This is a genomic window from Komagataeibacter diospyri (assembly GCF_006538165.1).
GTDB classification, from domain to species: domain Bacteria; phylum Pseudomonadota; class Alphaproteobacteria; order Acetobacterales; family Acetobacteraceae; genus Komagataeibacter; species Komagataeibacter diospyri.
The window spans coordinates 282,047-397,389 of sequence record NZ_BDLU01000032.1; the positions used below are offsets into that span (position 1 = coordinate 282,047).

The following is a 115,343-nucleotide window of genomic DNA, read 5'->3' on the forward strand; positions in this document are numbered from 1 at the left end:
TTCCCGGCCGGTACGACGGCATGCCGGTCTGGGTGGCGCAGGAAGGCGACAGCACCAATGACGGCGTCAGTCCCGTCATCATCGGCAGCAACGACTGGGCGCATGCATGGGCAGTGGATGACAGCGGCAATACGCCCTATGCCCCCGTCCCTGACGGGGCGGACCAGCGCGTGCTGGCCTACCGGTTCGGGGTCAATGCGGTGATTTATGCGCTGACGGGCAATTACAAGGCGGATCAGGTTCATGTGCCCGCCCTGCTGAAACGGCTGGGGGAATGATGGGCATGCCCGACCTGTCGCGTCACATGATGGCATTCAGTCCGCAGGTGCCCCTGTGGTGCATCTACATATTGCTTGCCGCCGTGGCTGTCATGGCGATCACGGGCCTTGCGCGCCGGGTGCGCGGCAGCGTGTGGCGTCTGCTGGCTGCCCTGGGTGTGATCGCGTGGCTGTGTGACCCGCAGCGCATTACCGAAACATGGCACCCCCTGCCCGAAACCGCGCTGATCGTGGTGGACCAGTCGGCCTCCATGTCCGAACGCAACCGGGGCGACATGGCGCGCAATACCGCCGAGCGCCTGCAGGCTGAAATGAACCGCGTGCCGGGGCTTGTGCCGCGTATCGTCACATTGCGTGAAGCACAACATGGCGGCACGCGGCTGTTTGGCGCGTTAAGGCAGGCGGCGGCGGATATCCCTCCCTCCCGCCTTGCCGGGGCCGTACTGGTAACTGATGGCGAGGACCATGACATCCCCGCCAGCGTGCCTGACATGCTCAACCCCGATGACGGGCACGGCCACCGCACAATGCTGCCACTGCATGTGCTGCTGACCGGACGCGGCGAGGAAACGGACCGTCACCTGCGCGTGCTGCAGGCCCCGCCATTCGCCATAGTGGGCAAGGATGTCACCATCCGTGTCGAGATCGATGACCAGGGCGCGCACCCGCCCCCGGACGCCACCACCCAGCTTACGCTGACGCAGGGCGATGGCACGACCTTTTCGCGTCCCGTGCGGATCGGACAGCCACAGGACATCACCCTGCCCGTCACCCATCCGGGCGAGATGCTGGTGGGCCTGTCGGCCCCGGAACTGCCTGGTGAGGTCTCGACACGCAACAACCATGATGTCATCCGCATAAACGGCGTGCGTGACCGGCTGCGCGTGCTGCTGGTATCAGGCACGCCCAACCAGGGTGAACGGGTATGGCGGCGACTGCTGAAGGCCGACCCGTCTGTCGATCTGGTCCACTTCACCATCCTGCGCCCGCCTGATCGCGATGATGGCACGCCGCTGTCCGACCTTGCGCTGATCGCGTTTCCGGTGAACGAACTGTTCCAGCAGAAGATCGACCAGTTCGACCTCATCATCCTCGACGGGTTTGAAAACCGGGGCATCCTGCCCGAAGCCTATCTGCGCAATATCGTCAATCACATCCGTGCAGGCGGTGGACTGCTGCTGATCGGGGGACCGGAATTCCTGACCCCCGGATCGCTTCAGGATACGCCGCTGTCGGACATCCTGCCTGCCCACGTGGCATCCACCGACGGCATGACCGTGCGCCGCTTCCGTCCTGACCTTACGGAAACCGGTATGCGCCATCCCGTGACCTCCGGCCTGCCGGGGGCACCTGACAAAGCGGGCGCACAACCGGGCTGGGGGCCGTGGTATCGCGGCCTGCGCACGGATTCAGCCAATGGCGAAGTACTGATGACCGGCCCGGACCAGCAGCCCCTGCTGGTGCTTGACCACGCGGGCAAAGGGCGCGTCGCCTTCCTGCTGTCTGATCAGGCATGGCTGTGGTCGCATGGCGAAGGTGGCGGAGGACCACAATCGGAACTGCTGCGGCGTATTTCGCACTGGCTGATGAAGGAGCCGGAGCTGGAGGAAAACCAGCTGGAGGCCGGAATATCGGCAGGCCAGATGACCATTACCCGCCGTTCGGTCACATCCGGCCCGCCCCCGGTTGTCCATGTGATCGCCCCCGATGGCGCCACGCAGTCCATAACGCTGGAACCTGCAGGCAATACCGGGCTTGCCCGCGCCCGCCTGCCCGCGCGGCAGGAAGGGATATGGACGGTGCGCGATGATGCGGGCCATGAAGCCTTTGCCGCCCCGCGCATGGAAGACCCGGTTGAATTTGCCGACCTGCGGGCGACGGCATCCCTGCTGGCGCCAATGGCTGCGGCAACCGGCGGGGGCGTGCGCTGGCTGGGTGACAACCCGCAGGCCCCGTCCCTGCCGCAGCTTGTCATGGAAAGCGGACGCGCACGCTCGACATCCGACCGGTTTGCCTTTCCCGCGCGCAATGCGCACAGCGTATCGGGACAGCAGGCCACGTCCCTGCTGCCCGCCTGGATGGTGGGCCTGTTCGTGCTGGTCATGCTGCTGGCGGCATGGTGGCGGGAAAGCCGTTCCTGACACAAAGATGATTAGGCATCGCATCCGCCGCAATTTTGCGGTAATCACCAGAACTGTCGGGTGGCATGTGGCAGTTTCGCACGCCCGGTCGAACGCTCACTCTCGGGACAGGACATGATTTCCAGATCCGGTATTTATCTTCTTGCCGCCGCCCTGTTCGCAGGAATCCCCTGCCTGTGCATGCCCCTGCACATGGCTTACGCACAGGATGCCGATGAAGCGGAAGCCGAGGGCGAGGCCGCTGAAGCCGCGAAAAAGGCCGAAGCCCGCCGCGCAGCCAAGGCAGCCGCCCCACCCGCTGCCCTGCCGGGCGCGGAATCGCGTGAAGAAGAACACGGCCACGCCAGCGCGGACATGAACCCGACCGATGCGCTGTTCGACGCCATCAACCGTGGCAGCCTGGGTGCGGCGAAGGAAGCCCTGAACCGTGGCGCGGACATGACCGGCCATAACGTACTGGGGCAGACGCCGCTGGACATGGCGATTGACCTGAACCGCAACGACATCACCTTCCTGCTGCTGTCGATGCGCACGTTCTCGGATTCGGACCCGCACTTCGCATCGAACAGCCTTGCGGAAGGCGAGGACGACACCCCGCCACTGACCATGCCGCGCCATGCCGCCACCACCGTCGATCACCGTTATGATGCATCCGGCGGCCATGCCGACCCGTCCATCGGGTTCCTCGGCTTCGGGGGCAGCTAGAAGAAGTTTTTGGTAAGGCTTTTTCAAAAGCCCAAAAGGAACGCCACTTTTTTCAAAACCAGGCGGCAACTGGAAGCTTTTATTTATTCATCAGTTATTTGCAGACATCGTCTGCCGGGTTCAACCGGGCTTCCATGATCATGATTTCCTGCACGATCTCATCCGATGTGCAGGTACCACGGCCACGCGTATCGGTCAGCAGGATGAATTCAACAGTCATCGGACGCGCCGAATAACGCTGACGGCTGACGCGATAACGTTTGTAACCACGGGTAAAAACCCGCACATCCCCACGTTCACAATTTGCACGGACCATGTCATGCAACGGGATGAAGCCATCGGTGCTGTAACTGGTGGCGATCCAGCGCGTATCCAGCGCGGATAACAGGTCACGATAGGCCGCAAGCGCCTGATGCCGGTGATTGTACGGGCTGCGCCGCTGCGTGCGCCAGTCCTGCCGGATCGCGGATTTGTCGCGTCCCGTGATCTTTGGCGCAAGTTCGGGCTGGTCCCATAGCGTCACGGTATTGAGGACATGGTAATTCGCGCCGTAAGGGTGCTGGTTGTAGGGCGGGTCCACGTAGGCGATGGCTGCCTCCCCCACCTGTCCGGCCAGTTGGGTGGCAAGGGCATGCGCGTCCATGCGCATGACCGTATTGTCGCGCCCATTATCGATAAAACACGCGGGCTGCAGGTGCAGGTCTGCCGCAATACGGTACAGCGCCGTGCCGGTACGACCGCCCCACCCCCGGTGGAATCCCTTGAACAGGCCGCTGGTATTACTGTTGTAACTGGCGCTGTACAACAGGGGGGCAAGCAGGCAGGCCTTCTGCCCGACGTCAAGCAGGCCGTCATGGTCCCACTGCGCAATCCGTTCCCGAATGGCGTCGATGCGCATGCCGTTCTTGCGCATGTAGAACATCCTGTCACGCGCGGTGTCGTATTTCACGTCATCATCGGGGCACAGGTGGCGCGTCACCCACCCTTCGCACGGTGGCAGGGCATTCAGTTCAGCTATGACCTGCGCATAATCCCGCCCCCCGTGAAAACACGGCGGCGCGGACGTGCCGACATGGCAGCGGTTCAGAATCTCGCTATATGGTTCCCAGTCGTTGCTCAGCACGCGAAAACCAAGCCATTTGGCCAGCCGGGAGACGACTCCGGTGCCCGCAAACAAATCCACGAAATCGGTCCTGGCCGGGGTTTCCCCCGTCGCGGCAATGGCCTGCGCGATCAGACCCAGCAGTTTACGTTTGTTCCCGATATAGGGAATAAGCTGGCTGTACAGGTATTCATCCGTCTGCCCGGCGGAATGACGGGCCGCATTCCATTCCATTGCGGGCATGTCGTGCGGCCCGCCGTGGTCCGGACGCCGGTTCACGCCGCCATGCCCATGAATGTAATTTCCCGCCCCGGCGCCATTATTCAGGAGGCGACGGCTGCCTGCTCCGCCCGGATTTCACCGCGCAGCACATCAAGCTGGGTCAGTTCGCCCTCGCGCTCGAAATACCAGAAGGTCCAGCCATTGCACGATGGCGCATTGGTCAGCAGCGCGCCCATTTTGTGGATTGATCCCCGGTGTCGCCCGCTGACCAGCGTGCCATCGGGCGACACGGTGGCGCGCACCCGCTTCTGCCGGTCCATAAGCACTGTGCCCGCAGGCACCATGCCGCGCTCCACCAGCACGCCAAAGGGCACGCGTGGGCTTTCACGCCGGGCGGGCGTGGTCAGGACGCTGTCCAGTGGCACGGGTTTTTCGCGCCGGGCACGTCCGATCGCGGCCTCGGCATAATCGGGATGGCGCTCGATCCCGATAAAGCGGCGGCGCAGCCTGCGCGCCATGGCGGTAGTGGTGCCGGTGCCGGTAAAGGGGTCCAGCACCACGTCATCCACATTGGTTGACGCCACCAGCACCCGGTGCAGCAGGCTTTCGGGCTTCTGGGTGGGATGCAGCTTCAGGCCATGTTCGTTGCGCAGCCGCTCGCCGCCAGTGCATAGCGGCAGATACCAGTCCGAGCGCATCTGCACATCATCATTAAGCGCCTTCATCGCCTGATAATTGAAGCGGTAACGGCTGTCCGGCCCGCGCGCTGCCCAGATCAGCGTTTCATGTGCGTTGGTAAAACGGCGGCCACGGAAATTGGGCATCGGATTGGATTTGCGCCAGATCACGTCATTGAGGATCCAGAACCCCAGATCCTGCAGGATCGCGCCAATGCGGAAGATGTTATGGTACGAACCGATCACCCATATCGTGCCGTCCTTGCGCAGCACACGCCGCGCTTCGGTCAGCCACGCACGGGTGAATTCGTCATAGGCCTGAAGGTCTGTGAATTTGTCCCAGTCGTCATCCACCCCATCGACCACGCTGTCATCGGGGCGACGCAGTTCGCCCTTCAGCTGCAGGTTGTATGGCGGATCCGCAAACACGCAGTCGATCGAACCTGCGGGCAGGGTGCGCATCATCTCGACACAGTCGCCCCGCAGGACCTGGTCCAGGGGCAATTCCATCATAACTGCACCGCTCATGAATTGTTCAGCATGATGGCTGCTCCGCGCTTTGGGGTGAAGAAGGGGAAACGGATGCCTGCATGATGCGGCGCACCGTGCCGAATGCCGCGCGATGGTGGGGGCTTATGCCTTCCGCCATCAGGGCCGCGCGGTGGATGGGGGTGCCGTAGCCCGCGTTACGGTCCCAGCCATAGCCGGGCCAGCGCCGGGACAGCCGTGTCATCAGCCGGTCACGCACGACCTTGGCCACGACGGATGCGGCCGATATGGACAGGCTGATCGCATCACCGCCCACGACGCATTGCGCCGGGCACCCGAAATCGGGCGCGGCGTTTCCATCAACCAGAACCAGTTCAGGGAATTGCGGCAGGCGGCCAACCGCACGCTGCATGGCGATCCATGAGGCGCGGAGGATATTGTGATGTTCGATTTCGGCAACGGACGCGGCCCCCACCCCGATCAGGATATCGGGGGTAGCGTGCAGCACGTCATAAAGCTGCTGCCTGACCGTGGGCTTCAGCTTTTTTGAATCATCCAGCCTGTCCGCCAGCACGCCCGGAACGCCGGAAAGAAACATGACCGCAGCGGCGACGACCGGTCCGGCCAGCGGGCCGCGACCGACTTCGTCTACCCCGGCGACGCGTCCCCCATGGGCGTTTTCAAGCGCGTAATCCGGCATCCATTCCTTCCTGACCGGATGCGAATCGGACCATGATGGCCCGATTCGCATCGAATTTCCGTTCTGGAAGGATGGAAACCATTTTTATGCAGGGTTGCGCAAGATGCTGTGGACTCATCGAGTCCCTTAAAATGAAAAAAAAACGACTCGACGCCGTTCAGCCCTTGCGACGGGGCAGGAAGATCAGCCCGATGATGGTGCCCAGCGCTGCTGCAATTCCCAGCGAAAACAGCGGTCGTTCGCGCACGAACGTCACCGCGCGCTCAACCTTGCTCTCGCCTTCTTCATACAGGTCGGCGAATTCCTGGCGCGCCATGCCCGAAAGCTGGTCCACCTTGCCTTCCGCCTGCATGCCCACGTTGCCCGTCAGGCCGCCGGCGGCGTCCTTCAGGCGGCCAACGCCTTCGTCCATGACGCCTTCGGCCTTTGTCTCGATGGTCTTTGCCTTGTCTTCCGACATCGTTCACACTCCGTTGTATCGCTTGATCTGTAGCGTGGGCCTATAACGCCAGCATGGCGCTTTCGGTTCCGTACCGCCTATATCATGCATGATCATGCCCCCCTTGACGACCGCCCCCGCCACATTCCCCCCACCTTCACCCGGCATGACGCCCCCGTCCCGCACGCGCAAGCGGATCATGGCGCTGATTGTCGCCAGCCTCATGATGATGGAACAGATCGACGGCACGGCCCTGACCACGGCGCTGCCCGCCATGGCGGGGGATTTCCATGTCGATATTCCACAGACCAGCATCGCGCTGACGGTGTACATGCTGGGCCTTGCCGCCCTGATTCCGGCATCGGGCCATGTGGCCGAACGCTTTGGCAGCCGGACCACGCTACGCTGCGCCATCGCGCTGTTCCTGTCGGGTTCGCTGCTGTGCGGCTGGGCGCCCGACCTGCTGGTGCTGGCGCTGGCGCGGCTGGTGCAGGGGGCCGGCGGCGCGATGATGGTCCCGGTCGGGCGGCTGGTGATCCTGCAAAACGTGCCCAAGTCGGAGCTGCTGTCCGCCATGGCATGGGTCATGCTGCCGGCGACCATCGGCCCAATGGCCGGGCCGGTTCTGGGTGGCGTGCTGACATCGTGGCTGTCGTGGCGGTGGATTTTCTACATCAACATCCCGCTTGGCCTGCTGGCCATCGCGCTGACAGGATGGTTCATTCCCCAGATCCGCGCGGCCCGGCCCCCGCCATTCGACCTGCGGGGCAACATCATATCCGCAACCGGACTGGCGGGGCTGATATTCGGCATGGAAATGCTGACCCATCCGGGTTTCCCGCCCGTCATGTCGGCGGGCCTGCTGCTGCTGGCCCCGCTATGTGCCGCCCTCTACCTGCGTCATGCACGCGGGATGGACCATCCGGTACTGGACCTGTCTCTGCTGCGGGTGCCGACTTTCCGCATTTCGGTCATGGCGGGCGGGTTTACGCGCATTGCGACGGCGGGGATCATATTCCTCCTGCCATCCCTGCTGCAGACGCGTTTTGGCGCAAGTGCTGCGCAGAGCGGCCTGATAACCTTCATCGCCCCCGTCGGCGCACTGGCCATGCGTTTTGTCGCCCCCCGGATCTATCGTGGCCGGGGCTTCCGCGCCGTCATGTGCGTGACCTGCCTGGTGCTGCCGGTCGTGTGCCTGCTGCTGGCCCGGTTCAGGCCAGGCATGGACATGGGGTGGCTGCTGGGCCTGCTGGCGATCAACGGCATGGGGCAGACACTGCTGTACACCGGCTATAACACCATCGCCTATGCCGACATGCCAAAGGCGCGTATGGGGGCGGCCACCAGCCTGTATTCCACGTGCCAGCAGGTCATGCTGACAATGGGCATATGCCTGTCCGCGGGCATGCTGGCCGCGGGCCGTGCGGCGTTGCCCGCGCAATGGCAGGGACAGGACTACGGACTGGCCTTCATGGCCTGTGCGCTGATCGCGTTTATGGCGCTGCCCATCCTGCGGCGGCTGTCGGCCAATGCCGGGGCTACGGTCAGCGGGCACGGAGACACCGTTGCCACAAAGAAACGCAATTAAACCGTTTTGTGGTTTCCCCCTTTCCCACCGCAGGTACAATGTTACATTCGCTAACTTCGACCTATTCGAAGCCATGTTAATACTGCGGCAAGCCGAATCAGAAACCTTGTCTTTATCAGCATGGCCCGGTCCTTCAGACAGGACGCCCGTTCGACAGCAGGCAGAAAACCGACCGCATGGATACAACTCCTCCCCCATCCCACACCCCGGAAAACAGCACGCCGTCCACGGCCCGTCCACGGCGCGGGCGGCGCGTCCTTTATCTGGCGGGCGGGGCGCTGGCGGTTGTCCTTGCGGTCGCTTTCCTGCGCCCCCATTCCACCAGCAAGAAACACGCGACCAGTGGCGACCAGCCCGTGGCGGTCGCGACCGTCAGCCGTGGTGACATGCCCGTCATCCTGACGGAACTGGGCACGGTCGTGCCGATCACCAATGTCACGGTGCAGTCACGTATCGACGGCTACCTCATGCAGGTGCTGTTTACCGAAGGTCAGCATGTGCACAAGGGCGACCTGCTGGCATTGATCGACACCCGCCCGTACGAGGTGCTTCTGGCGCAGTACGAAGGACAGCTGGCGCAGGACATCGCCCAGCTTAACGCGGCACGGGTGGATAATGCCCGTTACCAGCGCCTGATCCGCCAGGACAGCGTTGCGGCCATGACGGCGAAGGACCAGCAGTACAAGGTCGAGCAGCTGGAAGGCACGGTCAAGTCAGACCAGGCGCAGGTGGATAACGAAAAACTGCAGATCACCTACTGCCACATCCTGGCCCCGGTGGATGGCCGCGTGGGCATCCGTGCGGTGGATATGGGCAACTACATCACCGCAGGCCAGACCAACGGGCTGGTGACCCTGACGCAGATGCAGCCGATTTCCGTCATTTTCACCCTACCTGAAAATGACATTGGCCCCGTTGCCGACCGCCTGCGCCAGGGCACGCCCCTGCCAGTGGAGGCATGGGACAGCGCCAACCTGAACAGGATCGCGACCGGGCAGGTCAGCGTGCTGGACAGCCAGATCGACACATCGACCGGCACGGTGCGCATGCGCGCGCTCTTCGCCAATTCGCAGGAGGAGCTGTTCCCCAACCAGTTCGTCAATGCCCGCCTGCTGGTCAGCACTGACCATGACGCCCTGCTGGTGCCCACCAACGCCCTGCAGACCGGTCCGAACGGGCAGTTCGTGTATGTGGTCAAGGCCGACAACACCGTCGAGATGCGCAACGTAAAGACCAGCCACGCCAACAACACCATGACCGTGTTGACCGACGGAGTGAAGGAAGGCGAGCGGATCGTGACCGACGGGGTGGACCACCTGCGCGATGGGGTGAAGGTCAGCATTCCGCAGCCGACCGATACGACGACAGGCACCGCCACAAGCAAGGGCAAAGGCTAGAGTGCGCAAGTCCACGCCAGCCCCCCTGTCTGACCGCCAGCCCCTGCCGCCGCCGGAGATTGCCGCGTGAACCCGTCCCGCCTGTTCATACACCGTCCGGTCGCGACCACCCTGCTCATGCTGGCCATTCTGCTGGCGGGACTGCTGGGGTATCATTTCCTGCCCGTCTCCGCCCTGCCGGAAGTCGAATATCCCACCATCACGGTGCAGACCTTCTATCCCGGCGCCAGCCCGGACGTGATGGCGACCTCCGTCACCGCCCCGCTTGAGACACAGCTGGGCGAGATGTCAGGGCTGGAGCAGATGACCTCCCGCTCGTCGGGCGGGGCATCGGTCATCACGCTGCGCTTCGGCCTGACCATGACAATGGATATTGCCGAACAGGAAGTGCAGGCCGCGATCAACCAGGCCAATTCCCTGCTGCCGACCGACCTGCCCGCCCCTCCCGTCTACGCCAAGGTCAATCCCGCCGATACGCCGGTCATGACGCTGGGCATTTCGTCAAAGACCATGCCGCTGACGGAAGTGGAAGATTACGTCGATACCCGGCTGGCTGAAAAGATCAGCCAGATTTCGGGCGTGGGGCTGGTGACGCTGTCAGGTGGCAACCGCAAGGCGCTGCGGGTACGGGTGAACATTCCCAAATTGACATCGTTCGGCATCGATCTTGATACGCTGCGCACAACCATTGGCAACGTGAACGTCAATTCGCCCACCGGCACGTTCGATGGCCCGCAGCGCGCGACCACGCTGCGCATCGACGGGCAGATTTCGGGCGTGGACCAGCTGCTCAACCAGGTCATCGCCTACCAGAACAACGGTCCCGTACGCATCCGTGACGTGGCCAGCGTGGTCATCGGCCCCGAAAATACCGAACTGGCCGCATGGGCCAACCGCACGCCAGCCCTGGTCATGAACGTGCAGCGCCAGCCGGGTGCGAACGTGATCGGGGTGGTGGACAACATCAAATACGCCCTGCCGCGCCTACAGCAGTCGCTGCCGCCGGGCATCACGATCACGCCCCTGACCGACCGGACCACGACCATCCGCGCATCGGTCGAGGACGTGGAGTTCGAACTGGGCCTGGCGCTGGTGCTGGTGGTGGGCGTGATCTTCGTGTTCCTGCGCAATGTGCCGGCGACACTGATCCCCAGCCTGTCGGTGCCGCTGTCGCTGGTGGGGACGCTGGCGGTGATGTACCTGTTCGGCTTCTCGCTCGACAACCTCTCGCTCATGTCGCTCACCATCGCCACGGGCTTCGTGGTGGACGACGCCATCGTGATGATCGAAAACATCGCCCGCTACATCGAAATGGGCGACAGCCGCATGGAAGCGGCCCTGAAAGGCGCGGGTGAAATCGGGTTCACCATCATATCGCTGACCATATCGCTGATCGCGGTGCTGATTCCCCTGCTGTTCATGGGCGACGTGGTGGGACGCCTGTTCCATGAATTCGCCATGACGCTGGCGGTCACCATCATCCTGTCCGCCGTGGTCTCCCTGACGCTGGTGCCGATGATGTGCGCGCGCCTGCTGCATGAACGCGACACCAGGCATGCCGAACCGGCGTGGTCGGCTGCGGTCGAACGCTGGACGGTCGCGACAATCAACGGCTATGGCCGCGCGCTGGATGTGGTACTGCGCCACCAGCGGCTGACACTGGCGATATTTGGCGCGACCCTGGCGCTGACGGGCCTGCTGGCCGTCGTCATACCCAAGGGCTTTTTTCCCGTGCAGGACACGGGCGTGATCCAGGGCATTTCGGTCATGGAGCAGTCCACGTCGTTTGCTGCCATGAAGCGCCACCAGCAGGAACTGGCCGACCGGATCCTGCGCGATGAGGATGTGGCCAGCCTGTCCTCCTTCGTTGGTGTGGACGGGCAGAACGTGACGCTGAACCAGGGGCGGTTCCTGATCAACCTCAAGCCGGTGGACAGCCGCACCGCCACCGCGCAGGAAGTCGCAACCCGCCTGCGCGCGGAAACGGCGGATATCGCGGGCGCGGACCTGTACCTGCAGCCGGTGCAGGACCTGTCGCTGGATACATCGGTCGCGGCGACCCAGTACCAGTTCCTGCTGGAAAATCCCAGCTATGACCAGTTCACGACATGGGTGCCGAAATTCATTGCACGCCTGCAACGCGAAAAGGCGCTGTCGGACGTCACATCGGACCTGCAGGCTGCGGGCCTTGTGGCGCATGTCGATCTGGACCGCACCACGGGGGCACGTTACTCCATCACGCCCCAGACCATCGACAACGTGCTGTATGACAGCTTTGGCCAGCGCCAGATCTCAACCATCTTCACGCAGTCCAACCAGTACCGCGTGATCCTGGAGGCAACGCCCGCGTTCCAGCAGGACATGGGATCGCTCAACCAGATCTATCTGCCCGGCATCAGCGGCAATGCGGGGGAAAGCACGTCGGGGCCAACGCGTTCGCCCACGTCTGGTCTGGTGCCGCTGGCATCCGTCACCACCGTAACGCAGGACACCGCGCCGCTGCTGATTACCCATGTGGGGCAGTTCCCGGCCACGACCGTGTCGTTCAATGTAAAACCCGGCTACGCGCTGGGGGATGCGACGGATGCGATTGAACGCGCGGCGAAGGATATCCACCTGCCGTCCAGCTTCCAGACATCGTTCCAGGGCACGGCCGCGGCATTCCGCAGTTCGCTGTCCAACGAGGCATGGCTGGTGCTGGCCGCCCTAATCGCGGTCTATATCGTGCTGGGCATCCTGTATGAAAGCTTTGTCCATCCCATCACCATCCTGTCCACCCTGCCATCCGCCGGGGTCGGCGCGCTGCTGGCGCTGTGGGTCACCGGGTCCGGGCTGGATGTGATGGGCATCATCGGGCTGGTGCTGCTGATCGGCATCGTCAAGAAAAACGCCATCATGATGATCGACTTCGCGCTGGAGGCCGAACGGGTGGAGGGCATGTCCTCGCTGCAGTCCATCCGCCATGCCGCGCTGCTGCGTTTCCGTCCCATCCTGATGACCACGCTGGCGGCCATGCTGGGCGCGGTGCCCATGATGCTGGGTACCGGCACGGGGTCGGAACTGCGCCGCCCGCTTGGCATCGCCATTGTCGGCGGGCTTGCCGTCAGCCAGTTGCTGACGCTGTTCACCACGCCGGTCATCTACCTGCTTATGGACGGAATCAGCCAGAAGCTGTCGCGCCGCTTCGGCAGTGCGGATAGCAGCGGCAAGGATGGGCTGCCCGGACCGCAGGCGCAGGCATGACGCCGCTTTCCATCTTTGTCCGCAGGCCAGTGGCCACGGCACTGCTGACGGTGGCGCTGGTCATTGGCGGGATCATCGGCTACACCACGCTGCCGGTTGCCGACATGCCCAATGTGGACTTCCCGGTCATACAGGTACAGGCCCAGCAGGCCGGTGGCTCGCCCGAGGAAATCGCCAGTTCCGTCGCAGCCCCGCTGGAGCGTCATCTGGGCGCCATCGCGGACCTGACGGAAATGACGTCACAGTCATCAGCCAACCAGGCGCGGATCACGCTGCAGTTCTCGCTCGACCGCGACATCAACGGGGCCGCGCGTGATGTGGAGGCGGCCCTTCAGGCCGCACACGCGGATCTACCGTCCTCGCTGCGGCAGAATCCCAGCTATTTCAAGGCCAATCCCAACGGCGCGCCGGTCATGATCCTGGCGCTGACATCGCGCACCCGTACCGCAGCCCAGCTTTATGACCTTGCATCCAACGTGCTGCAGCAGCACCTGTCACAGATCCAGGGCGTGGGACAGGTCGAAATCGGGGGCAGTTCGCTGCCTGCGGTGCGGGTGGAGATGAACCCGCTGGCGCTGTACAAATTCGGCATAGGCTTCGAGGATATCCGCGCGGCCCTGGCTTCTGCCAATGCCCATACGCCAAAGGGCTTCATCGACCAGGGCGAACGCCGCTTCGTGCTGTCGACCAATGACCAGGCCCATAATGCACAGGCCTATCGTGACCTGATCGTGGCCTACCATGACAGCCGCCCTGTCAAGCTGGAGGACGTGGCCTACATCCATGACGGTGTGGAAGACGTGCGCAACGCCGGTTACGTGGATGGCCGGCACGGGGTGCTGGCCATCGTCTTCGCGCAGGCTGGCGCCAACATCATCAACACCAATGACCAGATCCGCGCCAAGCTGCCGATGCTGCGCGACGCCCTGCCAGCGGATGTGGACCTTGGCAACTTCATGGACCGTTCCACCACCATCCGCGCGGCCCTGGCCGATACGCAGTTCACGCTGGTGCTGTCGGTCTTCCTTGTGGTGCTGGTGGTACTTCTGTTCCTGCGTTCGCCACGCATCACCATCATTCCCGCCATCGTGGTGCCGACATCCATCATCGCAGCCTTCGGCGCGATGAAGCTGCTGGGCTATTCCATCGACAACCTGTCGCTCATGGCGCTGACCATTTCGACCGGTTTCGTGGTGGATGACGCCATTGTGGTGGTGGAAAACATAAGCCGCCACATGGAAGCGGGGATGGACCGCCTGCAGGCCACCCTGCTGGGCACGCGGGAAGTGGCGTTCACGGTCCTGTCCATCACCGTATCGCTGATCGCGGTGTTCCTGCCCATTCTGCTGCTCAGCGGGGTGGCGGGCCGCCTGTTCCATGAATTCGCCATGACGATGTCGCTGACCATCGTCATTTCCATGGTGCTGTCGCTTTCGCTGACGCCCATGCTGACCTCCCGCCTGCTGCGTCCGCATCTGGCGGCCCCGTCAAAGGGATTTTTCGGCCAGGTTGGCGCATGGCTGGAACATGGGCTGACTGCTGCCCAGCGGGGTTACGCCAGTTCACTGGAATGGGCGCTGACACACCGGCGGATCACCATCCTGTCGCTGCCCATAACCATTGCCATCATGGTCGGCCTGTTCATCAAGATGCCCAAGAGCCTGTTTCCCGAATCAGATACCGGCATGCTGATGGGACACCTGATGGGCGACCAGTCCATTTCATTCCAGGCCATGCAGGGCAAGATCGCCACCACGCAGCAGGCCATCATGGCGGACCGGGACGTAGCGCATGTCATGGGATTCATGGGCGGGCGCGGCAGTTCCAACCAGGCCAACATGTTCGTAACGCTGAAGGACAAGTCGCTGCGCAATGACACGCCCGCGCAGACCATTGCCCGCATCACGCGCCGCCTGCGCAACATGGTGGGGGCAACATTCTATATGTCCGCGCCGGGGCAGCTGCGCATAGGCGGGCGGCAGAGCAATGCGGCCTACCAGTATTCACTCCATTCCGATTCATCGAAAGACCTGTACAAATGGACGCCGCTGCTGGTCAGTGCGCTGCAGAAACACCCCCAGCTGTCCGACATTTCATCGGATGTGCTGCAAGGTGGTTCGGCGCTGGATGTGCAGATAGACCGCGATACCGCAAGCCGCCTGAACATTACGCCCCAGCTTGTGTCCAACACACTGTATGATGCCTACGGGCAGCGTTCGGCATCGGTCATCTACAACGCCCTCAACCAGTACCGCGTAGTGATGGAAGTCGAGCCGCGGTTCTGGAAAGATCCCACCACGCTCAAGCAGGTCTGGGTCAGTGTCGCCGGTGGCACGGCGGGCGGCGGCACGCAGTCCAACACCATCCGGGTCAAGACGGATACGGGCACCACGGCATCGCAGCTGAGCGAACAGTCCTTCCGCAACCAGGTGGCCAATACGCTGGCGGGGGGTAACAGTGCCTCCACCGGTTCCGCCGTGTCCACCAGTTCGGAATCCATGGTGCCACTGACACTGGTGTCGGTGCTGAAGCCCACCAAGACGGCGCTGAGCATCAACCATGACGGGCAGTCGGTTTCCACCACGGTCTCGTTCAACCTGACCAATGGCGTCCCGCTGAGCCAGGCGGTGCAGATCATCAACGAGGAAACCGTTCGCCTGCACATGCCTGCCAACATCCAGGGTCAGTTCGCGGGCAATGCCGCGCAGTTCCAGAAATCGGTCAACAATGAACCCTTGCTGATCCTTGCGGCCCTGGCAGCGGTGTACATGACGCTGGGCATTTTGTACGAAAGCTATGTCCATCCGCTGACCATCCTGTCCACCCTGCCCTCGGCCGGAGTGGGGGCGCTGCTGGCGCTGCAGGTCTTTGGTGAGGCATTTTCCCTGATCGCCATGATCGGGGTGATCCTGCTGATCGGCATCGTCAAGAAAAACGCAATCATGCTGGTAGATTTCGCCATCACCGCCGAACGCGACGAAGGCCACAGCGCGCTTGATTCGATCCGCATGGCCTGTCTGCTGCGTTTCCGCCCGATCATGATGACCACCTTTGCCGCGGCACTGGGCGCGCTGCCCCTTATATTCGGTCATGGTTATGGCGCGGAACTGCGGCGCCCGCTTGGTATCGCCATTGTGGGCGGGCTGCTCGTCAGTCAGGCGCTGACGCTTTACACGACGCCGGTTGTCTATCTCTATCTTGACCATCTGGGGGTAGCCTGCCGCACATTATTCAACCGGCTGTATGGACGGCTGTCCCGACGCCATCGTCTTTCCCACCAGCAGGATTCCTGAACCGGATGACATCTTTTTCGCCATCCCCCGGCCGTGCCGCCATCCGTCCGCCCCGCTTCCCCCGCCGGTCCGCCGCGCGCCTTGCGCTGGCGGTACTGCCCCTCATGACGCTGGCAGGGTGCATGGTGGGACCGAAATACCATCGTCCCGCCGCGATCGTGTCCCCGCGTTTCAAGGAACTGCGTCCAGAACCGGGATGGGAAATGGCCAACCCGAAGCTGGCCGAACTGCCCAAGCATGACTGGTGGACGATCTATAACGATCCCATCCTGAACGGGCTGGAATCACAGGTCGCGATTTCCAACCAGAACGTCAAGCAGTACGAAGCCAACTACCGTAACGCCCGCGCCATGATCGACAGTGTGCGCGCACAGCTTTTTCCGACCATAAGCGGCAGTCTTGGCTTCAACCGTGATGGCCATGGCGCGGGTTCGCTGTCCTCATCGGGCAGCAACTATGCGAATGCGGGTTCGACCTACAACACCTATAACATCGGACCCAGCGCCAGCTGGGATCTGGACATATGGGGCAAGATCCGCCGGCAGGTGCAGGAACAGGTCACCGCGGCGCAGGCCAGCGCCGCCGATCTGGCCAATGCCACGCTGTCATATCAGGCACAGTTGGCAACGGCCTATTTCAACATGCGCTATCAGGACAGCCTGACGGACCTGCTGCAGCGTTATGTCAATTTCAACGAACAGGCGCTGCGGATCACCCAGAACCAGTTCGAGGCCGGGACGGCCGATCCCACCGCCGTGCTGCAGGCCCGCACGACACTGGAACAGAACCGTGCTTCCCTGATCCAGGCCGGGATCAACCGTGCGCAGTATGAACATGCGATTGCCGTGCTGATTGGCAAGCCGCCCGCTGATGTCACCCTGCCCCCGGCGGAACTGTCGCGCACGGTACCACCCATTCCGGTCACGGTGCCTGCCGACCTGCTGCAGCGCCGCCCCGACATTGCGGCAGCCGAACGCACGATGGAAGAATACAACGCCATGATCGGCGCGGACATGGCCGCGTTCTATCCGGATATCACCATCAACGCCAGCTACTCCCAGAGTGGTGGCGACCCGGTAACATCGCTCATGCAGGCCATGAACCGCGTCTGGTCGCTGGGGGCTTCCGCGACCGAGATCCTGTTTGAGGGCGGGTCCCGCACCGCCGCCGTGCATGAAGCCAACGCCCAGTATGACAACGCCGTGGCAACCTACCGCCAGACCGTCCTGACCGCATTGCAGAGCACGGAAGACCAGCTGTCCAACCTGCGCATCCTGGCGCAGCAGGCGCAGCAGCAGCAGAAGGCGCTGGATTTCGCCAACCGCACGGTAGAAGTCTCGCTCAATCAGTACCGGGCCGGAACCGAAATCTATACCACCGTCATTACCAACGAGAATTCGGCGCTGAGCGATGCCGAAACCCTGCTGGGCATCCAGCAGCAGCGCATGGTGGACAGCGTGAGCCTGGTGCAGGCCCTTGGCGGCGGGTGGGATGCTTCTCGCCTGCCCTCCAAGGGTTCTTTGCAGAAGGACAATCCCCTCCTGCCCTCCTTCATCCAGAAGGACACTAACAAATAGGCAAGAAAAAACCCCCTGCGCCAATGGCGACAGGGGGTTTTTTCATTGGAGTGGTCGCTAGTTGAAAAGCGACCTGGCCGAGAACAGCACGATCAGGATCACGACCACAAAAGCCAGAATGGCGATAAAGAACAGTATTTTCGCCATTCCTGCCGAAACGGCGGAAATGCCACTGAAGCCAAACAGCCCGGCGACCAGTGAAACGATCAAAAAGAACAGCGCCAGTTTCAGCATGGCATTTTTCCCTGCAAATCAGTCATGTTGCCCTAACGCGACAGCACCATATATGTTGCGTTATGCCCGGCGGCGCAGGAACAGGCTGGCCACAAGGCCCAGCACCGATGCGCCCAGCAGCGCGAACAGCGGACGGTCAGCTGTCACGTCGCGCAGGGTATCAAGGATTTCCCCCATGCCCTGCTGGGCAGCGCCACTCACGCCCTGCAACCGTCCCGATAGCGGGGTACCCGTATCCCCGACAAAGCCGTCCAGACCATCCTGAAGCCGGCCGATGCCGTCTTCCAGATGCGCTTCAAAATTGGGGGGATTTGCCATGTTCGATATTCCCTTGCTTGCCATCAGGGAGACAGGAACCCCATCTCCCGCTGCCCATGCCTTCATGCCCGCAGGCAACAGACCCGTTACAGCAGACTTATCATATCTCCGATGCCTGCCAATAGGCCGCGTCCGCACCGGGATCTTCCTCCCCCGCAATCAGCCGGCGCATGCGCTCCGCCATCGCCCGCATGCCAGGCGCGGTATTGTCGCGTGGCCGTGCGCCCACCGCAAAATCCCCCCGCAGCCCCGCGGGGTGACCTTCTAGAATGATGATCCGGTCTGCCAGGACCAGGGCTTCGTCCAGATCGTGGGTCACGAACAGCACCGTCCCCTGCCGCCGCGCATGGATACGCAGCAGTTCATCCTGCAGGGCACCGCGCGTGATGGCGTCCAGCGCACCGAATGGTTCGTCCATCAGCAGCAGGTCCGGCTCAACCGTCAGCGCACGCGCAACCCCCACGCGCTGGCGCTGCCCACCCGAAAGCTGGCGCGGCCACCGGTCCGCCATATCCGCAAGGCCCACAAGATCCAGCGCCGCCATGGCCCGTTCATGCCGCTGCAGGCGCGTCAGCCCCAATCCTTCCAGCCCCAGTTCCACATTGCGCCGCACGCTGCGCCACGGCATGAGCTTGGCGTCCTGGAATACCATGGCCGCCGGGCGGTGCGCCGCCGTAGGGGACGGGTGCAGGCTGACCGTGCCTTCACTGGGGCGGATCAGTCCCATGATGACCCGCAGCAGCGTGGATTTGCCCACACCGGACGGTCCCAGCACGGCCACGAACTCACCACGCCTGATTTCAAGATCCACATGCCGCAGGATGAAGGTGCGCCCATGGTCATGCGACAGGCCGATATTTTCCAGCCTGACCACCACATCGCCCGTGCTGGCCACCATTTCCGCCTTATCCGTTACCACCGTGTTCATCCCTGCCAGCCCAGCAGCCTTTTGCGCACCAGCATGAACGCCGTGTCTGTCAGCGCATACAGCAGCGCCATGGTCAGCATGTAAACCACCACAAGGTCGGTCGCCAGCAGGCTGGACGCCTGCATCATCCGCGCGCCAATGCCAGGCACGCCGAACAGTTCCGCCGCGACAACCGACATCCATGCCTGACCCAGCCCCGTACGCAGCCCTGCCAGCACGCCGGGGGCTGAAGCCGGAATGATCACCGTGCGCAACCGTGCCCGAAACCCGCCATGCCCAAACGACGCCGCGACTTCATACAGGTCCGGGTCAATTGCCTGCACGGCACCGTAGGCCGCATAGAAATTGATCCAGAACACCGAAATGGCGATCACGAACGTGGCCCCTGCGGTATCAAGCCCGAACCACAGGATGGCGAACGGCACCCATGCAAGGCCGGGTATGGGCCGCAATACCCGCACGACACCGGATAGCAGCCCGTCCAGCAACGGCACCGCACCGCACAACAGACCGGTCAGCATGCCCAGGACCGAACCGATGACCAGTCCCATCATGTAATGGGTCAGGCTGTCGCGAATGGCCTGTATCCATGCCCCGCTGCGCACTTCCTCCAGCCAGGCCGGCCCAAGGCTGCTTGGTGCAGGCAGCAGGCCGGATGGCACCCAGCCCAGCCGGATGGATGTCTCCCACGTCCCGAACAGCACAATCAGGCCCAGCGCGCCCAGAAGCGGTCGTATCCAGATGGAACGGATGGGCGTCATTGTGCGATCTGCCGGTAGCTTTCAAGGTCGAACAGCGATGCCACGGGTTCCGCCTTGCGCAGCAGGCCGCTCTGCACTTCGAAATCCTGTAACCGGCTTACCGCGTCCACAATGCTGGCGGGATCGGATACATAATCATGCGCCGATACCTTCAGCGCCTCGATAATGATGTCCCTGGGCAGCATACCCCCACCCAGCGCCTGCTGGACATAGGGTTCCGCCTGTTCCGGGTCGGTTGCCAGCAGGTGCGTGGCCTTCACGAAACCGGTCAGGAACGCGGTCTTCCATGCTGCACGGTCCGGCGCGTTCTCGTTAACGATTGCCAGAACGGAGCCCGGCTGCCCCGGCATAAGGTCATGCCCCGATGCCAGCACCCGCATGCCGGGCATACGGTGGCGGATAATGGTCAGCGCCGGTTCGCGCAGGATGGCGCCATCCACCGCCCCCGCCAGAAACGCCTGCTGGGCTGCGTCAATATCAATCCCGACAATATCAGCCGCCTGCGCCGGGTCCAGCCCGTTACGGACCTTGAACCAGTAGCGCAGCAGCGTATCGGGCACCGACCCCAGCGGCTGGGCCGCGATCTTGGGTTTATGCCCCGCCTTCGTGGTAAAATCGGCGAAACGCTGACGGACCTCATCCGCACTCAGGCCCGCAGGCTGTTCCGGCAGTCCCTCTGCCAGCGCACCGCGGGAGACCACTTCCAGTTCCTCCGTCGCAGCGCTGGCAACAACCTTTACATCCGCGCCATGCGCACGGGCCTGCAGCAGGGGCAGGACACCCGCCACATAGGCGTCAATCTTGCCCGACACCAGCGCCTGAATGGCCTGCGGCCCGGACTGGAAGCGGACCAGCTGCATATCAATACCCGCATCACGCGCCCAATTCTTGCCCTGCATGACAAACAGCGGCGCCGAACCGATGACAGGAATATACCCCACGCGCACGGTCGCAGCCTGAACACTTCCACACAGGCCGATCATGGCGGTCATGGCATAAAGCCCACGGCGCATGGCACGCCCTAAAACTGATCCTGTCATGGCTGAAGCCCTGTCTGCTGCGCAGGAATGACCCTGCGTATCGATTTCGTATCGAAATATACATAATCGTGATTGAATATCTATATCACGACAGCAAAATGTTGGATTGCATATCGACATAAAAAAACCCGGCCAGAGGCCGGGCTTTTTCACACTGGAACCGAAGTTCCTCAGGCTGCCAGATGGTCTTCCTGAGTGGCTTCCGGGCGCGGACCGCTGTCCTTGCCCTTGGCCGACACATCGCGATCAACCAGTTCGATCACAGCCATGTCGGCCGCATCACCGTGGCGCATGCCCGCACGCAGCACGCGGGTGTAGCCACCCTGACGCGCCTTGTAACGGTCAGCCACCGTGTCAAACAGCTTGGACACGATCTTGTCGTCACGCAGCTGGGCGAAAGCCTGGCGGCGGGCATGCAGATTGCCGCGCTTGCCAAGGGTGATCAGCTTTTCCACAACCGGGCGCAGTTCCTTCGCCTTGGGCAGCGTGGTGGTGATCTGTTCGTGCTTGATCAGGGCGACAGCCATGTTGCGAAACATGGCCAGTCGATGGGACGAGGTAACGCCGAGCTTACGGCCGGCAACACCGTGACGCATGATGTAATTTCCTGTTTTATCCGGTTCCGAGGATCAGAACGGCTCGTCGAGCCTCTTGGCCAGATCTTCGATATTTTCCGGCGGCCATGCCGGGACATTCATACCCAGTGAAAGCCCCATGGCGGTCAGGACTTCCTTGATCTCGTTGAGCGACTTGCGACCAAAGTTCGGCGTACGCAGCATCTCCTGCTCGGTCTTCTGAACCAGATCACCGATGTAGACGATGTTGTCGTTCTTCAGGCAGTTCGCGCTACGGACGGACAGTTCCAGTTCGTCAACCTTGCGCAGCAGGTTACGGTTGAACGGCAGATCATCCTGCGGCTCTTCCGTACGCACGGTGCGCGGTTCGTCAAAGTTGATGAACAGCTGGAGCTGGTCCTGAAGGATACGCGCGGCAAGCGCCACGGCATCTTCCGGCGTGACCGCGCCATTCGTCTCAACCGTCAGCAGCAGGCGGTCATAGTCGGTGACCTGACCCACACGGGTCTGCTCCACCTTGTACGACACGCGACGGACCGGAGAGTAGATGGCATCAACCGGGATCAGGCCGATCGGTGCGTCTTCCGGGCGGTTGGCCGCCGCGGGGACATACCCCTTGCCCATGTTCACGGTGAATTCCATCCCGAATTTCACCCCTTCATCAAGGGTGCAGATCACAAGATCAGGATTCATGACTTCGATATCATGACCCGTCTGGATCTGTCCGGCACGCACTTCGCCCGGCCCCGTGGCCGTCAGCACCATGCGCTTCGGCCCCTCACCATGCATCCGCAATGCGAGCTGCTTGATGTTGAGGACGATGTCGGTCACGTCTTCACGAACCCCCGCCACAGACGAGAATTCATGCAGCACGCCGTCAATCTGGATTGCCGTAACCGCAGCCCCCTGCAGGGACGACAGCAGAACCCGACGGATCGCGTTACCAAGTGTCATGCCGAAGCCGCGTTCCAGCGGTTCGGCAACGACGGTAGCAATGCGTGAAGGTTCCGCCCCCGGTTCGACTTCCAGCTTTTCCGGCTTGATCAGGGATTGCCAGTTTTTCTGGAGGACCAAGGTAATGGCCTTTCAAGACTGATCTGCCACCCGTTACGATGGCAGATGGTACCCTGCGGCAGGATACCGGAATGACAATCTTCCCCCGCATGCGGGGGAATACGACTAAGCAGATTGCGGTTCAGACGCGACGGCGCTTGCGCGGGCGGCAGCCGTTGTGCGGAACCGGCGTCATGTCACGGATGGCCGTGATCGAGAAACCGACAGCCTGCAGGGCACGCAGTGCGCTCTCACGCCCCGACCCGGGACCGGAAACCTCGATTTCCAGCGTTTCCATGCCGTGTTCACGTGCCTTGCGACCCGCATCCTCGGCAGCAACCTGCGCCGCGTACGGCGTGGACTTGCGCGATCCCTTGAAGCCCTGGGCACCAGCGGAAGACCAGGCAATCGCATTGCCCTGCGCGTCCGAGATGGTGATCATGGTGTTGTTGAAGGTGGACAGCACATGCGCCACACCGGAAATGATGTTTTTCCGCTCTTTCTTGCGAATACGCGGAGCCGCAGCTTTCGCCATAGTTTTCTCGATCCTGTCAGTTCAAACGGCGCATGGGGCGGGCTGCCCCCCATGCTTACATACCGGACAATCCGCTGATTAGCGGGTTGCCTTCTTCTTGCCCGCAATAGCCACGGCCTTACCCTTGCGGGTACGGGCGTTGGTATGAGTCCGCTGACCATGGACAGGCAGCCCACGCCGGTGACGCAGACCACGGTAGCAGCCAAGATCCATCAGACGTTTGATGTTCATCGCCACTTCGCGGCGGAGATCACCTTCCACGCGATACTTGCTGTCGATCAGCTCACGGATCTTACCGATCTCGTCATCGGACAGCTCGTTCACGCGCCGCTCAGCCGGAATTTCCAGCTGGTCGCAGATCGCCTGGGCCTTGGTGGCCCCGATACCATAGATATAACGCAGGCCAATGGTGACCCGTTTGTTGGTTGGGATGTTCACGCCGGCAATACGTGCCACGCCACTTACTCCTCGTCCGCCCTGATACAGGGCACTAACTATCAGGCAGGGCTGCTTCACACCACCTGCCCTATTGGCAGGAGCGCCGTGAACATACCGGTTTCGAACCGGCCAACCCCATCATCATTCATTCCGGCCCTACGAGCCGCACCATCAGCGGGCGACTCATACGACGCTCATACCTTGAGGGCGCGCAATATACTGCTGCCCCCATGCGAGTCAATTATTTTGCATCACTTCTTCGTGATACGATCGATAACAGCGAAGACTTCCTTGGTCACTGCATCAATATCCGCCATCCCGTCAACACGGTACAGACGCTTCTCTTCCTCGTAATAAGGCAGGATCGGCGCCGTCTGTTCCCGGTAGGCCTTCAGGCGCGCGGCCACAGTGTCCCGCCGGTCATCTTCCCGGCGAATGAACTCATGCCCGCCACAGACATCACATGTGCCTGCTACCTTCGGCTTCTTGAACAGGTCATTATAGCCAGTACCACACTTGGCGCAGGTGTAACGACCCGCAATGCGGTCAGCCAGGGCATCCTCATCCACATCCAGCAGCAGTACGGCATCAATATGCCGACCACTGCGTGTCAGCATCTGATCCAGCGCCTCAGCCTGCGCCCGGGTGCGCGGGAAGCCATCAAGAATGAACCCCTTCGCACAATCAGGCTGCTGTATGCGGCTTTCGATCATGGCGATGATCAGATCATCAGGCACAAGCTGACCTTCCGCCATGATGGTCTTGACCTTCTGCCCCAGCGGGCTTCCGGCCGCGACTTCCGCACGCAGCATGTCACCCGTTGAAATCTGGGCGATTCCATACCGTTCTTCCAGCCGCTTTGACTGGGTGCCCTTACCGGCACCCGGCGGGCCAAGAAAAATAATATTCACCGCATTCTGCCCTTTCTGCCCCGTCCCCGGCGCATAAGTCCCTGATACTGGTGCGCAACCAGATGCGACTGCACCTGTGTCACCGTATCAATCGTCACCGTCACGATAATGATCAGACTCGTGCCGCCAAAATAGAAAGGCACGTTGTAATGGCTGATCAGGATCTGCGGCAACAGGCAGACTGCAACAAGATATAGCGCACCGATGGTCGTGATCCGCGTCAGTATCCGGTCAAAGAAGGCTGCCGTATTCGCCCCTGGCCGGATCCCGGGCACAAATCCTCCCTGCTTGCGCAGGTTTTCCGCCGTTTCCTGCGGATTGAAGGTAACCGCCGCATAGAAATAGGAGAAAAACACGATCATCGCCGCGTAGAACAGCATGTAGAGCGGCTGCCCCTGTCCCAGTTCCTGTCCCAGGAAGGACAGCCAGCCTGGCATGGAACTGTTATTTACAAACCCCGCAATCGTGACCGGGATCAGCAGCACGGATGACGCGAAGATCGGCGGAATCGAACCCGCCGTGTTCACCTTCAGCGGCATGTGCGTCGAATCGCCACCGAACATGCGCTGACCGACCTGACGCTTGGGGTACTGAATGACCACCCGGCGCTGCGCCAGTTCCATGAACACGATGAACGCGATGGTAACAGCAGCCAGCACCAGGAATACCAGCACGAAGAACGGTGACAGCGCACCCGTATAACCAAGCTGGAACAGACTGGCCAAGGCATTGGGCAGATTTGCCACGATACCGGCGAAGATAATCAGGGAAATACCGTTACCGACCCCACGCGAGGTAATCTGCTCACCCAGCCACATCAGGAACATGGTGCCCCCGACAAGGGTCAGCACACAGGACACTATGAAAAAGAGTCCGGGAGAGACAACGGCAGACCCGGCTTCCGTATGCATGTTCTCAAGCCCGATGGCGATGCCGTAAGCCTGGAACAGCGCAATCACGACCGTCAGGTAGCGGGTGTATTCGTTCAGCTTCCGCCGTCCGCCCTCCCCTTCTTTCTTGAGTGCTTCAAGCGAGGGGATCGCCGCCGACATGAGCTGTACGATGATCGAGGCACTGATATAGGGCATGATGTTCAGTGCAAACACGGTCATGCGCCCCAGCGCACCACCGGTAAACATATCGAACATACCCAGAATGCCGCCCTGATGCCGGGCCAGAAGCTGCCCCATCACCGTCGCATCGACACCAGGAACGGGGATATAGGTGCCAATCCGATACACGATCAGCGCGCCCAGCGTGAACCAGATGCGCTTTTTCAGTTCTGTTGCATTGGCAAAGGAACTGAAATTCAGATTGGCAGCCAACTGTTCGGCCGCGGAGGCCATGCGCCCATCCTTTCACAAGAACAGCGCCACCGCTGGAGGCGGGACGCTGCCATGATAAAAAAAACCGCAAAAAGTAATAAAGCGATGCGCCCGCCGAGTGCAAGCAGCATCGCTTTTATTATGCTCCGGGTACAGAACGTGCCTGTGCCCGGGACCGGTCATTCCGCGGCAGGAGCCTGCTGCTTCTGCGCCTTGACCTGCACCTTGCCGCCTGCCTTTTCGACAGCGGCCACAGCACCAGCCGAAGCTCCCGATACTTCAATGGTCACAGCGTGGTTCAGTTCACCATCCGCCAGCAGACGGATACCGGCGAAACGGCCAGAACCAACCAGACCGGCCTGGGCCAGGGTCTCTTCCGTCACGACAGCCTTGGCATCGACCTTGCCTGCCGCTATTGCCTTGTCCAGCACGCCCAGATTCACGATCGCATATTCCTTACGGAAGATGTTCTTGAATCCACGCTTGGGCAGACGACGGTAGATTGGCAGCTGACCGCCTTCAAAACCGTTCAGGGACACACCGGAACGCGCTTTCTGACCCTTAACACCCTTGCCCGACGTCTTGCCCTTGCCAGAGCCGATGCCGCGACCAAGACGCTTCTTGGTGTAACGCGCGCCTTCGTTGTCACGAAGTTCGTTCAGGTTCATCTCAATCCTCCACCTTGATCAGGTGGGACACCTTGCGGATCATACCGCGAACCGAAAGGGTGTCCTCCAGTTCACGCGTACGACCAATCTTGTTCAGGCCCAGACCAATCAGTGTCGCCTGCTGGCCCGGCTTCTGTCCGTTCCCGGAATGCACCTGGGTGACGCGCACTTTCGCCTTGGTATCAGACATCGGCCGTGGCCTCCGTCGTTACTGCAGCCTCACGACGCCCCAGAATGTCCGAAACCTTCTTGCCACGGCGGTTGGCAACCGAACGCGGGCTGGCACAACGCTCCAGCGCGGCGAACGTCGCCTTCACCATGTTATGCGGGTTCCGGGTCCCAAGGGACTTCGCCACCACGTCATTGATACCCAGGCTTTCGAACACTGCGCGCATCGGACCACCGGCGATGATACCCGTGCCCGCATCAGCGGAACGCAGAACCACCTTGCCCGCCCCGAAGTGACCGGCCACATCGTGATGCAGCGTGCGGCCTTCCTTCATCGGGACGCGGATCATCGTCCGCTTCGCGCGGTCAGTTGCCTTGCGGATCGCTTCGGGAACTTCACGGGCCTTGCCCGCGCCGAACCCTACACGGCCCTTCTGGTCACCAACGACAACCAGAGCTGCGAAGGCAAAGCGGCGACCGCCCTTTACAACCTTCGCAACGCGGTTGATCGTGACCAGCTTGTCGACCAGATCGTCGCCTTCGCGATCGCGATCGCGACCACCCCGGCCGCCTTCTCTCGGTTCACGTGCCATTATGCGTGACCCTTTCGTCAGAACGAGAGACCGCCCTCACGGGCAGCCTCCGCCAGGGCCTTGATACGCCCATGATAGAGATACGCGCCGCGGTCGAAAACGACCTTCGACACACCTGCAGCCACTGCGCGCTCTGCCAGAAGCTTGCCAACTGCACCCGCCGCCTTGACGTCCGTACCACCCTTGAGGGCCGTACGTAGATCCTTGTCCAGGCTCGATGCTGCGGCCAGGGTACGACCAGCAGCGTCGTCGATCACCTGCGCGTAGATGTTCTTGCCCGAACGGAACACCGACAGACGCGGACGGCCACCGCTCTTGCGGCGAAGCTGGAAACGCAGGCGCTGACGCCGCCGTTCCCGCAGATCCTTCTGCGTGCTCATTATTTCTTCTTACCTTCCTTGCGACGGATGGTTTCCGTTTCATAACGGACACCCTTGCCCTTGTAAGGCTCGGGCTTGCGGAAGCTACGGATGTCAAGTGCGACCTGACCAACCCGCTGCTTGTCAATGCCTTCGACCGTAACCGCCGTGGGACGGGGGGTCGTGATCTTGATCCCTTCGGGAATCGCATAGACGATGTCATGCGAATACCCGAGGTTCATGACCAGGTTCTTCCCCTGCACTGCGGCACGATAACCTGTCCCGGAGATTTCCAGTGTCTTGGAAAACCCTTCGGACACACCCTTGACCATACCCGCGATCAGGGAACGGGTGGTCCCCCACATCATACGGGCCTGTGACTGGGTATCAACCGGCTTCACGGCAACCTTGCCATCCGCAACATCAACCGAAACGTGGCTGGACAGCGGCAGCTTGAGTTCACCCAGCTTGCCTTTTGCCGTCAGCACACCGTCAGCAATGGAAACCTGAACGCCCGACGGCAGTTCGACGGGATATTTGCCCACTCGCGACATTTATCCCTCCTCAGAATACACGACAGAGGACTTCACCGCCAACATTGGCAGCGCGGGCCTCCGCGTCGGACAGAACACCGCGCGGCGTCGACAGGATCGACACGCCCAGCCCGGCATACACACGCGGCAGTTCCTTAATCTTGGAATAGACGCGGCGTCCCGGCTTGGACACACGGTGGATTTCTTTGATGACCGGCTCACCATCGAGATACTTCAGCTCGATGCGCAGCTGGGCCACACCTTTACGCAGTTCCTCGCGGGAGAAACCACGAATATACCCCTCGCGGCGCAGAGCCTCGAGAACACTGGCGCGCAGCTTTGAAGCCGGCGCCACGCATGCAGCATGCCGTGCACGCTGCGCATTGCGGATCCGGGTGAGCAGATCACCCAAAGGATCAGAAAGTGACATCGTTCCCTGCCCTTACCAGCTCGATTTGACCATGCCCGGGATCTGACCATTAGAGGCCAGGTCACGCAGGGCGATACGGCAGAGTTCGAACTTTCTGTAATTGGCGCGAGGACGCCCCGTCAACTTGCAGCGCAGCCGCACGCGGACGCGCGAACCATTGCGAGGAAGTTCAGCAAGCTTGAGCGATGCATCGAAGCGATCTTCAACCGGCAGAGACCGGTCCATGATGATATTCTTCAGTGCAGTCCGCTTAGCCCGGTCCCGGTTTGCCATGCGCTCACGCTTGACATTCCGGTTAACGGCGGAAATTTTGGCCATGCCTTGTTTTACCCTCCGGAACCTGTCGGGCCATTCCCAACGGTTTTCCAAACAACGTGTGTATTAGGTCTTCTGGACTTCAGACGGAAGCCCTTCGCTACATTTTTATGCAGCAAAGGGCAGATCAAACGCCTTGAGCAGAGCCTTTGCTTCCGCATCCGTCTTCGCGGTGGTCACGAAGATGATGTCCATGCCACGGATTTCGTCGACTTTGTCGTATTCGATTTCCGGGAAGACAATCTGTTCCTTCAGGCCCATCGCAAAGTTGCCACGACCGTCGAAACCCTTGTTCGCCGGCAACCCGCGGAAATCACGCACGCGCGGCAGGGCGATCGTCACGAAACGATCCAGGAACTCGAACATCTGCGCACGACGCAGCGTCACCTTGCACCCGATCGGCAGCCCTTCACGGATCTTGAAACCGGCAATGGCTTTCTTGGCCACGGTCTTGACCGGCTTCTGACCCGCGATCAGGGTCATTTCCTTGACGGCCGCATCCAGCTTCTTCTGATCGCCGGCAGCTTCACCCACGCCCATGTTCAGGACAATCTTCTCAAGACGCGGAACCTGCATCTCGTTCTTGTACCCGAACTGCTCACGCAGCTTCGCGCGCATCTCATCCTGGTAGCGCTTCTGCATGCGCGGCACAGGACGGGCTTCTTTCACTTCAGACATACCCGCCTCCTCAGCCTTCGATAACTTCGCCGGTCGCCTTGGCGACACGAACCTTGCGACCATCTTCCAGAACGCGGAAGCCGACTTTCGTCGGGTCACCGCTCTTGGGATCGATCAGCTTCAGGTTGGACAGATGAACAGGCATTTCCTTCTGGACAATGCCCCCCTGCTCACCCATGCGGGAAGGACGGGTATGACGCTTTGCAATCGCCACGCCACGCACGACAGCCTTGTTGGCTGTGGGCAGGACTGTAACAACCTCGCCACGGGTCCCCTTGGAACCACCGGTGGTGACCAGAACCTGATCACCCTTCTTGATACGAGCAGCCATTACAGCACCTCCGGTGCCAGCGAGATGATCTTCATGAACTTGCGCGCACGCAGTTCACGCACGACCGGGCCAAAGATACGGGTACCGATCGGCTCCTGCTGCTTGTTGATCAGCACGGCCGCATTACGGTCGAAGCGGATGGCGCTGCCATCAGCGCGACGGACGGGGTAAGAGGTGCGAACGATCACCGCCTGGTGCACGTCGCCCTTCTTGACCTTACCGCGGGGGATGGCCTCCTTGACGGACACGACAATCACGTCGCCGACCGAGGCAGTCTTCCGCTTGGAACCGCCCAGCACCTTGATGCACTGCACCTGACGGGCACCGGAATTGTCGGCCACGTCAAGGTTGGTCTCGGGATGGATCATGGTCTATGCCCTTCTTTACGCCTGCGCACCAGACGCGGCACCGGCGGCAGCAGCCAGCGGCTGGCCATTCCGGACAACGACAGTCCAGGTCTTGCGGCGGGAAATCGGCTTGCATTCTTCAATGCGCACCGTGTCGCCTACCTTGCATTCATTCAAGCCGTCATGCGCCGCATACTTTTTCGAGCGACGAATGAACTTCTTATACAACGGATGGATAATGCGACGATCGACAAGAACCGTTACGGTCTTGTCCATCTTGTCACTGGTTACCCGCCCGGTCAGGACGCGCCTTGGCATCGCCCGTCTCCCTTCAGGACTTTACTGCCGGCGCGTGGCCAGCGGAACTCTTCTTCACAACCTCGGTTGCAACAGTCTTCACACGCGCGATTTCACGACGAACTTCGCGCATGCGGGACTGCCCCTCGGTCTGACCGGTCGCATGCTGAAACCGAAGATTGAACTGCTCGCGCTTCAGATCGACGAGAAGCGTATCCAGTTCTTCAACAGTCTTGGCACGCAGATCGGCCGGCTTTGTTGCCTTTGCCATCTCACGCCTCTCCGATACGGGTCACGAACTTCGTCTTGATCGGCAGCTTCGCCGCGCCAAGAGCCAGCGCTTCACGCGCGACTTCCGGCGGCACGCCTTCGATCTCGAACAGGATTCGACCCGGCTTCACACGAGCCACCCAATATTCAGGCGACCCCTTGCCGGACCCCATACGCACTTCTGCCGGCTTTGTCGAGACCGGAAGATCAGGGAAAATCCGAATCCAGACACGACCGGCGCGTTTCATGGCGCGGGTAATGGCACGACGGGCAGCTTCGATCTGGCGGGCAGTGATCCGTTCAGGCTGCAGAGCCTTCAGGCCAAAAGCCCCAAAATTCAAGGTTGTGCCACCCTTGGCCAACCCATGAATACGCCCCTTGTGGGCCTTGCGGTACTTTGTCCGCTTGGGAGAAAGCATTTTCTAAATCCTCACGCGCCGCCTGGCGCATTTAGGTCCATTGGACCCCGCAGATTAACGCTGCGGGGCCTGTTCGGCGGCGCGACGGTCCTGCGCCAGCGGATCATGGGCAAGAATCTCACCCTTGAAGATCCAGACCTTCACACCACAGGTGCCATAGGTCGTCTTGGCGGTCGCCACACCATAATCAATGTCCGCACGCAGCGTATGCAGCGGCACGCGGCCTTCACGATACCACTCGACACGTGCGATTTCCGCACCGCCGAGACGGCCGGAGCAGTTGATCCGGATCCCCTGCGCACCCAGGCGCATGGCGGACTGCACGGCACGCTTCATGGCGCGACGGAAGGCAACACGACGTTCGAGCTGCTGGGCAATGTTCTCGGCCACCAGGGTCGCGTCGATTTCCGGCTTGCGGATTTCAACGATGTTCAGCGCCACATCGGTCTTGGCCATACGGGCCAGATCCTTGCGCAGCACATCGATGTCCTGGCCCTTTTTGCCGATCACGACACCCGGACGGGCCGCGTAGATGGTCACACGAGGCTTCTTGGCCGGGCGCTCAATCACCACGCGGGATACACCGGCGCCGGACAGCTTGCGACGCAGGTAGGACCGCAGCTTCAGGTCATCGTGCAGCAGACGCGCATAATCGGCATCAGCATACCAGCGGCTGTCCCATGTCCGGTTAATACCAAGCCGCAGCCCGATCGGATTAACTTTATGTCCCATGGATCAGGCTGCCTTCTTTTCGGTTTCAGCTTCGGGCTTCTTTTCCGCCACGACGATGGTCAGGTGGCTGAAAAACTTCTCGATGCGGGCCGAACGGCCACGACCACGTGCGTGGAAACGACGCATCACGATCGACTTGCCCACCTCGGCACGGGCGACAACCAGCTGGTCAACGTCCAGCTGATGGTTGTTCTCGGCGTTGGCAATCGCGCTTTCCAGGGTCTTCTTGACCTGCTGCGCGATACGACGCTTGGAGAATGTGAGGGTGGCGATCGCCTGTGCGGCCGGCTTGTTGCGGATCAGACCCGCAACAAGGTTCAGCTTGCGCGGGCTGATGCGGATGTTCCGCGTCAGCGCCTGCGCCTCGGTTTCCGCGAGCGTGCGCGGATGCTTAGGCTTGCTCATGATCAGCCCCGCTTCGCTTTCTTGTCCGAAGAATGACCCGTGAAGGTACGGGTCGGTGAAAACTCACCGAACTTGTGCCCCACCATGTTCTCGGAAACCTGCACGGGCAGGAATTTGTGCCCGTTATAGACGCCGAACGTCAGTCCGACGAACTGCGGCAGGATGGTGGATCGACGCGACCAGATCTTGATCACTTCGTTACGGCCCGACGCGCGCGATGCATCGGCTTTGTTCAGCAGATACCCGTCCACGAACGGGCCCTTCCAGACGGAACGTGCCATCTTAAATGCCCCTTACTTGCCGGTCTTCCGGCGACGGATAATCAGACTGTCCGTACGCTTGTTGACCCTGGTCTTGTAACCCTTAGTCGGCTTGCCCCATGGCGTAACCGGATGACGACCGCCCGAAGTCCGTCCTTCACCACCACCATGCGGATGGTCAACCGGGTTCATGACGACACCACGGTTATGCGGACGGCGGCCCAGCCAGCGGTTACGGCCGGCCTTGCCCAGATGCTGGTTCATGTTGTCCGGGTTGGACACGGCACCGATGGTGGCCATGCACTCCGCACGGACGACACGCAGTTCACCGGACTGCAGCTTGATCTGGGCATAGCCCACATCCTTGCCGACCAGCTGTGCATAGGTGCCAGCAGAACGGGCGATCTTGCCACCACCACCGGCCTTGAGCTCGATGTTGTGGATGATCGTTCCCACCGGAACCGACGACAGGGGCATTGCATTGCCCGGCTTGATATCGGCGCGGGTGCCAGCAACAACCTGATCGCCTACCTTCAGGCGCTGCGGTGCGATGATGTAAGCCAGTTCGCCATCTTCGTACTTGATGAGGGCGATGAAGGCCGTACGGTTCGGATCATACTCCAGACGTTCCACCGTGCCGACCACATCGAACTTGCGACGCTTGAAATCGACATAGCGGTAGGACTGCTTATGTCCGCCACCGATGAAACGCGAGGTGGTGCGACCGTGGTTGTTACGGCCGCCGCTCTTGTTCTTCCCCTCGGTCAGGCCCTTGACGGGCTTGCCTTTCCACAGCTCCTTGCGGTCGATCAGAACCGTTCCGCGCAGGCTGGGGGTAACTGGATTAAAGTGCTTCAATGCCATTTCTTGTCACCCCACGTCAGACCAGCTTCGCGGTCAGGTCAATGGACTGACCTTCAGCAAGCTGGACAAACGCCTTCTTCACATCCGAACGCTGGCCGGGACGTCCCTTGAAGCGCTTGGCCTTACCCTTCTGGATGAGCGTGTTGACACCCAGAACCTTCACACCAAACAGCGTCTCGACCGCTACCTTGATTTCCGGCTTCGTCGCATCGATCGCAACCTTGAAACCGACCTGATTCTTCTCGGACAGGGCCGTGGCCTTTTCCGTGATCAGGGGCGCGCGGATGATGTCGTACATCGCTTCGCGCGACATGCGTTCCGCCTTCTTGCGGATTGCCAGGATGTTGGTCATGCCAGACGCTCCTTCAGTCCTTCAACACCTGCGCGGGTGATGGCCAGCACATCGTGGTTCAGGATGTCATAGACATTCGCACCGATCGTCGGGAGAATGTCGATCTTCGGAAGGTTGCGCGCGGCACGGCCGAAGTTTTCTTCAACAGCGGCGTCCACGATCAGGGCGGATGTCCAGCCCAGAACCTTCAGCTTCTTCGCAAGCTCGGCGGACTTACCCGAGGCGGTCGCCGCATCAAGCACAACCAGCTTCCCTTCGGCAGCCTTCTGCGACAGCGCGGAAATCAGGCCCAGACGGCGCACCTTCTTGGGCAGGTCATAGCCATGGTCGCGCACGACCGGACCATGAACCACCCCACCGGTGCGGTACTGCGGCGAACGCAGCGAACCCTGACGGGCGCTACCGGTGCCCTTCTGGCGGTACGGCTTCTTGGTCGTGCCGGAGATTTCCCCCATGCCCTTGACCTTGTGCGTACCGGCCCGGCGCTTTGCCAGCTGCCAGTGAACCACACGCGCCATGATATCCGTGCGCGGGGTGGCTGCGAAAATCTCGTCGGGAAGGCTGGTCTTGCCTGCGCTTCCGTTATCGAGGGTTTTGATATCGTAATCCATTGCCCTCTATCCTCAGCCCGCAGCCTCAACCAGGGCCGCCGGATACGGCGCCTCGGCATGACGGGCCTTCTTGATCGCATCACGAACCAGAACCGCCTCATTCTTTCCGCCTGGCACGGAGCCGCGGATCATGATCAGGTTCTTTTCGGCGTCAACAGCCGCAATCTCCAGGTTCAGCGTGGTCACACGCTCGGAACCGAGATGGCCAGCCATCTTCTTGTTCTTGAAAACCTTGCCCGGATCCTGACGGTTACCCGTCGATCCGTGCGAACGGTGACTGATCGAGACACCGTGGGTGGCTTCGAGACCGGCAAAGTTCCAGCGCTTCATTGCGCCGGCAAAACCCTTACCCTTGCTGGTGCCGGTAACGTCCACCTTCTGTCCCACCACAAAGTGGCTGGCGGACAGAGAAGCCCCGACTTCCAGGACGGCATCATCCGCAACGCGGAATTCAGCCAGCTTCTTCTTGGGCTCAACCTTGACCTTGGCAAAATGGCCGCGGTTCGGCTTCGACACATTTTTGACCTTGGCCTTGCCCGAACCAAGCTGGACGGCTGTATAGCCATCGCGCTCGGTCGTACGGACATCAACCACCTGCAGATCATCAACCTGCAGGACAGTCACCGGCACATGTGTGCCGTCTTCCTTGAACAGCCGGGTCATACCCAGCTTTTTTGCGATCAATCCGGTGCGCATCGTCTGGACCTTAGAGTTTAATCTCGACATCCACGCCAGCGGCGAGGTCGAGTTTCATGAGAGCGTCCACGGTCTGCGGGGTCGGCTCGACAATGTCGAGCAGCCGGCGATGGGTCCGAATTTCGAACTGCTCGCGGCTTTTCTTATCCACGTGGGGGGAGCGGTTCACGGTGAACCGTTCAATATGCGTCGGCAGCGGGATAGGACCCCGAACCCGCGCACCCGTACGCTTCGCCGTGTTGACGATCTCTTTCGTGCTGTTGTCAAGCACCCGATGATCGTACGCCTTCAGGCGAATGCGGATGTTCTGGTTGTCCATCTTTCTGTTTCAGTCCAACTTTACCTGATTCGGGGGAACCCGATCCGCAATGGAAACCCGGCCGGATCGCTCCGACCGGGATGCCACACTTCAGTTACTGTCCAATCACGCGGTGATGGAAGCAACAACACCTGCACCAACGGTGCGGCCACCTTCGCGGATAGCGAAGCGCAGGCCTTCATCCATGGCGATCGGAGCGATCAGCTCGACATCCATGGCGACGTTATCGCCAGGCATGACCATTTCCGTGCCTTCCGGCAGGTGAACAACGCCGGTGACGTCGGTCGTACGGAAATAGAACTGCGGACGATAGTTGGTGAAGAACGGCGTGTGACGGCCACCCTCTTCCTTCGTCAGGATGTAGGCTTCCGCCTTGAACTTGGTGTGCGGGGTGATGGAACCCGGCTTTGCCAGCACCTGGCCACGCTCAACGTCTTCACGCTTCGTGCCACGCAGCAGCGCACCGATGTTGTCACCTGCTTCACCACGATCAAGCAGCTTGCGGAACATTTCAACGCCGGTCACGGTCGTCTTCTGCGTCGGACGCAGACCAACGATCTCGATTTCGTCGCCAACGTTCACGGCGCCACGTTCGACACGGCCCGTCACCACGGTGCCACGACCGGAGATGGAGAACACGTCTTCGATCGGCATCAGGAACGGACGATCGATCGGACGCTCCGGCTGCGGGATGTATTCGTCAACGGCGTTCATCAGGTCCATAACGCGGTTTTCACCGACTTCCGGATCACCGTCTTCCAGCGTCACCAGAGCCGAACCCTTGATGATGGGGATATCGTCGCCAGGGAACTGGTAAGCGGACAGCAGCTCACGCACTTCCATTTCAACGAGTTCCAGCAGTTCCGGATCGTCAACCTGATCAACCTTGTTCAGGAACACGACCAGAGCCGGCACGCCAACCTGACGGGCAAGCAGGATGTGCTCACGGGTCTGCGGCATCGGGCCGTCAGCAGCGGACACAACCAGGATCGCGCCGTCCATCTGCGCGGCACCGGTGATCATGTTCTTCACATAGTCAGCATGACCCGGGCAGTCGACGTGCGCATAGTGACGCTTCGCGGTTTCATACTCGACGTGCGCGGTCGAGATGGTGATGCCACGGGCGCGTTCTTCAGGTGCGGCGTCGATCATGTCGTACGCCTTGAATTCCGCACCACCGGCCTTCGCCAGCGTCTTGGTGATAGCAGCAGTCAGCGAGGTCTTGCCGTGATCGACGTGACCAATCGTGCCGATGTTGCAGTGCGGCTTATTCCGCTCAAATTTAGCCTTTGCCATCGTTTTCTCCGTTAACTCGGCCTCGTGCCGAGAGTCGGGTTGGAAAGTTCCGTTTCGGAAGCCCGGCAGGTCAATAGACCGGCCTGACCGCCTTTACCAGCGGTAATGACTGAACGCCTTGTTGGCTTCAGCCATGCGGTGCGTGTCTTCGCGCTTCTTGACCGCAGCGCCACGATTGTTGACGGCATCAAGAAGTTCGTTCGACAGGCGATCCTGCATGGTGTTCTCGCCGCGCTTGCGCGACGCGTCGATCAGCCAGCGGATTGCCAGCGCCTGACGGCGCTCGGCCCGGACTTCGACCGGAACCTGGTAGGTGGCGCCACCGACACGGCGGGAACGCACCTCGACAGCCGGCTTAACATTGTCCAGCGCGCTGTGGAACATGACCACAGGGTCCGCAGCTGCACCACCACGGCGACGCAGCACCTCAAGGGCGCCATAGACGATCCCTTCGGCTGTGGACTTCTTGCCGTCGTACATCAGGGCGTTCATGAAACGCGTAATGACGACATCACCAAATTTCGGATCGGGAAGAATCTCGCGCTTTACTGCGCGATGACGGCGACTCATGCCTCGTTATTCCTTTTACTTAGGACGCTTCGCGCCATAGAGCGAGCGACGCTGACGACGCTTGGCGATACCCTGGGTGTCCAGAACGCCGCGCAGGATGTGATAACGCACGCCAGGAAGATCCTTAACGCGACCACCACGGATCAGGACAACACTATGTTCCTGGAGGTTATGCCCCTCACCCGGAATATAGCTCACAACCTCATACCCGTTGGTCAGGCGAACTTTTGCCACCTTACGCAGAGCCGAGTTCGGCTTCTTCGGTGTGGTTGTGTAAACACGAGTACAAACGCCACGCTTCTGCGGACAGCCCTGCAGTGCAGGAACCTTGTTGCGTTTGGCTGCGGGCTCGCGACCTTTCGCGATCAACTGGTTGATGGTCGGCATACGCCTTTCCCGATCCTTACAAAATTCGGCCGGCCAACCCCATATCTGGTTGCCGACTGTCGTTCACAACAAAACCCCAACGAATGACAACCATTCGTTCGGGCATCATATTTACATCCGGCCTGGGCAGCCCGATTCCCGGACTGCGGCACCGCATGCCTGCATGCTGCATTCGACGGCCAACGACGTCTTTCAGACAGGGCTAGCCGAGGGCGCGTTACCTACGGGCAAACTGACCAAAAGTCAAGCCTTGCGCAGGATTCGCTAGCAGTCCGACAGAGCGACTCTGTTCCACCGGACTCGGAGCACCGCTCCGTCAGGCCGCTGATACCGCCTGAATCGGATGGTGACAATAGTGCAGCACCGAATCATGCCAGATACCGGCCTGCGGCATCTGGCATTTCACTCGTATTGTTACTCGGCGGCCTTGGTGGTGGCCACTGCAGCGCGGGCCTGGGCCAGACGCTGCTTGTCTTCGCCCGCCGCAACGGCGCGAAGCTTGTTCATCACGCTGCCCGTGCCTGCGGGGATCAGGCGACCGACAATCACGTTCTCCTTCAGGCCGTTCAGCGTATCCTTCTTCCCGGCCGTAGCGGCCTCGGTCAGGACACGTGTGGTTTCCTGGAAGGATGCGGCGGAGATGAAGGACTGCGTCTGCAGCGACGCCTTCGTGATGCCCTGCAGCACAGGCATGGCAACAGCCGGACGCTCGCCCATGTTCAGGCGCTTCGTGTTCTCTTCCTCGTATTCGATACGGTCCACCGTCTCACCGATCAGGTAGGTCGTATCGCCCGGTTCAAGAATTTCCACCTTCTGCAGCATCTGACGGACAATGACCTCGATATGCTTGTCATTGATCTTCACGCCCTGCAGTCGATAGACGTCCTGGATCTCGTTGACGAGATAGTCGGACAGCGCCTCGACACCCAGAACCTTCAGGATGTCATGCGGCACGCGCGGACCGTCGACCAGCGGATCGCCAACCTGGACAAAGTCGCCTTCCTGAACGGAAACGTGCTTGCCCTTGGGGATCAGGTAATCCGTCTCCTCGCCCGTCTCGTCGTTCTTCACGATGACACGACGCTTGGACTTGTAGTCCTTGCCGAATTCCACACGTCCCTCGGTTTCCGAGATGATCGCGTGATCCTTCGGACGACGGGCCTCGAACAGCTCGGCCACGCGCGGCAGACCACCGGTAATGTCACGCGTCTTGGAGCCTTCACGCGGGATACGCGCCAGCACGTCACCTGCATTGACCTGGGCGCCGTTCTCGACCGACAGCAGCGAGTCAGGCGACAGGAAGTAGCGGGCATCGTTGCCGTTGGCCAGCTTCACCACGTCGCCATTGGCGTCCTTCAGCTGCAGGCGCGGACGCAGGTCGATCCCCTTGGACGCCTGCTTGTAGTCCACGACCACCTTTGACGTAAGGCCGGTCACCTCATCCATACGCTCCACCAGGGTGATGGAGTCGATCAGGTCAAGATATTCGACCTTACCCGGCTGTTCGGTGATGATCGGCAGGGTATACGGATCCCACTCGGCCATCTTCTGGCCACGCGCGACCTCGGCCCCGTCTTCCACCAGCAGACGCGCACCATAGGGCACACGGTAGCGGGCGCGTTCGGTACCACGGTCATCCGTCAGCAGGATTTCGCAGTTACGCGACATGACGATGGGCACGTTCTGGCTGTTATGCACAACGTTCTTGTTGCGGATCGTCACCTTGCCGTCACGCGACGCCTCGACCATCGACTGTTCGGCGCCACGCTGCGCAGCACCACCGATATGGAAGGTACGCATGGTCAGCTGGGTGCCAGGCTCACCAATGGACTGGGCGGCGATGACGCCCACGGCTTCACCAATATTGACTGGCGTGCCACGTGCAAGGTCACGGCCATAGCAGTGACCACACACACCCACACGGCTGTCACAGGTCAGCACAGAGCGGATCAGCAGGCTTTCGACACCCGCCTTCTCGATCTGCTCGGCCTGGGCTTCCTCAATCAGCGTGTTGCGCGGGAACAGCACCTTGCCGGTGGCCGGGTCCTGCACGTCGGCAGCCAGGGTACGGCCCAGCATACGTTCGGACAGGGAGGCGACGACTTCACCGCCATCCATGACTGCACGGATCGTCAGGCCACGTTCGGTGCCGCAATCTTCCTCGACAATGATGCTGTCCTGCGCCACGTCAACCAGACGTCGGGTCAGGTAACCCGAGTTCGCGGTCTTCAGCGCGGTATCGGCCAGGCCCTTACGCGCACCATGGCTGGAGGTGAAGTAATCGAGAACCGACAGGCCTTCCTTGAAGTTGGCGATGATCGGCTGTTCGATGATCTCACCCGACGGCTTGGCCATCAGGCCACGCATGCCGGCCAGCTGCTTCATCTGTGCTGGCGACCCACGGGCACCGGAGTGGCTCATCATCCACACCGAGTTGGTGGGCTTGCCGATTTCCTGCTTGGAAATCTCCTTCATCATCGCGGCCTGCACTTCGTCCGTGCAGCGCGACCATGCATCGACCACCTTGTTGTAGCGTTCGCCCGCAGTAATCAGACCGTCCTGATACTGCTGTTCGAACTCCTTCACCTCGGCGGCGGTACGATCGACCAGTTCCTTCTTTTCGGTCGGAACGATCATGTCGTCCTTACCGAAGGAAATGCCGGACTTCGCCGCATGGCGGAACCCAAGGCCCATCAGGCGGTCACAGAAGATCACGCATTCCTTCTGGCCGCAGTGACGGTAGACCGCATCGATGACATCCGACACGATCTTCTTGGTCAGCTGACGGTTGATCAGCGAGAACGGCAGCGCCGGGTTACGCGGCAGGATCTGGGCTACAAGCATCCGGCCCGGCGTGGTCACGACGGTTTCGCGCGTGGTCTTGCCTTCGGCATCGACGTTCTCGATACGCGCGCGGATCTTGTCATGCAGCTTCACCGCACCCGTGCTGAGCGCGTATTCCACTTCGCCTACGCTGGAGAAGGAAGGCGCACCCGCAACCGTCACCTGCCCCTTGTCATCATAGCTGTTCTGGTCGGGGGTGGCGCGGAATTCCGGCGTCTCGAGGCTGAGGTAGTACAGACCCAGCACGATATCCTGCGACGGCACGATGATCGGCTTGCCGTTGGCGGGGCTGAGGATGTTGTTGGTGGACATCATCAGCACGCGTGCTTCCAGCTGCGCCTCAAGGCTCAGCGGGACATGCACGGCCATCTGGTCACCGTCAAAGTCCGCGTTGAACGCGGTGCAGACCAGCGGGTGCAGCTGGATTGCCTTGCCTTCGATCAGCACCGGTTCAAACGCCTGAATGCCCAGACGATGCAGCGTCGGCGCACGGTTGAGCATGACCGGGTGTTCACGGATCACTTCTTCAAGGATATCCCAGACCTCGGGACGTTCCTTTTCGACCATCCGCTTCGCGGCCTTGATGGTGGTGGCGTGACCGTATTTTTCCAGCTTGGAGTAGATGAACGGCTTGAACAGTTCCAGCGCCATCTTCTTGGGCAGGCCGCACTGGTGCAGCTTCAGTTCCGGACCGACCACGATGACCGAACGACCGGAGTAGTCAACGCGCTTGCCCAGCAGGTTCTGACGGAAACGTCCCTGCTTGCCCTTCAGCATGTCGGACAGCGACTTCAGCGGGCGCTTGTTCGCCCCCGTGATGGCGCGGCCACGACGACCGTTGTCAAACAGCGCATCGACCGATTCCTGCAGCATGCGCTTTTCGTTACGGACAATGATATCCGGCGCACGCAGCTCGATCAGCCGCTTGAGACGGTTGTTGCGGTTGATGACGCGACGGTACAGGTCGTTCAGGTCCGATGTCGCGAAGCGGCCGCCATCCAGCGGCACCAGCGGACGCAGTTCGGGCGGAATGACCGGCACCAGGTCCAGGATCATCCATTCCGGGCGCGATTCACTGTCAGCGAAGGCCTCGACCAGCTTCAGGCGCTTGACCAGCTTCTTGCGCTTGGCCTCGGACGTGGTGTCCTTCAGTTCCTGACGCAGTTCTTCCTTCTCGACCTTGCAGTCGATGCGTTCCAGGATCTTCTTGATCGCTTCGGCACCGATGCCAACCTCGATCCCCTCGTCGCCATGCTCATCCATGACATCAAGGTACTGGTCTTCCGTCAGCAGACTGTACTGCTTGAGCGGCGAGGTGCCAGGTTCCAGAACCACGTAGCTTTCGAAATACAGGATCTTTTCCAGATCCTTCAGCGTCATGTCGACCATCAGGCCGATACGGCTGGGCAGTGACTTCAGGAACCAGATATGGGCGACGGGACTTGCCAGCTCGATATGACCCATGCGCTCGCGCCGGACCTTGGCCAGCGTAACTTCAACGCCGCACTTTTCGCAGATGATGCCGCGGAATTTCATCCGCTTGTACTTGCCGCACAGGCATTCGTAATCCTTGATCGGACCGAATATCCGCGCACAGAACAGGCCATCACGTTCCGGCTTGAATGTCCGGTAATTGATGGTCTCGGGCTTCTTGATCTCGCCGTACGACCAGGAACGGATCTGCTCGGCCGAAGCCAGCTGGATCTTGATCTGATCGAAGGTCATGGCCTGGCCGCCCTGACCAAGGATCTTCATGAGTTCATTCATGCGCCGCAAACCCCCTGAGGGAATGAAGCGGAAGCAGCCGCGTTACCTGCTTCCACTCCTGAAAGAAAAATGTATGGACCGACGTGCAACATAAGGCCCGGTCAGGAACCGCTCTGTTCCAGGTCAACATTCAGGCCAAGGGACTTCAGTTCCTTGATCAGGACGTTGAAGCTTTCCGGAATACCGGCTTCGAAGTCATCCTGCTCGCGCACGATGGCTTCATAGACCTTGGTACGACCGGACACGTCATCCGATTTGACCGTCAGCATTTCCTGCAGTGTGTAAGCCGCGCCGTAAGCTTCCAGCGCCCACACTTCCATTTCACCAAAGCGCTGCCCGCCGAACTGCGCCTTACCACCCAGCGGCTGCTGGGTAACCAGCGAGTACGGACCGATGGAACGGGCATGGATCTTGTCATCAACAAGATGATGCAGCTTGAGCATATAGATGTAACCGACCGTGGTCTTGCGCTCGAACGGTTCACCCGTGCGCCCGTCGATCAGCTGTGACTGCCCGGATTTGTCCACACCAGCCTTCTGCAGCATGGATTCGATATCCGGAATGGACGCCCCGTCGAATACTGGCGTTGCGATCGGCACGCCCTTGCGCAGGTTGCCACACAGTTCCAGCAGCTGCGCATCGGTCATGTCACCGATCTGCTCGTCATAAACCTTGTCGCCATAGACCGACTTCAGTTCATCAAGCAGTTCCTGGCGCTTTTCACCATGGCGCTGGTAATCATCGGCCAGCTGGGCCACCTGACGGCCGATATTGGCGCAGGCCCAGCCCAGATGCGTCTCAAGGATCTGCCCCACGTTCATACGCGATGGCACGCCCAGCGGGTTCAGCACGATGTCAACCGACGTGCCATCCTCAAGGAACGGCATGTCCTCGACCGGCACAACGCGGGAGACGACACCCTTGTTGCCGTGACGGCCAGCCATCTTGTCACCCGGCTGCAGCTTGCGCTTCACCGCGACGAAGACCTTGACCATCTTCATCACGCCCGGCGGCAGCTCGTCACCGCGCTGCAGCTTTTCGACCTTGTTGTCGAAGCGGGCCTGGATCTTGGACACGGCGACATCGAATTCACGACGCAGCGTTTCCAGTTCCGCCATGACCTCATCGGACATCACGGTGATGTTGCGCCATGCGCCACGCGGATGCTCGGACAGGACCTCATCCGTGATCTCGGTGCCGGAGCGGATCCCCTTGAAGCCCGTGCCTGCCGTCTGGCCGATCAGGTGTTCGCGCAGACGGTTGTAGAACGAACGTTCCTGAATGGCGCGTTCATCGTCACGGTCCTTGGCAAGGCGTTCGATCTCGGCACGCTCGATCGCCATCGCGCGCTCATCCTTGTCCACGCCACGGCGGGAGAACACGCGCACATCCACGATGGTGCCCGTCGTGCCCGGCGGCAGCTTGAGCGAGGTATCACGAACGTCGGATGCCTTTTCACCAAAGATGGCGCGCAGCAGCTTTTCTTCCGGCGTCATCGGGCTTTCGCCCTTTGGCGTGACCTTACCGATCAGAATGTCGCCGGGATTCACTTCGGCGCCAACATACACGATCCCGGCTTCGTCGAGGTTGCGCAGCGCTTCCTCACCGACATTCGGGATGTCACGGGTGATTTCTTCCTGACCCAGCTTGGTGTCACGGGCCATGACCTCGAATTCCTCGATATGGATCGAGGTAAACACGTCATCACGCGCGATCCGTTCGGAAATCAGGATCGAATCTTCAAAGTTGTAGCCGTTCCAGGGCATGAACGCGACCAGCACGTTACGACCCAGCGCCAGTTCACCCAGCTCGGTGGACGGGCCATCAGCAATGATCTCACCCGCGCGGACCTGGTCGCCCACGCGCACCAGCGGACGCTGGTTGATGCAGGTGGACTGGTTGGAACGCATGTATTTGCGCAGACGGTAGATATCCACGCCCTGCGTCGCACCGGCATCATCCGTTGCGCGCACAACGATACGTGCACCATCAATCTGGTCGACCACACCATGCCGGCGGGCCACGATCGCGGCACCCGAGTCATGGGCCACGGCGGCTTCCATGCCCGTGCCGACCAGCGGTGCGTCCGAACGTACCAGCGGCACGGCCTGACGCTGCATGTTCGAACCCATCAGCGCGCGGTTGGCGTCATCGTTCTCAAGGAACGGGATGAGGGCCGCGGCTACCGAGACAAGCTGCTTGGGTGAGACGTCACACGCTGTCACATCGGTCGGTGGAACCTGACGGAAGTCACCGCCACGACGCACCGAAACCAGATCATCCGTCAGGTGGCCTTGCGCGTCCTGCTTCGCATCCGCCTGGGCGACAACCAGCTTTTCTTCTTCCATGGCGGAAAGATATTTCCAGCCATCCTGAAGAACGCCGTCCTCAACCATGCGGTATGGGGTTTCGATGAAGCCGTACTTGTTCACCTTGGCATAGGTGGCCAGCGAGTTGATCAGGCCGATGTTCGGGCCTTCCGGCGTCTCGATCGGGCAGATACGGCCATAATGCGTCGGATGCACGTCACGAACTTCGAAGCCTGCACGTTCACGGGTCAGGCCACCCGGGCCGAGTGCGGAAAGACGACGCTTGTGCGTCACTTCCGACAGCGGGTTGGTCTGGTCCATAAACTGGCTGAGCTGGGAGGAACCAAAGAACTCACGCACCGCGGCCGCAGCCGGCTTGGCGTTGATCAGGTCATGCGGCATGACCGTGTCGATATCAACGGAGCCCATGCGTTCGCGGATGGCGCGCTCCATGCGCAGCAGACCAACGCGGTACTGGTTTTCCATCAGCTCGCCAACCGAACGCACGCGACGGTTGCCAAGGTTGTCGATGTCGTCAATCGCGCCGCGACCGTCCTTCAGCTCGCACATGATCTTGACGGTGCGCAGGATGTCTTCCTTGCGCAGGACACGCACCGTATCGGGCACGTCCACGCCAAGGCGCATGTTCATCTTCACGCGACCAACGGCAGACAGGTCATAACGGTCGGGATCGAAGAACAGGCCGGAGAACATGGCTTCCGCCGTCTCGGGTGTCGGTGGCTCGCCGGGGCGCATGACACGATAGATGTCAGTCAGCGCCTCATCACGCGAAGTGTTCTTGTCCACGGCCAGCGTATTGCGGATCCACGGGCCATTGGCTGCATCCACCGCCAGGGTGGACAGCGTGGTCAGGCCGGCTTCCTCAAGTTCTTCCAGCTTCTGCTCGGTCAGTTCGTCACCGGCTTCGGCAAAGATCTCACCCGTGTGTTCGTTAACGATGTCGGATGCGATGAAACGCCCGATCAGACCGGCCGGGCCGACCAGCACTTCCTTGGTTGTTTCCGCGATCTTGCGGACCATGCGGGCGGTCAGCTTCGCGTCGACCGGGGCGACTTCCTCACCCGTCTGGGCATCAATCAGCGGCTCAAGCAGCTTCATGCCACGGAAAGAATCGGCGTCAAAACGGCGGGCCCAGCCCTTTTCCGTCTTGGTGAACTCGACCTTGCCGTAGAAATAGCTCAGGATCTCATCGGGATCCATGCCACGGATTTCCATGGCTTCCACATCGCCGCCTTCAGCGGCCTTGGCGGCGCGGGCGGCTTCGGACGCGGCACCTTCCAGCGCGTATAACAGCGTGGTGACCGGCAGCTTGCGCTTGCGGTCGATGCGGACGTAGATCAGGTCCTTGCTGTCGAATTCGAAGTCGAGCCACGACCCGCGATAGGGAATGACACGCGCGGCGAACAGGAACTTGCCCGAAGAATGGGTCTTGCCCTTGTCGTGATCGAAGAACACGCCGGGGCTGCGGTGCATCTGGCTGACGATGACACGCTCGGTCCCGTTGATGATGAAGGTGCCGTTATCGGTCATGAGCGGCATGTCGCCCATGTAAACCGGCTGTTCCTTGATATCGCGGATCGAACGCGATCCGGTGTCTTCATCCACGTCCCACACGATCAGGCGCAGGATCACCTTCAGCGGCGCGGCGAAGGTCAGCCCACGCTGAATGCATTCCTCGACGTCGTATTTCGGCTCTTCCAGCTCATAGCTGACGAATTCCAGACGCCCGCGCCCCGCGAAATCATTGATCGGAAAGACGGAACGGAACACTTCCTGCAGGCCCGTCGGCGTCCGGCTGTCGGGCGCCACATTCATCTGAAGGAACGTCTCGTAGCTTGCCCGCTGCACGTCGATCAGATTGGGCATCGGAGCGACCTCGGGTATATGCCCGAAGCTCTTGCGGATGCGTTTGCGTCCCGTGAACGATTTTGTAATCGCGTTCATCGCCTATCCAGCCCCCATCCACACAGGTCCGCACGACCGTGACACGAATGTCACGCGGACTGCGCGGCCCGTAAAAATCCTTGGCAGATCGACCGGACCTGCGGCCCGACCAACCCTTTACTACTGCCAAAGGCACCCGAAGCCTTGCGGCCAGGGTGCCTGTAACGCCCAAGGGGGCGGAAACCAGACGGTTTCCACCCTCACCTGAACAATCAGCCTGAGTGCGTCATAAACGACGCATCCCGATTGGCCAACTTATTTGATTTCGACAGCAGCGCCGTTGTCTTCAAGGGTCTTCTTGATCTTTTCGGCTTCATCCTTGCTGGCGCCTTCCTTGATGGTCTTGGGCGCACCCTCGACCAGATCCTTGGCTTCCTTCAGGCCCAGACCCGTGATCGCGCGGATTTCCTTGATCACGTTGATCTTCTTGTCGCCGGCCTTGGTCAGGACAACGTCAAATTCGGTCTTCTCTTCTGCCGGCGCACCAGCAGCCGCACCCGGAGCAGCAGCCACGGCAACCGGAGCAGCAGCAGAAACGCCCCACTTTTCTTCCAGCAGCTTGGACAGCTCGGCAGCTTCCAGAACGGTCAGGGCGGACAGGTCTTCAACAATCTTGTTCAGATCGGCCATAATTCGGTCTTCCTAATTTATACACTGGTTGGCACAGCACAATCCCGTTTTTCAGGAAAATGCCATTTTATTGATAACCCGGCGGGCCGGGTCATAGGTCTCAGGCTGCTTCGCCCGTCTTGGCATAGGCACCAAAAACCCGTGCAAGCTGTCCGGCCGGCGCCTGCAGCACGCCTGCGATACGCGTTGCCGGCGTGGAGATAAGCCCCACCAGCTGCGCGCGCAGAACGTCCAGGGACGGCAGCTCGGCCAGAGCCTTGATGCTTTCGACGTTAAGCGTCTGGGCACCAAGCGATCCACCGAGCAGAACAAGCTTGTCATTGGTTTTGGCGAACTCGACCAGCACCTTCGCCACTGCCACGGGTTCATCCGCCCACGACAACGCGGTCGGCCCCTTCAGCAGCGGCTTGATGCCTTCGAACTGGGTCCCTGCCAGGGCGAGAGAGGCCAGCCGGTTCTTCGCGACCTTGTGTGTAGCTCCTGCCGCACGCACGCGACGCCGGAGTTCCGTCACATCAGCCACTGTCAGCCCGTCATTACGGGTGACGATGACCATGGACGTCTCAGCGAACACGGCTGCGAGGGAGGCAACAAACTCCCGCTTCTCCGTACGGTCCAAATCCCGTCTCCATCATCACCTGCCAGCATGAAGCCGACAGGTAGGGTTTACCCTTGGGATATTCCGGCGTGCCGGTCATATCCCGGTTCGCCTGTCCTTTCAAACGGAACAACCAGTGCGGGCTTTCGCCCCGATCCGGCAATCCCCGTCTCCCGGCTGCAGCCCCTGCGGGCAATCAAGGCTTGCGCCACATCCGGTCATGGACAGGTTCGGAAAATGGCGGCAAGGCCGCCATCTCCTGTTCCCCCACCCTTTTTACAGGGCAGGGTCATTCTTCAGCTGACGTCAGCCCGCAGTGAAAGCGGATGCGTCAACCGTCACACCCGGCCCCATGGTGGAGGACAGGGCAATCTTCTTCACATACGTGCCCTTCGCACCCGTGGGACGGGCCTTCTGGACGGCGTCCACGAACGCACGGATGTTTTCGGCCAGCTTGGCTTCGTCAAACGATGCCTTGCCAACACCTGCATGCACGATACCGGCCTTTTCCGCGCGGTACTCAACCTGACCGGACTTGGCTGCGGAAACCGCCCCCTTCACGTCCATGGTCACGGTACCCAGCTTGGGGTTGGGCATCAGGCCACGCGGGCCAAGGATCTTGCCCAGACGACCGACCAGCGCCATCATGTCCGGCGTCGCGATGCAGCGGTCGAACTCGATTTCGCCAGCCTTCACCTTTTCGGCGAGGTCTTCAGCACCAACCACGTCGGCACCGGCTGCCGTCGCTTCCTCGGCCTTCGGGCCACGGGCGAACACGCCAACGCGCAGGGTCTTGCCCGTGCCGTTGGGCAGGGACAGCAGACCACGGACCATCTGGTCGGCATGACGCGGGTCGATGCCCAGGTTCATGGAAATTTCGACGGTTTCGTCAAACTTCGCCTTGGCGTTGCTCTTGACCAGGCTGATGGCCTCATCCAGGCCATACTGCTTCGTGCTGTCGACAGCGGCGCGGGCTGCGGTCAGACGCTTGTTCTTTGCCATTGTAATCAGCCCTCCACCACGTCGAGGCCCATGGAGCGGGCGGAACCCGCCAGCATGCGCACGGCACCGTCGATATCGTTGGCGTTCATGTCTTTCTGCTTCGTTTCGGCAATCTCGCGCAGCTGCGCGATCGTGACCTTACCAACCGTCGCAGACTTGCCTACCGTGGAGCTGCCCTTGGAGATCTTGGCAGCCTTCATCAGGAAATAGGTGTTCGGCGGGGTTTTGGTAATGAAGCTGAACGTACGGTCGGCATACGCGGTGATGACGACGGGAATCGGCATACCGGGTTCGAGACCCTGCGTCTTTGCGTTGAACTCCTTGCAGAACTGCATGATGTTCAGGCCGCGCTGACCCAGTGCCGGACCGACCGGCGGGGACGGATTCGCCTTGCCGGCGGGGATTTGCAGCTTGATGTAGCCAACGATTTTTTTGGCCATATCCGGGGCTCCTGACTGTTTCACCCGGACCGCGGTTCTGGTGGCCTGCCCCTGCCCGGCATGGGCAGGAAGCGCGACCTCCCGCGTTCCGATAAGAGGCGCGCACCTACCGCTATTTGGAAGGGGCTGTCAAGTCCCCGTCATGAAATCCCTTGCCCGACAGGTCCAGGGAATCGGGACCGTTATCGACATTCACACCGCTGAAGGACCGCGGCATGCGCATATGTGTGTACTGCATGGGATCAAAAGGCTTGATCTGCTTGTTGTTCGGCAGTTCCGCCGTGGTCCATCCACCGCCCAGCGCGCGGATCAGTTCCACCTGCGCCTGCATGTAGCGGGTTTCCACCTGCACTTCCGCGATACGCGCCTGCAGGGCAGCGACCTGCGCCACCACCACATCCAGATAATTGGTCAGGCCGCCGGTATATAGCTGCATGGTCATGTTCTGCGTACGCATGGATGCCTGCACGGCCTCGGCCTGCTGGACGGCTTCTATATTGAGGTCATGCGTCAGGCTCAGCCCGTCTTCCACATCCTTGAACGCATCCAGCACGATGGCACGGTACTGGTCTTCCGCCTGCCGGTACTGCGACCAGTTGCGCTGCACTTCCGCACGTCGCAACCCGCCCTGGAACAGGGGCATGACCGCCTGCGCGGCATAGGAATACATGCCATTGGCGAATTTATCGAGCGTGAAGCCGTTATCCATGAAACCGGCTGTCGCGCTGAAGGTTACACGTGGGAAGAACGCCGCGCGCGAGACCCCTATGGCCCGGTTGGCCGCCGCCATGTGTCTCTCTGCGCTGGCGATGTCGGGTCTGCGTTCCAGCAGGGTGGCGGGAATACCCACCGGCGTCGCCACCTTGGGGAAGGTAATCTGGTTACGGGGCTGGATATGGAAGCTGGTCGGAGTCACGTTCACCAGGATCGCAATCGCATGCTCCATCACGGCGCGACGGGCCTGCAGGTCCGTATCCGCCGCCTGGGTGGAGGAAAGCTGCGTCTGGGCGCGCGATACGTCAATACCGGCTGCAATGGCACCTGCCTGCCGCATCTTGGTGATCTTGACGGCAGTTTCGTAATATCGGATCGAGTCGAGATAGACCGCGTGCTGCGCATCCATCCCGCGCAGTTGCATGTAGTCATTGGCCAGTTCGGACTGGATGCTCAGCCGCGCCACGGCAAAATCCGCCGCCGCCGCCTGCGCCAGCCGCTGCTGCACGCGCCTGCGGTTACGGATGGCGGACCAGAAATCCGGTTCCCACCGCGCGGCCGCGCTATACTGTTCCGATGACATGTAGATCGGGCCGGTCGCTCCCGCACCACGCCACAGCCGGTGGTTGGATGCCTGATTCTGGGACGCTCCGGCCCCGCCCGAGATCTGCGGATACAGGTTCGACTGCGCTTCCGCCACGATGTCCCGCGCCTGGGTGAAGGCTTCCGCATCCGCCTGCAGGTTCGGGTTCAGGTGGCTGGCACGTTCTTCCAGTTCATCAAGGGTGGAATCGTGAAAGACCTTCCACCAGTCCCCCCTTGCCGCACCATCCTGCGGGGTGCCGAACTGAACCACGGCATCCCCCTTCCAGTTGTCGGGCAGCATGTAATGCTGGCCATGGTATTTGGGGGCCAGGTCCACGCAGCCACCCAGTGTGCCTGCGATGGCGGCACACCCGGCCAGCGAAAGCACGCGACGGGACAGCATGGAGGACGACGGGTCGCACGGCGCGCCGTTCATTGACGCACCCCCGTATCACCCGCGTTACTGTCACCCGCCGGCATGGCACGGACGTCATCGCCCTTGTCCACTGCGGGCGAGGCCGTCGCACCCGCATCGTTATATCCCGGCGTCGCCCCGACCAGATAGACCTTCTGACCTTCCAGCAGCCCCGCTGACGGGTTGTTCACAATCCGGTCCTTTGGACCGATACCAGCCAGAACCTGCACTTTTGTCCCCAGATTGGTGCCAACCGTTACATTACGCAGGCGTATGCGGTCATCGGCGTCCACAACCGCCACCTGCATGCCCTGCGCGCGGAACACAAGAGCACCTTCGGGGATTATCAGGATATCGGGATCACCGGGTGCGACAAAGTGTACATTCGCATATGAATCCGGCCACAGTTCACGTTTGTCATTATCGACCACCAGTTCGGTCGTCACCGTACGCGTGCCCGCATTGAACGCTTTGGCGGTCGCAAGGAACCTGGCCTTGAACACACGCCCCGGATACTGCGGCACGGAGACGTCACCCTCCAGCTTGGGGCTGATGATGTCGGCATAATCCTGCGGCACGGAGACAAACACGCGCATGCGGTGCACATCGGCCACGCTGAACAGTTCGGTGGCGGTACCACGCGACGAGACATCGCCACCGCCTGCGTTCACGTAATCGCCCACATCCGCCAGACGGGATGTCACCACACCGTCAAACGGAGCCACGATCTGCTTGAACGCGATCAGGGCGGCAAAGCGGGAGACTTCGTGCCGGGCGGCCTCGACCTCCGCCTGCCGGGCTTCGGCATTGGCGGCCTGGACGTCCACTTCCTGCTGTGACACCGCCTGCGTGCCCTGCAGCGCGCGCCAGCGCTTGGCGGTGATCTGGGCCAGCCTGTACCGCGCCATGGCCACATCGAAATTGGCCTTGGATGCCGCGTACTGCGCGTCCAGTCCCGGCGTGTCGATGGTGGCAAGGATTTCGCCCGCCTTCACCTTCGCGCCGATATCCTTGTACCACATCTGCACATAGCCCGAGACCTGCGCGAATATGGGCGCCTGGTACCATGCCGAGATATTGCCCGGCAGGTCCAGCGTGCGGGTTTTCGGCCCTTTCTGCGGCAGAATCACCTGCACGCGGGGAATGGCCGCGTCCTGCGCCATGTCCTTCAGGTGCGAGACATGGATCCGGCGTTCAAGGATACCCCCGGCCACAATGGCGGCCACCACAACCCCACCCAGGGTGGCATACAGCCGCGCACGTCCGGACATGCGTGGCCTGGGGTTTTCGCCTGTGGCGGTCATGCGTGCTCTCCTTCGCCAGCGGCGGACTTCTTGGACTTTCTGGAATGGATCAGGGCGAATACGCAGGGCACGAACAGCAGCGTTGCGCATGTCGCCACCAGCAGGCCACCCATCACGGCGCGGCCCAGCGGGGCGTTCTGCGAATTGCTCAGCGACATGGGCAGCATGCCGATAATCATGGCCGATGCCGTCATCAGAACGGGGCGGATACGTTCATATCCCGCCTCGATCGCGGCGCGCAGGGCATCACCATGCACATCCATCCGTTCACGCGCGAACGAGACGACAAGGATGGAATTGGCCGTCGCCGTTCCCATGCACATGATCGCTCCCGTCAGCGCCGGGACCGACAGCGCTGTATGCGTCAGGAAAAGGCTCCACGCGATGCCCGCCAGCGCGCCGGGAAGGGCCGTGATGATGATGAACGGGTCCAGCCATGACTGGAAGTTGACCACGATGATCAGGTACACCAGCAGGATCGACATCGCCAGACCACCGATAAGCTGGGTATAGGCCCCGTTCATGGTCTCCGCCTGCCCCCGGATGGTCAGGCTCGACCCTGCGGGCAGATCCTTGCTTACGCTGTCCACCACCCGGGCGACCTGCCGGGAAACCGCGCCGAGGTCCAGTCCTTCGGTCGAGGCATAGATGTTGAACACCGGCATGATGTTGTAGTGCGAGACCTCGCCCGGGGTGCCGGTCTGCACGATATCGCTCAGCCCTCCCAATATCTGTGGCGCCTTGTCCGACGGGTTGCCATCGCCCTTGTCGATGGGAATGGTCTCAAGGTCGTTCATGGTCTGCAGGAACTGCAGCGGCGTCTGGATATCCACCAGATGCGAAACCCCGGTCTTGGGATCCAGCCAGTAGGTCGGCGCCACCTGTCCGCTGCCCGACAGGACAGCCAGCGCGTTGTTCGCAACATCCGCTTCGGTCAGGCCGGTACCCAGCGCATAGGTCCGGCGCGCATTGACGCGCAGCGTAGGCGTATTCAGCGGTTCCTGCACCGCCACGTCAGCAATGCCGGTGACATGGCGCAGCTTTTCCGCCAGCTTTTCGGCAAAATCGAAATTGGCGTACAGGTTGCGCCCCGTCACCTGCACATCCAGCGGCGCGGGCAGGCCGAAGTTCAGAATCTTGGCCGTAAGGTCGGCTGGCATGAAGGTGATTTCGGTGCCGGGGAATTTCTCCGCCAGTCCCTTGCGCAGGATCGTGCGATATTTCGCGACGGGCGCTTCCTCGTCCTTCAGCGTCACGGTCAGGTCACAGTCCTGCGCGCCAACGGTTGGCGTGGGAATGAAGGCCTGATTGAGCGGGCTGAACGGCAGGCCGCAGTTGTTGACGATATTTTCGACCTGTCCGGGCAGCAGGCGTTCGATCTCGTAATTCACCAGCATGGAAATCTTGCCAGCTTCCGAAATCTTGGTGCCCATCGGTGCGCGCATGTGCAAAGCCAGCGCATTGGAGTTGATTTCGGGGAAGAAGTCCTGCCCCGCGAACACCAGCAGCAGGAGCGATGAAAACGCCCCGATACCGAATATCGGCACGAACCGCCCGCGTATGCTGATCAGGTGTTCAAGAATGGCGCGGTAACGGTTGCGAAAGGCAACGAATTTCCGTTCAAACCCCTGCTGGAAGCGACCGAAGATATTGCGTGGTTCCTGATGCCCGCCCGCCGCCCTGGCCGCCGCATGGGCCGCGACCTGTGCCGCCAGCATATATTTGGCCATGGTCGGCACCAGTGTGCGCGACAGGATAAAAGACGCGATCATGGCGAAAATGATGGCTTCGGCCATGGGCATGAACAGCCAGCCTGCGACACCCGTAAGCTGAAACAGCGGCATCCACACGATACAGATACATAATGTGGACACGAAGGTGGGGATAACGATCTGGTTGGCGGCATCAATGATGGCCGTTTCCAGATCCTTTTCCATCTCAAGGTGGGCGTCGATGTTTTCGATCATGACGGTCGCGTCATCAACCAGAATACCGACTGCCAGCGCAAGGCCACCCAGCGTCATGACATTGATGGTCTGCCCCGCCATGCCCAGCCCGATGACCGAACACAGCATGGCCAGCGGGATGGAAGTGGCGATGATGACCGTCGATCGCCACGAGCCCAGGAACAACAGCACCACAAGGCTGGTCAGCAGGGCTGCGGTGCCCATTTCCTGCACCACGTCACGCACCGCCTCCTTCACGAAGGTCGAGGCATCACCCAGCACGGTAATGTCGACACCTGGTGGCAGCGTACGCACGATGGATGGCAGCAGCGCCTTGATCCCACTGACCACCGACAGGGTGGAGGCATCGCCACTTTTCATGATGACGATCAGGACGGCCTGATGCCCCTTGACCAGCACCATGTTGGTCTGTGGCGGTCCACCGGCATGTACCCATGCCACATCGCGCAGGTATACGACGGAGTTGCCCTCCTGCTTGATGGGCATGTTGTTGAAACTGTCGATTTCCTCGGGCGAGGCATTGGTCTGGACCATCCAGTCGAACGCGCCGATCTGCTGGTCACCGGCGGGCAGCACAATGTTCTGCTTGCCCAGGGCATTGCCGATATCGGTCGCGGACAGGCCATGGGCCAGCAGCTTGCTCTGGTCCAGATCGACCATGATATTGCCCGGCTGGCCACCATACGGGTTGGGAATGGCTGCCCCCGCCACCGAGACCAGCGCAGGCCGGATCAGGTTGGAGGACATGTCATAGATCTGCGACGCCGTCATGGAATCGGATGAGACCTGCAGCGTCAGCACCGGCACGGATGATGCGTTGTAGGTCAGCACCAGCGGTGGCGTCATGCCGGCGGGCATCTGTTTGATGACGGTCTGGGAAACGGAGGTGATCTGCGTCTGCGCCACGGCGGTATCGGTGCCGGGCTGGAAGAACACCTTCACGATGCCACGTCCGTAATAGGACTGGCTTTCGATATGTTCGATATTGTTGACCGTCGCGGTCAGGGCGCGTTCGTAATAATAGACGACACGGCCGGACATGTCTTCGGGCATGAGGCCGGTATAGGTCCAGCAGATCGCGACGACGGGAATGTTGATGCTGGGAAATACGTCGGTTGGCGTGCGCAGCAGCCCACGGACACCGAATACGACAATCAGGATGGAAAGGACGACGAAAGTATAGGGCCGCTTGAGCGCGGTAACAACGATACCGTTCATGCGTGGCCTGTTTCCCTCCGCCCGGTCGGCTGACCTTCCGCGGACCCGGGCCGGGACAGGTGGTGTTCGTACATATCTCGTCTCCCCGTCTGTCCTTCCGGTGTTAACGGTGGCACGACGGGTGGCAAATGAAATTTCAATTTAGTTTCCAGCCTGAATCAAGGTCGATGGTGGGAAAATGATACCCATTGTCACCCCCGGCAGGCTGTCATGCACACGCGACGGCATGATATCGAGCCGCGCGTGATGCAGCGCGAGGATGGCCGACACCAGGCTCAGCCCAAGTCCGCTGCCAGGAATGTGGCGACTTTTGTCCGAACGGTAAAAACGTCCCATGACCGCCTTGCGTTCCCCCGCCGGGATGCCGATTCCGGTATCGGCAACCTGCAGCAGTGCACAGTCGCCACTCATGCGGGTGCGGATTTCAACCCGGCCACCTTCGGGCGTGAATTTGACGGCGTTGTCCACCAGGTTGGCCAGTACCTCGATCAGCAAGTCCCTGTCCCCCTGCACCCGTATCGGCGTATCCGCGCCCACATATGACAGGATGATACCCTTGGTTTCGGCTATGGGTTCATACAGATCCACGATATCGGCCACCAGCGCGCCCAGGTCAACCGTACCGAAACCCGCGCGCCTGCGGCCGTTCTCGATCTCGCCAATGCGCAGCAGGGCGGTGATGATGGAAAAGGACTGGTCCAGGTCATCTATGGTGCGGGAAATGACATTGCGCAGCGCTTCGGCCGAATGGTCGGCATTCAGCGCGCGATCAAGGCGCGCACGCACGCGCGCCAGTGGCGTGCGCAGGTCATGGGCGATGTCGTTGCCCACGTCGCGTATTTCATCCAGCAGCTGTTCCAGCCGGTCCAGCATACGGTTGACGCTGCCTGCAAGGCGCTGGAGGTCATCATTCTGCTTTCCCGCCGGCAGGCGTTCATGCAGGTCGCCTTCCATGATGCGATCAATCGCCTCGTGCATGTCCTTGACCCGCGAAAGCGCCCGATGGCTGAGGATGATGCCGGTCATCAGCGCAAACAGGACGGTCGGCACGATCGAAACCAGCATGGAATGCCGCATCATCAGCCGCAGTTCGGTACGCATGTGCCGACTGCGACCCAGCACCAGGTACCGCCCCCCCCGCACATGCACCGCCACCATGCGCAGCACGGTGGCGGACCCGCCGCCCATCGCCTCGGGTTCGATGACATGTACATGCCCGTCTGCCACCAGCCCGGTGGGCCAGTTGCGCAGGTCACCCACGATATAATGCTGCTGTGCGTCAAACAGCGTGGTGACGTTCATGATGATGCGCAGGTCATCGGTGGCACGGTCGCGCACCTGCTGTTCAAGCTCGGATGGAGTTTCGCGCTGCAGGATGCTGGCTTCGCGCAGCAGCAGCATGTCGGACCGCCGGGCCTCGAACACGCTGGCCTGACTGTAACCGAAAAAGAACTGCAGTGCCGCCGAACAGATCATCGCCGCCACCACCGCCAGTGTCAGGCGGAAGGTGGCGGTCCGGAACAGTTCGTTACGAAGCACGCAGCATGAACCCCGCGCCCCGGATGCTCTGGATCAAGGGGGGCTTGCCGCTTTCATCGATCTTGCGACGCAGCTTGCCGATATGCACATCCACAAGGTTGGTCTGGGGGATGAAGCGGTAATTCCAGACATCTTCCAGCAGCATGTTACGTGTCAGCACCTGCCCCGGACGGCGCATGAGGTATTCCAGCAGCCGGAATTCACGTGGCAGCAGGTCGATCGGCACGCCATTGCGCGTGACCGTGCGTTCGATCAGGTCCATTTCAAGCGGGCCGACACGCAGCATGGTATGGCGTGAATTGTCGGGCCTGCGCAGCAGCGCCTCCAGCCGCGCGGCCAGTTCCTCCATCGCGAACGGCTTGGTCAGGTAGTCATCGCCCCCCGCCTTCAGCCCACTGACCCGGTCATCCACCGCCGACAGGGCAGACAGTACCAGAACGGGCACATGCACCCTGCGCTCACGCAGGGTCTCGATCAGCGTCAGGCCATCAAGTTCGGGCAGCATGCGATCCACGATCATGACATCGAAATGCGCATTCAGCCCGATCGCCAGACCGGCAGCGCCTGATTCCTCATGCTGGACATGGAAATGGCGGCTTTCGAGTTCCTCCACCACCTCCTGCGCGATCTTGCTGTCATCTTCCACCAGCAGGACGCGCGGCGCGGCCCCGCCCGCAGGCGAAACGGGAACGGTTTCAGGACGGTGGGTTTCGGACGGAACACTCATCATCCCTCCTTTATGCAGGGCGTGCCGGAACAGGGCCAATTAAAATCGTTTTCAGCTACATCCCGCGCCCGGCCGCCCCTTCGCGCGACCATGACGGCGCCATGTCGGCCTGTCCCCCGACACCATCGCCCGTGGCTGGAGCCGTAGGCGCGCCATCATCCCCGGCAGGAGCTGCGCGGGTATCCACATCCAGTTCGCGCAGCCTGCGGGTCACCAGGCCCGTGCGCCTGCGCGCTTCGTCAATGGAGGATGACATGGCCGATGCATTGCGGGCCAGTTTTTCCAGCACCCCGTCCATGCGCAGCATCTCCTGCCGCGTGGCGCCCAGCAGGCGTGCGATGTCATCCGTGCGCCGTTCCAGCGCCAGTGTCACGTAACCAAGGTGGATGGTGCGCAGCATGGCGGGCATGAGACCCGGCCCCATCACGATGACGCGATAGGTCCGGCCGATTTCATCCAGCAGGCCGGGAATCCGCGCGACCTCCGCATACAGCCCGTCGGTGGGCAGGTACAGGACGGCAAATTCAACCGTCACGGGCGGGACGATGTATTTGGTCGCAATCTTGCGCGCCTCGATCCGCAGGGTGGTTTCCAGCGCGCGGCGGGCTGCGCGTTCGGCGTCCGGGTTACAGTCCTCAACCGCCTGCAGAAGGCGTTCATAGGCTTCGGTCGGGAATTTGGAATCAATGGCCAGCACCGGCGGCACGGTGGCGCGCACCGGCATGCGCACGGCGAATTCCACCACCTCGCGACCATCCTCGCGCAGGCGGCGGTTGGTCTCGTACGCGCCTTCGGGCAGCACGTCGTCAAGGATGCTGCGCAACTGGGATTCGCCCCAGCCCCCACGCGTCTTGACGTTGGCGAACAGGCGCTTGAGATCCCCCACCTGCGCGGTCATGGCCGAGACCTCGCCCATCGCCTTCTGCATTGCGCCGATCTGTTCAAGCACGCGCTGGAAGGATGTCTGCATCTGTTTTTCCACCGCCTGATGCAGGCGTTCATTCACGGCGGCGCGCAGTTCATCGCCCTGCCGCCTGCCCTCCTCCGCCATTTCGCGCAGGGCCTCGGACTGCGTTACCCGCATTTCCGCAAGGTCGCGGCCCATCATGCGGGCAATGCGGTTGAAGGTTTCGGTGATTTCCTGATGGCGCTGGTCCAGCCGTGTCGACAGCGCGCGTTCGATTTCCGCCATGCGGGCGCGCTGGGCCTCGTTTTCCGCCACGCGGGCGGCGGTCTCGCGTTCCGTCATCACGCATAGTCGCGCAAGCATGTCCGTATCCCCGCCCTGCCCCGCCATAAGGGACAGGCGGCGCAGCACGATCAGGGACAACAGGCACGATACGGCGGCCAGCAGCATTCCGATCCACAAAACGGGCGATGCGGACATATCGGACATGGCGGATGATTTCCCATCAGAAAGAACAAAACATGTCCGTGCCCTGTAATGCAGGGGATGTAAACCCATCATGTTTTTTTGGAATATCTGGCAACCGTGATATGCAGCGACCGTAATGATCCGCCTTTCACCTGATTTTCAGGTTCGCACGGCGCCAAAACCCACTAGCGTGCCCCGGCATGCCTTCACCCCGCCCGTTCGCGGTGCCGGAAACCGAACCGTTCTTGAGGACCCATCCACCATGCCCGAGGAAACGCAGACCTGCCCGCAAGCCCGACCGGCGCGGCGCGGATCCCTGTTTCGCAGCCTGTATGCGCAGGTTGTCATCGCGGTGGTGGTGGGCATCGTGCTGGGATATTTCTGCCCGCATGTGGCCGTGACGCTGAAACCGCTGGGCGACGGCTTCATCCGCCTGGTCAAGATGGTGATCCCGCCGGTCATCTTCCTGACGGTGGTGACGGGAGTGGCCAGCCTGTCCGACCTGGGACAGGCGGGGCGGCTGGCAGCCAAGGCGATGGTGTATTTCCTGACCTTTTCCTCGCTGGCGCTGGTGGTGGGCATGGTCATGGCCAATATCGTGCGTCCCGGGGCGCATATCCATGCCGACCCCGCAACGCTGGATACCCATGCGGTCGCAGCCTTCACCGCACGTGCGCAGGCGCATTCGTTCAGTGACTTCCTGCTCAACATCATTCCCGACACAGTGGTCAGCGCCTTTGTTTCGGGCGATATCCTGCAGGTGCTGCTGATCGCCATCCTGTTCAGCATCAGCCTGTCGCACATGGGAACGAAGGGGCATGCGATCCTGACCCTCCTCAGGCAGCTGACGCAGCTGGTGTTCGGCGTGGTCAGGCTGGTCATGTATGCCGCCCCCATCGGGGCGCTGGGGGCGATGGCGTTCACCATCGGACGGTTTGGCATCGGATCGGTGCTGCACCTCGCTTTCCTCGTGGCGACGTTCTACGCCACTTCCGCACTGTTCGTGGTGGTGGTGCTGGGGGCGGTCGCGCGATACAACGGGTTCCGCATCCTTCCGCTGCTGGCCTACCTGCGTGAGGAACTGCTGATCGTGCTGGGCACCAGTTCATCCGAATCAGCGCTGCCCAGCCTCATGACCCGGATGGAGAACGCGGGCTGCGCGCCATCCGTCGTGGGGCTTGTGGTACCGATGGGCTATTCCTTCAATCTGGATGGCACCAACATCTACATGTCACTTTCTGCCCTGTTCATCGCACAGGCGACGGATGTGCATCTGGGTCTGGGCCAGCAGGTCAGCCTGCTGCTGGTCGCCATGATCAGCTCCAAGGGTGCTGCCGGGGTCACGGGTGCGGGGTTCGTCACCCTTGCCGCGACGCTGGCGGTGGTGCCCGACGTGCCGGTGGCGGGCATGGGTCTGATCCTTGGCATTGACCGTTTCATGTCGGAATGCCGGTCGCTGACCAACATCATCGGCAACGCGGTTGCCACCATCGTACTGGCCCGGTGGGAAGGCGCACTGGATACCGACCGCCTTGCCGCGGCCCTGTCAGGCCGGATCAGCGACGTGGACGCGGATACCCCCGTCATTGCCGGAGTGGACGCCGTATCCGACAGCCGCGCACCGACCGCCCCGTCCCTGCCCCATTCATCCTGACGATCCTTTCGCCCCCATAGGTTGCACATCATGCCTGTTTTCAAGACCCAGACCGGCGCGCTGACTACCGCGCAGAGAATACGAAGCATTATTGCGGGTTCATCCGGAAATCTGATTGAATATTACGATTGGTACGTCTATGCGGCATTTTCCATGTATTTTGCCCATGCCTTCTTTCCCAAGGGCAACCAGACGACCGAACTGCTGCGCAGTGCGGCGGTGTTCGCCATCGGCTTCCTCATGCGGCCGGTGGGCGGGTGGCTCATGGGGCTTATGGCGGACCGGCATGGACGGCGCGCGGCGCTGAGCATTTCCATCATCGCCATGTGCGCAGGCTCGCTGGCCATTGCGGTATGCCCGACCTACGACCGCATTGGCGTTGCGGCCCCGTGCATACTGCTGTTCGCGCGCCTGCTGCAGGGACTGAGCCTTGGGGGCGAATACGGGGCCAGCGCCACGTACCTGTCGGAAATCGCTCCCCCTGCGCAGCGCGGGTTTTACGCCAGTTTTCAGTATGTCACGCTGGTGATGGGACAGTTGCTGGCGCTTGTGGTACTGCTGATCCTGCAGTTCGTGCTGCTCAGCCCGGCACAGCTTGGGGCATGGGGCTGGCGCATCCCGTTTTCCATCGGCGCGCTGCTGGCGCTGTCCATCCTGTGGTTCCGCCGCGGCATGGCGGAAAGCGAGCAGTTCAACACAGTCAGCCATGACCACACCGCCCATGGTGGCCTGCGCGTGCTGCTGCGCCACCCGCGCGAGGTGCTGGGCGTATGCGGCCTGACGCTGGGGGGCACCGTCGCATTCTATACCTTCACCATCTACATGCAGAAATATCTGGTGAATACCGCCGGACTGACCAAGGAACAGTCCACGCTGGTCTCCACCGCGTCACTGGTGGTATTCGCCATGGTCCAGCCCGCCTTTGGCGCGCTGTCGGACCGGGTGGGCCGCAGGCGGCTGCTGTTGTCGTTCGGCATTATCGGCTGTATTGCGACCGTGCCGCTCATGCAGGCACTATCAAGCGTGCATTCCCCGCTGGCGGCTTTTGGCCTGGTGACGGCGGCACTGATCGGGATTTCGGGCTATACCTCCATCAACGCGGTGGTGAAGGCCGAACTGTTCCCCACGCGCATCCGCGCTCTGGGGGTGGCGCTACCCTATGCGCTGACCGTTTCGGTCTTTGGCGGCACGGCGGAATACGTGGCCCTGTGGTTCAAGCAGATCGGGCATGAAGGGCTGTTTTACTGGTACGTGACCGGCTGCATCGCCTGTTCGCTGCTGACCGTGCTGTTCCTTTTGCCCGGGCATGACCGCATCACGCAGGAACACTAAAAGACTGTTCCAAAATACATAATTGATAAAAGTTTTTGGCGCCGCCTTTTTGAAAAAAGCTTCACCAGAAACTTCTTTAGTGGATATGCATGAGGTTACGCAGGAAACCGGGCAGCAGCATCGCATACGGATTTACATGCACTGCCGGGTTATCCATCGGCCCTGTGACCTGATAGGTGGCGGAGACGACGCCCCCGTTCTTTTCGGGGCTGAACAGCCAGCCCAGCAGGCCGGGCAGGTGACCAGGTGCGGCATTCACGGCAAAGGCCGGGATGATGGTGCCATCAAGATTCAGCGTCTTTTTCTCCAGGTTCACGTCACCTGACACCGTGGCTCCGAGGGATGCGTTGCTGACCAGCCCGTCGGCAATATGGATGTTGCCTTCATCCAGCGTAACCGGCGCATCCAGCTGCTCGACCTGAAAGCTGGGCGCATGCGGCGCGCGCAGCCAGCCATAGATCGAGGCATTGTTGGCCATGCGCACCACCGCCGGCACGTTGCGCAGCCTGAACGGTCCCATATGCACCTTGCCCGAGAAGGGTGCGGTCGCAACGCTGTCGTCAAAGCTGCCGGTGATGTCGGTTACACCGCCCTGCATCTCATCCGTGACCTTCATGTCCTGCAGCAGCGCACCAAGGCTGGCCACATGCACATCCAGCACGCGCGTATTGCCCTTGGGATTCAGGTGCGCCGCAGCCGCCACCGGCCCCTCGACCGTCATGACCCCGCGCGTCAGGCGCACGCCATCGGTTTCCAGATGGCTGTGCACATTCGTCAGCGTATCTTTCGGGCTGTAATACAGGGTGCGGGCATCCACATTCAGGTCCCACCTGCGCCCCGGCGGTCCCTTCACGCGTCCGCTGGCCATTTCGGGCACATGGTAGCCACTGCTGCCCTGCCGGGCCGCCACCCTGGCAGAAACCGAACTGTCCGGCGCAGTCTGGAATGACACCAGCGGCGACAGGTCCAGCACTTTTGCCGCCACGTTCACCCCGATCGGATCTCTGTCGCGCAGCGGCAGCGTGACCGAGGCATTGCCCATTGACCGGCCAACATGGAACCCGCGCAGGATCAGGCGGCGCGCGACGCCGGATGCGGTTTCGGCATGGCCATCAATCAGCAGGTCAGGGCCTACGGCGCGGATATTCTCGATGCTGGAGATCTGGCCATGGTCAAGATCAAGCTCGACCGAGGCATTCGCTTCCTGCCCCACTTTCTTGGACCAGATGGGAATGCTCAGCGCCGCACGGTCAAGGTCAAGGTCGATATTGACCTGCGCCTTGCCGCCCACGTACCGGTCGTAATCCACATCCAGTTGGGCGCTGCCGGCAAAATGCTCACCCATCTCGAACCCCGCGCGGCGCACGCCCTCAGGGGTGACATGTCCCTGCAGGCTGGCGCTTTCCACTGCGTGGACCATCGGCCCGTTACGGAAATCCATGGTGTAGATCACACTGGATGGAATGCCCGCCAGCACCCCGGTCCCCTGCAGCAGCAGGCCGTTGATCGTGGCATCAATGCCAAGGTTGCCGTTATCCAGTGGCCGCCCCACCACCACATTGCCCAGATGCACCTGTGCCAGATCAGTGTGGCTGCGCAGGTCGATCTGGTCCAGCCGCACATGCGCATCCAGCGGCAGGGCGATATGCAGCGACACATTGGCCCGCCCCGCAGGGTGCGTAAACGACATGGGATGGCGCGAAAGCACATTCAGCCGCGGTTCGGCCAGCAGCGCCAGCACATCACGCGCATTACCAAGCAGGGTGACGTTGATATCCCCCACCTGCACCTTTTCATTCAGGCCCGTGATCCGCATGGAACCGGGGCCGACCTCGATCCGTCCGGTGCCGGTGGCGTCCACGTGTCGGTCCGCCAGGTCCACCAGCTGATAGGCGTGGCCAAAGCGGATCATGATCTCATCCGGGCCATCGAAGGTCAGATGGGCGTCCATGTCATGCATGGGCGGAATGGGACGCAGCCAGTGCAGTTCCATCCTGTCCGCATCAATCGTCCCGCCCAGCGAGACAAGGTCCAGCCCGTTCCAGCCCTTGTGGCTGGCCAGCCCCATGTTGACCTGCAGTTCCTGCACATGCCCCTGCGGGATGTTCTGCGTAACCCACCGCCGCGCGCCCTTCATGGCGCGTGGGGGCCAGAAATCGCCCAGTGTCGCAAAATCCAGCGAGCGTGCGCGCGCGGTCACATTCACCTGCGCCGCCTTCGGGTTCAGCAGGGATGTCGATTTGAGGTCCGCCGTAGCGTCCAGCGTGGGGCCACTGCCGTCATCGGTTGCATGTCCCGGCGCGCGCAGGTGCAGTTCCAGCCGTTTCAGTGCCACATGCAGCGGGCCATCAAACGGTGCGGCACGCGGCCCCGCCCCCAGCGATCCGACCAGGTCGGCTTCCCCTTCACCCACCAGGAACTGCCCCGCCTTGCGTGTCGTGACCTTCCCGTTGCCCGCATCAAGATGCAGCGTGAACTCACGCGGCATGAGGAAAGGAACATCCGGCGCGCCCCCGTTACGAAAGGCAACCTGCAGCTGACCGCCCACGGGCAGGCCAAGTGGCTCCACCTCCTTCTGTCCCGGCGCGAAGGCGGCGGGACTGATCGGGTCAAGCTGCAGTGTCCAGTTGATCTGACCCGCGCCGACATGTTCGCCCGTGCCATGCACCACCAGCCGTTCACCATTCCCCTCCAGCCCGAGGCGGACATCACCCGTGACCCCCTTCTGCCCGGAATCGGTCACGACCTTCAGCCGGGCATCGGCTTCGCCCAGCCGCCATGTGCGCCCGGTCATGCGGTCGGCAAAATTGACGTGGGTGTCGGATATGACGGCCTGCCGCAGCGCCGTCAGGTCCACCGGGGCCGGCTCTTCGGGTTTCCGTGCGGAATAAGGCGTGTCCGGACCAAGGTCGAGGCCGAATTTGCCCTCCCTGTTGCGTGCAAGCTTCAGCCGCCCGTGTGATGCCGACAGTTCCAGTATCCGCACGCTGCCATGAAACAGTGCCGGGCTGTCCAGCGTCAGGCGGCCACGACGCAGGGTATCGGCCATCTGCCCGTCACGGCGCTGGATCCGCACGTCCTCTACCCATATCACCAGTGGGGCGCGCAGACCTTCATGCACGGCGTTCCAGCCCATGCGCACATGCCCTGCGGACAGGGTGCCAATGATATCGTCACGCCTGAAGCCATGGGCTACCGGCAGCGGCATGAGCAGGCTGACCACCGGCGTCACATCCAGCGGGCCTGCAGACAGCCGCACCGTCAGCACCAGCAGGAGTACCGCAGGCAGCGTAATGCACAACAGCACCAGCCAGATCACCATCCGTCCGGCCGCCATCACCGCGCGACGCACGCGGCTGGGACTGGACACGGGGACCGGGGCGGGAGAGGGTTGGCCAGCTTCCGTCATGCCACCCACGCCATGCCACCATGCGGGCCCGCATGATTTTTCAGCCCCTTAACGGACCTTTCCTCATGGACCAGCCTGCCCTGCCCTCCTTCGTGCTGCATCCTTCGTGGCGTGGCTGCACATGGCCCCACGCCGCCGACACGCGGGCCGCGCGCATCCTGCATGAAAATCTGACGGATGCCTGCGCGCGCGCGGGCCTGCCCGATATCGCCAGCCTGCCCGAACTGGGGCCATTGCTGGATGCGGTGGGGGGAAACAGTCCCTACCTGTCCGATCTGGCGCTGCGCGACACCCATGCCTTTGCCGACCTGCTGACGGATGGCGCGGATGCGTGCGTGCGCCATATCCTGTCGGGACTGGATGCCCTGCCGCCCGCTACTGCACGCGCTGAGGTCATGGCAGCATTGCGTGTGGCCAAACGGCAGGCGGCGCTGGCCATTGCGCTGGCCGATATCGGCGGAGCATGGACGCTGGAGCAGGTCACCCTGGCGCTGAGCCAGCTGGCCGAGAACGCGCTGGGGGCAGCGGTCAGACATCTGCTGCTGCATGCGCATGACACCGGGCGACTGCGCCTGCGTAACCCCGAAACCCCGTGCCGGGGCAGCGGCTTCGTGGTTCTGGCAATGGGGAAGCTGGGCGCGCGGGAACTGAACTACTCCTCGGACATAGACCTGATCATCCTGTATGACCCGGACCGTCACCCCGGCAACGGGGAACTGCGGCATACCTTTGTGCGCATGACTAGCGATCTTGTCACGCTTATGGAAGCGCGTGATGCAAATGGTTACGTATTCCGCATGGACCTGCGGCTGCGCCCCGACCCCTCCGCCACGCCTGCCGCCGTATCCTTTCCCGCTGCCATCCAGTATTACGAAAGCATGGGCCGGACGTGGGAACGCGCGGCCATGACCAAGGCCCGGCCGGTCGCGGGGGACATCACGGCGGGACGCCGTTTTCTGAAAAGCATTCATCCGTTCGTATGGCGTCGCCATCTGGATTTCGCGGTAATTGACGATCTGCATGACATGAAAGCACGGATCGACCGCCACCGTAACGCGGGACATGCCAACCTGGGCAGCCTGCCGCCCGAATTCATCCGCGATCCTGACGCCGCCATGGGCTGGCTGCTGGGGCAGAATGTCAAACTGGGCCAGGGCGGCATACGGGAAGTGGAATTCGTGGCTCAGGCCCTGCAACTGGTCTGGGGCGGCAGGCGACCCGAACTGCGTGACCCTACCACGCTGGGTGCGCTGCGCAGGCTGCGCCGGGCGGGCCTGCTGGAACGTGAACAGGCCGCAATACTGGCCCGCAATTACCGCATGCTGCGGCAGGCCGAACACCGGCTGCAGATGCGCATGGATCACCAGACCCATACCCTGCCGGATACACATGACGGATTCGCGCGCTTCGCGACCTTCATGCTCGCACCGGATGCAGGCAGCCTTTCCTGCGGCATGCTGTCGGTCATGCAGCATTCGCGCCGGGCCTTCGACCTGCAGTTTGCCGAAAGTGATGCGCCGGACCTTACCATCGCCCCCGAGGATGCCGACGCCGCCGACAGGCTGCTGGAGCATGGTTTCCCGGCCACCGACATCAATGATGCCCTTGTCATCCTGAACCGGTGGGAAGGCAACCGCCTGCGCGCGCTGCGTTCGGACCGGGCGCGCAAGCTGCTGCGCCGGCTGCTGCCCGCCATCATGACGGAAATCGGCAAGCGCCGGCAGCCGCTGACCGTGCTGCGGCGTTTTGACGCGCTGCTGGAACGCCAGTGGGCGGGGGTGCAGTTCCTGTCGCTGCTGGAACGCAATCCCGCGCTGATCCACCGCATTGTCACAGTGCTGGACTGTGCGCCGTTCCTGGCGGACCATCTGGCGCAGACGCCCTCCGCGCTGGACGGGTTGCTGGACATGGATGGCGGTCCCGGTGCGCTGGGCACGGTCACGGCGCTGGTGCGGCGGCATGTCGCGGGCGCACAGTCGGCCGAACAGGTCCTGCCCGTCCTGCGCGGTCTGGTCTGTGGCGAGGAATTCCGCCTGTCGGTCGCCCGCCTTGAACACCGCATGAGCGAGGAACGCGCCGCCCGTGCCCGCACCGCAATGGCGGAAACGGTGATACGTGGCCTGCTGCGCGTGGTCAGCAATGAACACAGGCGCCGCCACGGCACGGTGCCCGGCGGGTCCATGGCGGTCGTGGCGCTGGGCAAGGCGGGATCGTGTGAAATGATGCCGGGATCGGACCTTGACCTCATGCTGGTGTTCGACCACCCGGCGGATGCCGGAGAAAGCGTCGTGCCTGCCACCACACCTGCCGATGGCCTGATGCCACGCCCGCTTGCGGCGGGCACGTATTACGTCCGGCTGGCGCATGCCTTTGTCGCGGCCCTGACCGCGCCGGGGCGCGAGGGACCGTTGTACGAGGTGGACATGCGGCTGCGTCCATCGGGGTCCAAGGGGCCGGTCGCCGTCTCGCTGTCCGCGTTCCGCCGCTATCATGCAGAATCCGCATGGACATGGGAACGCATGGCCCTGACGCGCGCGCGCGTCGTGGCGGGACCGCCCGCCCTGCGCTGCGAACTGCGTGCAGCCATTGCCACAGCACTGGGCCACGGCGTCCGCACCCCGCACGAGCGCGGCCAGATCGTACATGACGTACGCCATATGCGCGAACGCCTGGCGCGTGAACGTCCCGCCACCAGCCCCTGGGATATCAAGCGCCGGCACGGCGGCCTTATGGATGTGGAATTCATTGCCCAGGGGCTGCAGCTTCTGACGACCGATCCCGCCAGACGCAGCCAGTCCACCCGTCTGGCCCTGCTGCGTCTGGCGCATGGGGGGGATATCACGGACGCCGATGCCCGCCTGCTGCGTCGCGCCGACCTGTTCTGGCGTGCGCTGCAGGGGCTGATCCGGATCATATGTGGCAGCGAGGTGCCCGACACCATTCCCGCCGCCAGCCTGGAAATCCTGACCGGGGAATTCCGGGTGGCGGACGCGGAGAGGCTGCTGGCGCGCATGGACCGCATGGCCGCCAGTGTCAGGGAAGTCTTCGACCGCCTGCTGCCGCCCGCCCCGGACACATAAGTGTAAGCGTGGAAGGCACATGACAGCGGTTCCCCGAGCGGCCAAGGCAGTGCATGATCGTCCCCACAACAATGCTGCATGCGTCCCCCATGGACGGGACACGTGCACCCAAGATCAGCAAGGCAGGTCATGAGCAACCCGACACCCCCCTTTCCCGAACCCGGCAGTGCCGTTCCCGATTTCAGCATGCCCGCAAGCCATGGCCGCACGGTCAGCCTGCATGCGCTGCAGGGCCATCCGTTCGTGCTGTATTTCTACCCCAAGGCCAACACGTCAGGCTGCACCAAGGAAGCATGTGAGTTCGAGGCCGCATTGGCTGACCTGCTCAAAGACGGCGTGAATGTCATTGGCGTTTCACGCGATGGCATGCCTGCGATCGAAAAATTCGCAGCCGACCACAACCTCACCTTTCCCCTTGCATCCGACAGCGATGGCAAGGTGACCGAAGCCTATGGCGTATGGGTGGAAAAATCGATGTATGGCCGCAAATACATGGGCATCGAACGCGCGACCTTCCTGATCGACGCCACCGGCCACCTGGTGCAGGCGTGGCGCAAGGTCAAGGTCACGAACCATGTCGCCGCCGTGCGCAAGGCCATTGCGACCCTGACGCTACAGGCGGCCACAGGCGGCTAAGGCTCAGTAATACGGCCGTCCCGGACCACCATAGGGGCCATACACCACCACGGGCGGCGGCGGGGGTGGCGGTGCGTAATAGGCCACCGGCGGGGCCGGACGGTAATACATCGGCGGCGGAGGGGGCGGCGGCGGGCCGTACGCATCAACCATTGCACCCGCCACGGCACCGCCGACAAGGCCGCCAACCAGACCGCCGACAAACGCATCGCCACCACCATGACGCCCGTAAGCATGTGCCTGCGGGGCGGCGGTCGCCAGCCCGGCAAGAACCAGAAGCCCCGCTGCGATACGTCCTGTATTCTTCATCAACCTGTTCCCGTTACTGGTCCAATCCGGCAGGGAAAGCATCCCCGCCGGAATCGGTTAGACAGCACCGTAATGGCGATTTACGGGCAGGTTCCGCCCTTTTCATGCCATAAAGCAGACCGGGTGGGGTCTCTATCAGGGGTGGGCTGCGTGCAGTTCCTTCAGTCCTGACGGAACAGCGAACACGCTTTCATCCTGCGGCGTGCGTGTCACGGATGCGGCTTCGACCATCACCTTGCCATCACGGATAACTTCCATCATCACGCCATCATCGGTGTAGCAGATCTCGCTCGAACGCTGGTCGGTATCCTGTGTCTGCCACAGGGCGCAGGGAATCCCCGCAACCTTTGACACGCCGGTGCGCAGCCAGGTGCCCTGCGCGCGCTGACCCATCTGCACATTGGCCGCCCCCGGCGCCGGAATGACCGTCTTGACCTTCTGGCCGGGGTTTACCACCGTCAGGGTCCCGGCATGGTAGTCGGTAATCATGTAGGTGCTGGCGTTGGCGGGGTCCACGCGCTGCATCATGCGGCTGGCGGACCAGCGCATGCGCTGGCTCATGACCGCGCTCGTGTCATGGGGGGGATAAATGGTGTAGGTCACGTCCACATCCGCCTGTGGGGTGACATAGGGGCTCTGGGGATCAGGGTCGGCGGCGGATGCATGACCTGCCATCCCGGCCACCAGCATACAGGTCACCAGTGCAGCCCGGCGGCCACCATGCGCAAATCGTGTCACTTCATGTAATCCTTGAAAAACTGGCCTTCGGGTCAGACGGCATCAGCCGCCTTTCTTATCCGCATCCTTGCGGGCGGGCGGCGTGCCGGGTGGAGGGGGCGGATCGATCTTGCGATATCCCTCGGGCGGCTGGAACATGCTGTCGGGGATCGGGGCGTACACCACCTTCGTCGCCTCCAGCCGGCCCTTCAGCCCGTCGCCATCCACACCGATTTCCTGCAGCACCACCCCGTCATCAGTTACGCAGGCGGTGGCACTGCCCTGATCGGTCGTGACATCCCACTGCGTGCAGGGCACACCCGCCACGGTGGAACTGCCCCTGCGCGCGAATGTCATGGACAGGTCGAGCAGGAAAGGATTGCGGATGCCATAGCGGGCATCAAGCTGGCTGTACACCTTCTGCGGGTTGATGATGATCGTGACCTGGCGGCTCATGCGGTTGAGGATCGTCTCGCCCATGCCCTGCGGGCTGTCGATTCGCATCAACCCGCCATTATAAGCGAACCATGTGCGCACGGCCTTGGGTTCGGGTACGCCGTCGGGCTGCACGTTATAGTCCACCTGCACGTCACGGGTGGGGGTCAGCGGGGGATGAACGCTGGAAGGGTCCTCCGCCCGCGCGGCGGGAATGTCACAGCCGGACGCGATACTGACCGCCAGCGCCGCAATACCCGGCCGCAGCACGCCCGTCCTTGTCCACTGCCATCGCGGGCGGGCCGTTCCATGCTTCATCGTGTTTTCCCTTTCATCTGCCAAGACGGAACCCCGCATGGCCGGTCGTGTCAACCATACGCCGCCCGTCACATGCGCAGGGCGCGGATGGCGGTTTCAAGTTCCGTTACGCGATCATTTCCAATCCATGTCGCCTGTCGCCCCACGGCCTGAGCCAGCTGGCGCATGTAGTCCCGTGCCGGGATTTCCATCCCGCCAAAGCTGGACAGGTGATCGGTGCCGAACTGGGTATCCAGAATGCTGAATCCTCCCAGCCGCAGGCGCGCGACAAGGTGAACAAGTGCGACCTTGGACGCATCGCGCATACGGCTGAACATGCTTTCACCAAAGAACGCCTGCCCGATCGCCACGCCATACAGACCGCCCACCAGCCTGCCTTCGTGCCGGACTTCCACACTATGGGCATGACCCATGTCATGCAGCTGGCAGAACAGGGTGCGGATGCGCGGGCTGATCCATGTCGTCTCCCGTCCCGGCGCAGGTTCGGCGCAGCCATCCATGACGGCGGGGAAGTCCTGATCTGCCACCACTGCAAAGCGCGCCGACAGCACCGTGCGCATGAGCCTGCGGCTGACATGAAACCCGTCCAGCGGCAGGATACCGCGCATTTCGGGACAGAACCATTCCAGTTCATCCGATCCGGCATCCGGCGCCATGGGAAACAGCCCCGCCATGTACGCACGCAGCATAAGTTCCGGTGTAATGGGAACCGTCTCTTGACCCGTCATGTTCTTAGGATAACCCTTTTCGCATGCTTTCGTGGGCATGCCCGCCTTGTCAGGAGAAACCACCCCATATGTCCGATACCCGTCCCCGTGTATTACTGACCCAGCGCCAGACCACCCCGGTAATGCAACGCATTGAACAGAGCTTTAACATACCCACGGTCCCAGACCAGCAGATGACAACGCGCGAACTGCTGGATGCGGCGCGTGTGTTCCAGCCGCAGGCGATCCTGACCGCCACCGGCCTGCCGCTGCGTGGCAATGACGTGCTGCTGCTGCCTGACAGTGTGAAGGTCGTGGCCACGGTCAGCGTTGGCACGGACCATCTGGACATTCCCGCCCTGCATGCGCGCGGCATAGTTGTCACCAACACGCCTGACGTACTGACCGAATGCAATGCGGACATGGCCATACTGCTGATGCTGGCGGCGGCACGGCGGGCAAGTGAATATGGCGCGCTGATGCGCAGGGGCTGGGGCCGGTCACTGGCCATGGACGAACTGCTGGGCACACGCATAAGCGGCAAGCGGCTGGGCATTGTCGGCATGGGCCGCATTGGTCGGGCGGTGGCGAAGCGGGCGCGTGGCTTCGACATGCAGGTGATGTATTCCAACCGCCGCCGCCTGCCATCGGACCAGGAAGCCGGTGCGACCTATTTCAGCACCGTGACCGACATGCTGCCCCATTGCGACATCCTGAGCCTGCACCTGCCCGCAAGCCCCGAAACCGATGGCATGATCAATGCCGATCTGCTGTCCTGCCTGCCGCGCGGGGCGATTTTCATCAATGCGGCGCGTGGGGCGCTGGTGGATGAAGACGCGCTGATCGACGCCCTGCGTTCCGGCCAGCTTGCGGCTGCGGGGCTGGATGTCTACCGCAACGAGCCCAATCCCGACCCGCGCTTCCTTGAACTGCCCAACGTGTTCCTGACTCCCCATGTGGGCAGTGCGACGGTAGAAACGCGCACCGACATGGGCATGATGGCAGTGGACAATGTGGAAGCAGTGCTGGCGGGCCGTGACGCGCTGACGCCGGTCAGGGCCTGATCCGGCGCAATGACAGGAAGGACAGGGTCATGATCGGACTACCCGGTGTTTTCGTGGTGTTCGCACTGATTACGGTGCTGCTGCAGTATCTTGCCCCCCGTTTCCACGGGGTGCTGGATACGTTGCTGGCTTTTTACACGTTCTTCGCGCTGGTAGCCGCCTTCATCGAACTGCGCGCCCACCCGAAGCCTGCGCCAGCCGTGCCTGACAAATCGGCCTGAGCGGCCGACGGGGATTGTTTGAAAACAATCCATTGATGAATGAAAATGAAAGTCTTTGGATGCCGCCTTTTTCCCAAAAGGCGGCATTCTTTTGAAACTTTAAAAAAAAGCTTCACCGAAAACTTCCTGCGGACTTCAGCTTTCGCGCACCTGCGCTGCCGCATGGGCCTTCATGTCCATCGCGGTGCGGCGGACTTCAGGGCCGTATTCACGCTCCAGCCTGCGAATGGTGAAATGCGCCTGCGCCACGGCACGGTAATGCGACAGGAACGCGACATTGAGCGACGCCCCGCACAGCGCACCCGCAACCGGCATCATCTGCAATGCGAATTTACGCGACAGGCCCAGACCGTAATGGGTCGCGACCTCGCTGACCAGCATGACGACAGGGCGACCGCGCAGCATGGCACGGGCGGAAAAATAGCCCAGTTCGCTATCCTCGCCCTGCCCCTGACCTTTTGACGCACCAAAGGGGAAGGCACGCAGGGCGAACACTTCCAGACAGGCGGCGCGCGCATCTTCCTGCGACAGATCTTCACCCTGTTCACGTGCGATACGGGCGATTTCGCGCATGATGGTCAGGGTGGTGAAGCCCACATCGGCCACAAGGCCCGGCAGGCCGGTAAAGCCACCCACGGCCCCCGAGACCGTAACGGCGGCCTTCAGCGCCGGGTCGCGCCATCCCGCACCACCATCGGGGGTGGCGGATACGTCATGGGGGCGGTCCATGCCGACAACCGCAAGGTCGAACGCACGCCTGATCGCGGTTTCCGCCGTGACCTGCAGACGAGCCTGCAACCCCGGCGCCAGGCCAAGCGTACGCATGCCCAGCATGGCTGCCTGCCCCACGGCGCCCCCCATGAGATCGGCAAGACGCACCAGCACGCCGCGCCCTGATTCAACCCGTTCCAGCGCCTGCTGGAGTTCAGTGATACACGCGCTGTCCAACGTCAGCGGCGCCAGTTCGTTTGAGGAACCTGCACTCATTACAATGCCCTTCGCCTGATCTTCCGTACCTTTACGGACCGGTCGCGCCATGTCCGCCATAAAGGCGGGGCATGGGAAACCGCCCGCAATACCCATGCGGCAGTTCCCACCGTTTCAGCACCATGACGGCATTCTTGCAACGTGCGCCGCCATGCCTGCTGTCATGAAACGTGGCATGTCCCTAGCTGTTCCAGCCACCCATCCGGCACAGATGCCGCCAGTGCGTGTCCGAAACCGGCACGACGGACAGCCGCGACTGACGGATCAGCGCCAGATCCGCAAGGTCCGGATCGGCCTTTATCGCCGCCAGCGTGACCGGATGTGGCACCGGACCGACCGCACGCACGTCAACACAGACCCATTTGCCATCCGCCGCCGTGGGGTCGGGATAGGCTTCGCGCACGACTTCCACCACGCCCACGATCTCACGGCCCACGTTGGAGTGATAGAAAAAGGCCCGGTCGCCCACCTTCATCGCCGCGAGGTTTTTCTTCGCCTGGTGGTTGCGCACGCCGGTCCACGGTTCAATATCGTTCTCAACCTGCTCGGACCACGAGAAGGCATCGGGCTCGGACTTGATCAGCCAGTACGCCATGACCGTTTTTTTACTCCACCCGAAGCCCATCACGAAAAACTGAACGGAACGGACGGATCACCACGCTCTCGAACAGGTCGACCTTCGCATACGGGTCTTCCACCGCGAATCCTTCCGCCGCGGCGCGGTCGGCCACATCCACCACCAGCAGGCTGCCACAGGGGCGGTTTTCCGCGTCCAGCAGCGGACCGCCGTGGATGATGTGACGCTTCCAGCGTTCCAGATACGCAAGGTGGCGTTCACGCGTTGCCTTGCGGGTTTCAAGGCTGGCGGGCTTGTCGGTGCAAATGATCGCAAACAGCATGTTTTCTCCTCCTGTGACGCGACCGTACCATGATGGGACAGGACTGGCCGTGTCTTTTTTAACGCGATAGTGTAGAGCAGGAAAACGCCAGCCCCCACCCACACAAGGGTGATGGCACGAATTTCTTGACCGTTTTCATTGCAGGGACAGGTGCCCCGGGCACGGATGGATCAACCTTGAACGCAACGCAGAGCCTTACCGCACGAACCGGTAACCTTTTTCACCGTTACGCCAACCCCGGCCGTTTCCTGCGCATGGGGGCGAAGCTTCAGCCATGGCTGACATGGCCTGCCCTGGTGCTGTCCATTGCCGGAATCGTGTGGGGACTGTTCTTCTCCCCCGCCGACTGGCAGCAGGGCGACAGCGTGCGCATCATGTACGTGCATGTGCCGACTGCATGGCTTGCATCATCAGGTTACATGGGCCTGGCAGTCTGTTCACTGCTGTCACTGGTCTGGCGGCATCCGCTGGCGGACCTTGCGGCGGTGGAGATCGGTCCGGTGGGCGCATCCATCACCGCTGTCTGCCTTGCCACCGGGTCGCTGTGGGGCAAGCCGATGTGGGGCACGTGGTGGGTGTGGGACGCGCGCCTGACATCCGTGCTGGTGCTGTTTTTCCTGTATCTGGGGCATATCGCGCTGATCCGCGCGTTTGACGAACCGCAGCGGGGCTACCGCGCCGCCGCCATACTGGGTCTGGCGGGTGCCGTTGACCTGCCGATCATCAAGTTCAGCGTACAGTGGTGGAACACCCTGCACCAGCCCGACAGCATCACGGTTACGGGGGCGCCGACCATGTCCACCTCCATGCTATGGCCGCTGGGGCTGACCACGCTGGGATTCACGCTGGGGTTTGGCGCGATCGTGCTGGCCCGCCTGCGCGCATCGGTCATGGAAAGCCGCATCCGTACGATCCTGGCCGCCAACCGTGGCCGCCAGTCCGCCAATCCCGCCCCCAAGCCTGACAGTGCCGCCGTATGACCCACCTGCCCTATATCCTGGCCGCCTATGGCCTGACGCTTGGCGTTGCGGCGGTCCTGTCCGTCAACGCCGCCATCCGTCTGCGCACCGCGCGCAGACGCCTGGCCGCTATTGAACAGCCCCGGACACGCCAGCCGTCATGACCCGTAAAAGCCGACGCCTGTGGCTTGTGGTGGCGTGCATGATCGGACTTGGTTCCGCCGCCGCACTGACGCTGAACGCCTTTTCATCCAATATCGTCTTCTTCATGGCGCCGTCACAGGTCCATGCCAAGCCGCCCCCGGCCGACCGTACCATCCGCCTTGGCGGCATGGTCGTGGCGGGCAGCGTGCGCCGCGAAAAGGTGAAGGATTCACCCGTCAACCTGTTTGACGTAACTGACGGGCAGGCCGCCGTGACCGTGCGGTACGAAGGCATCCTGCCCGACCTGTTCCGCGAGGGGCAGAGCGTGGTGGCCGTGGGTACCGTCAATCCCGATGGCACCTTCCGCGCCAGCGAAGTGCTGGCCAAGCATGACGAGACCTACATGCCCAAGGAAGTGGCGGAAGAACTGCGCCGCAGCGGCAAGTGGGATCCCCGTTTCGGCAAGGCCCCGGACGCGGCCAGCTGGAACACCATGACGGCTGCCGAGACGAAAAAACCGGCCACCCAGACCCCTGACGGAAACTGACATCCGATAATGAACCCGGAACTTGGAAATTTTGCGCTGGCGCTGGCATGCTGCATGGCCGCCGGACAGGCCATCCTGCCCCTGATCGGGGCCAACCGGCGCGATGCACGCCTGATGGCGCTGGCCCCGGCGCTGGCGGTGGGGCAGATGATCGCGCTGATCACCTCCTTTGCGTGCCTGATCCACGCCGCCATCACCAATGACTTTTCCGTGCAGAACGTGGCCGCCAACAGCGCGGTCAGCAAGCCGCTGCTGTACAAGATCACCGGCGTATGGGGTAACCACGAAGGGTCGGTCCTGCTGTGGGCGATGATCCTGTCCATATGCGGTGGCGCGGTGGCGCTGTTTGGCCGCAACCTGCCATCCGCGCTGCAGGCGCGTGTAATCGCGGTGCTGGGGGGCGTTGCGGCAGGGTTCGAACTGTTCTGCCTGACCACGTCCAACCCGTTCGCCCGCGTGTGGCCAGCCCCGCTGGATGGACAGGGCATGAACCCGCTGCTGCAGGATCCCGGCCTAGCGTTCCATCCGCCCATTCTCTACACCGGTTATGTCGGTTTTGCCGTCCCCTTCGCCTTCGCCATCGCCGCCCTGATCGAGGGGCGCGTGGATGCGGCATGGGGCCGCTGGGTACGCCCGTGGGCGGTGGCGGCGTGGTGCTTCCTGACCTGTGGCATCGCCATGGGGTCATGGTGGTCGTACTACGTGCTGGGCTGGGGTGGTTACTGGTTCTGGGATCCGGTGGAAAACGCCTCCCTTATCCCGTGGCTGACGGGCACGGCGCTGGTGCATTCGGCCATTGTGGTGGAAAAGCGCGAGGCGCTGAAGATCTGGACCGTGCTGCTGGCGATCGGCACGTTTTCCTTCTCGCTGTCCGGCACGTTCCTTGTGCGTTCAGGCATCCTCAATTCGGTGCATGCCTTCGCCAATGATCCTGCACGCGGTGTGTTCATCCTTGGGCTGCTCGCACTCGTCATTGGCGGGTCACTGCTGCTGTTCGCCATCCGCGCCCCGCAACTGACCACAGGCGGACTGTTTTCGCCCGTATCGCGTGAGGGACTGCTGGTCCTGAACAACATCCTGCTGTGTTCGATCTGTGCCGTAGTGCTGACGGGCACGATGTACCCACCGTTCATGTCACTTCTGTTCGGCAAGACGATTTCGGTCGGCAAGCCGTTCTTTGACGCGACCACCATCCCGCTGGCCATACCGCTTATGGTGTTCATGGGCTTTGGCCCGATGGTACCGTGGAAACGGGCACAGATGTGGCCGGTGCTGCGCCGTCTGTGGTGGGCGGCCTGTGTGGCGCTGGTGGCGCTGGTGTTGGCTACCTTCCGGATGCGTGACATCCTGCCGGTGCTGGCGACAGCGACCGCCGTGTGGGTGATCTGTTCCAGCATTGCCGATATTACCGAACGCCTGCGCCTGTTCCGCCAGCCACTGGCGCAAAGCTGGCAGCGCGCACGCAGCCTGCCGCGCGCCGTGTTTGGCGCAGCCCTGGCCCATGCCGGTGTCGGGATTGTGGTTCTGGGCATTGCCGGCATGTCACAGGCGGCCCACCGCATTGTGGAAGTGCATGTGGGCGAGAGCGAGATGCTGGCCGGTGACACCTGGACCCTGACCGACGTACACCCGGCAGAAGGCCCGAACTACAGCGCGCTGGTCGCCACCATCGAGGTCCGCCACAATGGCAGACTGATCACGACGCTGCATCCTTCCAAACGCACATTCGCAAGCCAGCACCAGACCACGACCGAAGTCGCGATCCATACCAACCTTATGGCCGATATCTATGGCGTGCTGGGCGACAGGCATGGGGATGACGCCAACCCGACCTATGTGCTGCGCCTGCATTACAACCCGCTGGCACCATGGATGTGGCTGGGTGGGCTGATCATGGCCTTTGGCGGCGCGCTGTCGCTGTCTGACCGGCGCGTGCGTGTCGGTGCGCCGCGCCGGGCGAAAGCTGTTGATGTGATGGTGATCCAATGAACGGCCAGCCTTCTTCCCCCACCCGTCGCCGCCTGCTGATGGCGGCCCCGCTGGTTGTGGCTGGTGGGGTCGGCGTGGGGTTCTGGCGCATGCTGTCGGGCATGACAAAGGGGTCGTTCGACCCGCATGACATCCATGCCCCGGCGCTGAACCGTCCCGTACCGGATTTCGCCCTGCCGGATCAGGCACCGGGACAGGGCTTTTCCGCGCAGGACCTGCGTGCGCTGAAATCCCCGGTGCTGGTGAACTATTTCGCGTCGTGGTGCATCCCATGTGTTGCCGAAATGCCGGTGCTGAACGCACTGAAGGAACGCCTGCCGATCTGGGGCATTGCGTATAAGGACAAGCCCGAACACGCGCTGGGCTTCGTGCAGCGCGCGGGCAACCCCTATGCCCGCATCGCCGCCGACCGTGACGGTCTGGCCGCGATCGACTGGGGTGTGTCCGGCGTGCCGGAAACTTTCCTGATCGGCCCCGGCGGCGTGATCCGCTGGCATACGGCCTCGCCCATTACCGAAACCATGATCACCAATACGATCATGCCGCTGGCGGACAGCCTGAAGTCATGAAGACACATTCCCCGCGCCGTTATGGCGTGATTGCCCTGCTGGTCTGTCTGCTGTTTGCCCCACTGGTGGCAATGGCGGTGGATGACCCGTCCGAAATGCTGCCCGACCCGGCGCAGGAACAGCGTGCCGAGGCCATCGGGTCCCAGTTGCGCTGCCTTGTGTGTCAGAACGAGTCGATCGAGGACAGCAGCGCCGATCTGGCCCGTGACCTGCGTCATGTGGTGCGCGAACACGTAGCCAGGGGGGAAAGCAACCGGCAGATCATGGACTGGATGGTCAACCGCTACGGTAACTTCATTCGCCTCAAGCCGCCCCTGACCATCGGCACGCTGCTGCTGTGGGTCATGCCGCTGCTGGCGCTGTGCATTGGCATAGGCGTGGCGTGGTGGACATTCCGCAGGCCCCGCACGGTAACGCCCACGCCCCTGACGGACGAAGAACGCCGCCGTCTGTCCGACCTGACCGAAACACGCTGAGAGTCTTATGATCTGGATTGGTATCTGCCTGCTTGGCGTGATCGCACTGTTGCCCGCGCTAATCTCGTTCCGTCGCACGACCCTGCTACGTGATGAACGCGAGACAGCCCTTGTCCTGCATCAGGCGCAGCTTGCGGAACTGGAACGCGATCTGGTCGAAGGCATGATCGCGCCGTCCGAACATGACAGCGCACGGCTGGAAATCCAGCGCCGGCTGCTGGGCACAGACATGCTGCCCACCTTCGTCGCGGGCAAGGGCAGCTCAACCGGGGCCATTACCGCAGCCCTGATCGCGCTGCCGGTTGCAGCCATCGGGCTGTATCTTACGGTCGGGCATCCTTCGCTTCCGGCCCAGCCGCTGGCCCCGCGCCTTGTGGCACTGCAGCGCGAGGACCATCGCAATGACGCGATCATCGACCGCCTGCGCGACCAGTTGAAACAGATCCCGGCGGGTGATCCCAGCCTGTTTCAGGGTTATGTGCTGCTGGGTCAGGCCGAAGCCGGGCGCGACCATTACGCTGCCGCCGCCCAGGCATGGCGTAGCGCCATAGAACAGCGCTTCGACCCGGAAGTCGCCGCCCGCGCGGCAGAAGCACAGATGATGGCCGATGGCGGCCACATCTCCCCCGAAACGGCGGATCTGTACCGTCGCGCGCTGGACGCAGCTCCCGCGAATGCGCCATGGCGGATGACTGTGCAGCAACGCATCGCGCAGTCCGAACATCAATAACGCGCTACCCCGGCGTCCATGCGGACGTTTTGGCTTGCCTGTTTCGGGCCGTTGGGCAGAGACTGTCATTATGAGCAAGGACAAGACCCCCTCCCCCGCCCCTGCCGCCGATACGGCGCAGGACGAAGCGGCCAAGGAAGCCGCGCTTCTGAAACAGCCTGCCGAGGCGGATGAAGTCGGTGGCCCGAAGGGGCCGGAGCCAACCCGTTACGGTGACTGGACGGTCAAGGGACGGTGCGTGGATTTCTGAAAAGCACGCCCGCGCAATCCGCTGACAAAAATCAGAAATTTTTTGGGTACCGCCTTTTTCCAATTTTCAAAAAGACGGCGTTCTTCAAACGCTTTTTGAAAGAAGCTTCACCAGAAACGTCTTAACGTCCCTGACGGTCAGCCTATTTCATTCGGTAGCGGCCCGCGCCCGAAGGACGCCTGCCGTGCGCGGTGTCCCGGCGGCGGCACATTGCATGAAATCAGGTAGATCCCGGCAACAAATACAAGCTGCGACAGGGAATTGAACCACAGGGCAAGTTCATACGCCCGGTCCGCCGTAACCGCCTGATAGAAGGCATAGGCCGCAAACGGGATGGAAATGGGCCGCATGCCCGCCAGCATGACGCGCAACGGGTTCTGGTAACCCGGTTTCACCAGCCTGCGCATGCGATGGATGCCGATATAGAAGACCACCTCGAAAAACCAGCCGAGCACGTTGGCGATCAGGTTATCCAGCGTCATGCCCTCCAGCACCAGCAGGGCGGAAATGGACGCAGCCGACAGCACAATGGACCCGACCTGAAAGCTCATGCCCATTTCCATGGCTGTCAGGCGTTCGGGCAGGGCGTCGGCAAAAGGCTGGAAAACCCGGTCCAGCAGCCAGGCATCAAACTGGTTGACGCGTTCACCAAATGACATGACAGTTCCCAGTATCCTCATATCCGTCGTAGCACTGGCGCATCCACAGGCCCCTCATGCGCCACAGGCGGCGGCGACCACCGCATCGGGATATGCCCCCGCCATGCCCGCCAGCGCGGTGTTGCTGAGCATGACGATGCTCATACCCCGCGCACGGTCCACCGCCCATTGATGCCCGTACACGCCACCCCATGTAAAACTGCCGGGGCTTAGTGGTGTCCGTGCAAGCGACGGGTCCGCTATGACCGCAGCCCCATAACCGAAGCGCCGACCACGCGCCAGTGGTCCCATATCAATATCGCCAATGGCGTTCTGTCCAAACAGCATGGCGGATGCGGGCGACAGCATGCCTTCGCCACCAATGCGCACGGCTTCAAGAAACGCCAGGAACTCCGCTGCCGTCCCTACCATGCCAGCCCCACCGGATGGATAGGATTCCGGATTGCGGATGCGATCGGGCGCAAAGCGGATTTCCCCCATTCCACCACCGGGCAGCAGGCGTGGCAGGACATATTCCGCCCCCATCCGGATGGGTACGGGCCGGCCATCGGCATAACAGGCGGCGGGGGATTGTAACGGGGTCAGCATGAAACCACTGTCCCGCCAGCCCAGCGGCGCGCCAATATAATGCCGCACCGCAGCAGGCAGCGACAGGCCGGATGCCTTTTCGATCACACCGCCCATTACATCCAGCCCCAGCGAATAGGCCCATCCCTGCCCCGGCGCGAAGATCAGCCGGGTTGACGCCAGCCGGGACAGGTTATCCGCCAGCGACAGCCCCGGTTCCGCAATGCCATCGGATACGCCCGCGCGGGTGTAGGGATTGTCGTCACGCGGGAAGGCGAATCCGTAGGTCAGGCCACTGGTATGGGTCAGCAGCTGGTGCAGCGTGATCTCGCACGGGGTCCCATCCGGCAGCGCAGGACAGAAATGCGGCAGGTAACGGGTCACGGCGGCATGCAGGTCCAGCAGACCTTCCTCCACCATGGCCAATACGACGGCGGTCACCACCGGCTTGGTCAGGGAGGCAAGGCGGAACAGGGTATCGGCCTGCATGGGAAGACCGCCTTCCCGATCGGCCTGCCCCGCGGCTTCCACCACGACAACCTCCCCGTCCACCGCGACCATGACCACGGCGCCAACCAGCCGGGACGTCTCCACGGCCGTATCCATGACCTGACGGATGCGTTCACGCATGCTGGCCTTCTCCACCGGGACACGGGACATGGTTCGATCCTTTATAACAGGCCGTTATGGCAGGCCGGGGTCGCATGAACTGGCCGCAATGGCCAAAGCAGCGTAATCTGGGGGTATGATAGCACGCCTGTTTTCCAAAACATTATGCCTCTCCCTCCTGTTATGTGGCAGTTGCCTGGTACCGCCCGTGGCCCGCGCCGCCACACCGGTCGCAACCGTTGCCCAGCCTGAAGCGCCGCTGCAGGCCACGCTGCCCAACGGGTTGCGCGTGGTGATCGTACCCGACCGGCTGGCGCCGGTTGTCAGCACCGAAATCAACTATATGGTCGGGTCATCTGCGGCACCTGCGGGTTTTCCCGGAACGGCCCATGCATTGGAACACATGATGTTCCGTGGCAGCAAGGGGCTGGACCGTGACCAGATGGCCGCCATCGGTGCGCGGCTGGGAGGGGATTACAATGCGGACACGACGGAAAACGTAACGCAGTTCTTCTATACCGCGCCCGCGGATAACCTTGACGTTCTGTTACGTATCGAAGCCATGCGCATGAATGGCCTGACACTTGCGGCCGAGGACTGGATGCATGAACGCGGCGCGATCGAGCAGGAAGTCTCACGCGATCTGTCCAGTCCCGGTTATGTCTATCTGGCCCGGCTGCAATCGATCCTGTTTGCCGGCACGCCCTATGAACATGACGCACTGGGCAGCCGCCCGTCCTTTGACAGAACGGATACAGCCCTGCTGCGGCGGTTCTACCGGCAGTGGTATGCGCCCAACAACGCCATCCTGGTCATAACGGGGGATGTGGACGCCGCCCGCACACTGGCGATGGTGCGCGAAACCTTTGGCCCGATCCCGGCACGCAGACTGCCCGCCCGCCCGCAGATCCACCCCGGTCCCGTGCATGCCCAGACCCTGCAGTTCCCGACCGATTACCCGGTGGGTCTTGTTGCCATCGCCAGCCGGATGCCGGGGCAGAACAGCCATGACTATGCCACCGCGCGGATCCTGTCCGATGTGCTGAGCAGCCAGCGTGGCGCGTTATATGACCTTGTGCCGCAGGGACGCGCGTTGCTGTCCAGCTTCGATTTCGTGACCAAGGCGGACGCCGGAATCGGCATTGCCATCGCGGCGTTCCCCAAGGGCAGTAACCCTGCCCCGCTTCAGGCGCGCATGCAGGACATCCTGCGCAGCCTGCGTGAAAACGGCGTACCATCCGATCTGGTCGATGCAGCCAAACGCAAGGAACTGGCGCAGCTTGGCTTTGCCGCCAACAGCATTTCCGGGCTTGCGGAAAGCTGGTCGGAAGCACAGGCCGTCATGGGCCTGCAATCCCCGGATGATGAAGCCGCCGCCTTTGCCGCTGTCACACCGGAAGATGTCAACCGTCTGGCCCGCGCGGTGCTGGATCCGCAGCAGTCCATTACCGCCATCCTGACCCCGCGTGATGGTGGGCATCCGGTTGCGGACAAGGGATTTGGCGGCGCAGAGTCCTTCGCCAGCACACCCGACCATCCCGTGCCCCTGCCCCGCTGGGCCAATGACAGCCTGCGGGCACTGCGACCGCCAGAAGCCTCGGTCCAGCCGGCGCAGTACACCCTGCCCAATGGCCTGCACCTGATAGTACGCCCTGCTTCCGTCAGCCATACCATCAACCTGTATGGCACCATCCGCCAGAACGAGGACATGCAGGAACCACCGGGGCAGGAAGGCATTGCCGATATTACGAATGAACTGTTCAGCTATGGCAGCACGACGCATGACCGGGTCGGGCTGCAGAAAGCATTTGATGATATTGCCGCCAGCGAAAATGCCGGTACCGATTTCAGCCTGAATGTACTGACGCCCGACTTTAACCGGGGTCTGGAACTGCTGGCAGAAAATGAACTGCACCCTGCCCTGCCCGAACAGGCGTTCAGGGTGGTGCGCGCCAATACGGCGGCGTCCCTGTCCGGCCTGCTGCATTCGCCCGAGTACCTGTTCCAGCGCGCGATGCAGGGCGCGGTATCACCAGCGGGCGACCCGTCCCTGCGACAGGCGCGGCCGGATGAGGTGATGAAACTGACACTGGCCGATTGCCGTGCGTTCTGGAAATCGGCCTACAGGCCGGACCTGACCACCATTGTCATCACCGGTGATATTACCCCCGCCGCCGCCTACCGCGCGATATCGCACACGTTTGGCGCATGGCGTGCCAGCGGACCGACACCCGTGATTGACCTGCCCCCGCGTCCCGACAGTCATACCAGCGTGATAAAGGTGCCCGACCCGTCCAGCACCCAGGCTACGGTCTCCCTGCCCGAAAGCCTGTCGCTGAATGTCGCCAACCCGGAACACTTTGCGCTCAACCTTGGTAATGAAATCCTTGGATCGGGTTTTTCATCGCGCCTGTACCGCGACCTGCGGGTACGCAGTGGTTATGTCTATACCGTGCGCAGTCACCTGACATGGAAACGCCACCGCAGCGCCTACAGCATTTCCTTTGGCGCGGACCCCGACCAGGTTGCGGCGGCGCGCGATGCGGCCATCCATGACATCATGGCAATGCAGATGCAGCCAGTCAGCGAAGACGAACTGACCATGGCCCGCGCGGGCATGCTGCGTAGCCTGGCCCTGCAATCCGCCAGTCTGGACACCATTGCGGCGGGCTACCTGCATTTCAGTGACCTGGGCCTGCCACTGAACCAGAATGATATCGCGGCCCGGGCCTATTACACACTGGATGCCATGGCCATACGTGATGCATTCCGTAAATGGATCCGCCCGGCCGACCTTGCGGAAATCATCAAGGGACCACCTGCAGCACCATAAGGGCAGACAGGGCAGGACCACGCCTGCCCTGTCTATCCGGCGTTCTGCACGGCCCGATATCAACGGCATATGATCCCTGTCAGGTAACAGGGATGGGTGGCATAGATGCACCACATGGCCCCGACAAACAGAACCTTACAAGTCCTGTTCCTTTCATTACCAGAATAATACATTCATTAAAAATACAACAATTGTAAATTTATGGTAAAAAACAAACCATATTGAAAAATACGCAATACAGATAATCGTTATCCATATTTACTATTCTTCGGTGGACAGGCAGGATCAAGGGAATGATCTGGAGACGCGCAACCCATGGAAATATCTGCCGTGGAAAATGAAATTGTGGGCAAGTGGCTTGCGAGTGCGCACAGATTCTACATCTCCTATATTGCGATCAAGGATGGATGGTACATTTTCCGGGTCACCGCCCGGCACCTTCTCAACCAGTTGGGTATGAAAGCAACCCGGCAGGCCCAGATGGCCTGCGGGGATTTTTACGTCCAGGACATTGAAATACAGAAAATGACGAACCGTTCGTTTATTCGTCATATCAAACATCTGTCGGACAAGGCGGCCTATCAGGAAGAAGGTATCCGCTAAACGACCATCTGGATATGACGTATCAATAAACAGGAAGCTGGCAGGATGAATTCCTGCTGCCCGCCATCGAAGATAACTTCTCGAATACTGTCGGCTTCAGGTTTTGCGTCATTCATATTTACGGCAGCCACCTGCGTTATGAAGAGCATCAATCAGAAGAAGATATTCAGCCATTAGCTGCTGCCTGTAATCAGGCAGTCCATGGAAGTGACCGTATTTCAAGCCAGATCGTCCCTCTGGCAGATACCGAACTGCATGATTATGTTCTGCTTTACACATCAGCCCATGGGGAAATCGTCGGGCAGGGTCATGGTCTGCAGTATCAGGAGATATGACCCTTCCCGCATGCCCGCGACGGATCGACGCAGTCAATGTCCTTACTGCGCCGGGGCGTAATGGATCATGAACATGCCATGCGCCTCATCCCAGCTACCGGATCGGGAATAGCCGCCCTCCAGCCCCATCCGTAACGTGGGCGTCATCTGATAGATCATGCGGGCCATGACATTGCCCGCCAGACCGCCAGTACTCTGCCCGGCATAGGACTGGCGGTCATAGGTACCCCCGCCGCCCAGCGGAAACATGCCCGTCGCATTCTGGGTATAATGCTGGTAGCCCGCTTCCCCCTTGAACAGCCATGTCCAGCGGCCCGCATGACCATCATACGTGACAGGCACAAGGGCAGCCATGAAAGCATGCGGGGAGAAGTAGCCCCCCTGTCCCCATGTAAAGAAATAGGTATTCCGCTTGTAACCGAAATAGACCAGGTCGAGGCCAATCCGCAGATGCTGGGTTTCGCGCCCATGCCACACCTGCGCCGAGCCACCGGCCCCGGCCTCGGATTCGTGGTTGGCAACCGTGTTCACGCCTTTCATCACCGCATAACCACCACCGGCATAGGCGTTATACTTCGCGGTTCCCCATTCAAGCTGGCCATGCCCACGGTTACGGGTCACCCCACCCCATACACGCCCCGTGCCGGGATCGCGCGCACCGGCAAATGACAGCAGGCTGTCATTCACTACCCGACGCTCCCCCGTCAGGCGCAGGCTGATCGTGTTGGTCAGCCTCGGGGTCAGTTCAACACCCCCCAACACCGTTGACGTGACGAACCCGAGCGGGGTCGAACCGACATCAGCCGCGATCCAGTCCCGCCGGTAATGCACCCCCAGCGCCACACCGCCCACGGCACCCGGTACATGGAAACCCGGGCGCACGCCATTGCCTGCCACCGTACCATACTGTCGCGCGGTCTGACCCTGCGCCAGCGGATTGCCCGACATCAGCACGCTTGGCATGATGGAAAAGGAAACGGACTGCCGGGTGGAATACAGCGGTATTGTCGCTGTCATTGGAATATTGATGGCCGTCAGGTGACCAAGCCCGCTCTGCCCGGAACGGTCGCGGATTTCAATATTGCCATCCGCCTGTGGCACCAGCGCGCGTGACAGGTAATTCCGCTGCGCATTCAGGCTTTCGACCGGAGTCAGGCGGGGATTGTAGCTGTAGGTTTCCGGCATGGGCGCACCCGCGCCGAAAACAAAGCTGGTGTTGATATCCGGCCTTTCATCATCTGCGCGCAGACGTTGCGGTGCGCAGCCCGGATCGGGCTGGGGTGCTGGTTCATACGTGCCCTCCGGCGGCGTGCAATCCAGCCTGCGGGCCTGAATCAGGTCATGCAGACGGGCACGGTCATGCCCGACCCGGCCATCCAGTTCCGCACGGATTTCCCATGTGTCGCCCCATTGCGGATGCCGCGCCATGAGCGTGTCAGCCATATCACGCGCGGCACGTTCATGCCCCATGGCCAGACCGTGCCGGGCCATGGCGGCCTGCGCCAGTTCGTCATCGGGCTGCAGATGCAGGGCCTTCGTATCAAATCCGATTGCACCCGACAGGTCATGGCTGCTGGCTGCAATACGCCCCCGGGCCAGCAGCAGTGCTACGGAATCCGGATCCTGCGCCAGTAATGGATCGACAAGCTGCCGCGCACGGTCAGGATGCCCATCCAGATCGTCACGATCCGCCTGCGCGATAATGAGGCTTTCTTCCATCCGCTGGCGTGCCGCACGTTGCTGGGGGGCAAGCAGGGACGCATGCCCATCCAGCCAGTCAATCATGCGCTGCGCCCCGGCGATATCCCCCAGTTGCATGAACAGTCCTGCGTAAGCCAGCGCCTGATCGGCCGCCATGGTGCTGGCGGCTGCGGCCTGCCCAAGCACCTGTGCCATCACTGCGGCCGGGGCGTGACGACGCACCATGGCAGTCATGACCATCTCCCCACGCGCCCCATCCGGGTCCGGCGTAATGGGCAGGTTACGCAGCACGCCTACGGCCTGCGCATCATCGGCGGGCAGGGCCTCGATACGCTGCCACAGGGCCACAAGGGCCGCCCCACGCGCCATGTCCGGTGTCAGCGCCCCATGTGGCAGGGCCGCCAGCAGGTCCGCGGCATGGGGCATGTCGTGTTCCTGCAGCGCGAACAGGAAACAGGCCTGCAGGGCATCGGTACGCCCATGGGCCGCATTGCAGAACGTGGCCATGATGGTGCGGGCACGCTCCGGCTGCCCCAGCGCGATCAGGGCCTGCGCAAGATGCAGGTGATCCCAGCCGTTATCAGGTAGCTGCCGCAGGGCCTGTTCCAGCAGGGTGGCGCGCAGGCGGGGATCGGATGTCGCCAGTGCACGGGCCTGCAGCAACTGCGCGTCCAGCGCGGGCAGGCCGGGATAATGCGCCGCACGCAGCCGCGCGATCCATTGCGTCGCCTCATCCAGCCTGCCAGCCCGGAGCGCGATACGCGCCAGACCAGCTTCGGCCACTACATTGCCCGGCGCAAGGCGCAGCAGGTCGTGCCATGCCACTGCCGCCCGGGCATAATCATGCCGCGCTTCCAGCATGATGGCACGTGCCTGCGCTGTATCGGCAATCATGCCATGCCGGCTTTCAATCCGGGACAGCAGCGACCATGCCTGTTCATAATCATGGTGGGACACAAGGGCCCACATCCGCGCCACCAGCGGATCAGCCCCCGGCGCATCAAGCCCCGCGAGCGCCTTGCGCAGGTCCGCATTATCCGGTGCAAGCGCGCTGGCCTGTGTCAGCAGGGTGCGGGCCGTGTCCATGTCGCCACGACGCTGGGCGACAAGGCCCAGCCCCTCGATAGCAGCCGCATTGGGGGACTGGCCCGCCATGGCGTGGTTGAAATCACTTTCCGCCTGATCGAGATCATTGCTGGCAAGAGCTGCAAAACCGGCCTGCACAAGCTGCATATGGCTGGCCTGATCCAGCCTCTGCCGGATTTCCGTATCATCGGGGCGAAACCGCAGCCATGCCTGATAATAGGGTACCGCCTGCGGGTCCGTGCCCATCCAGCCCAGCGTACCACGCCACATCCGGATGGCTTCGTCCCGGATCACGGATGGCGTATCGGACGCGTCGACCAGTTTCCGGATACGGTCCAGCGCCTGGCTGCGGGTGGCAGGCTGGTAGCTCATCGCCTTATCAAGCGCGAGCTGCGCCTCAAGATCATGCGGCAGGATGTCCAGCAATGCCTGCAGGCGTTGTTGCGCCCCGTCATAACCAGACGGCGTGCCCGCCTGCACACTGTCATATTCCACCTCCAGCGCGGGGGGCAGGATGGGCTGGGGAAACAGGGCGCGATACCCCGCCATGGCCTGCGTGACATTGCCATGATCGGCCAGTGTCCGCACGCGGCCCAGTGCTGCCTTGTCCACAGGGGGCTGGGTCAGCCACTGCTGCAGGGCCGCAAGCTGCCGGGGCGGACCATGTACTGCTTCAAGACGGCGCAGCGTGGCGCGGGCAGCCGTACTGTCGCCCTGATGCACCTGCACCGCGCCCAGCATCAGCTGGGCCTCGACATTGTCCGGCTGGATCTGCAGGGCGCGTTCGATGGCATGAAGGGCATGCGTATCCTCATTCTGGTGAATCCAGAAATACGCTTCCTCCATCTGCTGGTTGACGATTCCTTCGGCATAGCCGACGGTGGATTGCGCATGCACGCCCGTCCACGGCCCGAACAGGCCAAGCGTTCCCGCAACCGCCACGCGACGGCACACCGCCCCGAGCATGGTGCCGACCGACAGGCTTTTACGATACGGTACAGAAGGCGCAGCGTACATGGGATAAGGTCCTTCCGTCACAGGTTGCCAGTCAGATCATCGTTCTGGATGCGACGGCGGCTGCGCCCGCGCAGAAGCACCATGGCGCAGGACGTGCCCGCAACACTGGCCCCGATGCCCAGCGCGTAAAGCAGCAGCGGATGCCCCCCCAGATACCAGTCCGGCCACATCCATGCGGGCATGTAGCCCACCGTATAGGCACCGACGGTGCGATAATTATCCAGTCGCGCCCCGTGACGCACGACCATGTCCCCCGCGAAGCGCCCGATCCGTGCCGGATCACGCATGTCCTGCACCATGGCGGACAGCGTATCAGGCGTGGTGCCCAGCACCGCCACGACCGAGCCATGCCGGCTATAGGGGGAGCGGGCCGCAACCAGCGCGCCTTCATCAAAGGTAGTGGGAATACCGGTCGTTTGTGCGCCATACAGATGGCTGATCCACTGCCCTGCCTGCACCCGCCATGTCGCGCCATTACGGTAGCCTGCGTGGTCCAGCACCTGTGCTGCCGCGCCAAGCTGGCCCTGCGGGGAGATGACGATCAGGTCGTCCTGCGGGTCGGGTCCGTACGCCATGTCCGTCGTCCCGACATGCACGCCCGTTACGGGACAGCCGCTGGTCGCCCCGAAGAAGCCCATCATGTCCAGAAAGGCGCTTTCCGTAGCTGCTGCTGCATCAGGCGGCACGATGACCGTGGTGCGTGACAGGTCCGCCATGCGCGTGAATGGAAAGCCGGTCGTGACGAACAGCTTCAGGCTGGGAAGTGCGGCCAGGTGCCGGGAGTGCGAAAAATCCAGGATCGAGGACGGCTCAAGCCCGATCAGCGGGGCATTGTTCTCGTGTGCCCCGACATGGCGGGGACGGACATCCAGATAGACCGACAGCGTATTGCGCTCCCCCAGCAGCCACGAAGGGAGTTCCACGTCATGCGTCACCACTCCGCCGCCCCGTTTGCCAAACGGATTGAGCGACCACGACACCAGCGGATAGTTATGCAGGAATGTCCCGTTGAGCATGACGGCCACATGCGACTGCCAGCGGCTCACCAGTGCCCCATCGGGTACGTCAATCCGGAGCCGGGCGGTAAACGGCCGCGAACGCCATGTATGCAGGTCAGGCGGCACGCTGAAAGGAATCTCCACCAGCATGGGTGCAAGACCGGGACGGCGCAGCACTCCATCGGGCAGCAGTTCACCAAGTGCTACGGGACGGTCAGTCGGCAGCATGGTGGGGGAATCATAGGGTCTATGCGGTGACACGGTAACAGCGGTCGGCATTGCGGTGGCGGTATCGACATGTACCTGCTGACCCAGCGCCAGGGCACGCGCCGCCGTGGTGACCTCGGCCCCGTCACGTCCCGATATGACCAGCACCGTGCCAAACGCATCATGCGGGTTGGCCACTTCCGCCACGACCGGCCCCGGTGGGGTACTGCCCCACGGACCAGCCTGCCCCATGCCAATGGCAACGGCATTGCCATGCGCGGGCAGTCCTGCCGCAACATTGAAATGGATACGCCGGTCCTGCATGCTCATGCCCAGCCATGAGGCCACCATCGCCGCGGCGGCCTGCGTGTCGCCACCGGGTGCCGCAGGCAGCACGAACGTAATGGGCACGGCATGGGCCTCACCCCGGTCGAGCAGGGGATAGGGCAGCGCGGAAAGCAGCCGGTGCGGGATCAGCCGCACGGTACTGAATGACAGCACGGACTCCGGTGCGATCGACACCTGCACATCCGGGTCATGCACCACCAGCGCATCGCCCGTTGGCGGCTGCGCGTCGGGACCACAGGCCGCAGGGGGAAACGCCTCACTGGCTGCTGTCAGCAGCCGGAAATTGAAACGGTTCTGCGTATCGAAATACAACGGGCTGACCGGCAGCGTGACCGGGCCGAACGTCCCCGTGCCGGACAGGCAGACCACACCCACGTTCTGGTTGTTGAGCATGACAGCCAGCGCCACCTGCCCCACACCTGCAGGACGCCGTACGCTGCCAGACAGGACCAGTTGCGCACTGCGGATGATCTTGTCACGTCCCACATCGGCATCCATGCCATAAAGTGGGGAAACAGCACGCAGCAGCATGGGGCGGGGTTGCCCCAGTTCAATAAATGTACGGCTGGTCGCGACTTCGGTAAGGGACACACGGCCCACATCGCCAGCAGCCATATGCGCATCATCAAAGGCCTCGACCGCATTACCGTTCATCACGGACGCGGGTGGCTGCGGCATCTGTGCCCGCGCAACACCCCCTGCCCCAAGCATGAGACACAGGGCCGCAACCGTGGCGCCCCTTCGCATACGCACGCGATGGTCGGGCTGGACCACCAGACGTTCCTTCGGCAGGCGCACCTCAGGTTCGGCTTCCGGCACGGGCAGTTGGGGCACGGGTGTTTCCAGCCCCTTCGCGGCACGCGGTTCAGGACGGAACAGGGCAAGGATGCTGAGTACGACCGTGTAGAAACTACGTAGCGGGTTATCAGGCGGAAAATCGGACCACTGTGTCCAGGCGTCGTTGCGCCCGAACACCAGTCCTACGACTTCCTCTTCCTCCGCCAGGTCATTCATGGCCCATTGCAGGTGCACACGGCCTTCGTCACGCGCGATGACGCTCGCCCTGACCGCAGCCGGCCCCGCGCCCAGATCCCATTTGACCGTAAGAACCTGCCCGACCGCCAGCCGGTCCGTCGCATGCAGGCCAACGCTGCAGCCTCCCATCGAGATATCAAGGGTATGGCAGTTAAGGACTTCATGATTCTCCGGCACCAGGTGCAGCGGAATTTTGGCGCGCACCCGGTGGTTGCGGCGGCGCTGTCGGGTTTCGCGCGCAACCGCGACCGACCCCATGACAATCGTCAGGCTGAACACGATCCATATGCTGTTCATCAGCATGGCGCGGAAGATCAGCGTCTCGTGATAGTTCACGACCGCATACCACAGGCCACTGCACAGCCCGACGAACAGCGCCAGTGCAATGATGATGTTGGGATAGACCGCGCGCCAGTCGAAGTATCCCTCCTCCAGCAGTCCACCCTTGTCGGTCACGTTGAACTTGCCCTTGTGCGGGGCCAGCAGGGTGATGAACGTCATGCGCACCAGGAAGGGCGCCAGCACGGTCTCGTACAGCTCGCTCCAGAATGTATAGCGCCACCGCCCCTGCAGGTGCGACATGGTCATGGTGGTGTGAAACAGGTGCGGCAGGGCATAGACCGCCAGTTCAAGGGGCGAGGCTGCGATCATGGTCACGCCCAGAAACAGGTAGCCCAGCGGCGCCAGCAGGAACAGAAGCCGCGAAAGGGAAAACAGATAATGCGTGGACGCGGCGAAATAGCACAGCCGCTGGGTAAACTTCAGCCCCGGCCCGGTCAGGGGATTGTCAATGCGCAGCATCTGGAACATGCCACGGGCCCAGCGCATGCGCTGGCCGATCTGCATGCCCAGGGTTTCCGTCTCCAGCCCCGCCGCCAGGGGTTCGCGCAGATAGGCGGACCCCCAGCCATCACGCTGCATGCGCAGGGCGGTATGGGCGTCTTCCGTTACCGTTTCGGTCGCAAACCCATTGATGGACATGATGGCCGTGCGCCGCAGCACCGCGCACGACCCGCAGAAAAAGGTGGCGTTCCAGTAATCATTCCCGTCCTGCAGCAGGCCATAGAACAGGTTGGCCTCGGGCGGGATTTCATGCCCGCGGCTCATGTTGCGCTGAAAGGGATCGGGGGAATAGAAATGATGTGGCGTCTGCAGCAGCGCCAGATTGGGATCCGCCACCATCCAGCCAATGGTCTTTTTAAGGAAGCCGCGCACCGGCACGTGGTCGCAGTCAAAAATCGCGATCAGGTCGCCTGTCGTCACTTCAATCGCGTGGTTCAGGTTTCCTGCCTTCGCATGGTTGTTGTGCATGCGGGTGATGTAACCGGCCCCCACCTGCCGCGCGAAGTCACGGAAGGCCTGCCGCCTGCCATCATCAAGGATATAGACATTGAGCTTGTCCGCGGGCCAGTCCAGCGCAAGGCAGCCCAGAACCGTGGTGCGGACAATGGACAGATCTTCGTTATAGGTCGGAACATAGACATCGATCACCGGCCATTGCGCCGTATCTTCCGGCAACGGATGGACCTTGCGCCGCAGAGGCCATGCCAGCTGGAAATACGTCAGCCCGACACGGATGGTCGTATAGATTTCCCCCAATGCCAGCGCCAGGACCATGATGGTCTGCAGCACGCCCGACAGGTCAAGCGTCGAGGTAAAACGCCAGACCAGATAACGGCTGGACACAAAAATGGACAGGAACATGAGGAAACAGCGCGACCAGCGTCCATGGTGCCGTCGTACAAGAAAAAACAGTGCAATTCCCCCGATCGCGACGAGGAACTGCTGATCCACTGACAGATACGTCAGGCAGGATATCAGCATCAGAACTACAAAAACAATTGAAGACAGGATTAAATATATTGTTTTTTTTGAAAACATCACCAATCATTCACTAATAAAAAAATATTATATTATTTTTATTATTGATTATTATTATTTATATTTCAGCGGGGCTTCTGAAATATTTTTTTAACCATTTAATTGATCATGATTTTTTGTCAACAGCTTTAGAGAAGTAAAAAATTTTCATTACAGAATTGTATGGAATATCGCTTTAAGGATAATATTCCTACTATATACTTCTGATACTTCTTACATAGGTCCATTGTTAATGAATCGACCTGCATATCTGGCATGATGAGCACCCGGGATTCTTGCCCAAGCCAATTCAGGATACGTTCAGGTTGCATGAAAGAGGTAAGTAATACTTCCGGTTGCAAAAGGTTTATCTATTTCTAACGCAATAAATATAAATCCATATCATCAGCATATGCGGTGCCGGACGTTTTATGCGCCATCGAAACCCCACCAGCCTGCCCTGACCCGATGACTGGTCGAGACCATAAAAAAGGGGGAGGTGCAGAAATGCACCTCCCCCTTTCGGCAAGGTGTCCAGCCTGCGTCAGCAGGCCGGACAATCCAGCTGGTATCAGTTCTCGGCGTTACGGCGACGGATCGCGGCACCCAGAATGTCACCCAGCGAAGCCCCGCTATCGGACGAACCGTAGTCGGAGATCGCCTGCTTGTCTTCCTCGACCTCGCGGCCGCGGATGGTCAGGGCCAGCTTGCGGGCTGCGCGGTCAACCGAGACAACCTTGGCATCGACGCGTTCACCAACGGCGAAACGCTCCGGACGCTGGTCGGCCTTGTCGCGTGCCAGTTCCGCACGGCGGATAAAGCCGGTCAGCACGTCGTCAACCTTCACCTCGATGCCGTTCGACTGAACAGCGGTCACGATGCAGGTCACGACAGCGCCCTTCTGCACCTTGCTCAGGGTATCGGCGGCCGGATCTTCATGCAGCTGCTTGATACCGAGCGAGATGCGCTCCTTCTCCACGTCCACGTCCAGAACCTTGGCCTTCACGACCTGGCCCTTTTCGTAGTGGCTCATGGCAACTTCGCCCGGCTCGTCCCAGGACAGGTCGGACATGTGAACCATGCCGTCGATGTCCGCGGACAGGCCGATGAACAGGCCGAATTCGGTGATGTTGCGGATCTCGCCTTCCACCACGGAACCAACCTTGTGTTCCTCGGCGAACTGCTCCCACGGGTTGCGCTGCACCTGCTTCAGGCCCAGCGAGATGCGGCGCTTCGCGCTGTCCACATCCAGAACCATCACATCGACTTCCTGCGAAGTGGCGACGATCTTGCCCGGATGGACGTTCTTCTTTGTCCAGGACATTTCGGACACGTGCACCAGACCCTCGACGCCCGGCTCCAGCTCCACGAATGCACCGTAGTCGGTGATGTTCGTGACGCGGCCGGTGTAGCGGGCACCCGGCGGGTACTTGATCGCCATGTTTTCCCACGGATCGGCTTCAAGCTGCTTCATGCCCAGCGAGATACGCTGCGTGTCGGGGTTGAAGCGGATGACCTGCACGCGGACCGGCTGGCCGATCTGCAGGGCTTCGGACGGGTGGTTGATGCGCTTCCATGCGATGTCGGTCACATGCAGCAGGCCATCGACGCCGCCCAGGTCCACGAACGCACCGTAATCGGTGATGTTCTTGACCACGCCGTCGAGGATCATGCCTTCCTTCAGGCCCTGGATCAGCTCGCTGCGCTGTTCCGCACGGGTTTCTTCCAGAACCGCACGACGCGAGACGACGATGTTGCCACGCGCACGATCCATCTTCAGGATCTGGAACGGCTGGGGCACACCCATCAGCGGGGTGACGTCACGCACGGGGCGGATGTCCACCTGGCTACCGGGCAGGAACGCCATCGCGCCGCCCAGATCAACGGTGAAGCCACCCTTGACGCGGCCATAGATGGTGCCGTTGACGCGCTGGTTGTTCTCGAACGCCTTTTCCAGGTTCGACCAGGCTTCCTCGCGGCGGGCCTTTTCACGCGACAGGACGATGGACCCGTCACGGTCTTCGTACCGCTCGACAAACAGTTCGATAACATCGCCCGGCTTGACATCGGGGGTAACGCCCGGCGGACCGAATTCCTTCAGGGCGACGCGCCCTTCGCTTTTCAGACCGACATCGACGATTGCGTATTCATCCGTCAGGCGGACGACGCGACCGGTGACAACGGAACCGTCAAACGCGGAATCGCGACCAAGGGTTTCCTCAAGAAGGGCGGCAAAGTCCTCGCCACCCTTATGGTCGGCGACGGGCTGTGTTGTGGCTGAAGCCATGAGCTACTCGTAAATCCTGTAACCCTGTTCCACCCATCGGGTGGATAGGGACAATCCTGCGCCCCCGCCTGCCCGCACGTAACGGGACAATGGGAACGGCTTGCCCGGCGGATACGCCACGACACGGTCGCGGCACGCCTGACGGCCAAAATTGACGCCATACCCCGCGCCACGCGGGCACGTGGGGCATATACCGTTGAGCACAGACACCCTATGGGCGGCGTATGTCAATAAAAACCCGCAATATGCGGGCTGGTTCCCGTACAAAATCGCCCTAGCGCGTCATGCGCGCCACGATCCGCAGGGCTTCGGCCAGTACCTCATCGGCGCTCAGGCCATCGGTCTCGATGCGTACGGCGTCTTCGGCTGCACGCAGGGGGGCGACAGCGCGGCTTGAATCGGCCATGTCACGGGCTTCGATCTCACGTTCGACCCGGGTGATCTGTTCCTCACGGTCAGGCGTGTCGGGGTCCGTCGCCAGCTGTTCCCACCGACGCGTGGCCCGCGTGCGCGGCGATGCGGTAATGAACAGCTTGACCGAAGCATCAGGGAAAATGACCGTCCCGATATCGCGCCCATCCAGCACCGCGCCATGCTCGCCCGCAAAACGGCGCTGCACGTCAACCAGAACGCGGCGTACGGCGGGCTGGGCCGCGACAAGGCTGGCCGCGCGATCGACTTCGGGCACACGCAGGTCGGTGCGGCTGAGGTCCTCCAGCCCGACACTGGCGGCGAATTCCTCCGCCGCCCCCCGTGCCGGGTCATGCCCCGCGTCGATCATCCGCCGCCCCGTCGCGCGGTAAAGCAGCCCCGTATCAAGGTATGGCAGGTCAAGAGCCAGCGCCAGCCGCTTTGCCAGGGTGCCCTTGCCCGCGGCTGCGGGGCCGTCAACCGCTATGACCAGCCGCCGGGTCATGCCGCAAGCCCGGCGCCGATGCTGTTCATGAGCGCGCTGAAACCGGGGAAACTGGTGTCAATGAACGCGGTATCATCGACGCGGACCGGCTTGCGTGCTGCAAGGCCCATCACGACCGCGCTCATCGCCAGGCGGTGATCCATGCGGGTCTGGACCAGCCCGTCGCCGGGAATGGCGCCCGCCGTGCCATGCACGATCATGTCATCACCCACGACTTCGACCCTGACGCCATTGGCTTCCAGCATGGCAACGGTGGCGGACAGGCGGTCGCTTTCCTTCACGCGCAGTTCCTCCAGCCCGCGAAAGCGCGACTGCCCCGTGGCATGGGCCGCGACCACGGCCAGAATGGGATATTCGTCAATCATGGACGGCGCGCGGGTGGCGGGCACGTCCACGCCATGCAGGCAACCTGCGGTAGCGGTGATGTCGCCCACGGGCTCCCCCCCTTCCACGCGTTCGTTGCTGATGACCAGATCAGCGCCCATTTCCTTCAGGGATGTGAACAGCCCGGTGCGCAGCGGGTTCAGCCCCACGCCACGCACGCTGACCTTCGACCCCGGCACCAGCAGCGCCGCCGCCAGCATGAAGGCCGCCGATGACGGATCGCCCGGCACCACGATGTCACGCGCCACCAGTTCGGGCCTGCCCTGCAGGGTGATGACCCGGCCGCCGGCCCCCATGGGTTCGACCTGCACGGTCGCACCGAAATGGCGCAGCATGTTTTCGGTGTGGTCACGGGTGGCCACGGGTTCTTCCACCCGGGTTTCGCCCACTGCGTTCAGCCCCGCCAGCAGCACGGCCGACTTCACCTGCGCGGACGCCACCGGCAGACGGTAGGATAGCGGTGGCGGGTTGGCGTTGCCCTGTATGGCCAGCGGCAGGCGACCGCCCTGACGTGACAGGAACACGGCACCCGTGCCCGCCAGCGGGTCCGTCACCCGCTTCATCGGCCGGCTGCGCAGGCTGGCGTCGCCCGTCATGACGGAAGTGAACCCATGGCTTGCCAGAATGCCCGACAGCAGGCGCGCCGCCGTGCCCGAATTGCCCATGTCCAGCACATCCGCCGGTTCGCGCAGCCCATCCAGCCCGCATCCCTGCACCGTCCAGTCCCCGGTTCCCGTGCGGGTGATGTCCGCCCCCAGCGCACGCATGGCGTCGGCGGTGCGCAGCACGTCCTCGCCTTCCAGCAGGCCGGTTATGTGGGTCGTGCCACGTGCAAGGGCCGCGAACATCAGCGAACGGTGGCTGATCGATTTGTCACCCGGCACCTGGACCGAACCGGAAAGGGGCGCGCGCGGGGCATGGACCGTCAGCGCGCGGACGGAAGATTGGACGTGATCGGTTTTCATACGCCATCCAATTCCGTATTCCGGGTGGCAAAGTCAATCACAGATCGGCATGATCACCCCACCGGCGCATGCCCCGGTGTTTGACATTACGCCTACAAACTGGCATGGGGCTGCGCCTTTTGCCACTTCCGGATACCGTGGCTTCATTCATAATCAAAACAGGATCGACAGGTTCAAGATGGCTCAGTCCAACCTCGGCACCAAACGTGTCTGTGTCTCCTGCAGCGCCCGTTTCTACGATCTGAACAAGAATCCGGCCGTCTGCCCCAAATGCGGTGCTGAACAGCCCGTGGAACTGCCCCGCGTCCGTCGCCCGGTGGAAGCTGCTCCCGAATCCAAGCCCAAGACGGCCGATGACGCGCTCGAAAACGATGTCGACGTCGATCTGGATGCCGACGCCGATGAGGACGATGATACCGTCCTGCCGGACGATGCGGGCCTTGATGACGATGATGACGACGATATCAGCAGCGCCGACATCGACGTGAAGACCGACAAGGACGACCACGACAACTGACATGATCCGGTCCGGGACGCTGTCCCGGACCGTTTTTGCATCAGGCGTCCGGGTTGCGGCGTTCGATCTCGACCCCGACCGATTCGGCGTCGTCAAAGATGTCCAGCTTTTCCACGCAGACGCGTGTGATGCGGACACGTCTGTCCGCCAGCACGCCCGCAGCGATTCGTTCGGCCAGCGTTTCCACAAGCGCTACATGTCCCTGCGCCACCAGTTCGCGCACCAGCAGCACCACACGTTCATATGATACCGTGCGGCCCAGGTCGTCCGGTCCCACGTCCAGTGTCGCGCTGTCCGACACGCCAAAGGCCACGTTGACGCGGATGCGCTGGGTCACGCCCTGTTCATGTTCAAACACGCCGATATGGGCGTCCAGCACCATATTGCGCACAAACAGGCAACGCAGCGGTTGCGGTTCATTCCATGGCGGCAGCAGGGACATGGCGGATCCAGTCGGTTGAAATATTCAGGCCGGACGGGGGGCGGGCGACCACTGCATGTGCTGGCCCCCGTCAAGGGCCAGCATCTGTCCGGTCACGGAAGGCAGGCAGAGCAGTGAAAGCGCCGCACGCGCAATTTCATCGGGCGTCGCCCCATGCCCCAGCGGAACGGAGGCGCATTGCCGGGCGAAATGCTCCGCCGTCTGCCGTGGCGTCGGCAGTACCGGGCCGGGACCGATGGCGTTGACCCGGATACCGCGCGGCGCCAGCGCCAGCGCCATGGTCTGGGTCAGCGTCCATAGCGCCGCCTTGGACACGGTATAGCTGACAAAATGCGGGGTCAGCGACCATACGCGCTCATCCAGCATGTTCAGCACCATCCCCTGCGCCTGCGGCGGCAGCAGACGCGCGAATTCCTGCATCAGCACGAAGGGTGCGCGGGTATTGGGCTGCATATGCGCATCCCACCCCACCCGCGTGGCGTCATCCCATTCATCACGGTAAAAGGTGCTGGCATTGTTGACCAGCACGCCCACAGGCCCCAGCGCCTGCATAACGGCGGGCAACAGGGCGTGGACCGATTCTTCACGCGACAGGTCAGCCTGAAACACATGGCCCCTGCGCCCAATGGCACGAATTTCCGCCGCAGTCCGTTCGGCCGCATCGGCGGATTCGTTATAATGGATGGCAATGTCAAAACCCGCGCGCGCCAGTTCCAGCGCAATGGCGCGGCCAAGCCGGGCAGCGCCCCCCGTCACCAGCGCCACGCGAGGGATGGTGGCGGGTACGGGCCATGGGAATGTGTTGCTCACGCCGGTCTGCGCGCCATGATGGCGGCGGCCAGTGTCCCGTCATCAAGCACGTCCAGCGCGCCGCCCACCGGCACACCCTGCCCAACGCGGCTGACCTGCACATCAAACCGGGCGAGGCGTTCATGCAGCCAGTGCATGGTGGTCGCCCCTTCCACCGTCGTGCCCAGCGCAAGGATGACTTCGCGCACACCACCTGCGGCGATGCGGTCAAACAGGGGCCGCACGTTCAGGTCATCCGGCCCCATACCCGACAGGGCGGACAGTGTGCCACCCAGCACCTGGTACACGCCACGGTGGACGCCCGCGCGTTCCAGAGCCCACAGGTCGCCCACATTTTCCACCACGCAGACCAGTCCGTCGTCACGCATGGGGTCCGCGCAGATGCCGCACGGATCGGTGGTGTCCAGGTTGCCGCAGGTTGAACAGGTACGCACCGCACGCGCGGCCTGTTCCATCGCCTCGGCCAGGGGCAGCATCCGCGCATGGGGCTGGCGCAGCAGGGCAAGGGCTGCGCGCCGGGCCGAACGCGGACCCAGCCCCGGCAGGCGGCCCAACAGGGTCACCAGCCGGTCGATTTCGCCCCTGCCACTCATGCATGTTTCCCGACGTTATGGATCAGAACGGAAATTTCATCCCGCCCGGCAGGCTCAGGCCGCCGGTGACCTTCTTCATTTCCTCGCTGGCGGTCGCATCCAGCTTCTTGCGCGCATCCGCACTGGCCGCAAGGATCAGGTCCTGCAGCATTTCCATCTCGGCCGGGTCAGCCAGCTTGGGGTCGATACGGATCGCCTTCATGTCGCCCTTGCCGTTCATGGTGATGGTCACCATGCCAGCGCCCGCGCTGCCTTCGATCGTCATGTCTTCCAGCTTGGCCTGCATTTCTTCCATGCGGGCCTGCATCTGTGTGGCCTGCTTCATCAGGCCGGCAAGATTTTTCATGTTCAGTTGCTCTCCTCAGGCAAAATCATCTGAATCCAGATCGTCCTCTTCTACCAGATCGGCATCAAGAGGCGCGAATTCGAGATCCGGCGCCAAATTCTGGGCCGCCATTTCTTCCGGTGGCAGGCCATAATCATCCAGTGCATGGTCCGTGACCTCACCCAGGCGGGCAGTCGGAAAAACCTGCATCGCGGCCTGCACCAGCGGATGAGCCTGCGCCGCCGCCCGGTGCAGCTGGATGATTTCGGCCCCCTGTTCGGCCAGGGTCGCTTCCCCTTCATCTTCCGACAGGCGCACCTGCCATGCAGGGTCGCCAGTACCTTCACGCAGCACGGTTTCCAGCCGCCGGGCAAGGCCGGGCAGGCTGTTGCGCTCGATACGTATTTCGATCAGTGGCGGGGCGAAGGATACCAGATGCGTCGCGTGCCGCAGGTGGCCATGCAACATGGCGTCTCGGCCGGAGACAAAGGCCACGGTCTCGCGCCACGTGCGCGGCGGGACGACCGGTTCCGGCGCGGGGGCGGTTTCCGCCACCCTTCCGGTCCGGGGTGCGGGCGTGCTTTCAACCTGCATGCCACCGTTGGCCACCATGCGGATTGCGCTGTTCCCCCCATCCGGATTCCCCCCGGTTACAGGGGAAGACGCGGCAACAGCCATGGGCGCGCCATGGCCATCACCCGCCGGTTCCGACACGCGCAGGGGGGCGGCCGCCGCATCCTGCCCCAGCACCTTGCGCACAAGGTCGCCCGGCGGCGGCAGATCGGCTACATAACACAGGCGGATCAGCACCATTTCGGCCGCCTGCCTGCGGTCAGGGGCCTGTTCCACTTCCGACAGGCCCTTGAGCAGCATCTGCCATGTCCGTCCCAGCACCGGCACGGGCACGCGTTCGGCCAAAGCCGCACCCCGCTGGCGCTCGGCTTCCGGCAGTTCGGGATTATCGCGTAGCGCCGGAATGGCCTTGATACGTGAAACCGTATGCACCAGCTCCAGCACATCGCTGAGCATCACGCCCAGATCACCGCCACGCACATAGACATCCGCCGTAATGGCCAGTGCCCGGTCGGGTTTTCCCTCCAGCACCGCATCCAGCAGGTCGAACACCAGCCCGCGATCCGCCAGCCCCAGCATCCCCGCCACAAGGTCGACGCCGATGGGAGCCGCATCCGTGCCGCCTTCGCCATCCAGCGTGCCCTGGGCTATGGCCTGATCCAGCAGCGACAGCCCGTCACGCACCGACCCGTCGGCCGCACGTGCGATCAGCGACAGGGCATCAGGGGAAAAGCGGACATGTTCCGCCTGCGCCACCCGGTCGAAATGCGCGGCCAGTTCCACCTGCGGCACACGGCGCAGCGCGAAGGTCTGACAGCGTGACAGGACGGTGACCGGCACCTTGCGCAGTTCGGTTGTGGCAAAAATGAAGGTGACCTGCGCGGGCGGCTCCTCCAGCGTCTTGAGCAACGCGTTGAACGCATTGCGCGAGAGCATGTGCACTTCATCAATGATGAAGACCTTCATCCGCCCCTGCATGGGACGGAATCGCGTCGCCTCGATGATTTCGCGCACGTCATCGACGCCGGTGCGCGACGCGGCATCCATTTCCAGCACGTCGGGATGCCGGTCCGCCAGAATGGCGACGCAGTTGGGACAGACGCCACACGGATCGGCCGTAGGGCCACCCTTGCCATCCGGCCCGGTGCAGTTCAGCGCGCGGGCGATGATGCGTGCCGTGGTGGTCTTGCCCACTCCCCGCACACCGGTCAGCATGAATGCATGCGCGACCCGGCCCAGTGCGAAGGCATTGCGCAGGATGCGGACAGTCGTTTCCTGTCCGATCAGATCATCAAAGGTCGTGGGGCGGTATTTGCGGGCCAGTACCCGATAGGGCGCCGCAGGGGCTGCATCCGGTGTTACGGGTGCGGGCGGCGGCCCTGCGTCACCAAAAAGTCCGGGGCCGTCTGCGGGCGGTGCAGGCAGCCCGGCCTCCTCGGAACGATCCTGATCCGACGGAACGGTCATTGATGCATCCGGGCTGGAGAAGTGGCGCGTGCGCCTGAAGCGCCACCGCGACACGGAAACTTTCGGGTGGAAGACCGGCCATAACCCGGACGAAACTCACTACGGCTGCTTCCTTCCGGACCTGACCAGGTTAGCAAGGTATCCGTCTACAACCGATCTCCCGAGCGGGTTCTAACACATACACCCGCCCCATGCACAAGGGGGCGACAGAAAAAATCGCGCGCCCGTCCACTTATTCCCCGACCGCGGCACCCGACTGGTGGCGCATGTCTGCCCCGCCATAATAACGGGCCTGCCCGACCTTCCCGATGCGCGGGCCGCCGGACAGGATGCTCTCGGCCAAGCCCCACGGGGCGTGTTCTTCAATATGGTAGCCCTCATGCGTCAGGATGCGCGTCACGGCGGGCGACAGCGCGCCGTGCTCCACCTGCACCACGTCGGGCTGCCACTGTTCATGGATGCGCGGCAGGTCAACCGCCTGCTGCACATCCAGCCCGTAATCCACCATGCCGGTCAGGACCGACAGGATGATGGTGGGAATGCGCGAGCCACCGGGGCTGCCCAGCACCATGACCGGCTGCCCATCGCGTGAGACAATGGTGGGCGCCATGGATGACAGCGGCGTCTTGCCCGGTGCGATGGCATTGGCAGTACTGCCGACGATGCCGAACATATTGGGTTCACCCGGACGGCTGGAGAAATCATCCATTTCGTCATTCATCACGATTCCGGTCCGGCCCGCCACGACCCCGGCCCCGAACCAGCCATTCAGGGTATAGGTCACGGCGACGGCGGTTCCGTCCTGATCCGCGATGGAATAATGGGTGGTTTCTTCCTTTTCCGGTTCCGCCGTACCTGGATGCAGGCTGACGGAGGGCACAGCGTGGTTGAGCGGCAGGTATTTGCGGACCTGCTGCGCATAGGCCGGGTCGGTCAGGTGGGCGACCGGATTGGTTACGAAAGCCGGGTCGCCAAGGTTCTGCCGGTCGGCATAGGCGTGGCGCATGGCCTCGACCTCGCGCTGCACGCTGGCCGCCGTATGCAGACCCAGGGCATGCATGTCGTAGCCCGACAGGATATTGAGCATTTCGCACAAGGCAACCCCGCCCCCGCTGGGGGGGGGCGCCGTGTCGATATGATAACCGCGATAGTCACACGACAGCGGGGCCATCATGCGCGTGTGGTAACTGGTGAAGTCCTTACGCGACAGGATACCGCCAGCCTTCTGGCTGCTTTTGACGATTTCCTTTGCAATCGGGCCATCATAGAATGCCCGCGCGCCATCATGCGCGATCCGTTCCAGCGTACGGGCCAGATCGGCCTGTACCAGCCGTTCGCCAGCCTCCAGCGGCGTACCATCGGGGTGCAGGAAGATCGCGCGCGCATACGGATCCTTCGCAAAAGCGGCGGTCGCGGTATGCAGCAGGTCAACGTCGCCCTGTTTCAGGATAAACCCGTCACGTGCAAGGGCGATGGCAGGCGCCATGACATCGGCACGCGGCAGCCTGCCCCAGCGGCCACGTACTTCCTCCATCCCCGCCACGGTGCCCGGCACCGCCACGGCCCGCCACCCGGTGATGGATGCCCCGGCAATGACGTGTCCCGATGCATCCTGATACATGGTGGGGGTCGCGGCATTTGGCGCGTGTTCACGGAAATCAACAAACGTCACATGCCCGTCCGGCGTGCGCAGGGTCATGAAGCCACCGCCGCCAATGTTTCCCGCTGCCGGATAGACCACGGCCATGGCATACCCCACGGCAACGGCGGCATCCACCGCATTGCCGCCGCGCGCCAGAATGTCCGCCCCAACATGGGATGCAATATCCTGCGCGCTGACCACCATCCCATGCCGTCCCGGCATGGGGGCAAGGCCCACGGCCTGTCCCGTTCGGGTGGTTTCAAAGGCCAGCGGGTCGGCAACTGCGGCCCGGCTGACATCCGGCATGCCGGTTACAAGACATGCAAAAAGGACCGCGCCGTACCGCAGGTTACGGGAAAAAGGCATGTTGGCTCCATTGCTGATGTCCGCTCCCCTTAATGTAATACTAAAGGGAACCAGTCCTTGGGACATCCTTCAATCATAAGAAGTTTTTTGGTGAAGCTTTTTTCAAAAAACTTCAAGGAACACCGCCTTTTTTCAAAAAGGCGGCATACAAAAACTTCTATGTTCCATCAACCGGATAAGGGGGGCAGGTATAGCCCGCAGGCGAAAGGGTGAAAACCTCGCACCCGTCCTCGGTCACACCCAGCATATGCTCGAACTGGGCCGACAGGGAACGGTCGCGCGTGACGGCGGTCCACCCGTCTTCCAGGATCTTCACATCCGGACGCCCGGTGTTCAGCATCGGTTCGATGGTGAAGAACATGCCCGGACGCAGGATCAGCCCCTCACCGGGGCGGCCGTAATGCAGCACGTTCGGCGGGGCGTGGAAGGTGCGCCCGATTCCATGGCCACAGAAATCCTGCACGACCGAAAAACGGCGCGCTTCGGCATAGGTCTGGATGACATGACCGATATCACCCAGCGTCGCCCCCGGACGCACCGCGTCAATGGACAGCATAAGAGATTCATACGTCGCCTCGATCAGCTTCTGGGCCTTGATGGGCACCTTGCCGACTGTGTACATGCGGCTGGTATCGCCAAACCAGCCATCAAGGATAACGGTCACATCGATATTCAGGATGTCACCATCCTTCAATTCCCGATCACCCGGGATACCATGACAGACGACATGGTTGATCGAGATGCAGCTGGATGCCGGATATCCACGATAACCCAGCGTTGCAGGCACCGAACCGTTGGCGATCATGAAATCATGAATCAGCCTGTCCAGTGCGCCCGTGGTGACCCCGGCGCGCACATGCGGCGTGATCATGTCCAGCGTCCGTGCGGCAAGCTGGCCTGCGGCACGCATTCCGGCAAAATCCTCGGGCGAGTGGATCTGCACCCCGCCGCCGCGCATATCGCCTTCCATGGCGTTATCCTTTCCTGTGTTCGTCACATGACCACCCGCCCGCAGTCATGAAAGGGACAACAGGAACGCGCCTGACCCGCATGCCAGCCGCGCTGGATGGATAATGTGATGCCTTCTATACAGCGCCCGGAACGCGCTGTCAGCTTCGCGCCTTCGCATGGGTATGCGTTGCATGGGCGACATGTCCCATGCCGACCAGATGCACACGTGCATGCACCACCGCGGGATGGACATGCACGACCGTGCCATGCCCCCGGCGAAGGCGGGTGTAGGACGCGGGAATCGCGGATGCGTCGGCCACTTCGTCAGGTTGCACGGGGTTCAGCCGCATGGAAGCCAGGTGCACGTTGCGCGCACCATGCCGTGCCGCCATGGTACCGCCACCGGCGCGCGCCAGCAGCAGCGGACGCATTGCGGGACGGGCGACAGGGGCAACGCCTTCCGCCTCGAAACCACCATCCAGCAGGGCAGTCATGGTGGCATTGCGACGGTTATTGGACTTCGCCCCCATCACCACGCCGATCAGGCGCACGTTATCCCGCACGGCGGAGGTAACAAGGTTATGCCCTGCCACGGCAGTATAACCGGTCTTCAGCCCGTCCGCGCCGGGATAGGCACCCAGCATCGGGTCATGGTTGGGCACTTCATGCCCATGGAAATAGAAACCGGGCACCGCGAAATAATGGTAGTACTCGCCGTAATCCACGATCAGGTGCCGCGCCAGCACCGCAAGATCACGCGCCGATGTCATCTGTTCCGGATTCGGCAGGCCGGAAGCATTGCGGAACACGGTGTCATACATGCCCAGCCGGCCGGCCTCGCGCGTCATCATCGCGGCAAAACGGGTTTCATCACCGCCGCCCAGGAATTCACCCAGTGCGCAGGCCGCGTCATTAGCGGATTTGGTGACCAGCGCCAGCACCGCCTGCTCCACCGTCAGGGTGCTGCCGGGCCGCAGCCCCAGCTTGGATGGTTCCATGGAGGCGGCATGGACCGACACCGGCATGGGCTGGTCCAGCGTGACCTGTCCCGTCCGCACGGCCTTGAAAGCCAGGTACAGCGTCATAAGTTTTGTCAGGCTGGCGGGATAACGTCGCAGGTCCGGGTCCTGCTGTGACACGACCGCCCCCGTGCGGGCATCCAGCACGATGGCGCTGACCTGCCCCACGTACTGGGCGCGGGCGGCGTGCATGCCGCCAAGGCCGACACACAGCCCGACGGTCGCGGTAACCTTCAGGCGGGAAAGACGGGACATGGGAATATGGCTCATGGAAGGGTGAAACCTGCGCGTGCGATGACAGTCATACGGCTTCCGAGCACACGGACATTACCCGGCGCCCCTCCATCCATTCATGGGTTGCTTGACTGCAACCATTCTAAAAGAAAGGTTTTCTATTCGTCCAGAGCGTATTTCCATGCCCGCCGAATGTGGCGGGCAGAAGGCTTCGGTTCGGGATTGTAAAAAAATCCTTGTATCCATGGCGCGCCACCCCTTCCAACTGACGGCAAAGTTCCAATATGGTACCTGTCATGTCTGCTATTGCTCGCCCTTCCCTGCCCCGCCCCGTGTCGTCGCCCGAAATGGGTGGCACGTACCCGCACGGACATGGTGGCAACACGCCGCCACGCCGCAACGGTGGGCAGGATTCCCCCCCCGGCAATGACGACGGCATGATCGACGTTGTCATCCGCACCCGCCCACAGACCCGCAAGCCGGCGATGTACAAGGTGCTGATGCTGAACGACGATTATACCCCGATGGAATTCGTGGTGCATGTGCTGGAACGCTTTTTCCAGAAAAACCGCGAGGAGGCGACGGACATCATGCTGCACGTTCACAAACGTGGCGTCGGTGTATGCGGGGTCTTTACGTATGAGGTTGCGGAAACCAAAGTAACACAGGTGATGGACCTGGCGCGCCAGAACCAGCACCCGCTGCAATGCACCATCGAGAAGGACTGACCCCACGGACAAGCGCATCTTACCGCCCCCACCGCGATCCGATCGCGTTCCATGGCATTTTGTGCTGGCATTTCCACCACAACGGGGCAAGGATTGTCCCGACTTACCGGTTATGATCTCCGGGGCCCGGGTGGCCCCTCTTGGAAAAGGAGCGTCTCGGCATGTTGTCACGTAATCTTGAACAGACGCTTCACCGTGCGCTGACACTGGCCGGCGACCGTCGGCACGAATACGCAACGCTTGAACACCTCCTGCTTGCCCTGATCGATGACCCGGATGCCGTGACGGTATTCCGCGCCTGCGGGGTTGACCTGACCAAGCTGCGCACCGACCTGACCGATTTCCTTGACAAGGATCTCGCCGGGCTTGCCGCCGACCGTACCGTTGATCCCAAGCCGACCGCCGCATTCCAGCGCGTGATCCAGCGCGCCGCGATCCACGTGCAGTCCACCGGCCGGGACGAGGTAACGGGCGCAAATGTGCTGGTCGCCCTGTTTGCCGAACGCGAAAGCCACGCTGTCTATTTCCTGCAGCTGCAGGACATGACGCGGCTGGATGCGGTCAACTTCATCTCCCACGGTATCGCCAAGGCGCCCGACCGCTCCACGCGTCGGCCCGTCGCCGGTAGCGCGCCCGAAGGAAATGAAAACGAGGAACGCGGCAAGACCGGACAGAAAAGCCAGGATGCGCTGTCCACCTACTGCACCAACCTCAACGAGAAGGCGCAGGAAGGCAAGGTTGACCCGCTGATCGGCCGCGACTCCGAAATCGAACGCACGATCCAGATCCTGTGCCGCCGCACCAAGAACAACCCGCTGTATGTGGGTGACCCCGGCGTGGGCAAGACCGCCATTGCCGAAGGGCTGGCCAAGCGCATTGTCGAAGGTGACGTGCCGGAAGTGCTGCTCAATTCCACGATCTATTCGCTGGATATGGGCGCGCTGCTGGCGGGCACCCGCTACCGTGGTGATTTCGAGGAACGGCTGAAGGCGGTCGTGACCGAACTGGACAACAACCCCGGCTCCATCCTGTTCATTGACGAAATCCATACCGTCATTGGCGCGGGTGCGACATCGGGCGGGGCCATGGATGCGTCCAACCTGCTCAAGCCCGCCCTTGCCGCCGGCACGCTGCGCTGCATGGGTTCGACCACGTACAAGGAATACCGCCAGCATTTTGAAAAGGACCGCGCGCTGGTGCGCCGGTTCCAGAAGATCGACGTGGCGGAACCCTCGGTCGATGATGCGGTCAAGATCCTGCGTGGCCTGAAGGTCAATTACGAAAAGCATCACAAGGTGCGTTACACCGATGACGCGATCAAGGGTGCGGTGGAACTGTCTGCCAAGTACATCCATGACCGCAAGCTGCCCGACAAGGCCATCGACGTGATTGACGAAGTCGGTGCCTCGCGCATGCTGGTGCCCGAAAACCGCCGCCGCAAGACGGTCACACTGAAGGATGTCGAGGATATCGTCGCCAAGATCGCGCGCATCCCGCCCAAGAGCGTCTCGTCCGACGACAAGGAAACGCTGCGTTCGCTGGAACGTGACCTCAAGGGCATGGTCTATGGGCAGGACAAGGCGATCGAGGCCCTGACGGCCGCGATCAAGCTGTCGCGCGCCGGACTGCGTGATCCGGAAAAGCCGATTGGCAACTATCTGTTCTCCGGTCCCACGGGTGTCGGCAAGACGGAAGTGGCCAAGCAGCTTGCCAGCACGCTGGGAATCGAACTGATCCGCTTCGACATGTCGGAATACATGGAGCGGCATTCGATTTCGCGCCTGATCGGCGCACCGCCGGGCTATGTCGGGTTTGACCAGGGTGGCCTGCTGACCGACGCCATTGACCAGCACCCGCATGCGGTCCTGCTGCTTGATGAAATCGAGAAGGCACATCAGGACCTGTATAACGTCCTGCTGCAGGTGATGGATCATGGGCGGCTGACCGACCATAATGGCAAGACGGTCGATTTCCGCAACGTGGTCCTGATCATGACCACCAATGCAGGCGCGGCCGACCTGAGCAAGGAGGCGATCGGTTTTGGCCGCACGTCACGCGAAGGCGAGGACGAGGATGCGATCAAGCGCCTATTCACGCCGGAGTTCCGCAACCGTCTTGATGCGATCATTCCGTTCGCCAACCTGTCACCACATGTGGTTGACCGGGTGGTGGAGAAGTTCATCTTCCAGCTGGAAGCCCAGCTTGCGGACCGCAACGTGATGATTGAAATCTCGTCGGCTGCACGTGAATGGCTGGCGGAACGTGGGTATGACCGGCTGTATGGCGCACGTCCCCTGGGCCGTGTCATTCAGGAACACATCAAGAAGCCACTGGCGGAAGAACTGCTGTTTGGTAAGCTGACCAAAGGTGGCGTGGCCAAGATCACGCTCAAGGATGGCAAGCTGGACTTTGAATATATCTCGCATGCGGAAAACCCGTCCACTGAAGGGGACGAAGGCGACAGCACGCGGGAAGAAGAAGCCGCCGACTGACAAAGCCCTTATGGCTATCGCCTGAAAATGACAGGGACCAGAAATGGTCCCTGTTTTTTTGTACCCCTGCCCCGAAAGGAACCCCATGCTGACCGCCGCCATTTATGTTCCCGCCGCATTCGCGGAAATCTGCGGGTGTTTCTGTTTCTGGGCATGGATGCGTCTGGGGCGTTCGGCGCTGGTTCTGGTGCCGGGCTGCCTGTCGCTGGTGCTGTTCGCATGGCTGCTGACGTTCAGCCCGGCTGACAATGCGGGCCGGGCCTATGCCATTTATGGGGGGGTCTATATCGCTGCCAGCCTGATCTGGTCATGGCTGGTGGAAAAGCTGCCGCCTGATCGCTGGGATATCGGAGGAGCCGCGATCTGCCTGGTGGGCGCAGCCATTATCCTGTTGGGCCCACGCGCCTGAATAACTTATTGATGGGAATATAATTTTTCAGTGAATCTGTTTTCAGAAAGCTTCAGGAAACACCGCCTTTTTGAAAAAAGGCGGTGCCCAAAACGTTTTTAAAATCTGAAACAGCCCTTACTGGTAACGGGTTCCGTTGACTGTCACATACCCCGCCACAGGCCAGGTACGACCGGTACCGTGATGGGTCCAGTCAATGCCCTGACTGCGCGCGTTATCGTAATAATACCGGCCCAGCACATCCGCCTGGTCACCCCTGGCCACCCACGGCCATGCAGGCGCGGACATACGGTCCAGATCGGACACGATGCGGATGGACACGCCATTACCGACATCAACATAGAAATAGCCATGAAGGCCGCTACGGGTCCGTTTTGACGCGGACACCGCGATTACGCGGCCACAGACATGCTCGACCCGATCAGGCTGGTCGCCCTGCTTACCTTCTGCCGCTTCAACGTCGGCCAGGAATTTGCGGTTATCACAGGTTTCCGGCACGGGGGTAGCGATAGCCTGGGTCTGCGCATTGTCCTTTTCACTGCCAGACTGCTGGTAGTCTTCCCCGGCCTGTTCCCGCCTGTGATGGTGATGGCGGCGTGCCTCGGCTGGTGCCATCAGCGTCCCCTGCACCGCAAGGACCGCCGCAAGCCCCATCATCCCACGTATATGCCAGCGCATTGCCGCCATGACTGTTCTCCATTCACACAAGATCACAATCTTTTGCGGGGTGTGGTCATACACGTCAATGAACGGCGTGATGAGTGGCCTGTGGGGCTTCCGCTTCAAGCTGCTTGCGGGCCTTCTCCATTTCCGCCTCCATGGCGGGATCGGATGCCGGCATTTTCAGATGCAGTTTTTCCAGCGCGTCAATAATGGCCTCGATCACCACCAGCCGTTCAAACCATTTCTGATCGGCCGGCACGACAAACCATGGCGCATCGGGGTGGGCGGTGCGCTTGATCGCCTCCTCGTACGCGCTCTGGTAATCATCCCAGTAATGCCGTTCATGGATATCGGCTGGCGAGAATTTCCAGTTCTTGGTGCGGTGATCGATCCGGCGCAGGAAGCGCTTTCGCTGCTCCTCCTTCGACAGGTGCAGGAAGAACTTCAGCACAACCGTCCCCTGACGCGCCATGTACTGCTCGAAATGGCTGATGTCCTCATAACGGTCCTGCCAGAATGTCGGCTTTTTACGTAAGGAGGCAGGCAGGCATTCATGGTCCAGCAGTTCGGGGTGCACCCGGGTGACCAGCACTTCCTCATAATGACTGCGGTTGAAAATGCCGATGCGCCCGGCCGCAGGAGCTGCCAGATGCTCGCGCCACAGGTAACCATGCGACAGTTCAACCGGACCGGGCTGCTTGAACGACGTTACGCTGACGCCCTGCGGGTTGATGCCGGACATGACATGCTTGATCACGCCATCCTTGCCCCCCGCATCCAGCGCCTGCAGCACGATCAGCACGGACCATGTGCCATTGGCGTACAGTACCGACTGCAGTTGCGACAGGCGGCGGATGCGTTCCTTCAGCAGCCGCTTGCCGGTTTTCTTGTCCAGCCCGCAGGCTTCCGCCGCCCGCGTGGGACAGGCCGCAAGGGAAAAATCATGTCCGTTACGCACAGCGAACTGGCGTGCCAGCGTGTTACTCATATTCTTGGTCTTGCGGGCCATGATCAGTCCTTCATCCCCCGCGCCACCGCAAGACCGCCTGCCGCCTGACAGACCGGCATCATCTCGATTTCATTGATATTGACGTGACGCGGCAATGACAGGACCCAGGCCACCGTCTCGGCAATATCCGCCGGTAGCAGCGGCTTTGTCCCTTCGTACACCGCTGCAGCCTTTGCATCGTCACGCAGGCGTACCTGGCTGAACTCACTCCCCCCGCACAGGCCGGGTTCAAGGTTCGTAACGCGCACATTATGACCCAGCAGGTCACAGCGCAGGTTGCGCATGAACTGCCTGACGAACGCCTTGGTCGCGCCATACACATTGCCACCGGTATAGGGATAGGTGCCAGCCGTGCTGCCAAGGGTCACGACATGCCCTCGATCACGCGCCACCATGCCGGGCAGCAGCACACGGGTCAGTTCGACCATGCCGGTCACGTTGGTGGAAATCATGGTCTGCCAGTTGGCGATTTCCGCGTCCTGCGCCTTTTCCATCCCCAGCGCCAGTCCGGCATTATTGACCAGCACGTCCACATCACGCCATCCATCGGGCAGGCTGCCCGGCAGGGCCGTGACCGCGCCCGCATCATCCATGTCCAGGCGGAAGGGCAGCAGGTCAGGCCCCAGCTCCGCCGCCAGCGCGTCAAGACGTTCACGCCTGCGGCCGGTTGCAATGACACGGTATCCATCATGCACAAGACGGTGGGCAATCGCCTTGCCGAATCCGGCTGTGGCACCGGTTACCAGTACGGTCTGCTTCATGATCGGTCTCCTTCCTGCATGGAACGGCAAGCCTTGCATATCGTGGGGCATCCGTCATTGAGAACAATCACGCCACGGGTAACACCTGAAATGGTTGCAAAGCAGGGCAAATCCGGTTCTATGGTGGTGTATGGCTTCCTTCGCGACAACTCCAGGCTGCAGCCTGACAGGCCACCTGCTTGTGGCCACTCCCGCCCTGACCGATCCCGCTTTCGCGCGCAGTGTCGTCTACCTGTGCGCCCATACGCCCGAGGACGGGGCCATGGGCCTTGTCGTCAACCGTCGCCTGTCCCAGCCTGTCCTTGATGATGTGCTGGAACAGCTTGGCATCGCCCCCGTACCACCCCGTCGCCGCATCAATCTGTGCGCGGGCGGTCCGATGGATAACGGGCGCGGATTCGTGCTGCATACATCGGACTGGAGCGGGGACGGCAGCCTGCCGGTTGACCGCACCACCACGCTTACGGCCAGTCTGGACGTACTGCGTGACATTGCCGATGGCAATGGTCCCGCCCATGCACTGCTGGCCATGGGGCACGCCAGCTGGGAGGCGGGACAGCTGGAAGAAGAAATGCTGCACCATGACGCATGGATCGCAGCCCCGGCCACCGAAAACATCGTATTCGGGGCCGATCACAATGCCAAATGGCGGCAGGCGCTGGCCAGTGTGCGCATTGATCCCGCGTGGTACAGCGCCACCCCCGGCCACGCCTGACCGGCGACGACTGTCAGTTACCAGCGCAGGGACGGCACGCAGGCCACCGGTGCAAGCCCGGCGGCGGATGCTTCGGCCACCGCAAGGTCGTAATCCGGATTACGACCCTGTTCCCAGCTACCGTCCAGCATTTCCTGATGAATGCCGCCCAGCACCCAGCAGCCATCAATACCGGCAGTGGCTGCCCCACGCATATCGGTCGCCAGCGCATCCCCCAGCGCCAGCACACGGTCACGCGGCATATCCAGCAATGACAGCGCCAGTCCGTACACTTCTGGATAGGGCTTGCCGATCCAGCGCACGTCACGGTCATGTTCCGCATACCAGCTTGCCATGGCGCCTGCACAGATCAGGCGTTGCGTGCCACGGATGACCTGCTGGTCCGGGTTGGCGCAGATCATGGGCAGGTTCTGCGCGGCACAGCGTTCAAGCAGCGGCAGGTAAGGGGCGATGTCCTCCTCCCCCAGTTCCGCATCCGGCCCGGTATTGAGAACGAAATCCGCATGAGCCGGGTCGG

The 115,343-nt window shown here is 62.0% G+C and carries 107 protein-coding genes and 1 other RNA gene (2 of these 108 running past the window's edge); 29 read left to right on the plus strand and 79 right to left on the minus strand.

Annotated elements, in window-relative coordinates:
- The 3 genes from MSKU9_RS07295 to MSKU9_RS07305 form a co-directional block, all read left to right on the plus strand.
- Positions 1-278 carry the final stretch of a DUF4159 domain-containing protein gene (locus tag MSKU9_RS07295; protein ID WP_141260641.1) on the plus strand. The gene continues 2,461 nt to the left of window position 1, outside the view, so the window shows 278 of its 2,739 coding nt (coding positions 2,462-2,739); its start codon lies off the left edge, out of view; its stop codon occupies positions 276-278.
- Positions 275-2,419, plus strand: coding sequence for a VWA domain-containing protein (locus tag MSKU9_RS07300; protein WP_141260642.1), 2,145 nt, complete (start codon positions 275-277; stop codon positions 2,417-2,419). Before MSKU9_RS07295 ends, MSKU9_RS07300 begins: the two co-directional genes overlap by 4 nt.
- Positions 2,420-2,533: 114 nt before the next feature.
- A complete protein-coding gene (locus MSKU9_RS07305) occupies positions 2,534-3,124 on the plus strand; it encodes an ankyrin repeat domain-containing protein (protein ID WP_141260643.1) in 591 nt (196 codons plus the stop codon).
- Positions 3,125-3,218: 94 nt separating this feature from the next.
- Here MSKU9_RS07305 and MSKU9_RS07310 read toward each other — a convergent pair whose 3' ends face one another.
- The 4 genes from MSKU9_RS07310 to MSKU9_RS07325 form a co-directional block, all read right to left on the minus strand.
- Positions 3,219-4,505, minus strand: a complete 1,287-nt coding sequence (locus tag MSKU9_RS07310; RefSeq protein ID WP_141260644.1) for a DNA adenine methylase — start codon at positions 4,503-4,505, stop codon at positions 3,219-3,221.
- Between the two features lie 44 nt (positions 4,506-4,549).
- Positions 4,550-5,653: a site-specific DNA-methyltransferase gene (locus MSKU9_RS07315; protein ID WP_141260645.1), complete on the minus strand. Its 1,104-nt coding sequence runs from the start codon at positions 5,651-5,653 to the stop codon at positions 4,550-4,552.
- 7 nt (positions 5,654-5,660) lie between these two features.
- Positions 5,661-6,314 (minus strand): ribonuclease HII, encoded by a 654-nt coding sequence (locus MSKU9_RS07320; protein ID WP_193557652.1) that lies wholly within the window; start codon positions 6,312-6,314, stop codon positions 5,661-5,663.
- A 157-nt stretch (positions 6,315-6,471) separates the two neighbouring features.
- Positions 6,472-6,774: a CsbD family protein gene (locus tag MSKU9_RS07325; RefSeq protein ID WP_141260647.1), complete on the minus strand. Its 303-nt coding sequence runs from the start codon at positions 6,772-6,774 to the stop codon at positions 6,472-6,474.
- A gap of 178 nt (positions 6,775-6,952) precedes the next feature.
- Here MSKU9_RS07325 and MSKU9_RS07330 point away from each other — a divergent pair, with 178 nt between their 5' ends.
- The 5 genes from MSKU9_RS07330 to MSKU9_RS07350 all read left to right on the plus strand — a co-directional run bounded on the left by MSKU9_RS07330 (position 6,953) and on the right by MSKU9_RS07350 (position 17,851).
- On the plus strand, positions 6,953-8,341 hold the full coding sequence (locus MSKU9_RS07330; RefSeq protein ID WP_141260648.1) for an MFS transporter: 1,389 nt from the start codon (positions 6,953-6,955) through the stop codon (positions 8,339-8,341).
- Positions 8,342-8,517: 176 nt separating this feature from the next.
- Entirely contained in the window at positions 8,518-9,738 is a 1,221-nt protein-coding gene (locus MSKU9_RS07335; RefSeq protein WP_141260649.1) for an MdtA/MuxA family multidrug efflux RND transporter periplasmic adaptor subunit, read from the plus strand.
- A gap of 66 nt (positions 9,739-9,804) precedes the next feature.
- Complete coding sequence (locus MSKU9_RS07340; RefSeq protein WP_141260650.1) at positions 9,805-12,981, plus strand: efflux RND transporter permease subunit; 3,177 nt, start codon at positions 9,805-9,807, stop codon at positions 12,979-12,981.
- A complete protein-coding gene (locus tag MSKU9_RS07345) occupies positions 12,978-16,274 on the plus strand; it encodes an efflux RND transporter permease subunit (protein WP_141260651.1) in 3,297 nt (1,098 codons plus the stop codon). The genes MSKU9_RS07340 and MSKU9_RS07345 overlap by 4 nt, the downstream gene beginning before the upstream one ends.
- 5 nt (positions 16,275-16,279) lie before the next feature.
- Positions 16,280-17,851 (plus strand): efflux transporter outer membrane subunit, encoded by a 1,572-nt coding sequence (locus MSKU9_RS07350; protein ID WP_193557653.1) that lies wholly within the window; start codon positions 16,280-16,282, stop codon positions 17,849-17,851.
- A 57-nt stretch (positions 17,852-17,908) separates the two neighbouring features.
- Here the strand turns inward: MSKU9_RS07350 and MSKU9_RS07355 are convergent, their stop codons facing one another.
- From MSKU9_RS07355 to MSKU9_RS07585, 47 genes are all read right to left on the minus strand, one after another.
- A complete protein-coding gene (locus MSKU9_RS07355) occupies positions 17,909-18,085 on the minus strand; it encodes a DUF1328 domain-containing protein (protein WP_141260652.1) in 177 nt (58 codons plus the stop codon).
- A 60-nt stretch (positions 18,086-18,145) separates the two neighbouring features.
- Positions 18,146-18,403 (minus strand): hypothetical protein, encoded by a 258-nt coding sequence (locus tag MSKU9_RS07360; RefSeq protein ID WP_193557654.1) that lies wholly within the window; start codon positions 18,401-18,403, stop codon positions 18,146-18,148.
- A 100-nt stretch (positions 18,404-18,503) separates the two neighbouring features.
- Complete coding sequence (locus MSKU9_RS07365; protein ID WP_141260654.1) at positions 18,504-19,331, minus strand: ABC transporter ATP-binding protein; 828 nt, start codon at positions 19,329-19,331, stop codon at positions 18,504-18,506.
- On the minus strand, positions 19,328-20,092 hold the full coding sequence (locus MSKU9_RS07370; RefSeq protein WP_141260655.1) for an ABC transporter permease: 765 nt from the start codon (positions 20,090-20,092) through the stop codon (positions 19,328-19,330). Before MSKU9_RS07370 ends, MSKU9_RS07365 begins: the two co-directional genes overlap by 4 nt.
- On the minus strand, positions 20,089-21,132 hold the full coding sequence (locus MSKU9_RS07375; protein ID WP_141260656.1) for an ABC transporter substrate-binding protein: 1,044 nt from the start codon (positions 21,130-21,132) through the stop codon (positions 20,089-20,091). Before MSKU9_RS07375 ends, MSKU9_RS07370 begins: the two co-directional genes overlap by 4 nt.
- 170 nt (positions 21,133-21,302) lie before the next feature.
- Positions 21,303-21,728, minus strand: coding sequence for a 50S ribosomal protein L17 (rplQ, locus tag MSKU9_RS07380; RefSeq protein WP_010506694.1), 426 nt, complete (start codon positions 21,726-21,728; stop codon positions 21,303-21,305).
- A gap of 33 nt (positions 21,729-21,761) precedes the next feature.
- Entirely contained in the window at positions 21,762-22,781 is a 1,020-nt protein-coding gene (locus MSKU9_RS07385; protein WP_007399646.1) for a DNA-directed RNA polymerase subunit alpha, read from the minus strand.
- Between the two features lie 121 nt (positions 22,782-22,902).
- Positions 22,903-23,295, minus strand: coding sequence for a 30S ribosomal protein S11 (gene rpsK / locus MSKU9_RS07390; RefSeq protein ID WP_003621069.1), 393 nt, complete (start codon positions 23,293-23,295; stop codon positions 22,903-22,905).
- 78 nt (positions 23,296-23,373) lie between these two features.
- Positions 23,374-23,751: a 30S ribosomal protein S13 gene (gene rpsM, locus MSKU9_RS07395; protein WP_010506706.1), complete on the minus strand. Its 378-nt coding sequence runs from the start codon at positions 23,749-23,751 to the stop codon at positions 23,374-23,376.
- 233 nt (positions 23,752-23,984) lie between these two features.
- On the minus strand, positions 23,985-24,644 hold the full coding sequence (locus MSKU9_RS07400; RefSeq protein WP_141260657.1) for an adenylate kinase: 660 nt from the start codon (positions 24,642-24,644) through the stop codon (positions 23,985-23,987).
- Positions 24,641-25,990: a preprotein translocase subunit SecY gene (gene secY, locus MSKU9_RS07405; protein ID WP_019090425.1), complete on the minus strand. Its 1,350-nt coding sequence runs from the start codon at positions 25,988-25,990 to the stop codon at positions 24,641-24,643. The genes MSKU9_RS07400 and secY overlap by 4 nt, the downstream gene beginning before the upstream one ends.
- A gap of 158 nt (positions 25,991-26,148) precedes the next feature.
- Complete coding sequence (gene rplO, locus MSKU9_RS07410; RefSeq protein ID WP_141260658.1) at positions 26,149-26,637, minus strand: 50S ribosomal protein L15; 489 nt, start codon at positions 26,635-26,637, stop codon at positions 26,149-26,151.
- A gap of 1 nt (position 26,638) precedes the next feature.
- Entirely contained in the window at positions 26,639-26,827 is a 189-nt protein-coding gene (gene rpmD / locus MSKU9_RS07415) for a 50S ribosomal protein L30 (protein ID WP_141260659.1), read from the minus strand.
- Positions 26,820-27,398, minus strand: coding sequence for a 30S ribosomal protein S5 (gene rpsE / locus MSKU9_RS07420; RefSeq protein WP_010513074.1), 579 nt, complete (start codon positions 27,396-27,398; stop codon positions 26,820-26,822). The genes rpmD and rpsE overlap by 8 nt, the downstream gene beginning before the upstream one ends.
- Before the next feature lie 17 nt (positions 27,399-27,415).
- Positions 27,416-27,778: a 50S ribosomal protein L18 gene (rplR, locus tag MSKU9_RS07425; RefSeq protein WP_010506716.1), complete on the minus strand. Its 363-nt coding sequence runs from the start codon at positions 27,776-27,778 to the stop codon at positions 27,416-27,418.
- Entirely contained in the window at positions 27,778-28,311 is a 534-nt protein-coding gene (gene rplF, locus MSKU9_RS07430) for a 50S ribosomal protein L6 (RefSeq protein ID WP_141260660.1), read from the minus strand. Before rplF ends, rplR begins: the two co-directional genes overlap by 1 nt.
- A 10-nt stretch (positions 28,312-28,321) precedes the next feature.
- Positions 28,322-28,720, minus strand: a complete 399-nt coding sequence (gene rpsH, locus MSKU9_RS07435; RefSeq protein WP_010506719.1) for a 30S ribosomal protein S8 — start codon at positions 28,718-28,720, stop codon at positions 28,322-28,324.
- A 12-nt stretch (positions 28,721-28,732) separates the two neighbouring features.
- A complete protein-coding gene (gene rpsN, locus MSKU9_RS07440) occupies positions 28,733-29,038 on the minus strand; it encodes a 30S ribosomal protein S14 (protein ID WP_010506721.1) in 306 nt (101 codons plus the stop codon).
- Positions 29,039-29,143: 105 nt separating this feature from the next.
- Positions 29,144-29,713, minus strand: coding sequence for a 50S ribosomal protein L5 (gene rplE, locus MSKU9_RS07445; protein WP_039732878.1), 570 nt, complete (start codon positions 29,711-29,713; stop codon positions 29,144-29,146).
- 10 nt (positions 29,714-29,723) lie between these two features.
- Positions 29,724-30,044: a 50S ribosomal protein L24 gene (gene rplX / locus MSKU9_RS07450; protein WP_141260661.1), complete on the minus strand. Its 321-nt coding sequence runs from the start codon at positions 30,042-30,044 to the stop codon at positions 29,724-29,726.
- Positions 30,044-30,412, minus strand: coding sequence for a 50S ribosomal protein L14 (rplN, locus tag MSKU9_RS07455; RefSeq protein ID WP_007399629.1), 369 nt, complete (start codon positions 30,410-30,412; stop codon positions 30,044-30,046). Before rplN ends, rplX begins: the two co-directional genes overlap by 1 nt.
- A gap of 15 nt (positions 30,413-30,427) precedes the next feature.
- Positions 30,428-30,709, minus strand: a complete 282-nt coding sequence (rpsQ, locus tag MSKU9_RS07460) for a 30S ribosomal protein S17 (protein WP_061271381.1) — start codon at positions 30,707-30,709, stop codon at positions 30,428-30,430.
- A 13-nt stretch (positions 30,710-30,722) separates the two neighbouring features.
- A complete protein-coding gene (gene rpmC / locus MSKU9_RS07465) occupies positions 30,723-30,959 on the minus strand; it encodes a 50S ribosomal protein L29 (RefSeq protein WP_010506728.1) in 237 nt (78 codons plus the stop codon).
- 1 nt (position 30,960) lies between these two features.
- The gene (gene rplP, locus MSKU9_RS07470) at positions 30,961-31,377 is read right to left on the minus strand and encodes a 50S ribosomal protein L16 (RefSeq protein WP_007399626.1); all 417 of its coding nucleotides are present in this window, start codon (positions 31,375-31,377) and stop codon (positions 30,961-30,963) included.
- 54 nt (positions 31,378-31,431) lie between these two features.
- Positions 31,432-32,109: a 30S ribosomal protein S3 gene (gene rpsC, locus MSKU9_RS07475; protein ID WP_010506729.1), complete on the minus strand. Its 678-nt coding sequence runs from the start codon at positions 32,107-32,109 to the stop codon at positions 31,432-31,434.
- A gap of 3 nt (positions 32,110-32,112) precedes the next feature.
- Positions 32,113-32,514, minus strand: a complete 402-nt coding sequence (gene rplV / locus MSKU9_RS07480) for a 50S ribosomal protein L22 (RefSeq protein ID WP_007399624.1) — start codon at positions 32,512-32,514, stop codon at positions 32,113-32,115.
- Positions 32,515-32,516: 2 nt separating this feature from the next.
- A complete protein-coding gene (gene rpsS, locus MSKU9_RS07485) occupies positions 32,517-32,795 on the minus strand; it encodes a 30S ribosomal protein S19 (protein ID WP_007399623.1) in 279 nt (92 codons plus the stop codon).
- A gap of 12 nt (positions 32,796-32,807) precedes the next feature.
- Positions 32,808-33,638 carry a 50S ribosomal protein L2 gene (rplB, locus tag MSKU9_RS07490; protein ID WP_010506731.1) on the minus strand — a complete coding sequence of 277 codons (831 nt, stop codon included), beginning with the start codon at positions 33,636-33,638 and terminating at the stop codon, positions 32,808-32,810.
- Between the two features lie 16 nt (positions 33,639-33,654).
- Positions 33,655-33,951 carry a 50S ribosomal protein L23 gene (locus MSKU9_RS07495; RefSeq protein WP_010506732.1) on the minus strand — a complete coding sequence of 99 codons (297 nt, stop codon included), beginning with the start codon at positions 33,949-33,951 and terminating at the stop codon, positions 33,655-33,657.
- 35 nt (positions 33,952-33,986) lie between these two features.
- Positions 33,987-34,601 (minus strand): 50S ribosomal protein L4, encoded by a 615-nt coding sequence (gene rplD / locus MSKU9_RS07500; protein ID WP_048856918.1) that lies wholly within the window; start codon positions 34,599-34,601, stop codon positions 33,987-33,989.
- Positions 34,602-34,613: 12 nt separating this feature from the next.
- The gene (gene rplC, locus MSKU9_RS07505) at positions 34,614-35,297 is read right to left on the minus strand and encodes a 50S ribosomal protein L3 (protein ID WP_141260662.1); all 684 of its coding nucleotides are present in this window, start codon (positions 35,295-35,297) and stop codon (positions 34,614-34,616) included.
- Between the two features lie 10 nt (positions 35,298-35,307).
- Entirely contained in the window at positions 35,308-35,616 is a 309-nt protein-coding gene (gene rpsJ / locus MSKU9_RS07510; protein ID WP_007282720.1) for a 30S ribosomal protein S10, read from the minus strand.
- A 105-nt stretch (positions 35,617-35,721) separates the two neighbouring features.
- Entirely contained in the window at positions 35,722-36,912 is a 1,191-nt protein-coding gene (gene tuf / locus MSKU9_RS07515) for an elongation factor Tu (protein ID WP_010506739.1), read from the minus strand.
- A 93-nt stretch (positions 36,913-37,005) separates the two neighbouring features.
- Complete coding sequence (rpsG, locus tag MSKU9_RS07520; protein WP_007399617.1) at positions 37,006-37,482, minus strand: 30S ribosomal protein S7; 477 nt, start codon at positions 37,480-37,482, stop codon at positions 37,006-37,008.
- Between the two features lie 15 nt (positions 37,483-37,497).
- Complete coding sequence (gene rpsL, locus MSKU9_RS07525; RefSeq protein WP_003621118.1) at positions 37,498-37,869, minus strand: 30S ribosomal protein S12; 372 nt, start codon at positions 37,867-37,869, stop codon at positions 37,498-37,500.
- A 414-nt stretch (positions 37,870-38,283) separates the two neighbouring features.
- Complete coding sequence (gene rpoC / locus MSKU9_RS07530; RefSeq protein WP_141260663.1) at positions 38,284-42,480, minus strand: DNA-directed RNA polymerase subunit beta'; 4,197 nt, start codon at positions 42,478-42,480, stop codon at positions 38,284-38,286.
- 101 nt (positions 42,481-42,581) lie between these two features.
- Positions 42,582-46,754, minus strand: a complete 4,173-nt coding sequence (rpoB, locus tag MSKU9_RS07535) for a DNA-directed RNA polymerase subunit beta (protein WP_141260664.1) — start codon at positions 46,752-46,754, stop codon at positions 42,582-42,584.
- A 255-nt stretch (positions 46,755-47,009) separates the two neighbouring features.
- On the minus strand, positions 47,010-47,384 hold the full coding sequence (gene rplL, locus MSKU9_RS07540) for a 50S ribosomal protein L7/L12 (protein ID WP_141260665.1): 375 nt from the start codon (positions 47,382-47,384) through the stop codon (positions 47,010-47,012).
- A 100-nt stretch (positions 47,385-47,484) separates the two neighbouring features.
- The gene (gene rplJ, locus MSKU9_RS07545; RefSeq protein WP_141260666.1) at positions 47,485-48,003 is read right to left on the minus strand and encodes a 50S ribosomal protein L10; all 519 of its coding nucleotides are present in this window, start codon (positions 48,001-48,003) and stop codon (positions 47,485-47,487) included.
- Between the two features lie 285 nt (positions 48,004-48,288).
- On the minus strand, positions 48,289-48,984 hold the full coding sequence (gene rplA, locus MSKU9_RS07550; RefSeq protein WP_141260667.1) for a 50S ribosomal protein L1: 696 nt from the start codon (positions 48,982-48,984) through the stop codon (positions 48,289-48,291).
- 5 nt (positions 48,985-48,989) lie between these two features.
- Positions 48,990-49,424: a 50S ribosomal protein L11 gene (gene rplK, locus MSKU9_RS07555; protein WP_141260668.1), complete on the minus strand. Its 435-nt coding sequence runs from the start codon at positions 49,422-49,424 to the stop codon at positions 48,990-48,992.
- Between the two features lie 112 nt (positions 49,425-49,536).
- Positions 49,537-51,159 (minus strand): efflux transporter outer membrane subunit, encoded by a 1,623-nt coding sequence (locus tag MSKU9_RS07560; protein WP_141260669.1) that lies wholly within the window; start codon positions 51,157-51,159, stop codon positions 49,537-49,539.
- Positions 51,156-52,442, minus strand: coding sequence for an efflux RND transporter periplasmic adaptor subunit (locus MSKU9_RS07565; RefSeq protein ID WP_141260670.1), 1,287 nt, complete (start codon positions 52,440-52,442; stop codon positions 51,156-51,158). Before MSKU9_RS07565 ends, MSKU9_RS07560 begins: the two co-directional genes overlap by 4 nt.
- A complete protein-coding gene (locus MSKU9_RS07570; protein ID WP_141260671.1) occupies positions 52,439-55,627 on the minus strand; it encodes an efflux RND transporter permease subunit in 3,189 nt (1,062 codons plus the stop codon). The genes MSKU9_RS07565 and MSKU9_RS07570 overlap by 4 nt, the downstream gene beginning before the upstream one ends.
- Positions 55,628-55,768: 141 nt before the next feature.
- Positions 55,769-57,166 carry a sensor histidine kinase gene (locus MSKU9_RS07575; RefSeq protein ID WP_141260672.1) on the minus strand — a complete coding sequence of 466 codons (1,398 nt, stop codon included), beginning with the start codon at positions 57,164-57,166 and terminating at the stop codon, positions 55,769-55,771.
- On the minus strand, positions 57,156-57,893 hold the full coding sequence (locus tag MSKU9_RS07580; RefSeq protein ID WP_141260673.1) for a response regulator transcription factor: 738 nt from the start codon (positions 57,891-57,893) through the stop codon (positions 57,156-57,158). Before MSKU9_RS07580 ends, MSKU9_RS07575 begins: the two co-directional genes overlap by 11 nt.
- 55 nt (positions 57,894-57,948) lie before the next feature.
- Positions 57,949-59,289 carry a DNA recombination protein RmuC gene (locus MSKU9_RS07585; protein WP_141260674.1) on the minus strand — a complete coding sequence of 447 codons (1,341 nt, stop codon included), beginning with the start codon at positions 59,287-59,289 and terminating at the stop codon, positions 57,949-57,951.
- Between the two features lie 241 nt (positions 59,290-59,530).
- On the opposite strand from MSKU9_RS07585, the gene dctA reads away from it, so the two are divergent.
- Together dctA and MSKU9_RS07595 are read left to right on the plus strand one after the other, a co-directional pair.
- The gene (dctA, locus tag MSKU9_RS07590; RefSeq protein ID WP_141260675.1) at positions 59,531-60,922 is read left to right on the plus strand and encodes a C4-dicarboxylate transporter DctA; all 1,392 of its coding nucleotides are present in this window, start codon (positions 59,531-59,533) and stop codon (positions 60,920-60,922) included.
- A 30-nt stretch (positions 60,923-60,952) separates the two neighbouring features.
- A complete protein-coding gene (locus tag MSKU9_RS07595) occupies positions 60,953-62,254 on the plus strand; it encodes an MFS transporter (RefSeq protein WP_141300651.1) in 1,302 nt (433 codons plus the stop codon).
- Positions 62,255-62,330: 76 nt separating this feature from the next.
- Here MSKU9_RS07595 and MSKU9_RS07600 read toward each other — a convergent pair whose 3' ends face one another.
- Complete coding sequence (locus MSKU9_RS07600; protein WP_141260677.1) at positions 62,331-65,663, minus strand: AsmA-like C-terminal region-containing protein; 3,333 nt, start codon at positions 65,661-65,663, stop codon at positions 62,331-62,333.
- Between the two features lie 65 nt (positions 65,664-65,728).
- Here MSKU9_RS07600 and MSKU9_RS07605 point away from each other — a divergent pair, with 65 nt between their 5' ends.
- Both MSKU9_RS07605 and MSKU9_RS07610 read left to right on the plus strand, forming a co-directional pair.
- Positions 65,729-68,743, plus strand: a complete 3,015-nt coding sequence (locus MSKU9_RS07605) for a bifunctional [glutamine synthetase] adenylyltransferase/[glutamine synthetase]-adenylyl-L-tyrosine phosphorylase (RefSeq protein WP_227002404.1) — start codon at positions 65,729-65,731, stop codon at positions 68,741-68,743.
- Between the two features lie 129 nt (positions 68,744-68,872).
- Positions 68,873-69,379, plus strand: a complete 507-nt coding sequence (locus MSKU9_RS07610) for a peroxiredoxin (RefSeq protein ID WP_141260679.1) — start codon at positions 68,873-68,875, stop codon at positions 69,377-69,379.
- A gap of 3 nt (positions 69,380-69,382) precedes the next feature.
- Here the strand turns inward: MSKU9_RS07610 and MSKU9_RS07615 are convergent, their stop codons facing one another.
- The 4 genes from MSKU9_RS07615 to aat form a co-directional block, all read right to left on the minus strand.
- Entirely contained in the window at positions 69,383-69,688 is a 306-nt protein-coding gene (locus tag MSKU9_RS07615) for a hypothetical protein (protein WP_141260680.1), read from the minus strand.
- A 135-nt stretch (positions 69,689-69,823) separates the two neighbouring features.
- A complete protein-coding gene (locus MSKU9_RS07620) occupies positions 69,824-70,426 on the minus strand; it encodes a DUF4412 domain-containing protein (protein ID WP_141260681.1) in 603 nt (200 codons plus the stop codon).
- Positions 70,427-70,468: 42 nt separating this feature from the next.
- A complete protein-coding gene (locus MSKU9_RS07625; protein ID WP_141260682.1) occupies positions 70,469-71,158 on the minus strand; it encodes a hypothetical protein in 690 nt (229 codons plus the stop codon).
- 68 nt (positions 71,159-71,226) lie between these two features.
- On the minus strand, positions 71,227-71,886 hold the full coding sequence (aat, locus tag MSKU9_RS07630) for a leucyl/phenylalanyl-tRNA--protein transferase (RefSeq protein ID WP_227000865.1): 660 nt from the start codon (positions 71,884-71,886) through the stop codon (positions 71,227-71,229).
- 68 nt (positions 71,887-71,954) lie between these two features.
- Here aat and MSKU9_RS07635 point away from each other — a divergent pair, with 68 nt between their 5' ends.
- Both MSKU9_RS07635 and MSKU9_RS07640 read left to right on the plus strand, forming a co-directional pair.
- Positions 71,955-72,929 (plus strand): 2-hydroxyacid dehydrogenase, encoded by a 975-nt coding sequence (locus MSKU9_RS07635; protein ID WP_141260684.1) that lies wholly within the window; start codon positions 71,955-71,957, stop codon positions 72,927-72,929.
- A gap of 29 nt (positions 72,930-72,958) precedes the next feature.
- A complete protein-coding gene (locus MSKU9_RS07640; RefSeq protein WP_141260685.1) occupies positions 72,959-73,150 on the plus strand; it encodes a hypothetical protein in 192 nt (63 codons plus the stop codon).
- A 135-nt stretch (positions 73,151-73,285) separates the two neighbouring features.
- Here MSKU9_RS07640 and MSKU9_RS07650 read toward each other — a convergent pair whose 3' ends face one another.
- The 3 genes from MSKU9_RS07650 to MSKU9_RS07660 all read right to left on the minus strand — a co-directional run bounded on the left by MSKU9_RS07650 (position 73,286) and on the right by MSKU9_RS07660 (position 75,036).
- A complete protein-coding gene (locus tag MSKU9_RS07650) occupies positions 73,286-74,137 on the minus strand; it encodes an EcsC family protein (RefSeq protein WP_141260687.1) in 852 nt (283 codons plus the stop codon).
- A gap of 181 nt (positions 74,138-74,318) precedes the next feature.
- Complete coding sequence (locus tag MSKU9_RS07655) at positions 74,319-74,732, minus strand: EVE domain-containing protein (protein WP_141260688.1); 414 nt, start codon at positions 74,730-74,732, stop codon at positions 74,319-74,321.
- A gap of 10 nt (positions 74,733-74,742) precedes the next feature.
- Positions 74,743-75,036 carry a YciI family protein gene (locus MSKU9_RS07660; RefSeq protein WP_010506782.1) on the minus strand — a complete coding sequence of 98 codons (294 nt, stop codon included), beginning with the start codon at positions 75,034-75,036 and terminating at the stop codon, positions 74,743-74,745.
- Between the two features lie 176 nt (positions 75,037-75,212).
- Here MSKU9_RS07660 and MSKU9_RS07665 point away from each other — a divergent pair, with 176 nt between their 5' ends.
- The 8 genes from MSKU9_RS07665 (at position 75,213) to MSKU9_RS07700 (ending at position 80,700) form a co-directional block, all read left to right on the plus strand.
- A complete protein-coding gene (locus MSKU9_RS07665; RefSeq protein WP_141260689.1) occupies positions 75,213-76,016 on the plus strand; it encodes a heme ABC transporter permease in 804 nt (267 codons plus the stop codon).
- The gene (ccmD, locus tag MSKU9_RS07670) at positions 76,013-76,159 is read left to right on the plus strand and encodes a heme exporter protein CcmD (RefSeq protein ID WP_141260690.1); all 147 of its coding nucleotides are present in this window, start codon (positions 76,013-76,015) and stop codon (positions 76,157-76,159) included. Before MSKU9_RS07665 ends, ccmD begins: the two co-directional genes overlap by 4 nt.
- Positions 76,156-76,686, plus strand: a complete 531-nt coding sequence (gene ccmE / locus MSKU9_RS07675; protein ID WP_141260691.1) for a cytochrome c maturation protein CcmE — start codon at positions 76,156-76,158, stop codon at positions 76,684-76,686. Before ccmD ends, ccmE begins: the two co-directional genes overlap by 4 nt.
- Before the next feature lie 9 nt (positions 76,687-76,695).
- Positions 76,696-78,675 carry a heme lyase CcmF/NrfE family subunit gene (locus MSKU9_RS07680; protein ID WP_141260692.1) on the plus strand — a complete coding sequence of 660 codons (1,980 nt, stop codon included), beginning with the start codon at positions 76,696-76,698 and terminating at the stop codon, positions 78,673-78,675.
- A complete protein-coding gene (locus tag MSKU9_RS07685) occupies positions 78,672-79,244 on the plus strand; it encodes a DsbE family thiol:disulfide interchange protein (protein ID WP_141260693.1) in 573 nt (190 codons plus the stop codon). Before MSKU9_RS07680 ends, MSKU9_RS07685 begins: the two co-directional genes overlap by 4 nt.
- Entirely contained in the window at positions 79,241-79,720 is a 480-nt protein-coding gene (locus tag MSKU9_RS07690) for a cytochrome c-type biogenesis protein (protein ID WP_141260694.1), read from the plus strand. The genes MSKU9_RS07685 and MSKU9_RS07690 overlap by 4 nt, the downstream gene beginning before the upstream one ends.
- Before the next feature lie 7 nt (positions 79,721-79,727).
- Complete coding sequence (gene ccmI, locus MSKU9_RS07695) at positions 79,728-80,450, plus strand: c-type cytochrome biogenesis protein CcmI (protein WP_141260695.1); 723 nt, start codon at positions 79,728-79,730, stop codon at positions 80,448-80,450.
- 70 nt (positions 80,451-80,520) lie between these two features.
- Complete coding sequence (locus MSKU9_RS07700) at positions 80,521-80,700, plus strand: DUF1674 domain-containing protein (RefSeq protein ID WP_025439100.1); 180 nt, start codon at positions 80,521-80,523, stop codon at positions 80,698-80,700.
- A 137-nt stretch (positions 80,701-80,837) separates the two neighbouring features.
- Here the strand turns inward: MSKU9_RS07700 and MSKU9_RS07705 are convergent, their stop codons facing one another.
- Both MSKU9_RS07705 and MSKU9_RS07710 read right to left on the minus strand, forming a co-directional pair.
- A complete protein-coding gene (locus tag MSKU9_RS07705; protein ID WP_141260696.1) occupies positions 80,838-81,359 on the minus strand; it encodes a hypothetical protein in 522 nt (173 codons plus the stop codon).
- A gap of 54 nt (positions 81,360-81,413) precedes the next feature.
- A complete protein-coding gene (locus tag MSKU9_RS07710; protein WP_141260697.1) occupies positions 81,414-82,586 on the minus strand; it encodes a serine hydrolase domain-containing protein in 1,173 nt (390 codons plus the stop codon).
- Positions 82,587-82,671: 85 nt separating this feature from the next.
- On the opposite strand from MSKU9_RS07710, the gene MSKU9_RS07715 reads away from it, so the two are divergent.
- Together MSKU9_RS07715 and MSKU9_RS07720 are read left to right on the plus strand one after the other, a co-directional pair.
- Positions 82,672-85,368: a M16 family metallopeptidase gene (locus MSKU9_RS07715; RefSeq protein WP_370685914.1), complete on the plus strand. Its 2,697-nt coding sequence runs from the start codon at positions 82,672-82,674 to the stop codon at positions 85,366-85,368.
- A gap of 315 nt (positions 85,369-85,683) precedes the next feature.
- Positions 85,684-85,971 carry a hypothetical protein gene (locus MSKU9_RS07720; RefSeq protein ID WP_141260698.1) on the plus strand — a complete coding sequence of 96 codons (288 nt, stop codon included), beginning with the start codon at positions 85,684-85,686 and terminating at the stop codon, positions 85,969-85,971.
- Between the two features lie 377 nt (positions 85,972-86,348).
- On the opposite strand, the gene MSKU9_RS07725 is transcribed toward MSKU9_RS07720, so the two are convergent.
- The 5 genes from MSKU9_RS07725 to aroA all read right to left on the minus strand — a co-directional run bounded on the left by MSKU9_RS07725 (position 86,349) and on the right by aroA (position 99,110).
- Positions 86,349-90,110 carry a cellulose synthase subunit BcsC-related outer membrane protein gene (locus MSKU9_RS07725; RefSeq protein WP_141260699.1) on the minus strand — a complete coding sequence of 1,254 codons (3,762 nt, stop codon included), beginning with the start codon at positions 90,108-90,110 and terminating at the stop codon, positions 86,349-86,351.
- A gap of 17 nt (positions 90,111-90,127) precedes the next feature.
- Positions 90,128-94,579: a UDP-forming cellulose synthase catalytic subunit gene (gene bcsA, locus MSKU9_RS07730; RefSeq protein ID WP_141260700.1), complete on the minus strand. Its 4,452-nt coding sequence runs from the start codon at positions 94,577-94,579 to the stop codon at positions 90,128-90,130.
- Between the two features lie 550 nt (positions 94,580-95,129).
- Entirely contained in the window at positions 95,130-96,845 is a 1,716-nt protein-coding gene (gene rpsA / locus MSKU9_RS07735; protein ID WP_141260701.1) for a 30S ribosomal protein S1, read from the minus strand.
- Between the two features lie 274 nt (positions 96,846-97,119).
- Positions 97,120-97,761, minus strand: a complete 642-nt coding sequence (cmk, locus tag MSKU9_RS07740) for a (d)CMP kinase (protein WP_141260702.1) — start codon at positions 97,759-97,761, stop codon at positions 97,120-97,122.
- Positions 97,758-99,110, minus strand: a complete 1,353-nt coding sequence (gene aroA, locus MSKU9_RS07745; protein WP_141260703.1) for a 3-phosphoshikimate 1-carboxyvinyltransferase — start codon at positions 99,108-99,110, stop codon at positions 97,758-97,760. Before aroA ends, cmk begins: the two co-directional genes overlap by 4 nt.
- 178 nt (positions 99,111-99,288) lie before the next feature.
- Here aroA and MSKU9_RS07750 point away from each other — a divergent pair, with 178 nt between their 5' ends.
- Positions 99,289-99,627 (plus strand): TIGR02300 family protein, encoded by a 339-nt coding sequence (locus MSKU9_RS07750; protein ID WP_193557658.1) that lies wholly within the window; start codon positions 99,289-99,291, stop codon positions 99,625-99,627.
- 40 nt (positions 99,628-99,667) lie between these two features.
- Here MSKU9_RS07750 and folB read toward each other — a convergent pair whose 3' ends face one another.
- The 9 genes from folB to MSKU9_RS07795 form a co-directional block, all read right to left on the minus strand.
- Complete coding sequence (folB, locus tag MSKU9_RS07755) at positions 99,668-100,069, minus strand: dihydroneopterin aldolase (RefSeq protein WP_141260705.1); 402 nt, start codon at positions 100,067-100,069, stop codon at positions 99,668-99,670.
- A gap of 24 nt (positions 100,070-100,093) precedes the next feature.
- A complete protein-coding gene (locus MSKU9_RS07760) occupies positions 100,094-100,879 on the minus strand; it encodes an SDR family oxidoreductase (RefSeq protein ID WP_141260706.1) in 786 nt (261 codons plus the stop codon).
- The gene (gene recR / locus MSKU9_RS07765; protein ID WP_141260707.1) at positions 100,876-101,472 is read right to left on the minus strand and encodes a recombination mediator RecR; all 597 of its coding nucleotides are present in this window, start codon (positions 101,470-101,472) and stop codon (positions 100,876-100,878) included. The genes MSKU9_RS07760 and recR overlap by 4 nt, the downstream gene beginning before the upstream one ends.
- A 22-nt stretch (positions 101,473-101,494) precedes the next feature.
- Positions 101,495-101,818 carry a YbaB/EbfC family nucleoid-associated protein gene (locus tag MSKU9_RS07770; RefSeq protein WP_010506817.1) on the minus strand — a complete coding sequence of 108 codons (324 nt, stop codon included), beginning with the start codon at positions 101,816-101,818 and terminating at the stop codon, positions 101,495-101,497.
- Between the two features lie 15 nt (positions 101,819-101,833).
- Positions 101,834-103,837, minus strand: a complete 2,004-nt coding sequence (locus MSKU9_RS07775; protein ID WP_141260708.1) for a DNA polymerase III subunit gamma/tau — start codon at positions 103,835-103,837, stop codon at positions 101,834-101,836.
- Between the two features lie 66 nt (positions 103,838-103,903).
- Positions 103,904-103,998: signal recognition particle sRNA small type (ffs, locus tag MSKU9_RS07780), an RNA gene on the minus strand.
- Between the two features lie 71 nt (positions 103,999-104,069).
- Complete coding sequence (gene ggt / locus MSKU9_RS07785) at positions 104,070-105,845, minus strand: gamma-glutamyltransferase (protein ID WP_141260709.1); 1,776 nt, start codon at positions 105,843-105,845, stop codon at positions 104,070-104,072.
- A 157-nt stretch (positions 105,846-106,002) separates the two neighbouring features.
- Positions 106,003-106,815: a type I methionyl aminopeptidase gene (gene map, locus MSKU9_RS07790; RefSeq protein WP_141260775.1), complete on the minus strand. Its 813-nt coding sequence runs from the start codon at positions 106,813-106,815 to the stop codon at positions 106,003-106,005.
- A 139-nt stretch (positions 106,816-106,954) separates the two neighbouring features.
- Positions 106,955-108,085 (minus strand): D-alanyl-D-alanine carboxypeptidase family protein, encoded by a 1,131-nt coding sequence (locus MSKU9_RS07795; RefSeq protein WP_141260710.1) that lies wholly within the window; start codon positions 108,083-108,085, stop codon positions 106,955-106,957.
- 311 nt (positions 108,086-108,396) lie between these two features.
- Here MSKU9_RS07795 and clpS point away from each other — a divergent pair, with 311 nt between their 5' ends.
- The 3 genes from clpS to MSKU9_RS07810 all read left to right on the plus strand — a co-directional run bounded on the left by clpS (position 108,397) and on the right by MSKU9_RS07810 (position 111,678).
- Entirely contained in the window at positions 108,397-108,777 is a 381-nt protein-coding gene (clpS, locus tag MSKU9_RS07800) for an ATP-dependent Clp protease adapter ClpS (RefSeq protein ID WP_026019524.1), read from the plus strand.
- Between the two features lie 161 nt (positions 108,778-108,938).
- Positions 108,939-111,269: an ATP-dependent Clp protease ATP-binding subunit ClpA gene (gene clpA, locus MSKU9_RS07805; RefSeq protein WP_141260711.1), complete on the plus strand. Its 2,331-nt coding sequence runs from the start codon at positions 108,939-108,941 to the stop codon at positions 111,267-111,269.
- Between the two features lie 85 nt (positions 111,270-111,354).
- The gene (locus MSKU9_RS07810) at positions 111,355-111,678 is read left to right on the plus strand and encodes a YnfA family protein (RefSeq protein ID WP_141260712.1); all 324 of its coding nucleotides are present in this window, start codon (positions 111,355-111,357) and stop codon (positions 111,676-111,678) included.
- A 117-nt stretch (positions 111,679-111,795) separates the two neighbouring features.
- On the opposite strand, the gene MSKU9_RS07815 is transcribed toward MSKU9_RS07810, so the two are convergent.
- Genes MSKU9_RS07815 through MSKU9_RS07825 form a run of 3 tightly spaced genes read right to left on the minus strand, consistent with a single transcriptional unit; the run spans position 111,796 to position 114,111 of the window.
- A complete protein-coding gene (locus MSKU9_RS07815; protein WP_141260713.1) occupies positions 111,796-112,365 on the minus strand; it encodes a DUF3465 domain-containing protein in 570 nt (189 codons plus the stop codon).
- 55 nt (positions 112,366-112,420) lie between these two features.
- Positions 112,421-113,350 carry a polyphosphate kinase 2 family protein gene (locus MSKU9_RS07820; protein ID WP_141260714.1) on the minus strand — a complete coding sequence of 310 codons (930 nt, stop codon included), beginning with the start codon at positions 113,348-113,350 and terminating at the stop codon, positions 112,421-112,423.
- Positions 113,351-113,352: 2 nt separating this feature from the next.
- Complete coding sequence (locus tag MSKU9_RS07825; RefSeq protein WP_141260715.1) at positions 113,353-114,111, minus strand: SDR family NAD(P)-dependent oxidoreductase; 759 nt, start codon at positions 114,109-114,111, stop codon at positions 113,353-113,355.
- Positions 114,112-114,241: 130 nt separating this feature from the next.
- Between MSKU9_RS07825 and MSKU9_RS07830 the strand changes: the two genes are divergently transcribed.
- The gene (locus MSKU9_RS07830; RefSeq protein ID WP_141260716.1) at positions 114,242-114,826 is read left to right on the plus strand and encodes a YqgE/AlgH family protein; all 585 of its coding nucleotides are present in this window, start codon (positions 114,242-114,244) and stop codon (positions 114,824-114,826) included.
- Between the two features lie 17 nt (positions 114,827-114,843).
- On the opposite strand, the gene MSKU9_RS07835 is transcribed toward MSKU9_RS07830, so the two are convergent.
- Positions 114,844-115,343, minus strand: partial view of a TIGR01459 family HAD-type hydrolase gene (locus MSKU9_RS07835; RefSeq protein WP_141260717.1) — the 3' portion only. The gene runs 376 nt beyond the window's last position; the window shows 500 of its 876 coding nt (coding positions 377-876); the start codon falls outside the window, past its right edge; its stop codon occupies positions 114,844-114,846.

Bases quoted from the DNA above. Each gene is read 5' to 3' on its own strand.
- ccmE (WP_141260691.1), top strand. From the start codon at position 76,156: ATGACCCGTAAAAGCCGACGCCTGTGGCTTGTGGTGGCGTGCATGATC.
- folB (WP_141260705.1), bottom strand. From the start codon at position 100,069: ATGTCCCTGCTGCCGCCATGGAATGAACCGCAACCGCTGCGTTGCCTG.
- aroA (WP_141260703.1), bottom strand. From the start codon at position 99,110: ATGAAAACCGATCACGTCCAATCTTCCGTCCGCGCGCTGACGGTCCAT.
- rpsE (WP_010513074.1), bottom strand. From the start codon at position 27,398: ATGGCACGTGAACCGAGAGAAGGCGGCCGGGGTGGTCGCGATCGCGAT.
- MSKU9_RS07610 (WP_141260679.1), top strand. From the start codon at position 68,873: ATGAGCAACCCGACACCCCCCTTTCCCGAACCCGGCAGTGCCGTTCCC.
- MSKU9_RS07315 (WP_141260645.1), bottom strand. From the start codon at position 5,653: ATGAGCGGTGCAGTTATGATGGAATTGCCCCTGGACCAGGTCCTGCGG.
- MSKU9_RS07725 (WP_141260699.1), bottom strand. From the start codon at position 90,110: ATGTACGCTGCGCCTTCTGTACCGTATCGTAAAAGCCTGTCGGTCGGC.
- MSKU9_RS07615 (WP_141260680.1), bottom strand. From the start codon at position 69,688: ATGAAGAATACAGGACGTATCGCAGCGGGGCTTCTGGTTCTTGCCGGG.
- MSKU9_RS07825 (WP_141260715.1), bottom strand. From the start codon at position 114,111: ATGAAGCAGACCGTACTGGTAACCGGTGCCACAGCCGGATTCGGCAAG.
- rpmC (WP_010506728.1), bottom strand. From the start codon at position 30,959: ATGGCAAAGGCAACAAAGCCGGCCGATCTGCGTGCCAAGACTGTTGAA.
- MSKU9_RS07715 (WP_370685914.1), top strand. From the start codon at position 82,672: ATGATAGCACGCCTGTTTTCCAAAACATTATGCCTCTCCCTCCTGTTA.
- clpA (WP_141260711.1), top strand. From the start codon at position 108,939: ATGTTGTCACGTAATCTTGAACAGACGCTTCACCGTGCGCTGACACTG.
- rplP (WP_007399626.1), bottom strand. From the start codon at position 31,377: ATGCTTTCTCCCAAGCGGACAAAGTACCGCAAGGCCCACAAGGGGCGT.
- MSKU9_RS07705 (WP_141260696.1), bottom strand. From the start codon at position 81,359: ATGTCATTTGGTGAACGCGTCAACCAGTTTGATGCCTGGCTGCTGGAC.
- secY (WP_019090425.1), bottom strand. From the start codon at position 25,990: ATGGCCTCCGCGGCCGAACAGTTGGCTGCCAATCTGAATTTCAGTTCC.
- rplL (WP_141260665.1), bottom strand. From the start codon at position 47,384: ATGGCCGATCTGAACAAGATTGTTGAAGACCTGTCCGCCCTGACCGTT.
- rpoC (WP_141260663.1), bottom strand. From the start codon at position 42,480: ATGAATGAACTCATGAAGATCCTTGGTCAGGGCGGCCAGGCCATGACC.
- rpoB (WP_141260664.1), bottom strand. From the start codon at position 46,754: ATGAACGCGATTACAAAATCGTTCACGGGACGCAAACGCATCCGCAAG.
- clpS (WP_026019524.1), top strand. From the start codon at position 108,397: ATGGGTGGCACGTACCCGCACGGACATGGTGGCAACACGCCGCCACGC.
- MSKU9_RS07570 (WP_141260671.1), bottom strand. From the start codon at position 55,627: ATGAACGGTATCGTTGTTACCGCGCTCAAGCGGCCCTATACTTTCGTC.
- recR (WP_141260707.1), bottom strand. From the start codon at position 101,472: ATGAGTGGCAGGGGCGAAATCGACCGGCTGGTGACCCTGTTGGGCCGC.
- MSKU9_RS07830 (WP_141260716.1), top strand. From the start codon at position 114,242: ATGGCTTCCTTCGCGACAACTCCAGGCTGCAGCCTGACAGGCCACCTG.
- MSKU9_RS07595 (WP_141300651.1), top strand. From the start codon at position 60,953: ATGCCTGTTTTCAAGACCCAGACCGGCGCGCTGACTACCGCGCAGAGA.
- MSKU9_RS07680 (WP_141260692.1), top strand. From the start codon at position 76,696: ATGAACCCGGAACTTGGAAATTTTGCGCTGGCGCTGGCATGCTGCATG.
- MSKU9_RS07685 (WP_141260693.1), top strand. From the start codon at position 78,672: ATGAACGGCCAGCCTTCTTCCCCCACCCGTCGCCGCCTGCTGATGGCG.
- MSKU9_RS07360 (WP_193557654.1), bottom strand. From the start codon at position 18,403: ATGGCAAATCCCCCCAATTTTGAAGCGCATCTGGAAGACGGCATCGGC.
- rpsC (WP_010506729.1), bottom strand. From the start codon at position 32,109: ATGGGACATAAAGTTAATCCGATCGGGCTGCGGCTTGGTATTAACCGG.
- MSKU9_RS07565 (WP_141260670.1), bottom strand. From the start codon at position 52,442: ATGACCGCCACAGGCGAAAACCCCAGGCCACGCATGTCCGGACGTGCG.
- rpsS (WP_007399623.1), bottom strand. From the start codon at position 32,795: ATGGCACGTTCCGTCTGGAAGGGCCCGTTCGTGGACGGGTATCTGCTG.
- MSKU9_RS07305 (WP_141260643.1), top strand. From the start codon at position 2,534: ATGATTTCCAGATCCGGTATTTATCTTCTTGCCGCCGCCCTGTTCGCA.
- MSKU9_RS07300 (WP_141260642.1), top strand. From the start codon at position 275: ATGATGGGCATGCCCGACCTGTCGCGTCACATGATGGCATTCAGTCCG.
- rpsK (WP_003621069.1), bottom strand. From the start codon at position 23,295: ATGGCGAAAGCTGCGGCTCCGCGTATTCGCAAGAAAGAGCGGAAAAAC.
- aat (WP_227000865.1), bottom strand. From the start codon at position 71,886: ATGACGGGTCAAGAGACGGTTCCCATTACACCGGAACTTATGCTGCGT.
- MSKU9_RS07370 (WP_141260655.1), bottom strand. From the start codon at position 20,092: ATGACGCCCATCCGTTCCATCTGGATACGACCGCTTCTGGGCGCGCTG.
- MSKU9_RS07810 (WP_141260712.1), top strand. From the start codon at position 111,355: ATGCTGACCGCCGCCATTTATGTTCCCGCCGCATTCGCGGAAATCTGC.
- rplQ (WP_010506694.1), bottom strand. From the start codon at position 21,728: ATGCGTCACGGTGTTGCCGGCCGTAAGCTCGGCGTTACCTCGTCCCAT.
- MSKU9_RS07345 (WP_141260651.1), top strand. From the start codon at position 12,978: ATGACGCCGCTTTCCATCTTTGTCCGCAGGCCAGTGGCCACGGCACTG.
- MSKU9_RS07635 (WP_141260684.1), top strand. From the start codon at position 71,955: ATGTCCGATACCCGTCCCCGTGTATTACTGACCCAGCGCCAGACCACC.
- MSKU9_RS07640 (WP_141260685.1), top strand. From the start codon at position 72,959: ATGATCGGACTACCCGGTGTTTTCGTGGTGTTCGCACTGATTACGGTG.
- cmk (WP_141260702.1), bottom strand. From the start codon at position 97,761: ATGACCCGGCGGCTGGTCATAGCGGTTGACGGCCCCGCAGCCGCGGGC.
- MSKU9_RS07325 (WP_141260647.1), bottom strand. From the start codon at position 6,774: ATGTCGGAAGACAAGGCAAAGACCATCGAGACAAAGGCCGAAGGCGTC.
- rpsA (WP_141260701.1), bottom strand. From the start codon at position 96,845: ATGGCTTCAGCCACAACACAGCCCGTCGCCGACCATAAGGGTGGCGAG.
- rpsG (WP_007399617.1), bottom strand. From the start codon at position 37,482: ATGAGTCGCCGTCATCGCGCAGTAAAGCGCGAGATTCTTCCCGATCCG.
- MSKU9_RS07660 (WP_010506782.1), bottom strand. From the start codon at position 75,036: ATGCTGTTTGCGATCATTTGCACCGACAAGCCCGCCAGCCTTGAAACC.
- MSKU9_RS07750 (WP_193557658.1), top strand. From the start codon at position 99,289: ATGGCTCAGTCCAACCTCGGCACCAAACGTGTCTGTGTCTCCTGCAGC.
- MSKU9_RS07335 (WP_141260649.1), top strand. From the start codon at position 8,518: ATGGATACAACTCCTCCCCCATCCCACACCCCGGAAAACAGCACGCCG.
- rplA (WP_141260667.1), bottom strand. From the start codon at position 48,984: ATGGCAAAGAACAAGCGTCTGACCGCAGCCCGCGCCGCTGTCGACAGC.
- rplD (WP_048856918.1), bottom strand. From the start codon at position 34,601: ATGGATTACGATATCAAAACCCTCGATAACGGAAGCGCAGGCAAGACC.
- MSKU9_RS07375 (WP_141260656.1), bottom strand. From the start codon at position 21,132: ATGACAGGATCAGTTTTAGGGCGTGCCATGCGCCGTGGGCTTTATGCC.
- rplB (WP_010506731.1), bottom strand. From the start codon at position 33,638: ATGGCATTGAAGCACTTTAATCCAGTTACCCCCAGCCTGCGCGGAACG.
- MSKU9_RS07625 (WP_141260682.1), bottom strand. From the start codon at position 71,158: ATGAAGCATGGAACGGCCCGCCCGCGATGGCAGTGGACAAGGACGGGC.
- rplE (WP_039732878.1), bottom strand. From the start codon at position 29,713: ATGTCTGAAGTGAAAGAAGCCCGTCCTGTGCCGCGCATGCAGAAGCGC.
- rplO (WP_141260658.1), bottom strand. From the start codon at position 26,637: ATGAACCTGAACGAACTTCGTGACAACGAAGGCGCGCGTTACACCAAG.
- rpsN (WP_010506721.1), bottom strand. From the start codon at position 29,038: ATGGCCAAAATTTCCGCCGTTAACCGGAATGTCAAGCGTGAGCGCATG.
- MSKU9_RS07330 (WP_141260648.1), top strand. From the start codon at position 6,953: ATGGCGCTGATTGTCGCCAGCCTCATGATGATGGAACAGATCGACGGC.
- rplX (WP_141260661.1), bottom strand. From the start codon at position 30,044: ATGGCTGCTCGTATCAAGAAGGGTGATCAGGTTCTGGTCACCACCGGT.
- rplK (WP_141260668.1), bottom strand. From the start codon at position 49,424: ATGGCCAAAAAAATCGTTGGCTACATCAAGCTGCAAATCCCCGCCGGC.
- MSKU9_RS07650 (WP_141260687.1), bottom strand. From the start codon at position 74,137: ATGAGTGCAGGTTCCTCAAACGAACTGGCGCCGCTGACGTTGGACAGC.
- MSKU9_RS07560 (WP_141260669.1), bottom strand. From the start codon at position 51,159: ATGAACGGCGCGCCGTGCGACCCGTCGTCCTCCATGCTGTCCCGTCGC.
- MSKU9_RS07655 (WP_141260688.1), bottom strand. From the start codon at position 74,732: ATGGCGTACTGGCTGATCAAGTCCGAGCCCGATGCCTTCTCGTGGTCC.
- rplF (WP_141260660.1), bottom strand. From the start codon at position 28,311: ATGTCGCGAGTGGGCAAATATCCCGTCGAACTGCCGTCGGGCGTTCAG.
- MSKU9_RS07690 (WP_141260694.1), top strand. From the start codon at position 79,241: ATGAAGACACATTCCCCGCGCCGTTATGGCGTGATTGCCCTGCTGGTC.
- rplR (WP_010506716.1), bottom strand. From the start codon at position 27,778: ATGAGCACGCAGAAGGATCTGCGGGAACGGCGGCGTCAGCGCCTGCGT.
- MSKU9_RS07775 (WP_141260708.1), bottom strand. From the start codon at position 103,837: ATGACCGTTCCGTCGGATCAGGATCGTTCCGAGGAGGCCGGGCTGCCT.
- MSKU9_RS07700 (WP_025439100.1), top strand. From the start codon at position 80,521: ATGAGCAAGGACAAGACCCCCTCCCCCGCCCCTGCCGCCGATACGGCG.
- MSKU9_RS07820 (WP_141260714.1), bottom strand. From the start codon at position 113,350: ATGGCCCGCAAGACCAAGAATATGAGTAACACGCTGGCACGCCAGTTC.
- MSKU9_RS07605 (WP_227002404.1), top strand. From the start codon at position 65,729: ATGGACCAGCCTGCCCTGCCCTCCTTCGTGCTGCATCCTTCGTGGCGT.
- map (WP_141260775.1), bottom strand. From the start codon at position 106,815: ATGGAAGGCGATATGCGCGGCGGCGGGGTGCAGATCCACTCGCCCGAG.
- rpsQ (WP_061271381.1), bottom strand. From the start codon at position 30,709: ATGCCAAGGCGCGTCCTGACCGGGCGGGTAACCAGTGACAAGATGGAC.
- MSKU9_RS07720 (WP_141260698.1), top strand. From the start codon at position 85,684: ATGGAAATATCTGCCGTGGAAAATGAAATTGTGGGCAAGTGGCTTGCG.
- rpsL (WP_003621118.1), bottom strand. From the start codon at position 37,869: ATGCCGACCATCAACCAGTTGATCGCGAAAGGTCGCGAGCCCGCAGCC.
- rpsJ (WP_007282720.1), bottom strand. From the start codon at position 35,616: ATGGACAACCAGAACATCCGCATTCGCCTGAAGGCGTACGATCATCGG.
- bcsA (WP_141260700.1), bottom strand. From the start codon at position 94,579: ATGTTTTCAAAAAAAACAATATATTTAATCCTGTCTTCAATTGTTTTT.
- rplV (WP_007399624.1), bottom strand. From the start codon at position 32,514: ATGAGCAAGCCTAAGCATCCGCGCACGCTCGCGGAAACCGAGGCGCAG.
- tuf (WP_010506739.1), bottom strand. From the start codon at position 36,912: ATGGCAAAGGCTAAATTTGAGCGGAATAAGCCGCACTGCAACATCGGC.
- MSKU9_RS07350 (WP_193557653.1), top strand. From the start codon at position 16,280: ATGACATCTTTTTCGCCATCCCCCGGCCGTGCCGCCATCCGTCCGCCC.
- MSKU9_RS07580 (WP_141260673.1), bottom strand. From the start codon at position 57,893: ATGAGTGTTCCGTCCGAAACCCACCGTCCTGAAACCGTTCCCGTTTCG.
- MSKU9_RS07710 (WP_141260697.1), bottom strand. From the start codon at position 82,586: ATGTCCCGTGTCCCGGTGGAGAAGGCCAGCATGCGTGAACGCATCCGT.
- ccmI (WP_141260695.1), top strand. From the start codon at position 79,728: ATGATCTGGATTGGTATCTGCCTGCTTGGCGTGATCGCACTGTTGCCC.
- MSKU9_RS07355 (WP_141260652.1), bottom strand. From the start codon at position 18,085: ATGCTGAAACTGGCGCTGTTCTTTTTGATCGTTTCACTGGTCGCCGGG.
- ccmD (WP_141260690.1), top strand. From the start codon at position 76,013: ATGACCCACCTGCCCTATATCCTGGCCGCCTATGGCCTGACGCTTGGC.
- MSKU9_RS07770 (WP_010506817.1), bottom strand. From the start codon at position 101,818: ATGAAAAATCTTGCCGGCCTGATGAAGCAGGCCACACAGATGCAGGCC.
- rpsH (WP_010506719.1), bottom strand. From the start codon at position 28,720: ATGTCACTTTCTGATCCTTTGGGTGATCTGCTCACCCGGATCCGCAAT.
- ggt (WP_141260709.1), bottom strand. From the start codon at position 105,845: ATGCCTTTTTCCCGTAACCTGCGGTACGGCGCGGTCCTTTTTGCATGT.
- rplN (WP_007399629.1), bottom strand. From the start codon at position 30,412: ATGATCCATCCCGAGACCAACCTTGACGTGGCCGACAATTCCGGTGCC.
- MSKU9_RS07320 (WP_193557652.1), bottom strand. From the start codon at position 6,314: ATGCCGGATTACGCGCTTGAAAACGCCCATGGGGGACGCGTCGCCGGG.
- MSKU9_RS07815 (WP_141260713.1), bottom strand. From the start codon at position 112,365: ATGGCGGCAATGCGCTGGCATATACGTGGGATGATGGGGCTTGCGGCG.
- MSKU9_RS07600 (WP_141260677.1), bottom strand. From the start codon at position 65,663: ATGACGGAAGCTGGCCAACCCTCTCCCGCCCCGGTCCCCGTGTCCAGT.
- MSKU9_RS07585 (WP_141260674.1), bottom strand. From the start codon at position 59,289: ATGTCCGATATGTCCGCATCGCCCGTTTTGTGGATCGGAATGCTGCTG.
- MSKU9_RS07795 (WP_141260710.1), bottom strand. From the start codon at position 108,085: ATGAGCCATATTCCCATGTCCCGTCTTTCCCGCCTGAAGGTTACCGCG.
- rplC (WP_141260662.1), bottom strand. From the start codon at position 35,297: ATGCGCACCGGATTGATCGCAAAAAAGCTGGGTATGACCCGGCTGTTC.
- MSKU9_RS07365 (WP_141260654.1), bottom strand. From the start codon at position 19,331: ATGAACACGGTGGTAACGGATAAGGCGGAAATGGTGGCCAGCACGGGC.
- dctA (WP_141260675.1), top strand. From the start codon at position 59,531: ATGCCCGAGGAAACGCAGACCTGCCCGCAAGCCCGACCGGCGCGGCGC.
- MSKU9_RS07495 (WP_010506732.1), bottom strand. From the start codon at position 33,951: ATGTCGCGCGAAGCGATGTACGACATCATCCGCGCGCCCCTGATCACG.
- rpmD (WP_141260659.1), bottom strand. From the start codon at position 26,827: ATGTCTGATACCAAGGCGAAAGTGCGCGTCACCCAGGTGCATTCCGGG.